The sequence below is a fragment of the Citrobacter sp. Cpo037 genome (assembly GCF_030332945.1).
GTDB classification, from domain to species: domain Bacteria; phylum Pseudomonadota; class Gammaproteobacteria; order Enterobacterales; family Enterobacteriaceae; genus Citrobacter; species Citrobacter portucalensis.
This window is the reverse complement of the sequence record NZ_JAOWGW010000081.1, coordinates 10903-126245: the sequence shown is the minus strand read 5'-3', so window position 1 is coordinate 126245 and position 115343 is coordinate 10903. Positions and strand designations below refer to the sequence as shown.

Below are 115343 nucleotides of genomic sequence, written 5' to 3'. Positions count from 1 at the left end.
ACTGGCGCACCTGGGAGACTAACGTGAATAAATTACGTATCGGTGTAGTCGGCCTTGGCGGTATTGCACAAAAGGCCTGGCTACCCGTGCAGGGCACATCCGCGGACTGGACGCTGCAAGGCGCCTTTTCACCTTCGCGCGATAAAGCACAGCGTATCTGTGACACCTGGCGAATACCCTACGTGGATTCATTGAAGAATCTGGCGCAAACCTGCGACGCGGTTTTCGTCCATTCCAGTACCGCGACGCACTATGCGGTAGTTAGTGAATTGCTGAATGCCGGAGTCCACGTGTGCGTGGATAAACCGCTGGCGGAAAATCTGCACGAGGCTGAGCAACTGGTCGAGCTGGCCGCGCGGAAAAAACTCACGCTGATGGTCGGGTTTAACCGTCGATTTGCACCGCTGTACCAGGATCTCAAAACCCAGTTGGGCAGTGCAGCGTCTGTACGTATGGATAAGCACCGTACGGATAGCGTTGGGCCGCACGATCTGCGCTTCACTCTGCTGGACGACTATCTGCACGTGGTCGATACCGCTTTGTGGCTGGCGGGAGGGCAGGCGCAGTTAAATAACGGCACGCTGCTGACCAATGAATCTGGTGCGATGCTCTACGCCGAGCATCATTTTTCTGTCGGTCAAATGCAGATAACGACCAGTATGCATCGCCGTGCCGGTAGCCAGCGCGAGAGCGTGCAGGCGGTGACGGACGGCGGCCTGATTGACGTAACTGATATGCGGGAATGGCGGGAAGAGCGTGGGCAAGGTGTTATTCATAAGCCGATAGCGGGCTGGCAAACGACCTTAGAACAGCGTGGTTTTGCCGGATGTGCGCGTCATTTCATTGAGTGCGTGCAAAATCAGACGGTTCCCCAGACGGCAGGCGAGCAGGCGCTACTGGCCCAGCGTGTTGTTGAAAAGCTGTGGCGGGAGGCGATGGCTGAATAATCCCCTGTAACATCTGGCGGTAGTAATTCATTGTAATCCAGGTACTATATGCCCACTCAAAATAACACCTCTTTTCAACCATAGGCTGGTTTGTCGGCCTGATAAGGTGCCAGGGTGTCGCCATCAGGCACAGCAAAAGTGTCGGATGGCGGCGAGAATGCCTTATCCGACCTACGGGCAGGTTTGTCGGGGTTTTGCCTCAGAGTCTGGAATACAACATAGATGAATTTATTAAAGTCGCTGGCAGCCGTCAGCTCGATGACGATGTTTTCACGTGTGCTGGGTTTTGCGCGTGATGCGATTGTCGCCAGAATCTTTGGTGCAGGGATGGCGACAGATGCCTTTTTTGTGGCATTCAAACTTCCTAACCTGTTGCGCCGAATTTTTGCCGAAGGCGCATTTTCGCAGGCATTTGTGCCGATTCTTGCTGAGTACAAAAGCAAGCAGGGGGAAGATGCTACCCGCGTGTTTGTTGCCTACGTTTCCGGACTGTTGACGCTGGCGCTGGCCGTGGTGACGGTAGCCGGGATGTTGGCTGCGCCATGGGTGATATTAGTTACCGCGCCGGGATTTGCCGACACAGTGGATAAATTTGCGCTGACCACTCAACTGCTGCGGATCACTTTTCCCTATATTCTACTGATTTCACTGGCCTCACTGGTTGGTGCGATCCTTAATACCTGGAACCGCTTTTCCATTCCTGCATTTGCCCCGACCTTTCTGAATATCAGCATGATCGGCTTCGCGCTATTTGCGGCACCCTATTTTAACCCGCCGGTGCTGGCGCTGGCGTGGGCCGTTACGGTTGGCGGCGTGCTACAGCTGATTTATCAGCTTCCGCACTTGAAGAAAATTGGCATGCTGGTGCTGCCGCGCGTGAACTTCCGTGATGCAGGGGCGATGCGTGTCGTCAAGCAAATGGGGCCAGCGATCCTTGGGGTATCGGTCAGTCAGATTTCACTGATCATCAATACGATTTTCGCCTCGTTTCTGGCCTCTGGCTCAGTTTCATGGATGTATTATGCTGACCGTCTGATGGAGTTTCCGTCCGGTGTTCTGGGCGTGGCGCTGGGGACTATCCTGCTGCCATCGCTGTCCAAAAGTTTTTCCAGTGGTAATCATGATGAATATTGTCGCCTGATGGACTGGGGCCTGCGTTTGTGTTTCCTGTTGGCATTACCGAGTGCCGTAGCGTTGGGTATTCTGGCCAAACCGCTGACGGTGTCTCTGTTCCAGTACGGTAAATTTACCGCCTTTGATGCCGCGATGACCCAGCGTGCGCTGGTGGCGTACTCGGTAGGTTTGATTGGCTTGATCGTGGTGAAAGTGTTGGCTCCGGGCTTTTACTCGCGCCAGGATATTAAAACGCCAGTGAAGATTGCCATTGTGACGCTGATTATGACCCAGGTGATGAACCTGGCGTTTATCGGGCCGTTAAAGCATGCCGGATTGTCGCTGTCGATTGGTCTGGCGGCATGTCTGAACGCTTCACTGCTGTACTGGCAACTGCGGAAACAGAAAATCTTTACCCCACAACCGGGCTGGAGCTGGTTCCTGGCGCGTCTGGTGATTTCCGTGCTGGTGATGTCTGCGGTGCTGGTTGGGATGCTCTACATCATGCCGGATTGGTCGCAGGGAACGATGCTGTGGCGTCTGCTGCGTCTGATGGCGGTCGTGGTGGCCGGCATTGCCGCTTACTTCGCAGCACTCGCCGTACTGGGCTTTAAAGTAAAAGAGTTTGTGCGCCGGACGGCGTAATGGATCAATGCCGGATGGCGGCATAACGCCGTATCCGGCCTACTAAAGACGTAGGCCTGATAAGCAAAACGTTATCAGGCTGACATCAAATAGAGAATTTTTTCCCGCCGCGGTGCGCAGCAGAGGTTTGACCGTTTGCGCCATACAACGCCGGTTCCTGGTGCGGTTTCAGCACTTGTATTGCTTGTTGATTACGCTCGATCTGCCCTTCCAGCAGCCAACCGTTGTGCTGGTTGAGGTCGCGTAAATGCTGTGTTTTCTTGGTGATAGTCTGCCAGCGTTCAGCAATCTCATCATTGGCGCTGCGCGTGGCGTCATGCTCCAGGCGGCGCTGCTGCTCAAGATAATCAAGGGTTGCCAGCAAGGAGCTTTTTTCTTCTGTAATACGCTGTAGCTGGCTGCCGTTGATATGTCCTGCGGAAAGCTGCTGCTGTTCAGCATCCATTACCGTTTTCAGGTCATTGAGGACAGTCGTCATCTGGTCAAGTATTTCTGACAAACGAGTCATACTTTATTTACTCTGTAGGTAGCTCTGCGCCTCGCGAATCAGCGAGTCGGCAATTTTTCCGGTATCCATTTTCAATTCACCGTTACGGATTGCGGTTTTCAGTGCTTCCACGCGTTCCATATTGATGTCATTGGTGCCAGGCTGCATCAGTTTGGCCTGGGCGTCGCTCAGCATGACGCTGGTGCTGGTGGTCGCGGTGGTTTTTTCCTTCCGCGCTTTTTGTACCGGCGCATCGCTGGTTTCACGCGGCTGAACGGTGCTTACTGGCTTCAATGGTGAGGTACGATCAATGCTCATTTTATTTTTCCTCATCGAGGGGTTACGCTATAGCGGCCCGCTGTAATCATTGGTTGTTTATCTATCGGCACACGCTAAAAAATCTTTAACCTATTATAGGTTAATAAGAATATTCCCATCAGAATCGACGACGCCGCTCACCACCTGGCCTGAAATCATCCGCACTCGCGCATTCTGTGCGACAGCGGCGTTGTTCAGCGCTTTACCTTCGGCATTGACCCGAAAGCCATCTCCGTTGGCAATAACCAGTACGCGCTGACCGGCCTTGATCCGCCATGCCTGGCGCAACATCGAAAGCTGTATCGGTTGGCCTGGCACCAGATCGCGCAGGCTCACTGCATCCTGCACCTGACTCATATCCAGCACCGCGCGCGGCGGTAGTTGGTCCAGTCGACCACGTTTCAGCGTTACGCTGGCCGGGGTCAGGGTGCTACCTCGCGCTACGGACGCAGCGGCAACAACGTAGTTTCCCGTCGCCTGCACGTTCACCTGCAGATAGCGTTTTTCGTTGGCACAGCGAGCCAGCACATTCACATTACCCCACAGTTTTGCGCTACCTGACACGCTTAATGCTGGTTGCTCACAGCTCGGCAGTAAGTTAGGTGACGTTCGGATAGTGACCACCACCTCATCGCTAAATCCGGCCAGGCGCTGGGAAAACCATGCCGTTAGCTGCGAATTCAGGTCTTGTGCCAGCGTCATAGGGCTGAACAGCAATGCTGCCACGACTATTCCACGTTTAAACGTTTGCATCAAAACCTCGCGCTTTTTCAGGTAGTGGCAGGATTTTACCTGTGTGACGCAGTCATCAACGCAACAAATAGCGACGCATTTTGCGTTTATTCCGGCGATAACGCGCGCGTAATGGGATTTAAGCTGTCGGCTGAATTTTGTCATTTGCGGAGGAGATATGCTCGATAAGCTCGACGCCGCCTTACGTTTTCAACAGGAAGCGCTGAATTTGCGCGCCCAACGCCAGGAAATATTGGCGGCCAACATTGCCAATGCCGACACGCCGGGGTACCAGGCGCGCGACCTGGATTTCGCCAGTGAATTAAAAAAAGTCATGGTGCGAGGACGGGAAGAAACCGGCGGCGTTTCGTTGACGCTGACCTCTGCACAACACATTCCGGCCCAGACCGTTTCTGCGCCGTCTACGGAGCTGCTCTACCGTATTCCTGACCAGCCATCTCTTGATGGCAACACGGTAGATATGGACCGGGAGCGCACGCAATTTGCAGACAACAGCCTCAAATATCAAATGGGGCTGACCGCGCTGGGTGGACAAATCAAAGGCATGATGAACGTGCTGCAAGGAGGGAACTAATTCGTGGCGCTGTTAAATATTTTTGATATCGCAGGTTCTGCGCTGACGGCTCAGTCTAAACGCCTGAACGTCGCGGCCAGCAACATGGCGAATGCGGATAGCGTCAGCGGACCCGACGGTCAGCCGTATCGCGCGAAACAGGTTGTTTTTCAGGTAGATGCCGCGCCAGGTGCGGCAACCGGTGGCGTAAAAGTTGCTGACGTCATTGAAAGTCAGGCGCCGGATAAGCTGGTTTATGAACCCGGTAATCCGCTGGCCGATGCGAATGGCTACGTGAAAATGCCGAATGTGGACGTTGTTGGCGAGATGGTCAACACCATGTCTGCCTCACGTAGCTATCAGGCAAACGTCGAAGTGCTCAACACCGTGAAAAGCTTGATGCTTAAAACGTTGACGCTAGGCCAGTAAAGGAGGCGCACATGTCTATTGCTGTAAAAATGAATGACCCGAGCACGACGGGGGTTAATGCCGCCACGGGGAATAGCTCACTGACGGGCAGCAACGCCGCTGACCTGCAAAGCAGCTTTCTTACGCTGCTGGTTGCACAGCTGAAAAACCAGGATCCTACCAACCCGCTGCAAAACAACGAACTGACTACCCAGTTGGCGCAAATCAGTACCGTGAGCGGGATTGAGAAGCTGAACACTACGCTGGGATCGATCTCCGGGCAGATCGACAACAGTCAGTCGCTGCAGGCCAGTACGCTGATTGGCCACGGGGTCATGATCCCGGGTACCACCATCCTGACCGGTAAAGGGACAGAAGAGGGTGCCAAAACCACGACAACACCATTTGGAATTGAGCTGCAGCAACCGGCAGATAAGGTTACCGCAACCATTACCGATAAAGACGGCAAAGTGGTGCGCACCATTGACATTGGCGGGTTGAAAGCAGGCGTTCATACCTTCACCTGGGACGGCACCATGACCGATGGCACGGATGCACCAAGCGGTTCTTACAACGTGTCAATTGCTGCCAGTAATGGCGGAACGCAACTGGTGGCCCAGCCGCTTCAGTTTGCGCTGGTGCAGGGCGTTATTCGCAGTAACGGCGGTAATACGCTGGATCTGGGCACCTATGGAACCACCACCCTCGACGAAGTACGGCAGATAATTTAAGCCTTCACACCTATCAGGAGTAAGTCATGGCCTTTTCTCAAGCGGTCAGCGGTCTGAACGCTGCAGCGACCAACCTCGATGTCATTGGTAACAACATCGCCAACTCCGCCACCTACGGTTTTAAATCTGGCACGGCATCTTTTGCCGATATGTTTGCCGGTTCGAAAGTCGGTTTGGGCGTTAAAGTTGCGGGTATTACTCAGGACTTTACCGACGGTACTACCACCAACACCGGACGTGGTCTGGATGTTGCTATCAGCCAGAACGGTTTTTTCCGTATGGTAGACAGTAACGGTTCCGTTTTCTACAGCCGTAACGGTCAGTTCAAGCTCGATGAAAACCGCAATATCGTTAACATGCAGGGGCTGCAGCTGACGGGCTATCCGGCTACCGGTACACCGCCAACCATACAGCAGGGTGCGAACCCGGCACCGATCACTATCCCGAATACGCTGATGGCGGCTAAATCAACCACCACTGCGTCAATGCAGGTCAACCTGAACTCCACTGACAAGGTCCCTACCAAGACCCCGTTTAACCCAAGCGATGCCGATTCCTACAACAAAAAAGGCAGTGTTACCGTTTTCGATAGCCAGGGTAACGCTCATGACATGAACATTTTTTATGTCAAGAATAAGGAGAGCAACTCTTGGGAAGTCTTCACTCAAGATGCTTCAACCGGCGATCCTGAAAAATCAGCCGGGTTTATGCGTTTTGATAAAAATGGTGTGTTTTTAGGCATGAGCGCCACGGCAACTGAGCTGCCACCGACGGCTCCAGACGTCTGGCCAAAGGATATCAACATCGCAACTGGGAAGATTAATGGCGCAACTGAAGCCACCTTCTCCCTGAGCTTCCTGAACTCCATGCAGCAGAACACCGGTGCCAACAACATCGTCGCCACGAATCAGAACGGCTACAAGCCGGGCGATCTGGTGAGCTACCAGATTAATAATGACGGTACGGTGGTCGGTAACTACTCCAACGAACAGCAACAGGTTCTGGGGCAGATCGTGCTGGCAAACTTTGCCAACAACGAAGGTCTGGCGTCTCAGGGCGACAACGTCTGGGCGGCGACTCAGTCTTCCGGCGTGGCGCTACTGGGGACTGCAGGCGAAGGTAACTTCGGCAAGCTGACCAACGGCGCGCTGGAAGCGTCAAACGTGGATTTGAGTAAAGAACTGGTGAATATGATTGTCGCCCAGCGTAACTATCAGTCGAACGCACAGACCATCAAAACCCAGGATCAGATCCTCAACACGCTGGTCAACCTGCGCTAAGCGCCTGACGGGATGGCTTAATGGATCACGCAATTTATACCGCCATGGGCGCGGCCAGTCAGACGCTGAATCAACAGGCGGTGACGGCCAGCAACCTGGCAAACGCCTCCACGCCAGGGTTTCGTGCGCAGCTCAATGCGCTGCGCGCGGTTCCTGTAGAAGGATTGTCTTTACCGACGCGTACGCTGGTGGTGGCCTCCACGCCGGGGGCCGACATGACGCCGGGTCAGATGGACTATACCTCCCGCCCGCTGGATGTGGCGCTGCAACAAGATGGCTGGTTGGCTGTGCAGACCGCAGACGGTAGCGAAGGGTATACCCGTAACGGCGCTATTCAGGTAAGCCCTACGGGTGAACTGACTATTCAGGGGCATCCGGTAATTGGCGAAGCTGGACCGATAGCCGTACCGGAAGGTTCAGAAGTCACCATTGCGGCGGACGGGACAATTTCAGCACTTAACCCTGGCGATCCGGCTAATACGGTCGCGCCAGTAGGGCGGCTGAAGCTGGTGAAGGCAACAGGGCTTGAAGTGCAACGTGGTGATGACGGTATGTTCCGCCTGACCCAGGCCGCACAGGCTACCCGTGGTGCGACGTTACAGGCCGACCCCAGCATCCGTGTGATGTCGGGCGTGCTGGAAGGCAGTAACGTTAAACCGGTTGCTGCGATGAGCGACATGATCGCCAACGCCCGCCGCTTTGAAATGCAGATGAAAATTATCAGTAGCGTGGATGATAACGCGGGCCGCGCCAACCAACTGCTGTCGATGAGTTAATACAGGACATTTTATGATCAGTTCATTATGGATCGCCAAAACCGGCCTGGATGCGCAGCAAACCAACATGGATGTGATTGCCAACAACCTGGCAAACGTCAGCACCAACGGATTTAAGCGCCAACGTGCCGTATTTGAAGATCTGTTGTACCAGACGATTCGTCAGCCTGGTGCACAGTCTTCTGAGCAGACCACACTGCCGTCTGGTTTGCAGATTGGTACCGGCGTACGTCCGGTTGCGACCGAGCGTTTACACAGCCAGGGTAACCTGTCGCAGACCAACAACAGTAAAGATGTGGCGATTAAAGGCCAGGGCTTTTTCCAGGTCATGTTGCCCGATGGTACGTCCGCTTATACCCGCGACGGTTCTTTCCAGGTGGATCAGAACGGTCAGTTGGTGACGGCGGGTGGTTTTCAGGTTCAGCCGGCCATCACTATTCCGGCTAACTCGCTCAGTATCACCATTGGACGCGACGGTATTGTCAGCGTGACCCAACAGGGGCAGGCGGCGCCTGTTCAGGTCGGGCAGCTTAACCTGACAACCTTCATGAACGATACCGGTCTGGAAAGCATTGGTGAGAATCTGTACACCGAAACGCAGTCATCCGGTGCGCCGAATGAGAGCACGCCAGGGCTGAACGGCGCGGGTCTGCTGTATCAGGGCTATGTTGAAACCTCTAACGTCAACGTGGCGGAAGAGCTGGTAAACATGATCCAGGTTCAGCGCGCTTACGAAATCAACAGTAAAGCGGTATCGACCACCGATCAGATGCTGCAAAAACTGACGCAACTCTAAAGTGGAGCCCGGTGGGGTGAAAATCTCACCGGCACACTGATTTTGAAGATGACCGCAATGCGAAAATACGCGCTTCACCCATACCCAATTTTAGCCCTGCTGGTGGTTTCACTAACAGGATGTGCCTGGATCCCGGCCACGCCGCTCGTGCAGGGCGCAACGTCTGCCCAGCCCGTTCCAGGTCCAACGCCGGTGGCGAATGGCTCAATCTTCCAGTCGGCACAACCGATTAACTATGGTTATCAGCCACTCTTTGAAGACCGTCGTCCACGCAATATTGGCGATACGCTGACCATCGTATTGCAGGAAAACGTCAGCGCGAGCAAAAGCTCTTCGGCGAACGCCAGCCGCGACGGCAAGACAAACTTTGGCTTTGATACCGTACCGCGCTATTTGGAAGGATTGTTCGGTAACGAACGTGCCGACGTAGAAGCCTCCGGCGGTAACTCCTTTAACGGTAAAGGCGGCGCGAACGCCAGAAATACCTTCAGTGGTACGCTGACCGTAACGGTCGATCAGGTACTGGTGAATGGCAACTTACATGTCGTGGGTGAAAAACAGATCGCTATAAATCAGGGCACTGAATTCATCCGCTTCTCCGGGGTTGTAAACCCGCGCACCATCAGTGGCAGCAACTCCGTACCGTCAACCCAGGTTGCGGACGCGCGTATTGAGTACGTCGGTAACGGCTACATCAATGAAGCGCAGAATATGGGCTGGTTGCAGCGTTTCTTCCTTAACTTGTCGCCGATGTAAGCGAGGTACCCAGTGTTTAAATCTTTTGTTGGAATGGTACTGGTGCTGATAACCACCTTTGCGCATGCTGACCGTATTCGTGACCTGACCAGCGTTCAGGGCGTGCGGGAAAACTCGTTGATAGGTTATGGGCTGGTAGTCGGTCTGGATGGTACGGGTGACCAGACCACACAGACGCCGTTTACGACGCAAACGCTCAATAACATGCTTTCGCAGTTGGGGATAACCGTGCCAACTGGCACCAATATGCAGCTGAAAAACGTGGCGGCGGTGATGGTTACCGCGTCATTTCCTGCATTTGGTCGTCAGGGACAAACCATCGACGTAGTGGTCTCCTCTATGGGGAATGCCAAAAGCCTGCGCGGCGGTACGCTGCTGATGACCCCGTTAAAAGGGGTCGATAGTCAGGTATATGCGCTGGCTCAGGGGAATATTTTGGTGGGTGGTGCGGGCGCGGCTGCAGGTGGTAGTAGCGTACAGGTTAACCAGCTCAATGGTGGACGCATTACCAACGGTGCGATTATCGAACGTGAATTACCCAGCCAGTTCGGCGGTGGTAACACCATTAATCTGCAGCTCAATAATGAAGATTTCACGATGGCGCAGCAGATTACCGACACCATCAACCGCTCGCGTGGCTTTGGTAGCGCAACAGCGTTGGATGCCCGAACCATTCAGGTGCGTGTGCCAAGCGGCAACAGCTCGCAGGTGCGTTTCCTCGCTGATATCCAGAATATTGAGGTGAACGTCACGCCGCAGGATGCGAAAGTGATTATCAACTCGCGCACCGGATCTGTCGTCATGAACCGCGAAGTGACGCTGGATAGCTGTGCCGTGGCACAAGGCAACTTGTCGATCACGGTGAACCGCCAGGCGAACGTCAGCCAACCGGACACACCGTTTGGCGGTGGACAAACCGTGGTGACGCCACAAACCCAGATTGACCTGCGCCAAAGCGGTGGTTCACTGCAAAGCGTGCGTTCCAGCGCCAACCTGAACAATGTGGTGCGTGCGCTGAATGCGCTGGGGGCAACGCCGATGGATCTGATGTCCATTCTGCAATCGATGCAGAGCGCGGGTTGCTTACGCGCCAAACTGGAAATCATCTAATGATTGGTGACAGCAAACTGCTGACCAGCGCTGCCTGGGATGCGCAATCACTGAACGAACTGAAAGCGAAAGCGGGTCAGGACCCGGCGGCGAATATCCGTCCGGTCGCCCGTCAGGTTGAAGGGATGTTCGTGCAGATGATGCTGAAAAGCATGCGTGAAGCGCTGCCGAAAGATGGCGTCTTTAGCAGCGATTCAACGCGCTTGTATACCAGTATGTATGACCAACAAATTGCGCAGCAAATGACCGCAGGCAAAGGTCTGGGGCTGGCTGAAATGATGGTCAAGCAGATGACTGAAGGGCAAGCGCAACCTGCGGATGACGCGCCGCAGGTGCCGATGAAGTTTTCACTGGAAACGGTGACCAGCTATCAAAATCAGGCACTGACGCAACTGGTCCGCAAAGCCATCCCTCGGGCGACAGAAAGCAATGATGAGCCACTGTCAGGTGACAGCAAAGATTTCCTCGCCCAGCTATCGCTGCCGGCTAAGCTGGCCAGCCAGCAAAGCGGGGTCCCGCATCATCTTATTCTGGCACAGGCGGCGCTGGAATCCGGATGGGGGCAGCGACAAATTCGCCGTGAGAACGGTGAGCCGAGCTTTAACATTTTTGGCGTGAAGGCTTCGGGAAGCTGGAAAGGTCCAACCACTGAAATCACCACGACTGAATATGAGAACGGTGAGGCGAAAAAGGTGAAAGCCAGATTCCGCGTCTATAGCTCTTACCTTGAGGCGTTGTCGGATTATGTCGGTCTGATATCACGTAACCCGCGCTATGCGGCAGTGACCGCTGCCGCGACCGCCGAGCAAGGGGCGCAGGCATTGCAAAATGCGGGTTACGCCACGGACCCTAACTATGCGCGAAAATTAACCAGCATGATCCAGCAGTTGAAATCGATGAGTGAAAAAGTGAGCAAAACCTACAGCACGAACATCGATAATCTCTTTTAAATAGCTCAAGTCTACCGACCTGCTGCCGATAATAACGAGTATTGAAGGATTACAAGGAACCTCCATGTCCAGCTTGATTAATAACGCGATGAGTGGACTCAGCGCAGCGCAGGCCGCGTTGAATACTGCCAGTAACAACATCTCCAGCTATAACGTTGCCGGATATACCCGACAGACGACAATTATGGCGCAAGCGAACAGCACGCTGGGTGCGGGGGGCTGGGTAGGCAATGGTGTCTATGTTTCTGGTGTACAACGTGAATATGACTCCTTTATCACTAACCAGTTGCGAGCAGCGCAGAACCAGAGCAGCGGTCTGACGACACGATATGAGCAAATGTCAAAAATCGACAATCTGCTCTCCAGCAAAACCAGTTCTATTTCGACCTCCATGCAGGACTTTTTTACCAGCCTGCAAACGCTGGTCAGCAACGCCGAAGATCCGGCGGCACGCCAGGCGCTAATCGGTAAAGCTGATGGGTTGGTAAATCAGTTTAAAACGACCGACCAGTATCTGCGCGATCAGGATAAGCAGGTCAATACCGCGATTAAAGCCAGCGTTGATCAGATCAACAACTATTCGAAACAAATTGCCAGCCTCAACGACCAGATTTCTCGTATGACAGGCGTCGGCGCAGGTGCGTCTCCTAACGACCTGCTCGACCAGCGCGATCAGTTGGTCAGTGAATTGAATCAGATTGTCGGTGTTGAAGTCAGCGTTCAGGATGGTGGCACTTACAACCTGACCATGGCGAACGGTTATTCGCTGGTACAGGGTAGCAATGCACGCCAACTGGCAGCAGTGCCTTCCAGCGATGATCCTAATCGTACAACTGTGGCCTACGTTGATGGCGTTGCCGGAGCTGTTGAAATTCCGGAGAAACTGCTGAATACCGGTTCACTGGGCGGACTGCTCACCTTCCGTTCTCAGGAGCTGGATCAGACGCGTAATACCCTCGGCCAACTGGCGCTTGCATTTGCCGATGCGTTTAACACCCAGCATAAAGAAGGTTTTGATGCCAACGGCGATCAGGGTAAGGATTTCTTTGCTATCGGCAGCCCGGAAGTCTTCAACAACGCGAAAAATACGGGTACAGGATCGTTAAGCGCTAAGATCACTGACAGCTCCGCCGTGCAGGCGACAGATTATAAAATCGTTTTTGATGGGAAGGACTGGCAGGTTACTCGCCTGGCGGATAATACCAGTTTCAAAGCCACCGTTACCGGTGGAAAAATGTCCTTTGACGGGATGGAAATCACCGTTAATGCTGGCGCGAAAGCTAATGACAGTTTTACTGTAAAACCCGTGAGTAACGCTATCGTTGATATGAAAGTTATGGTGACCGATGAGTCGAAAATCGCCATGGCTCAAGTGTCTAAAAATGATACGGACCCCACCATCGATAAAGGCAAGAGCGACAACCGTAACGGTCAGAAACTGTTAGATCTGCAAACCAAAGCGACTGTCGGCAATAAGACCTTCAACGATGCATATGCCACGCTGGTAAGCGATGTCGGGAACAAAACCGCTACGCTGAAAACCAGCGCCACCACCCAGAACAACGTGGTGACACAGCTTTACCGGCAGCAACAGTCTATTTCCGGCGTTAACCTCGACGAAGAGTACGGTAATTTACAGCGTTTTCAGCAGTATTACCTGGCTAACGCTCAAGTGCTGCAGACCGCGAATGCGTTGTTTGATGCACTGATTAATATCCGCTAAGGGAGGGGGACACAATGCGTATCAGCACCCAGATGATGTACCAGCAGAATATGCGTGGCATCACTAACTCTCAGGCTGAATGGATGAAGTTTGGTGAGCAGATGTCAACGGGCAAACGCGTGATCAACCCATCAGACGATCCGATTGCCGCCTCGCAGGCCGTGGTACTTTCTCAGGCTCAGGCGCAGAACAGCCAATATACGCTGGCACGCTCATTCGCGACGCAAAAGGTGTCGCTGGAAGAGAATGTTTTGAGCCAGGTGACGACGGCAATTCAGGCTGCACAGGAAAAAATCGTTTATGCCGGGAACGGAACGTTAAGTGATGACGACCGTGCATCGCTGGCCACCGACCTACAGGGGATCCGCGATCAGCTGATGAACCTGGCAAACAGTACCGACGGTAATGGTCGCTATATTTTCGGTGGATATAAAACAGAATCCGCACCGTTTGCCCAGGCAGATGGCGTTTACAGCGGCGGTACAACAAACGTTACCCAACAGGTCGATGCCTCCCGAACCATGGTGATTGGTCATACTGGCGATAAAGTATTCGCCAACCTGACCAGCAACGCTGTACCGGAACCTGGTGGCGGCACTCAGGAAAAGAACCTGTTTAAAATGCTGGATACCGCTATTGATGCGCTCAAAACCCCTATTGCGGGTGATGACGTTGCAAAAGCTACCGCCGCTGCTGCCATTGATAAAACCAACCGTGGTTTAAAGAATTCACTCAATAATGTTTTGAGCGTCCGTGCAGAATTAGGTACGCAGCTGAGTGAACTAAGCTCGCTGGATTCACTGGGCGCCGATCGTGCATTAGGCCAAACTCAGCAGATGAGTAATCTGGTGGATGTTGACTGGAACGCCGCGATCTCGTCTTATGTCATGCAGCAGGCTGCGCTACAGGCATCCTATAAAGCGTTCACCGATATGCAGGGAATGTCGTTGTTCCAGCTCAATCGTTAACGCCTCGTTTTGAAACATATCTTGAAACTGGGTATGTTTGTCTGCCCGCTCCTTTAACACCCCGGAGCGGGCATTTTTTTAGGCAACCGACGTCTTACTAAGCGACGGGTTCTCCGTCAGTCTTATGACCAACGCAATTGCACTGCTGAAGGTAGCCAACACAACGACACCTTCCCAATTTGCCAGGGCGTAGACCTGACTTCCGAGAACTGAACCCAGCGCCATACCGATAAACACCATCGTAAACAGCAGAGCGTTCAGTCGTCCTCGTGCCAGAGGCTCCAGGCTATAGACCAGATTCTGGTGGGCAACCAGGCTGGATTGCAATCCGAGATCAAAACCTACAGCCGAAAGGGCGATGAGCAGCCACTGCCCCTGAACGGGCAGGGCGGGTAACAAAAACATCAGTGCGAAAGATACCGTTACCAGCAAAGCACCCAATTGCGTCACTTTTGCCGCACCCACTTTATCGGCAAGATGGCCCGCCATCGGTGCGGCAAGCGCTCCGGCTGCTCCCGCGATACCAAAAGCACCCGCTATAGCGCTACCCATGTGGTAATGCTCAGATAACATCACCGCCAGCGTAGACCAGAAGGCGCTAAAAGCAATGGACAGAAAGCCTTGTGCCAGTGCTGCGCGGCGCAAGGTGGAATATCGTTGCCAAAGTTGCGCCATTGAGAGCATTAATGATGGATAGCTCAACGTGGAATGGACCGTAAAGCGAGGCAGTACTTTCCACATAATCGCGGTAATTACGGCAATGCTGACGGCAGCGAGTTGGTACATCTCGCGCCAGCCAAACGCTTCGCCCACCAGTCCACTGACGGTACGTGAGAGTAAAATCCCCAACAGAAGGCCCGTCATCACTGTGCCCACCGTTTTTCCCTGCTTGCCTTCGGGCGCCAGTATTGCCGCCGCAGGCACAATATCTTGTGCCATGGTTGCCGCCATTCCCATCAGCAGGCTCACCAGTAATAGAGAATGCAACTGACCGGTAAAGCTACAGGCCAGTAGCAGCGCGGCAAGAGAGATGCTTTTCAGCAGGATTAATGTCCGGCGGTCATAACGATCGCCTAATGGCAATAAAAACAATATACCTAACGCATATCCCGCCTGGGTCAGCGTCGGGACCAACCCCATACCGGTGAGACTTAAGGCCAGATCCTGACCCATTAAAGGCAGAAGAGGCTGGGCGTAGTAGATAGCGGCCACGCTGAATCCGGCGCCCATTGCCAGAACAAAAATGACCCAACGGGAAAGTGCGGTATGTGTGTTCACAAATGATTCCTCAATCACAGGATGTGCGGTTATTTTTATCCTTCAGCGAGTGGCGCGGTAGCGAGCGCAGTGGTAAAACAGTTATACGTCAGACGTATGGTGAAACTGAAAATGATAAAAAATGAGCGTATAGACAGGGTGGAGCTGATGCGTACGTTTGTACGTATTGTCGAAGCAGGATCGCTTTCGGCAGCGGCAAAACAGATAGGGACGACGCAGGCGACCGTTAGCAGACGGCTGCAATCGCTGGAAACGCTGCTGGGTGTGAAACTGCTTATGCGTACCACGCATGCGATGAAATTGACCGACGATGGTGAAAGAGGCTATCAGCATGCTAAGAAGATTATTGATGCCTGGCTGGCGCTGGAAGATGGACTTAATGTCACAGAAGATGAACCGGTGGGGACGTTGCGAGTCCGCGCACCGCATGCGTTCGGGCAACAACAACTACTTGAGCCGCTTTTGCAGTTTCTTTCGCGCTATCCCCAGTTGGCAGTAGAGTGGATGCTCAACGATAAAACCGTTGATTTTCTGAGCGATAATATTGACTGCGCGATCAGGGTTGGTACTGAGGTGGATCCGGCCACGGTTTCCATTTTACTGGCTGAAGTTCCCCGTAGTATGGTAGCGAGTCCAGGACTGCTGGAGCAATATGGCGAGCTTTCTCATCCTGAGCAGTTATCAGCGCTGCCCTGGATTGCCGTGAACACGTTTTATCAGCATAGCGTTTCGTTGTTGCACCAATTGCGTAATGAGCCAGTCACGCTGAATATTTCACCCAGATTAAGTACCGACAGTATTTATGTCGCCAGAAATGCCGCGCTGGCAGGGTTGGGAGTGACTATTGTTTCAAGCTGGATGGTGGCGGAGGATATTGCCAATGGACGTCTGGTTGCGTTGCTACCTGAGTGGCATGCGGCGCCGTTGCCTGTACATTTGGTTTATCCATGGGCGCGTTACTATCCGACCCGCTTACGCAAGTTTCTGGCCCTAATGAAGGATGTTATGCCGCAGCTGACGGGGATGAAAGGCGTAGATCAGATATAAAAAAAGCCGACCCGAAGGCCGGCTTTGATATTGATTATGGCTTACTCAACAGGCTGTGGACGTGTTGCTGGCGCAGTCGCTTGATGCGTTGCGCTGTGTCCACCTGCGGCACCTTTGCCTTCAAAGGCGAATGCCGGACGCTGCCAGTCGCTATGACGCGGCGCTTCTGGCACATATTCCGGTGCAGGAGCGCGGGTCATTGGCGCGGTTGCATGGCTGTGCAGGTGTTCAGCATCAGCGCTTGCTGCGACAACTTCAGCCTTAACGACTTCAGTTTCGACGACAGGCGCGGCAACAACGTCTTTCGGCGCTGCAACCTCTTCAACAACTGGCGCTGTTTCCACAACTTCAGCAATCTCTTCAACCACTTCTGGCTGGGGAATAACAACCTCTGCAGGCTCTTCGGCAACCGGTGCAGTCACAACGTCAGCCACAGGTTCGGCTTCAGCGGCGATTTCTTCTGCTACGGGCGCATCAGATGCAGCGATAATTTGCGGTTGTTCCTCGACTGGGGTCGCAATCACTTCCGGATGCGTGGTTTCAACCTGTGTGGTTTCAACAACGGCGGCCTGAGGCTCAGCTACGACAACCTCTGGTCGCACGGCTTCAACCGGCGCAGGGGCATCCACAATGTGTTCAACGGCAGCGGCAGCAACCTGAGGCTCTACGGCGACAGGTGCAGCTTGCTGCTGGACCATTTCCTGTTCGCGCTGTTCTTCAACCTGCTGATCCTGAGGACGTGCAACAGGGTAGCGGATCCAAACTTTACCGGACGCTAATTCAGGAGATGCGCACGCGACCGTTAACGGCATCGGCGACTGAACCGGATAACGCTCGTCACGGTAACGACGACGACGCTGTCCACTGACGCGCAGATGGCGAGGAGAGCGGCGAGAACGACGCGGCATACCGTTGGAGTCACGAGCTTCGCTGTTGTCTTCCTGCTCAGTCGCAACGACGGCTGGCAGATCAACTTTCGCCAGTTCGGTGCGCTGTGCTGGTACCGGCTGTTCTGTTGGTTGAGCAACAGCAGTTTCAGCGATTGCAGCAACAGTAGCCACTTCGGCTTCAACCGCCGGGCTGTCTGTGAAACGAACTTTCTGAGTCAACTGACGCTGTTTGCGGCGGGTTTGAGGCTGACGTACGCGCTCTTCCTGCTCGGTATCTTGCACAGGTTGTTCAGCCTGGTTCAGCTCTTTAACTTCCTGCTGAGCCTGACGCTTGTCATCGTTACGACGGCGGTTGCGTTCGCGACGCGGCGCCTGCTGTTCATCACCGGATTTCGCTTTGTCTGCAACATCAGTGGTTTGCTGGCGGTTATCGCGAGCTTCCGCATTTTGCTGCTGGGACTGACGACGGTTACGGCGGTTATCTTCACGGTTTTCGCCGTTTTCTGAACGTTCGCTACGGTTGTCACGGTCACCGCGATTATCACGGTTATCACGACGATCGTTACGGTCGCGACGATTGTTCTGACGCGGTTTACGACGATCCTGCTGGCGTTCGGTTTTCTCTTCAGCTTTCGGCGCAGGTTGTTCAACCGGTTTCACTTCTTCGCTACCACCGAAGATGGACTTCAGGGCGCCAAAGAAACGGCTAATCAAACCGGGCTGTGCGGCAACGGCTGCGGTTGCTGCTGCAGCTTTAGGTGCGGCGGCTTTCGCGGCAGGTTCCTGCAGAGCAGGGGCTGGCGGAACGTCTGGCATGGCGAAGGTGGCCAGTGCCGGTTGCTCAGGCTGTTTACGCTCGACGTACTCTTCTTCCGTCGGCAATGCCATTGCCTCTTCATGCAGTTTCGGCAGCAGATAGCTCAGGGTCGGTGTTTCTTCCCCTTTACGTACGCGCAGCACAGAATAGTGCGGGGTTTCCATCTGATCGTTTGGCACGATCACACAGCGCACGCCATTCTGACGCGTTTCGATAGCATTAACCGCGGTACGTTTTTCGTTGAGCAGGTAAGAGGCGATCGGCACAGGAACAATAGCGTGAACTTCTTGCGTATTTTCTTTCAGTGCTTCTTCTTCGATCAGACGCAGAATAGACAGCGACAGTGATTCGTTATCACGTACGGTACCGGTGCCGGAACAACGCGGACACACGTGATGGCTGGATTCACCCAGAGACGGGCTTAGACGCTGACGAGACATCTCCAGCAGACCGAAGCGAGAAATATGACTGATCTGAATACGCGCTCTGTCCTGGCGTACGGCCTCGCGCAGACGGTTTTCAACCGCGCGCTGGTGGCGAACCGGCGTCATATCAATGAAGTCGATTACAATCAGACCGCCGAGGTCGCGCAGACGCAGCTGACGGGCAATTTCATCGGCTGCTTCAAGGTTAGTGTTGAACGCTGTTTCTTCGATGTCGCCGCCGCGAGTTGCGCGTGCGGAGTTGATATCGATAGCGGTCAGTGCCTCTGTGCTGTCAATAACGATTGAGCCGCCGGACGGCAGACGTACTTCGCGCTGGAACGCGGATTCAATCTGAGACTCGATCTGATAGTGGCTGAACAGCGGGATTTCGCCTGTGTACAGTTTGATTTTGCTGCTGAAATCCGGACGACCCAGTGCGGCGATGTGCTGACGCGCCATCTCCATCACTTTCGGGTTATCGATAAGAATTTCGCCGATGTCCTGACGTAAGTAGTCACGGAAAGCGCGAACGATAACGTTGCTTTCCTGGTGGATCAGGAACGGAGCAGGGCGGCTGTCAGCGGCTTTTTGAATCGCTTCCCAGTGCTTCAGGCGGAAGCTCAGGTCCCACTGCAGTGCTTCGGCGGATTTGCCGACCCCTGCGGTACGCACGATAAGCCCCATGCCATCAGGCAGTTCCAGGCTTGCCAGCGCTTCTTTTAATTCGGTACGGTCGTCGCCTTCAATGCGACGGGAGATACCGCCCGCGCGTGGGTTGTTCGGCATCAGAACCAGATAACTACCCGCCAGGCTGATAAAGGTAGTCAGCGCAGCGCCTTTATTGCCGCGTTCTTCTTTATCGATCTGAACGATGACTTCCTGACCTTCGCGCAACACGTCTTTAATGTTGGGACGACCATGGGAGTTGTAGTTAGCGGGGAAGTATTCGCGGGCAATTTCTTTTAACGGGAGGAAACCGTGACGTTCAGCGCCGTAATCAACAAAAGCAGCTTCCAGACTCGGTTCAATACGGGTAATTTTGCCTTTATAGATGTTGGCTTTTTTCTGTTCGTGTCCAGGACTTTCGATATCCAGATCGTACAGACGTTGCCCATCTACAAGGGCGACACGCAACTCTTCCTGCTGAGTTGCGTTAATTAACATTCTTTTCATCGTAACTTACTCATTATTCTTACATTGACGACTAAGCTGCGGGCAGAGTAATGCCTTTCCGGGTGTGAACCGATGGCCTCGTGTCTATTCGCGTCGCCAACCTCACGGTTATCGTCAGCTCAAAGAGGCGCAGAGTGTCGGTTGCCTGCATTTCATACGGAAACACAGCGCAATTATCAGGGGAACAGTCTGGGTGTTACTCTCCAGAAAAGCTTCCATATTACCGGTAAGGACTGCAACCCGCAGCCCGCTAACTGCCTGAAAGATCAATACGTCTTACGCCATTGCTGCGTTGATGATCGGTCGGGCAAAATTGGGTCATTCCGGAAAAGTTCTTGTTTTAACAAGATTCAACACGGAAACAACCTCATTATTCCACTGCTAACCTTGTTATAGCAAGATGACTTTTGCCATTTATCACCCGGTTACTCACAGTTTTTTCACTTCCGCGTAGTGATTGCTTTAATAACCACCAAATCGGCTATGTCAAACTTAAGTAATAAGGTATAGCAGTTAATATAAGCATAGAAAAATGTGTGGCGCGAATCTTGATGGCTATTTAAAATCGGCCCCCATGAAAACAGAGACTCCAGCCGTAAAAACAGTTGCCATTACTGCAGACGAAGCAGGGCAACGCATCGACAACTTTTTGCGCACCCAGCTTAAGGGCGTGCCAAAAAGTATGATTTATCGCATTTTGCGTAAAGGCGAAGTGCGGGTGAACAAAAAACGCATTAAACCCGAGTACAAACTTGAAGACGGGGATATTGTGCGTATTCCACCTGTGCGTGTCGCTGAACGTGAAGAAGAGGCCATTTCGCCAAACCTGCAGAAGGTCGCGGCGCTGACCGACGTCATTTTATATGAAGATGACCACATTCTGGTGCTTAACAAACCTTCAGGTACGGCCGTACATGGCGGAAGCGGGTTAAGCTTTGGCGTCATTGAAGGATTACGTGCGTTGCGACCGGAAGCGCGTTTCCTTGAACTGGTGCATCGCCTCGACCGGGATACCTCCGGCGTTTTGCTGGTGGCTAAAAAACGCTCAGCCTTGCGTTCATTGCATGAACAACTGCGTGAAAAAGGCATGCAGAAAGACTATCTCGCGCTGGTTCGAGGCCAATGGCAGTCGCATGTCAAAACCGTGCAGGCGCCGCTGTTAAAGAACATTCTGCAAAGCGGCGAGCGTATCGTGCGGGTGAACCAGGAAGGCAAACCGTCAGAAACACGTTTTAAAGTGGAAGAGCGCTATGCGTTTGCCACGCTTGTGCGCTGTAGCCCGGTGACCGGACGTACGCACCAGATTCGTGTGCATACCCAGTATGCCGGTCATCCAATTGCTTTTGACGATCGCTACGGTGACCGTGAGTTCGATAAGCAACTGGCGGATACGGGGTTGAATCGGCTTTTCCTGCACGCCGCAGCGTTGAAATTTACCCATCCGGGAACGGGTGAAGTGATGCGTATTGAAGCGCCGATGGATAAGCAATTGAAGCGCTGCCTCGAGGTTTTACGCAGCAAAGCCTGATGCGCGTTGCTTATCAGGCCTACAATCGTGTGATGCACCGTAGGCCTGATAAGACGCATCGCGTCGCCATCAGGCAGATCAATCAGGCATTCAACGGGTTCATCTCTTCCCGCCGCAGCATTTGACACAACGAGATAAGCGGCAAACCGATCAGGGTATTTGGGTCACGACCCTCCAGGCGTTCAAAGAGTGCAGTACCTAACCCTTCACTTTTGAAACTACCTGCACAATGGAGCGGGCGCTCTTTGCGCAGATAATCATCAATTTCCGCCTCGCTTAAATGACGGAAATGGACGTCAAAAGGTTCTACTTCAGTTTGTAAATGTCCGGTCGCAGAATTATACAGCGCCAGTCCGGTGTAAAACGTCACAATATTGCCACGGGCTTTGAGTAATTGTTGGCGCGCATTTTCTTCAGTTAATGGTTTGCCGGTTATTTCACCATCAAGAACACAAATTTGATCGGAGCCAATAATCAGATGCGATGGGTAACGGTGGGCGAGAGATTGCGCTTTTTTCTGCGCCAGTCGCAAGACTAAATGGCGTGGTGCTTCGCCGGGCAACGGCGTTTCATCAACCTCTGGCGCTGCGCATTCAAACGGGATTGCCAGTTTTTCGAGTAAAGCGCGACGCCAGGGGGAGGTAGAAGCAAGAATAAGTTGAGGCATATTTTTTCCCTCGCATATAGCGTATTGATGAGAGCCATTTTAAACTATGGACTTCGACCTACAAGCTGGCTGTAGTGGCTTGTCTTGACCGATTTTAAGTCGATGACCCGCAATGTGTGCGAATTATTGGCAAAAGGCAACCACAGGCTGCCTTTTTCTTTGACTATATGACGTTACAAAGTTAATATGCGCGCCCTATGCAAAAGGTAAAATTACCCCTGACTCTTGATCCGGTTCGTACGGCTCAAAAACGCCTCGATTATGAAGGTATCTATACTTCTGATCTGGTTGAGCGCGTCGCCGATTCTGTAGTCAGTGTGGACAGTGATGTGGAATGCTCCATGTCGTTCGCTATCGATAACCAGCGTCTCGCCGTTATAACCGGTGATGCGAAGGTATCGGTTACGCTCGAATGTCAGCGTTGCGGGAAACCGTTCCCACTTCATGTTCACACAACATATTGTTTTAGTCCTGTCCGTTCTGACGAGCAGGCTGAAGCACTCCCGGAAGCGTATGAGCCGATTGAGGTTAACGAATTCGGTGAAATCGATCTGCTTGCAATGGTTGAAGATGAGATTATCCTCTCCTTGCCGGTAGTTCCGGTGCATGATTCTGAACACTGTGAAGTGTCCGAGGCGGACATGGTCTTTGGCGAATTGCCTGATGAAGCGCAAAAACCAAACCCATTTGCCGTATTAGCCAGCTTAAAGCGTAAGTAATTGAGGAGTAAGGTCCATGGCCGTACAACAGAATAAACCAACCCGTTCCAAACGTGGCATGCGTCGTTCTCATGACGCTCTGACCGCAGTCACCAGCCTGTCTGTAGACAAAACTTCTGGTGAACAACACCTGCGTCACCACATCACTGCCGACGGTTTCTACCGTGGCCGTAAGGTAATCGCTAAGTAATCACGCATGACTCAATGGCTTTCCCACTTCTGGTGAGAAAGACAAAGAGTGAACGCGTGATGAAGCTTAGTGAGGCTTTCCCCGGGTGACTGGGGAAACACCTAACCGGGCAGCGACGATACCTTGACACGTCTAACCCTGGCGTTAGATGTCATGGGGGGAGATTTTGGCCCTACCGTGACAGTGCCTGCAGCATTGCAGGCACTGAATTCTAATTCGCAACTCACACTTCTTTTAGTCGGGGATCCCGATACAATCACGCCATTACTTGCCAAAGCTGACTTCGAACAACGTTCGCGTCTGCAGATTATCCCTGCTCAGTCAGTTATTGCCAGTGATGCCCGGCCCTCGCAAGCTATTCGCGCCAGTCGTGGAAGCTCAATGCGTGTTGCCCTGGAGCTCGTGAAAGAAGGTCAGGCACAAGCTTGTGTCAGCGCCGGTAATACGGGCGCACTCATGGGACTTGCGAAGTTATTGCTCAAACCCCTTGAGGGGATTGAGCGTCCTGCGTTGGTGACGGTGTTACCCCATCAGCAAAAGGGCAAAACGGTGGTGCTGGATTTGGGCGCCAACGTAGATTGTGATAGCACGATGTTGGTGCAATTTGCCGTCATGGGTTCCGTGCTGGCAGAAGAGGTTGTTGGCATTGCCAATCCTCGCGTAGCGTTACTCAACATCGGCGAAGAAGAAACGAAAGGTCTCGACAGTATTCGAGATGCTTCAGCTGTGCTAAAAACAATCCCTTCCATTAATTATATCGGCTATCTTGAAGCCAATGAGTTACTGACTGGCAAAACCGATGTGTTGGTCTGTGACGGTTTTACAGGTAATGTCACATTAAAGACGATGGAAGGTGTTGTCAGAATGTTCCTTTCACTGCTGAAATCTCAGGGTGAGGGCAAAAAACGGTCGTGGTGGCTTCTGTTATTAAAACGTTGGTTACAAAAAAGCCTGACAAGGCGATTTAGTCACCTCAACCCCGACCAGTATAATGGCGCCTGTCTGTTAGGATTGCGCGGCACGGTGATTAAGAGTCATGGTGCGGCCAATCAGCGAGCATTTGAAGTCGCGATTGAACAGGCAGTGCAGGCGGTGCAGCGACAAGTTCCTCAGCGAATTGCCGCTCGCCTGGAATCTGTATACCCAGCTGGATTCGAACTGCTGGACGGTGGCGAAAGCGCAAAATCACGAGCACACAGATAACGGTGCGTTTGTGAATGTGGCCAACGTATCAGCGATTTGCTCGTAGCGGTATATAACCAAAAAGTGACTGAGCGTACATGTATACGAAGATTATTGGTACTGGCAGCTATCTGCCTGAACAAGTGCGTACTAACGCCGATTTGGAAAAAATGGTTGAGACATCTGATGAGTGGATCGTCACTCGTACAGGTATCCGTGAACGCCATATTGCAGCGCCAAATGAAACAGTTGCGACGATGGGCTTTGCCGCCGCAAACCGTGCGATTGAAATGGCGGGCATCGACAAAGAACAAATTGGTCTGATTGTGGTTGCTACCACATCATCCACTCACGCATTTCCAAGCGCGGCGTGCCAGATCCAAAGTATGCTGGGGATCAAAGGCTGTCCGGCGTTTGACGTTGCAGCCGCTTGTGCTGGCTTCACTTACGCCCTGAGCGTTGCCGACCAGTACGTTAAATCTGGCGCAGTTAAGCATGCTCTGGTCGTTGGCTCCGATGTCCTGGCCCGTACCTGCGATCCAACCGATCGCGGAACGATCATCATTTTCGGTGATGGGGCTGGTGCGGTTGTACTGAGCGCATCAGAAGAGCCAGGCATTCTCTCCACGCATCTGCACGCTGACGGTCGCTACGGCGAACTGTTGACGCTGCCTAACGCCGATCGCGTGAACCCGGAAAACCCGATCCACCTGACGATGGCGGGTAACGAAGTATTTAAAGTCGCGGTGACCGAGCTTGCGCACATCGTTGATGAAACGCTGGAAGCCAATAATCTCGACCGTTCTGCGCTGGACTGGCTGGTGCCGCATCAGGCTAACCTGCGCATTATCAGCGCGACAGCTAAAAAGCTGGGTATGTCGATGGATAATGTTGTCGTGACGCTCGACAGACATGGTAATACCTCTGCTGCCTCCGTACCGTGCGCGCTGGACGAAGCCGTCCGCGACGGGCGTATTAAAGCTGGGCAGTTGATATTGCTTGAAGCCTTCGGGGGTGGATTCACCTGGGGCTCCGCGCTGGTTCGTTTCTAGTATAAGGATTTAAACATGACGCAATTTGCATTTGTGTTTCCGGGGCAGGGTTCCCAGACCGTTGGGATGTTGTCTGAAATGGCAGCAACCTACCCAATTGTTGAAGAAACATTTGCTGAAGCATCAGCTGCACTGGGCTATGATCTGTGGGCGTTGACTCAGCAAGGTCCGGCTGAAGAACTGAATAAAACCTGGCAGACGCAGCCCGCGCTGTTGACCGCATCCGTTGCGCTTTATCGCGTATGGCAGCAGCAGGGGGGTAAGACACCTGCGCTGATGGCGGGTCACAGCCTGGGCGAATATTCTGCGCTGGTATGTGCGGGTGTTATCGGTTTTGCCGATGCCGTACGTCTGGTTGAACTGCGTGGCAAATTCATGCAGGAAGCGGTTCCGGAAGGCACTGGCGGCATGTCTGCTATTATCGGTCTGGACGATGCCGCTATCGCTAAAGCGTGCGAAGAGTCTGCCGAAGGCCAGGTGGTTTCACCGGTAAACTTTAACTCACCGGGTCAGGTGGTTATTGCCGGGCATAAAGAAGCCGTAGAACGTGCTGGTGTTGCCTGTAAAGCCGCGGGCGCTAAGCGTGCGCTGCCGCTGCCGGTCAGCGTTCCTTCTCACTGCGCGCTGATGAAGCCTGCTGCTGAGAAACTTGCCGTTGAGCTGCAGAAAATCACCTTTAACGCACCGACTGTTCCGGTTGTGAACAACGTTGATGTGAAGTGTGAAACTACGGCAGACGCAATTCGCGATGCGCTGGTTCGTCAGCTGTATAGCCCGGTTCAGTGGACTAAAACCGTTGAATTTATGGCATCCCAGGGCGTAGAGCACCTGTATGAAGTCGGTCCGGGTAAAGTTCTGACCGGTCTGACGAAACGTATTGTTGATACCCTGACTGCTTCGGCACTGAATGAGCCGGCGGCACTGTCTGCGGCGCTAGAGCAATAAAAGAGGAAGACCATGAGTTTTGAAGGAAAAATCGCGCTGGTTACCGGTGCAAGCCGTGGCATTGGCCGCGCAATTGCTGAGACACTCGTTGCCCGTGGCGCGAAAGTTATCGGTACTGCTACCAGCGAAAGCGGCGCGCAGGCCATTAGCGATTACTTAGGTGCAAATGGTAAAGGTCTGATGTTGAATGTGACCGATCCGGCATCTATCGAATCTGTTCTGGAAAATATTCGCGCAGAATTTGGTGAAGTCGATATCCTGGTCAATAATGCCGGGATTACTCGTGATAACCTGTTAATGCGCATGAAAGATGACGAGTGGAACGATATCATCGAAACCAACCTGTCATCTGTTTTCCGTCTGTCAAAAGCGGTAATGCGAGCTATGATGAAAAAGCGTCATGGGCGTATTATCACTATCGGTTCTGTGGTTGGTACCATGGGAAATGCGGGTCAGGCTAACTACGCTGCGGCGAAAGCGGGTCTGATCGGCTTCAGTAAATCACTGGCGCGCGAAGTTGCGTCTCGTGGCATTACTGTAAACGTTGTTGCTCCGGGCTTTATTGAAACGGACATGACGCGTGCGCTGTCTGATGATCAGCGTGCGGGTATTCTGGCGCAGGTTCCTGCGGGTCGCCTCGGCGGCGCTCAGGAAATCGCCAGTGCGGTTGCATTTTTAGCTTCTGACGAAGCAAGTTACATCACAGGTGAGACTTTGCACGTCAACGGCGGGATGTACATGGTTTAACCACGATGAAAAATATTTGCGTTATTGTAGGTCTTGGCCTCAAAATAACGTAAAATCGTGGTAAGACCTGCCGGGATTTAGTTGCAAATTTTTCAACATTTTATACACTACGAAAACCATCGCGAAAGCGAGTTTTGATAGGAAATTTAAGAGTATGAGCACTATCGAAGAACGCGTTAAGAAAATTATCGGCGAACAGCTGGGCGTTAAGCAGGAAGAAGTAACCAACAATGCTTCCTTCGTTGAAGACCTGGGCGCAGATTCTCTTGACACCGTTGAGCTGGTAATGGCTCTGGAAGAAGAGTTTGATACTGAGATTCCGGACGAAGAAGCTGAGAAAATCACTACCGTTCAGGCTGCCATTGATTACATCAACGGCCACCAGGCGTAAGTGAACATCTCCAGGCGGTCATTCGACCGCCTGAGTTTTATCTTTTTATCCCACTTGAATTATTTTCCCTCCCTGGAGGACAACCGTGTCTAAGCGTCGTGTAGTTGTGACCGGACTGGGCATGTTGTCTCCTGTCGGCAATACCGTAGAGTCTACCTGGAAAGCTCTCCTTGCCGGTCAGAGTGGCATCAGCCTGATCGACCATTTCGATACTAGCGCCTATGCAACGAAATTTGCTGGCTTAGTAAAGGATTTTAACTGTGAAGACATTATCTCGCGCAAAGAACAGCGCAAGATGGATGCCTTCATTCAATATGGAATTGTCGCTGGCGTTCAGGCCATGCAGGATTCTGGCCTCGAAATTACGGAAGAGAACGCTCATCGTATTGGCGCCGCTATCGGCTCTGGTATTGGCGGTCTCGGTCTTATCGAAGAAAACCATACCTCACTGGTAAACGGTGGACCGCGTAAGATCAGCCCGTTCTTCGTTCCGTCGACGATTGTTAACATGGTGGCTGGTCACCTGACCATCATGTACGGCCTGCAAGGGCCAAGCATCTCCATCGCGACCGCCTGTACTTCAGGCGTGCATAACATCGGTCATGCCGCACGTATCATTGCATACGGCGATGCAGACGCGATGGTTGCGGGTGGTGCTGAAAAAGCCAGTACGCCGTTGGGTGTGGGTGGCTTTGGCGCGGCACGTGCACTGTCTACGCGTAATGATAACCCGCAAGCGGCAAGCCGCCCGTGGGACAAAGAGCGTGACGGCTTTGTGCTGGGCGACGGCGCTGGCATGGTGGTACTGGAAGAGTACGAGCATGCGAAAGCGCGCGGTGCAAAAATCTATGCTGAAGTCGTTGGCTTCGGTATGAGCAGCGATGCTTACCACATGACGTCGCCACCGGAAAACGGTGCAGGCGCTGCGCTGGCAATGGTCAACGCACTGCGCGATGCGGCTATTGAAGCGGGTCAGATCGGCTATGTCAACGCACATGGTACGTCTACGCCTGCAGGCGATAAAGCTGAAACCCAGGCAGTGAAATCTGTCTTTGGCGATGCGGCAAGCCGTGTGATGGTAAGCTCCACCAAATCCATGACCGGACACCTGTTGGGTGCGGCGGGCGCGGTAGAGTCTATTTTCTCTATCCTCGCGCTGCGCGATCAGGCTATTCCGCCAACCATCAACCTGGATAATCCGGATGAAGGGTGTGACCTGGACTTCGTACCTCACGAAGCGCGTCAGGTTAGTGGTCTGGAGTATGCGCTGTGTAACTCCTTTGGCTTCGGTGGTACCAACGGATCTTTGATCTTTAAAAAGATTTAAGTCCGTCAGGTGATGCGCTAGCATCGATAGCAAATTGAAAAGGTCCGCTTGTCGGGCCTTTTTTTATTCGGTTTTCCGCCCTTGTCCTGTGTTACTCATCCTGCCAAACTAGCGGACCAGAAATAAGGAGCCACCATGTTCTTAATTAATGGCTGCGAGCAAGATATGCTGGCCGCAAGCGATCGAGCGGCCCAATTTGGTGATGGCTGTTTTACCACTGCCTGTATTATCGACGGTGAAATCCCTCTCTTTGCAGCGCATCTTGAGCGTTTACAAGACGCTTGCCAAAAACTGCTGATCTCTTTTGAAGATTGGTCCGAGCTGCAAAATGAAATGAAAATGCTGGCGAAAGGGCACGTACGCGGTGTGTTGAAAGTGATTATCAGCCGTGGCAGTGGAGGCCGGGGTTACAGTGGCAAAAATTGTCATAGTGCCACACGCATCCTCTCCGTTTCAGCCTGGCCCGATCATTACGATCGTTGGCGGCAAGAAGGTATTACGCTGGCGCTAAGCCCAGTGCGGCTGGGACGTAATCCACTGCTTGCCGGGCTTAAACACCTGAATCGACTGGAGCAGGTGTTGATTCGCTCTCATCTTGAACAGACGGACGCCGATGAAGCGCTGGTTCTTGACAGCGAGGGATGGGTTACGGAATGCTGTGCGGCTAATTTGTTCTGGCGTAAAGGTGATGTGGTTTACACGCCCCGGCTGGACCAGGCCGGAGTGAACGGTATTATGCGACAATTCTGTATCCGGATGCTGGCACAATCGCCATTCAGTATTGTCGAAGTGTATGCCGGGTTGGAGGAGGTAATGCAGGCTGATGAAATCGTCGTCTGTAACGCGTTAATGCCCATTATTCCCGTGCGTGCCTGTGGCGACACGTTGTTGTCTTCACGTTTGTTATTCGATTATTTATCCCCACTTTGTGAGCACCCGAATTAGTCATGAAAAAACTGTTACTTGTTGTCCTGTTATTGCTGGTTGTGCTGGGCATTGCCGCTGGAGTGGGAATGTGGAAAGTTCGCCATCTGGCGGACAGCAAATTATTGATTAAAGAAGAAACGATTTTTACGCTGAAAGCGGGGACGGGCCGTCTGGCTCTCGGCGAACAGCTGTATGCAGACAAAGTTATCAATCGTCCGCGCGTGTTCCAGTGGCTGCTGCGTGTGGAGCCCGAGCTGTCGCATTTTAAGGCCGGAACATATCGCTTCACGCCTGACATGACGGTGCGGGACATGCTGCAACTACTGGAAAGCGGCAAAGAGGCGCAGTTCCCGTTACGTCTGGTTGAAGGGATGCGCCTGAGCGATTACCTCAAACAGCTGCGTGATGCCCCGTATATCAAACATACGTTAAGCGACGATAGCTATGAGACCGTGGCCGAGGCACTTAAGCTGGAAAATTCGCAATGGGTAGAAGGCTGGTTCTGGCCAGATACCTGGATGTATACCGCCAATACTACTGACGTAGCGTTGCTAAAACGCGCGCATCAGAAAATGGTTAAAGCGGTGGATACTGTCTGGGAGGGGCGCGCTGATGGCCTGCCTTATCAGGACAAAAATCAGCTAGTAACCATGGCTTCTATTATTGAAAAAGAAACTGCGGTCGCCAGCGAGCGCGACCAGGTGGCTTCGGTCTTTATTAACCGCTTACGTATCGGTATGCGTTTACAAACCGATCCGACCGTGATTTACGGGATGGGTACACGGTATAATGGCAAATTGTCGCGTGTGGATTTAGACACCCCGACCGCCTATAACACCTATACCATTACTGGACTGCCGCCAGGCCCGATTGCCATGCCGGGAGAGGCTTCATTGCAGGCCGCGGCGCATCCGGCAAAAACGCCGTATCTCTATTTTGTGGCTGACGGTAAAGGCGGCCACACGTTTAACACCAATCTTGCCAGCCATAACCGGTCCGTGCAGGATTACCTGAAAGTGCTTAAGGAAAAAAATGGGCAGTAACTATATCGTCATTGAAGGCCTGGAAGGCGCCGGAAAAACCACCGCGCGTAACGTGGTGGTGGAGACACTTGAGCAACTCGGTATTCGTGACATGGTTTTCACCCGCGAACCGGGTGGAACGCAGCTGGCTGAGAAACTAAGAAGTCTGGTGCTGGATATTAAATCGGTCGGTGACGAGGTCATTACCGATAAAGCCGAAGTTCTGATGTTTTACGCGGCGCGTGTGCAGTTGGTCGAAACCGTTATTAAACCTGCACTGGCGAAAGGCGCGTGGGTAATTGGCGATCGTCACGATCTGTCGACCCAGGCGTATCAGGGCGGCGGACGCGGTATCGATCAAAACATGCTGGCAACCCTGCGTGATGCGGTGCTTGGTGATTTTCGTCCGGACCTGACGATCTATCTGGATGTGACGCCAGAAGTCGGGTTGAAGCGTGCCCGTGCCCGCGGTGAGCTGGATCGTATTGAGCAGGAATCTTTCGACTTCTTTAATCGCACTCGCGCGCGTTATCTTGAGCTGGCTGCTAAAGACGTCAGCATTCGTACTATAGACGCTACGCAGCCGTTGGAGGCTGTGATGGCTGATATCCGTCATACCATCACCCAATGGGTGAAGGAGCAGGGCGCATGAAATGGTACCCATGGTTACGACCGGATTTTGAAAAACTGGTAGCCAGCTACCAGACGGGTCGTGGTCACCATGCGTTACTGATTCAGGCGTTACCCGGAATGGGCGACGACGCGCTGATTTACGCCCTCAGCCGCTATTTAATGTGCCAGCAGCCGGAAGGGCATAAAAGCTGTGGACAGTGCCGCGGCTGTCAGCTAATGCAGGCGGGGACGCACCCTGACTACTATTCGCTGCTGCCGGAAAAAGGCAAAAGCACGCTGGGGGTTGATGCGGTACGCGAAGTCAGTGAAAAGCTGTACGAGCATTCGCGTCTCGGCGGCGCGAAGGTCGTGTGGATCCCGGATGCTGCCCAGTTAACTGATGCCGCCGCCAACGCCTTGCTGAAAACGCTGGAAGAACCTCCGGCACAAACCTGGTTTTTCCTCGCCAGCACAGAGCCAGCTCGCTTGCTGGCGACATTACGCAGCCGTTGTCGGTTACATCATCTTGCACCACCGCCGGAGTCGTATGCGATTTCCTGGCTTGCTCGTGAAGTGACTACGTCGTCAGAAGCGCTGCTGAGCGCGTTACGCCTGAGTGCAGGTTCGCCAGGCGCGGCACTTACGTTGTTACAGGCTGAAAGCTGGGCGCACCGCACAGATTTTTGTGCGGCACTGGGGAACACATTAAACACAGGCGACTGGTATATACTGCTCGCGGCGTTAAACCACGATCAGGCTGCCGCCCGTTTACACTGGCTGGCAACGTTGTTGACCGATGCGTTGAAACGTCCGTATGGCGTTTCCCATTTAACGAATCCTGATGCGCTGGACCTGATATCTTCTATCGCAGAACGGTTATCCGTTGCCCAGATACAGGCGATACTCGGTGACGTTTGTCATTGTCGTCAGCAACTGCTGAACGTGACGGGCGTAAACCGTGAGCTGGTGTTAACCGATCTTATTCTTCGTATTGAGCATTACCTGCAACCAGGCTCCGTACTGCCTGTTCCCCATCTTTGAGAGAGACATTATGTTTTTAGTCGACTCACACTGCCATCTTGATGGCCTGGATTATCAATCTCTGCATAAGGACGTGGACGACGTGCTGGCGAAAGCGGCCGCACGCGATGTGAAATTCTGTCTTGCCGTTGCGACCACTCTGCCAGGATACCGCAGTATGCGCGAACTGGTCGGTGAGCGTGACAATGTGGTTTTTTCCTGCGGCGTGCATCCGTTAAATCAGGATGAAACCTATGATGTTGAGGACCTGCGTCGTTTTGCCGCCGAAGAGGGGGTTGTGGCGATGGGAGAAACCGGGCTGGACTATTTTTACACGCCGGAAACAAAGGTGCGCCAGCAGGAATCTTTTATCCACCATATTCAGATCGGCCGTGAGTTACAGAAGCCGGTTATCGTGCATACCCGCGATGCGCGAGCCGATACGCTGTCTATTCTGCGCGAAGAAAAAGTGACGGATTGTGGCGGCGTACTACACTGTTTTACAGAGGACAGAGAAACGGCGGGCAAATTGCTGGACCTTGGATTCTATATCTCGTTTTCCGGCATCGTCACGTTCCGAAATGCAGAGCAGCTCCGTGATGCCGCCCGCTATGTTCCTCTGGACCGGTTATTGGTCGAGACGGATTCTCCCTACCTTGCGCCTGTACCGCATCGTGGAAAAGAGAACCAGCCCGCCATGACTCGTGACGTTGCAGAGTACATGGCCGTAGTGAAAGGTGTTGCCGTTGAAGAACTGGCGCAGGCAACCACTGATAACTTTGCCCGCCTGTTTCACATCGACGCTTCTCGCCTGCAATCTGTTCGTTAACTGACTTTTTTTAAAGCTCGTAATTAATCACTAATGCGAGTAAAGTTCACCGCCACAAAATGGGCGGTGAATAATCAGTTTGACACATTCAGAAACTCATTTTATCGGAATGTGCGGATTTTGCGGCCATTCACGACTGAACTGTGATAGCCGTCAAACAAAAACAAACTGAATTATTTTACTCTGTGTAATAAATAAAGGGTACTTAGATGCCCTGTACACGGCGAGGTTCTCCCCCCTCGCCAATGCGTGAGAACGTAGAATACACAAAGTCAATCAAGCTGCATCAAGGCGGCAAGTGAGTGAATTGCAGGAGCTTACCAGAGTAAGTGACTGGGATGAACGAGCGCAGCCCACCCTGAGGCGGTTTGAAGGATGAAGTGTATAAGCACAAATACTCAGGAGCACTCCTAATTATGTTTAAGAATGCATTTGCTAACCTGCAAAAGGTCGGTAAATCGCTGATGCTGCCGGTATCCGTACTCCCGATTGCAGGTATCCTGCTGGGTGTCGGTTCCGCTAACTTCAGCTGGCTGCCAGCCGTTGTATCGCACGTAATGGCAGAAGCAGGCGGTTCTGTTTTTGCGAACATGCCGCTGATTTTTGCTATCGGTGTTGCGTTAGGCTTCACTAATAATGACGGTGTATCTGCACTGGCATCCGTTGTTGCTTACGGCATCATGGTTAAGACCATGGCTGTTGTTGCGCCGCTGGTTCTGCATTTACCTGCTGAAGAGATCGCCGCTAAACACCTTGCTGATACGGGTGTTCTCGGGGGGATTATCTCCGGTGCGATTGCAGCGTATATGTTCAACCGTTTCTACCGTATCAAATTGCCTGAGTATCTTGGCTTCTTTGCGGGTAAGCGCTTCGTTCCTATCATTTCTGGTCTGGCTGCCATCTTCACAGGTGTGGTTCTGTCCTTCATTTGGCCACCGATCGGTACTGCTATTCAGACGTTCTCCCAGTGGGCTGCATACCAGAACCCGGTCGTGGCGTTCGGTATCTATGGCTTCATTGAACGCTGCCTGGTACCGTTTGGTCTGCACCATATCTGGAACGTTCCATTCCAGATGCAGATCGGTGAGTACACTAACGCTGCGGGTCAGGTGTTCCACGGTGATATTCCTCGCTACATGGCGGGTGACCCGACTGCGGGCAAACTGTCCGGTGGCTTCCTGTTCAAAATGTACGGTCTGCCGGCTGCCGCTATCGCTATCTGGCACTCTGCTAAACCAGAAAACCGCGCGAAAGTGGGCGGTATCATGATCTCCGCGGCGCTGACCTCGTTCCTGACCGGTATTACCGAGCCGATCGAGTTCTCCTTCATGTTCGTGGCGCCGATCCTGTACATCATCCACGCGATTCTGGCTGGTCTGGCATTCCCGATCTGTATCCTGCTGGGTATGCGCGACGGTACGTCGTTCTCCCACGGTCTGATCGACTTTATCGTTCTGTCCGGTAACAGCAGCAAACTGTGGCTGTTCCCGATTGTCGGAATCGGTTATGCGATTGTTTACTACACCATCTTCCGTGTGCTGATCAAAGCGCTGGACCTGAAAACGCCAGGTCGTGAAGATGCTACCGAAGACAGCAAAGCAGGTGCGTCCGGCGAAATGGCTCCGGCTCTGGTTGCGGCATTCGGCGGTAAAGAAAACATCACTAACCTTGATGCGTGCATCACCCGTCTGCGTGTCAGCGTGGCTGACGTTGCCAAAGTGGATCAGGCTGGCCTGAAGAAACTGGGTGCGGCAGGCGTTGTGGTAGCTGGTTCCGGTGTTCAGGCTATCTTCGGGACTAAGTCCGATAACCTGAAAACTGAAATGGATGAGTACATCCGTAACAGCTAAGCAGTAAGAAGTTGGGGAGAACTAAGGCAGCCTGCGGGCTGCCTTTTTTATTGCATTAATTAGCCTGAACCCGAATCGGTGCGGTGGCAGCGAACAGCCATGGACGTGCCTCTGCGTTCACGCGCGGGGATAACGTCTCTCTGACCTGCTGGTGGTAATCATCAATCCACTGTTTCTCAGCATCACTCAGCAGATGCAGTTCAACCAGATTCAAATCAATCGGTACCAGCGTCAGCGTTGAGAAACGACAAAAACCAGGACGACTGTTGATAATCTCCACCTGATTCTCAATACGGATCCCATACTGTCCGGCCAGATAATAACCCGGCTCGATGGTGATGATATTGCCTGCGACCAGTGGCCACGGGTTTACTTTTTTGGCGATGCGATGGGGTTGCTCATGAATAAGCAACTGGTGACCCACGCCGTGTCCCGTGCCATGATCAAAATCCAGTCCCAGCTCCCACAACGCCCGGCGGCTAAAGGCATCCAGTTGATGGCCCTGAGTCCCGCTGGGAAACTGCAGCGAAATAAGCGACAAAAAGCCTTTCAACACGGCTGTGTAATGTAGGCGACGTTGCGGATCCTGTGGGCCAAATGCGAGAGTACGCGTCGTATCCGTCGTACCATTGTGGTACTGGCCGCCGGAATCATTCAGATACATGGCCTGCGAGGTAATTGGCGTATTGGTTTTTTCACTGGAGTGGTAATGGCACATTGCGGCATTGCTGGCAGAGGCCGAAATCGTGCTGAAGCTTTGCTCAATAAATCCCGGCTGCTGTTGGCGAAATTCCAGTTGCTTTGCCTGCGCTTCCAGCTCGGTGACCGGATTACCTGCCGCTTCGCGCAAAGGAACTTCATGGGCCAGCCAGGCAAGGAAGTTAACCCAGGCTGCGCCATCTTGTTCATGGCATTCCCGATAGCCCGCCAGTTCAACGTCATTTTTGTGGGCTTTCATCAAGGTGATGGGATCGGGCGCCCATAAGACGTTGCCGCCGTGTTCTTCAATGGCAAAACGCAATGCAACCGGGGCGTAGTCTTTATCGACCAGGAAGCGCTTCCCATTGGCCAACTGCTGGCAGCGAGTCAGAAAACTCTCTTGCGGGGCCAGCGTGAGCGTGTTCAGCAGTGATGCGGGGAGTTGCTGCGTTTTGTTGCTATCCACAAACCATTCCAGCTCACCGCTGCGATGGAGCAGGGCAAACGAAAACGGCACTGGCACCATGGCCAGATCCGAACCGCGTACATTCAATAACCATGCAATGTTATCCGGCAGGGTAATTGCCAGCACGTCAGCCTGGTGTTGAGCGAGTTGTTCCACGACGCGGGCACGCTTTTGCGTGCTGCTTTCCCCGCTGATTTCAATGGGCATTTCACGAATGATGCCGCAGGGGGCTGCCGGTCGGTCTAGCCATACCTGGTCAAAAGGATCTTGCTCAAGAGGCACCAGCTTGCAATGTGTTGCCGACAAGGCTTCAAACTGGCTGTTGACCATCAGCATTGGTTCAAAGCCGATACGTGTACCCGCTGCAACGTGAGACTGCAAATAGTCGGCCAGCGGCTCATCGTGTAAATGATGAATTTCAAAATCATCCAGCGAGACTTCATTGCGTACCTGGACCTGATAGCGTCCATCGACAAACATTAACGCGCGATCCCGAAGGACCAACGCGAGTCCGGCAGAGCCGCTAAAACCGGTCAGCCAGGCCAGTTTATTGTCATGCGGCGTACAATCTTCACTTTGATGAGCATCGGCGCGCGGAACAATCATGCCATCCAGCCCCTGCGCTATCAGCAGGTTGCGCAGGGCGGAAAGAGGAGTTGAGTTGTGCATAGTTACCTTCAGGTCTTAACGGAACGGCGGTTCGTTGAATGTACGTAATTTACGGGAGTGCAGTCGGTCGCCTTCAGCACGCAGACGATCGATAGCCCGGATACCTATTTGCAGATGCTCAGAAATGGCACCTTCATAAAAACGGTTGGCCTGACCAGGCAGTTTGATCTCACCGTGCAGTGGCTTGTCGGAAACGCACAGCAGCGTGCCGTAAGGAACGCGGAAACGGTATCCCTGGGCGGCGATGGTGGCGCTTTCCATATCGATAGCCACCGCGCGGCTGAGATTGAAACGCAGCGCAGAAGCAGAATAGCGTAGCTCCCAGTTACGATCGTCGGTGGTGACGACGGTACCGGTACGCAGGCGCTGTTTAACCTCTTCGCCGGGCATACCGCTGACTTCTTTGGTGGCGTCATACAGTGCGCGCTGCACTTCCGCTATGCTCGGAATTGGAATATCTGGCGGCAGTACGGCATCCAACACGTGGTCGTCACGCAGATAAGCGTGGGCCAGAACATAGTCGCCAATCGCCTGGCTTTCACGCAGTCCGCCACAGTGACCAATCATCAGCCAGACGTCAGGACGCAGTACGGCCAGATGATCGCAAATGGTTTTGGCGTTAGACGGGCCAACGCCGATATTGACCAGTGTGATCCCCTGACCGTCGGCGGTGATTAAATGCCAGGCGGGCATCTGATGTTTCTTCCAGGCGAGATCGGAGATCGCTTCTTCAGGCGCTTCAGTTTCAGCGGTGATCCAGATCCCGCCCGCGCAAGAAAGCGCGATATACGGGCTGTCCGGGTCGAGGATCTGGCTGCACCCCCAACGCACAAACTCATCGACATAGCGGGTGTAGTTGGTGAACAGCACAAATGGCTGAAAATGTTCAACCGGTGTTCCCGTGTAGTGGCGTAGTCGCGCCAGCGAAAAATCTACTCGTCGGGCGTCGAAGTGCGACAACGGAGAGAATTCCGCCGGATGATAGGTACCGTCTGCTGTTTCATCGCCAATCTGTGACAGCTCGGTTGTGGGGAAATGACGCGTTAGGCCGGCGCTCATCGAGCGGTCGAGCGTCAGTTCAGAACCGTCAATGACATACGGATAGGGAATTTCATGTTGCGACGGCTCGACGGAGATATGCGCATCATAATCCTGATACAGCAGCGTGAGTTGTTCTTCAAGATACGGACGAAAAAGCGACGGACGGGTAATCGTAGTGGTGTAGCAGCCCGCATGGGTAAAACGACCATAGGCGCGGGTTTTCGGGGGATTGGTGGCGCTGCCATCCCAGGTGACACACAGTGATGGGTAAACAAAAAGACCGTTATGGCGGGCGATTACGTCAGGGAGCGTCCCTGTTTCAATATACTTACCAATGGCGCTACGCAGTGCTTTAACCGACTGCTCGTACAGCGCGTCCAGTTTATCCAGTGCCTGAGCCGGGGTCAGGCTGGAGCCCTTATTGTTCATGTCTGTCTCCTTGTTCCACAGATGTACTGCTCTCCCGATAGTATGTCACAGGAATGTGAAACAAAAGTCAGACGTTGAGGAAGATTGTGCGAAGACCGGACGGCCTCCGCACCCGGGCTTAACCGTGCTGCTTATCCCGCATCAGCAATGCTGTAGTGGCGGAAATAAGACAACCCGCCATCAGATAAATGGCCACACTGTGCCAGTCTCCGCCGGAGAATGTTACCAGTGCAGCAGCAATGAAGGGGGTAAAACCGCCACCAACCACGCTTGCTACCTGATAACCAACGCCTGCGCCGCTGTAGCGATAGCTTGCGCCAAACAAACCGGTAAACATAGGTTGCTGCACGCAGACCACCATATCGTGTGCAATGTTGGCCAACATAATCGCGAAGAACACGATCCAGAAAATGGATTGCGCTTCTAACGCCATAAAGAACGGGAATGCGCTGAGCGTCCCGACCAGTGCGCCGGTAATGTAAACGCGCCGGCGACCAAAACGGTCGGCGAGCCAGGCGAAGCAGGGGATGGTCAGACAGCTCAGCCCACCCACCAACAAGCCGATATTCAGAAACAGTTCACGGGGTAAGCCCAGATTCTGCGTGGAGTAATTTAGGGCAAACGCGGTGACGATATACATCGTCAGCAGTTCACACAGGCGCAGAGCGATAATTTTCAAAAAGGCACCTGGATGACGGATTAACGCCTCGACTACCGGTAGTCTCTTTTTCTCTGGTTGCGGTGCCTGCTGCTGCTGTTCGAATTCGGCTGATTCATCCATTCGGTTACGCATCCACAACGCGCCCAATACCAGCACGATGCTGAACAGGAATGGAATACGCCAGCCCCAACTCAGGAACTGCTCATCGGTGGTTTGCGAGCTAATCAGCGAGACCAGACCGGTAGAAAGCAGTAGCCCGACTCCATAACCGACCTGAACACCGCTGCTGTAGAAGGCTTTTTTATTTTTCGGCGCACTTTCGACCGAGAGCAACGCCGCGCCGCCCCATTCACCGCCAACGGCGAACCCCTGAATAGCACGCAGCGTCACCAGCAGAACGGGAGCCCACCAGCCAATGGTGTCAAAGGAAGGAATAATCCCTATCAGTGCAGTGGCGATCCCCATCATCCAGACGGTGAGCATCAGCATACGTTTACGCCCCAGGCGATCGCCGAAGTGGCCAAAGATCACCCCGCCTAACGGGCGGAACAAAAATCCGACGCCAAAGGTAGCAAATGCGGCTAGTGTTCCCATCGCCGGGCTGACTTGCGGGAAGAACTCGCGGTTAAAGACCAGTGCGGCAGTGATGCCGTAAAGCAGAAAATCATACCAGTCGACCACGGCACCCGCGAAGCTACCAAGCGCAGCGCGTCGGGCGCGGTTAAGTGAAGAGGCGTCCTGTTGGGGACCCGTGGAGGTGAGGGAGGAATCCATAGTTATCCTGTCTGTACTGTTTTTTAGTTATTAGTATTTGAGTTGGGTTACACACATTGCAGTCGCAATATTAACGACCGTATGAGATTACCGCGACAGACGGGAAGTGAAAACGATTATCTCCCTCATCTGATGGCAACATGAAAAATAAGATGAATGAGAAATCTGAACCTGGTGGAATCGTGGCCTGTCAGGAGTGTTCTGATTTCAGGCGGAGCATTAGGAGCGCTGTATTTGGGGAAGTTATAAACCCACTTTCATAATGGTATACGGAGATTCGGTGAAACCACATCGCTCATAAGCACGAATCGCACGCCCGTTATCTCCGTGGACTTATAAGCGAAGCTCCAGTGCCTTTTCTGATTTAGCTTCTTTTGTAAGATGTTTGATGAGCTCATCAGCTAATCCCATCCCACGATACTCCGGGGCGATATAAAAGCTTTGGATCCACCAGTAGTCATTTCCATGAACATCACTCCATTCTTTTACGACAGAGGTATTGGCGATCACTGTTCCTGAAGAATCTTCCATGACCCAATATTTTGAACGTGGGTTTTCACAAAACGCCGAGGAAACGCCACGCTCCATAGCAACAAGGTCAATCACTGAACCTTCAGATTCTTGTGCTTCCTGAGTGGTGAATTCGATGATTTTGTTGATATCGTCAGGGGTAGCTGGTCGAATAAAGTAGTTCATAAGTCTGGCTCTCATTAGCGTTGCATCGACCCGTTGAACTCACAGCACGGAGCGGACATTGCTGACTGAGCTGAAGGTCCGCTGTGAGCGAGAAGCTGACGCTCACTCCATGCCAGATATGCTGTAATGCAAATAAGAGTGTCCATAAAATCCTAATCATTCAGGAAGGATTACTTATTTTTGAGTTAGAGTAAATATAATATCCAGTAGAAATAAAAACGTTATAAATATAGTGGTTAGAATAACAGTTAGGCGCTCTTTTTTGATTGGTATCGACACGATTAATCCCCTCTTAGGAAAAAGAAGTCTCATATTTTTTTGTGGCATCTTTGCAAATTAATTAATCAGCAATATCACCCAAGATAATGGCGTAATATGAATGCAGCTAAAACGCCGCTGATTACCGTTATGGGCATTGAAAATCGCATTGCGATAAATAACGTTATGCCTAACGCGATCAGGTCTGCAGGTGATCCGGATGCAAAAAAAGGAGCGATAAATGCCAGCATGACGCAGCCTGGCGAGGATTTCAGCACCACCATGGCCCTCGGGGTGAGAACCCTGTTGCGTAATATCAGGTAGGCTGTTACGCGGGTGGTATAGGTGGTCAATGCCATCAGTACAATAGCAATAACGGTCTGATAATTAAGCATCATCGCCTCCTATTAAGGCAGCCGTCACTAGCCCCGCCAGTGGACCGGCAATGACATACCAAAGGCCGGAAATAAAATGGCACACCGCAACTGAGACGAGTAAACTGATTATCCATGGCACGGCTTTTCGCCAGCCATTCCACATGCCTCTGACCAATACAAGGAATACAGCCGGGAAGGCCATATCAAAACCATACTGATGAACGTCGCCGAGTACCGGGCCAATTAACGCCCCGACGGTGGTGCAGAAAACCCACATCGAATAAAAAGACAACGAAACGCCCAGATAATAGGGCATGCTAAAATACACTGTGTTTTTATATTTTTTGCTGTGTGCGTCATTATAACTCAACGCCCAACTCTCATCCGTCATTAAAAAAAGCGCCGGTAAGACTTTTCGTTTCGGAAAGCGAGAAAGCAGCGGGACCAGCGTTGCGCCCATTAAAATATGGCGACTGTTAACCAACAGTGTCACCGCCATGATCAGTAGAAAAGAGGGTGGGGATGTCCAGATCTGTATCGCAGCAAACTCAGATCCCCCCGCAAAATTCAGTCCTGTCATTAGCGGGACTTCCAGATTACTGAGTCCCTTATGGCTTGCCTGAGCGCCCAACACCAGAGCAAAGGGGATTACACCCAGCAGGACTGGCAGGCCATCTTTCAGGCCGCGACGAAACTCTTTTGCCGTACTGCCAGCCTCATCCTGAAAGGGAATGTCAGTCCTTACATCAACTTGCTGTTCACTCATTCTTTTGGCTCATTTCAACATTTCAAAACCTGGCGTCAGAATAAATTATGTGACACTATGAGTAAATATAAATAGTGTCACATTACACTTTTGGTGATTTTATGCGTGAACGCTCCCCCTGGCAGCCCAGACTTGCACAAAACAGCACATCTCCCACTGACCAGTTGGTACAGGCGTTGTCAGAAGATATCCTTTCGGGCTTACTGAGCCACGGCGCGCGCTTACCGGCACACCGTAATTTAGCGGATACGCTTGGCATAGGACTGGGTACCGTAACGAAAGCGTACGGTATCCTGGAGAAACGCGGACTCGTCAGAAGCGTTAAGGGTAGCGGCATGTTCGTTGCCCTGGCCAATTCACGGAACAGAACGTTTATCGACTTGTCACAGAACACGCCTCCAGCAGCATTAACGTCCCGCTCATTAAGCGCGACGTTAGCCACCATCGCCCGTCGACCGGACATGGATATGTTTAATACTTACGCTCCGGCCGCAGGACATGATGAGCATCGGCGACTGCTTGCACAGTGGTTTAACGGGTTGGGGATCCCGGCAGATTATCAACAACTCATTTTAACCAACGGTGCTCAACACGCGCTTTCTGTGGCACTCTCGACCGTCTGCGAACCCTTTGGACGACTGTACGTGGAGGCCCAAACCTATTCAGGTCTGATCCAGCTTTCTCGGTTACTCAAGCTCACGCTAGTGGGGATCCCTATGGATGACGAAGGCATGGACGTATCCGCTCTGGAACGCAGTCTGGATGAACATGCAGAAAAGGGCGGTGCGGTGTACGTCACGCCACTGCTACAAAGCCCTTCGACGCGCATCATGAGCCTTGCCCGCCGTCTGGAACTGATCCGGGTTTGTCGGGAGAGAGGAATAACGATCATTGAGGATGACGTGTACCGACTGAAACGTGATGCCGGATTGCCGCAAATAGCCAGATTAGCCCCTGATATCACTTTGTACGTGAACAGCTTATCTAAAATTTTAAATCCGGCACTGCGGATTGGTGGGCTGCTGGTACCGGAGGCGTTATATTCACGTGCGGAATCCATGCTAAGAGCCACGGCGATGATGGTCTCCCCATTAAGCAGTGCCATTATGGAGCAATGGTTGGTCGATGGCACGGCAGAAACTGTCACACTGGCCATTGAACAAGAAACGAAGCGTCGCTACGAACTTGCGACAGACATTCTGGGGGCGCATGTCTATCGTTCAGGACAGCCCAGCTTTCATATCTGGATGCCGTTTTCACGAGAAGAAGCGCAGTCGTTCTATAAAGCCGCGCTGGCGGCAGGAATTAAAGTGACGGCTCCGGCGTCCACCGAAGTGAGCGAACAGTCAGATCAGTCCGGGATCCGTTTGTGTATCGGAGGAACAGAGTTTGACCAGCTAACGCAGGCTCTGTTAACGCTCAAGGGAATTGCCGAACAGCTTAAACAGCAACCAGACCCTTTCCCTCTTTTCAGGTTATGAATGACAGATGGCCTTAAATAAAAAACCGATGACGGTGGTTAGTATTGGTCTTAAAAGTCTGCCCTCTCTGTTCCTCATCATCCAGGCATGGATAATGCTCTTGGCAACTTCCGTTCCTGGCACGGAGCGGACATTGTTGACTGAGCTGAAGGTCCGCTGTGAGCGAGGAGCGGACTCTTTCGTGGTAATTCCAGCACTCATAATGCCGGATTAAAATTTATCAGTTGGTTTGAGGCGCCTCAATTAACCTAACTTCAGACTTCAATCTCGGCATCATGGCTTCCAGTCCGTTTGGCAGCATTTTCCGGCCTTATACAGGACTTCAAGTGGCATTTCCGGCTGGCTTTCCAGGAAGCCACATTTGCTAGTTCTTACGCCCTGTCGCCAGTTCCAGCGATGACAGGTGACGCCCGTGTCGTCACACCAGATTACCTCCCCAAGCCTCGGAGCTCTCCACGTATGGTTGACCCTCTTTCAGGTGTCAAACGGTTCACAGCCATCGGCAACAATGAGTCGTGGTGAACCACAATAGGCTTCCAGATTTTCATCACCATCAGGAATTGCATAGCGGAGACTCACTGCGTTATAAAGGTCTATCACAGGGTCAATTGTTGCCATAAAACCGTCGCGTATCACTCGTTTACCGGGAGCGACGTATCTGCCTGGGTCGCACAGAGTTATGTCTCCCTGTTCCGCATGCTGATTGACTTTATTTTCTGGTACAAGAAGCTCGCAACTGGGGGAATTGCTGCCGTTGGCCAGCTACAACTTCTTCAACCGTTCTTCGGGCTTGGTCTGTCAGCCACGCTTCTGCATGAGGCCATTCGCCCCCTCATGGTGTTCATTACGCTGGGTGTAATCCTCTGCGTTATGGGCACCCGTAAAGTTTCCCGGTAATCTTTTGTCTGCTAGGCGCTGGCAGACCAGACTCTTTTTGAATAAGGAACCACTATGTTTACTGGCCTGAGTGCATTTCCGCTGACCCCCCTGGATAACGGCGATATTGATGAAAGCCGATTCACATCTCTGATTGAAAATCTGGCTGACGCCGGAGTTGATTCAATTGGCGCTCTGGGATCTACTGGGAGCTATGCTTATCTGACCCGCGAACAACGTTTCGCTGCGACAAAGCTTGCCGTTAGTGCAGCAGGGGATATCCCGGTAATAACAAGCATTGGATCTGTTCGTACCGAGGATGTTATGAGTCTGGCGGAAGACGCACAGCGGGCAGGTGTCAGTGGAGTGTTGCTTGCCCCCGTAACCTATCAGCCACTTACCGATGCGGAGGTTTTCCGTCTATATCAGCGGGTGACAGCAGAGTTATCGGTCCCGCTTTGCATTTATGATAATGCGGCAACCACTGGATTCAATTTCAGCGATGACCTGCTGATAGCTCTGTCGCACCTTGACAACATAGGCTCCATCAAACTCGGGGAATTTCCTGCCGATCCGATTCAGGCTGGTCAGCGTGTTCAGCATCTGAAAAGCCAGATGGCAAAGGGGGTGACGCTAGGAATAAGTGGCGATGCTCAGGCGATTGCTGGCTTGTTAGCTGGTTGTGATACCTGGTACTCGGTACTAGGCGGGTTGTTCCCACATTATACGCTGGATCTTACCCGTACCGCTTTACGCGGGGATGACTCGGAGACCAGACAGATGAACATATCACTTGAGCCATTGTGGACGTTCTACCGCCGCCACGGCAGCCTCCGGGTGATTGCCAGTGTCGCCGAGATTAAGGGAATCGTTCAGGCCCCCTGTCTGCCATTCCCCCTTCAGACGCTAACTGGAAAAGAACGGGCATCTCTGGAAGCTCTGATGGAACAATTTAGTTTCCTTGACCTTTCGAATGGACAGGGCCTACCTGTTATACCAGTTAGGCCAGAAAGCCATTAGATAATATTTAAATCATGAACGTCCGCTGTTGGCACACCGCGGACGTCGGTATGAAGCAACCCAGCGCCCGTTAATATTAAGCGGAAAGATGAATTAGCGTGTCTCCCCGTTTCGTCATCCTCTTCGCGTTTTACTTAATCCTGCCTTTGTTGCTGTGCATACAGCGACGTGTTATCACTCGGTAAACTGCATTTCACGGGTTGCTATGGTGCAGAGAGTAATCCCTGAACACCGTTGTCTGCGGTTTATGAACCGATGATTCATATGGTTTTGACTGGTTCTAAATGCATGATGGTTGATGACAGAACGCTGCAACATGATCCAGCCCAGAACCGTTGAAATGTTACCTGGGCGGAGTGAAGTCATCGTAGCACGAGTGATATAACCGGCGACCTGTTGAAGCCATGGTACCATTACAGACTGTATCATCTACCTCACTACACACATCGGCCTGCCAGATACCGGTTCGGGGTGTATCTCCGTATCCACGCTGAATACGGTTCTCAGCAATCCAGGGTTCATCACCTCTTCTGGTGTGCCTTGCGCCATAACATGTCCGTTCGCCATTACCACCAGATGGTCGCAGTACCGGCTGGCCTGATTAAGGTCGTGCAGCACGGCGACTACCGTTTTCCCCTGAGCCCGGAGTTCCCCCATCAGCCGCATCAGTTCCACCTGGTGATTGATATCGAGATAGGTGGTTGGCTCATCGAGTAGTACAACGGGCGTATCCTGCGCCAGGACCATCGCCAGAAATGCGCGCTGTCGCTGACCGCCAGAAAGATCAGTTAACCGTCGTTCGGCAAGATGTTGGATCCGCGTCTGGCTCATAGCATCATGGACCCGCGTATTGTCTTCAACGGAGAGACGCCCCCAGAGTGACAACCACGGGTTGCGACCGTACGAAACAAGCTCCTGGACGGTGATCCCCTCGGGAGTTAAATGGTGCTGGGGCAGCAGCGCCAGCCTGCGGGCTAGCTGGCGTGATGAGAGCGTATTGATGGCACTATCGCCGAGAAATACGCCACCGGACTGCGGTGTTAACAGTCGTGAAAAACAGTTTAACAACGTTGACTTCCCGCAGCCGTTAGGGCCGAGCAGGGCAGTTGTCTTCCCCGCTGGTAGGGCGAGTGAAACGCCATCAAGCACCTTGTTTGTACCGTAACAGACCGTCAGATTTTCAGTTCGTAATGTCATTTATCGCATTCTCACAAGCAGCCAGACAAACCATGGTGCACCGATAATGGCGGTCAGCACGCCAGCCGGAAGCTCCAGCGGAGGATGAATAATTCGCGCCAGCAGGTCGGCAACCACCAGCAGTAACGCACCTGTCATGGCTGAAACGGGCAGCAGCCAGCGGTGACGTCCACCGGTAATGCTGCGCACCATGTGCGGCACCACAAGACCAATAAAGCTAATTGGGCCGCAGACGGCCACGCCGGTCGATGTCATGGCTACGGCCAGTAGCAAAGCCTGGATCCGAATACGCGGCACCGACACACCGAGCGTGGCGGCGCGCGCATCGCCCAATGCCAGGAGGTCGAGATCGCGACAAAAACGCAGACTCAGCGGCAGAAACAAAATCAGCAGTGGGGCGGCTATTTTCACAAAGCTCCAGTCACGGCCCCATAAGCTGCCGGTCAGCCACAGCAGGGCGCTGTTCACATCCTGCGGGTGCGAGAGCATCAGATAATCCGTCAGGCTGGCCCAGCAGGCAGAGAGCGCAACACCCGTGAGCGCCAGCTTCATCGGCTGGCTGGTGTTCGCCAGTATTCTCAGCAGGATCAGGCCCGCCATGCCACCGGCAAAGGCCAGCAGCGGCAGAGCAATCACCGGTAGTGACGGTAAAAGAAGCAGTGCGCCTACAGAGGCAAGACTGGCGGCATGGTTTACGCCGAGGATATCCGGTGATGCCAAAGGGTTACGCACGATCCCTTGCACCAGCACGCCTGCCACCGCGAGGGCTGCACCGACAAGCAGCGCCAGTAGCAGTCGCGGCAGGCGGTACGCCGTTAATACGTAATGATATTCGCGTCCGGTCTGCCAGTCGCTCAGCAGAGCACGCCAGGGAATGGCGATCACCCCCATTTGTAGTGACAAAGCCGAAAGTCCTGCCAGCGCGAGGGCGATGAAAATGACGAACGCAATTTTCATCCACGCCTCCTGACCAGCCAGACAAAACAGGGTGCACCAATCAGCGCCACTACTGCCCCCGCGGGCAATTCGCCAGGGAAGGCCAGCGCTCGGGCCAGAACATCAGCCAGCAGCAGCAGTGTGGCGCCCATAAGCATGCTCATCGGCAGGACCTTGCGCTGATCGAATCCCACCCAGAAGCGAGCCAGATGCGGCATCAGCAGACCGATAAACGCCACCGGACCTGCCACGCTGACGCAGGTACCGACCAGAAGCAGCACCAGAATATTGATGATCAAACGGAGCTTCGGCAGATTCACCCCCAGCGTGCGGGCGGTGCTGTCACTGACGTTAAGCAGGTTCAGTTGATTAGCCAGCAGCAATACCACCGGTACAGCAACCACTACCATTGGGAAAAGCTGCCAGAACTCCTGCCAATGAGCGTGGGATACGCCTCCCGCAAGCCAGTAAAAAATGCCGTAGGCGTGATCTTCCGTCAGCAGCAGGGTGATGCGGGTAAGGGCCATACAGAAAGCCGAGAACGCAATGCCCGCGAGGATCAGTTTGTTTCTGTCCTGGGTGTGGCGAAATCCACCACCTGCGGTCATCACCATCAGCCAGCTTACGCCGCCACCGCAGGCGGCGATAAAGGCGATGGAGTAACCCGTAACGGGCGCAGGGCTGATAGCGCTGGTAAGCGCCATCGCCAGCGCTGCGCCACTGTTAATACCGAGTAGTGAAGGGGAGGCCATTGCATTATGCGTCAGGGTCTGCAGCAGCGTTCCCGCCAGAGCCAGGCTTGCGCCGATCAAAATGGCGACCAGGCTTCTCGGCAAACGAAGGTTTTGCACCAGCGCTTGTGGAAGCGTCGGCGTATGGCCTGGCAGCAGGGCGTGAATGGCATCAACGCCAGAAACAGGAATGGCCGAGTAGCAAAACAGACTCAGCCAGAAGATAGCGATAAGCGCGACAAGGGGAAGCCCCCACTGTAGCGCTGGATGTTTGAAAACTGTCATTTCACATCGGATAAAGGCTGGTGGTGAAAGATTTTTACCGTGTCGCTGGCAATGCGTTCGGCTGCGAAAATGCCGCGCATCCGCGCCCAGGCGTTACTGTCGACCGACGCCGTCTGCTGCTTCTGCGCCGCAGTTAACATCTGCCACAGCGGGTCTTGTTGCCAGCGTTTCACGATGCTCTCTTCACGATAGTGCGCGACCAGCAGCCATGCCGGATTGAGCGCCAGCAGCTGTTCCAGACCGATGGAAGGCATAGACGAACCCGCCATAGCCGCAGGCACCGTCAGCCCCAGAGAGGTCAGGACGCCCCCGGTCCAGGTCTCCTGCGTGTGCAGGTTGAACTGCTGCTCTCGGGACGTACCAAACACCACCATCGTGTCTTTTGGCAGTTGGCTGGCCCACTCTGACATCTGTTGTTGGTGTTGCGCCAGGCGTGACTGCATCTGTGCCTTTTTACCCACGATTTCACCGATGATGGCCGCAGAATGAAGATTTTCAGCGTAGGTTTCATTGCGGGACTTGAGCAGCAGCACCGGTGCGATTTGCTGTAAGGCGCTGTGAATACCCGCATGGCGGCTGCTGTCGGCAATGATCAGATCCGGTTTCAGCGCGCTGATGGCTTCTAAACTCGGCTGCGCACGCGTGCCGACAGACTGCCAGGGTTTCAGATGGGTACGAACCTCTGGAAGAATGCGCATGGCATCGTTATCGTCGGCAATGCCGACCGGACTGACATCGACAGCAGCCAGTGCGTCCGCGAACGACAGTTCCAGCACCACTATCCGTTGTGGCGTTTTATCAAGCGTAAAGGTGCCATGTTCGTCATGAACCGTGGCGGCAAAAGCATGGCCGGTGAGCAGCAGAGCGGCGAATAGCGTGCGTAATGGTGTGAACATGTAAATTGCCTGCGTCGGGTGGCGTTTCGTTTGCCCGACCTACAAAACAGCATGCAGGCCGGGTTAACGGGGTTTAGAACTTCAACGAACCCTGCATATACAGCGTGCGCGGCTGGCCTGCGTAGATGCCTTTGTTGTTGTCGTCGTAAGAGCGGGTGAAATACTCTTGGTCGAAGATATTTTTCACACCGAACGCCAGGTTCAGGTCTGCCATCTGCGGGCCGAAGTCATAGGCTACGCGTGCGCCCCAGAGCATAAAGCCAGGGATGCGACCGGTACTACCGTCAGCGCTCTCTTTAACGGTGTTGGCGTTATCCGCAAACTGGCTGGACTGGAAATCGCTATTCAGGTTGAAGGTCCAGTTGCCCGGCTTATAGTCCACGCCCAACGTGCCTTTGTGTTTTGGTGAGAAGGGCACCTGATTGCCATAGGTATCGCCTTTCTCGCGAATCTCAGCGTTCACATACGCATAGCTTGCGTAGACTGAAACGTTGTCGAGCATTGGCGTCAATGTGCCAAGATCATAGCGAGTCTGAGTTTCCAGTCCGGTATGGCGCGTTTTACCGCGTGCGGTAACGGTGTCGTTGGTTTGGTTGGAATCGTACTGATTATTAAAGTTAATCAGGAACAGCCCCATTTCCGCCGTCAGCGCGCCATCGTCGTATCGGGTTCCGAGCTCCCAGGTTCGCGCTTTTTCCGGTTCCACATTGCCGCTTTGCACAGCCTTGCCAATTTGGCTGTACTGTACGGTGCCGAATGAGCCTTCAGTGTTTGCATAAAGATTCCAGCTATCAGTCAGGTGATAAAGTACGTTTAGCGCCGGAAGTGGGGCGTTGTAGCTTACTTCCTCATGTGAGCCTTTGATGGCGTTGTTCTGGTATGACTCGATATGTTCAAAACGCATACCCGGTGTGATAGTCCAGTTGCCAATGTCGATTTTGTCATCCAGATACCAGGCGTGCGCTTCGGTGCCGGAACGAGTGTCGCGATCGTAAGGGCTGGCGCTGGACGGCAGTTGTCCGCTGCTGGTGGTCGTGTAGTAACGCATTTCATGCGTCGACTCGCTCACATAGCGGTATCCCACGCCCACTTCGTGCGCAGAAGGACCCACCATAAAGCTCTGACTGTAGCGTGGTTCAATGCCGCGTACCCAGTAGTTACGCGGTGAAAGGGTGAGGCGTTTTCCCTGTTCCAGGTAGCCGCTGCGCAGAGTTTCAGTGTAGAAGCCCTGAATATTGAATTTATGCTGGCTGTCCGGCTGGAACTGGTAGCCGAGGCTCGCCAGTTTGCGGCGCCCCCAGAAGCGATCGTAAGGGCGCGTGGATTGCCAGCGGTCGGCGTCGTAATCCGCGCGAGACAGGCCGCCGGGCATGTCAGCTTCACCGTCGTAGTATTGCAACAGACTGTTGAAGGTATGCACTTCGTTTGGCGCATATTTGCTTTTCAGCATCAGGTCGTCGATGCGGGTCGCGCTGTGTTCGCGCCAGTCGCTTCCACGTGTGCCGGAGTAAAGCAGGGCGGTACCAAAACCGTTATCCGCCGTGCCGCCCACCATCAGGTTGTGCGTTTCTTTTGGGTTATTTTGTGAAGATGTTGGGCTGAGCTGGCCTTCCACGCCGGCTTCCATGCCGAAGTCTTGCGGAATAGCGCGGGTAACAAAGTTCACCACCCCGCCCACGCTTTGTGGCCCGTAACGCACCGCGCCACCGCCGCGAACCACGTCGATGGCGTCCATATTTCCGAGTGAGACAGGCGCCAGTGAAAGCTGCGGCTGGCCGTAAGGAGCAAACGGTACGGGAATACCGTCCATCAGCACCGTTGAACGGCTGGCCAGGCGCGGATTCAGGCCGCGAATACCAAAGTTCATCGCCAGATCGTGGCTACCGGTGCCGTTGTTTTCTGGGGCGGTAACGCCAGGAATGCGGTTCAGTACCTCGCGCATGGATGTTGCGCCGGTTTTGGCGAAATCCTCACGGCGGATAACGTCACGTGCGCCGGCATGCTCGAATACGTCGTTTTCGCGCGCATCCCCCAGCCAGTCGCCCACCACGGTCAGGGCATCTTCTTGCGGTGTTGGTGCGGGCTCCAGCGTCCAGCTGTTATTACCCAGCGGTTTCACCTGCAGGCCACTACCGTTCAGCAGGTGTTGCAGGCCGGTTTCGACGTCGTAGTCACCGTGAAGACCGTTACTCTGTTTGCCGCGCGTCAGGCTGGCGTCAACCGACAGGGTAATTCCGCTGAGCGCGGCATACTGATTAAGGGCTTTGTCGAGCGAACCCGGTGCAATATCAACCTGCGCTGCGAAGGCGGATAACGACAGCCCGGCCAGCGGCAGCAGGCTCAGGCGAACGGCGTTAACCAAAGGTGTTGTTTTGCGAAAAACGCGTAAAGGCGTCATACCTTCTCCATCATCATTTTTGTTGTGTTCATCTATGAGTCGAATGAGAAGGGGAAAAAGGACAATAGAAATGAGAATTATTTTGCTTACAATGCGGAAATATTTACCCAGTATCGCGTAACTGACTGAATTTTCACTGGAAGAGTCTTGGCAATAACATCCAGGATTGCATCAGTATTTTTCAGCGGGAAAGTGCCACTCAGGCGTAACCCGGCCACAGCCGGATCGCAGCGCAGCACGCCGTTGCGATAACGGCTCAGCGTGGCAATCACTTCACCCAAAGGTTTATCGCTGAAGCTCAGAATGCCCTGCGTCCAGGTGGCGCTTTCATCATCCGCTGAGGCTATTGCACCAAATTCAGACGCGCTAAACTGCAGGCTCTCGCCAGCGCTGACGATGCGTTTTTCCTGCGGACGATTTGCCAGTAAGACTTCAACAGCGTGTTGTTGAACGACAACGCGTGTGACGTTGTCCTGCTGGTAGACGGTAAATTCTGTGCCTAATGCGGTGAGCTGGCCCTGGCGGGTCACAACGCGGAAAGGTCTCTGCTGCGCGTCTTTTGCGGTGGTAATAGCAATTTCGCCGTACCAGAGATGGACAGCGCGTTGACGCGTATCAAAACGAACGTCCGCGGCGCTTTGTGTGTTGAGCGTCAGCAGCGAGCCATCTTCCAGCCGCTGATGGCTGACCGCGCCTTTGGCGGTGCGGTAATCCGCGCGCAGACCTTCACCGGCTTCAGATTGCCAGAGCTGCCAGCCGCCGCCTACGCCAAGTAGCAGCAGTAGCCCTTTCATAACATGGCGACGGGTAAGGCGCGTATCGTGCAGCGCCCGGCTGGCGACATCGCCCGGTACGCGGCTGAGCTGGCTGCGCAGGTTTTCAACCTGTTGCCAGGCCCACTGATGATCTTTGTCCTCTTCGTACCATTGTTGCCAGCGCGCTTCTTGCTGTGGGCTGACACGCTCGCCGCTCAATACAGCATACCAGTGCGATGCCGAGCGCAATGCCTGGCGGCGAGAATCAGTGATAGAAGCGTTCACAGGCCGTGATCCAGACGAAACAGCAGACAATGTTCGATAGCCTTTGCCATATACTTTTTCACCGAGCTGACGGAGATACCGAGCTTCAGCGCGATCTCGCTGTATGTCAGACCATCCAGTTGCGAAAGCAGAAACGCTTCTCGTGTTTTTCCGTTCAGCCCGTCAAGCATGCTGTCGATGAGTTGCAGGGTTTCGAGCTGGCTCTCGCGTTCCTCGGGGGAAGGCGCGAGCGCCTCCGGCATAAGCGCCAACATCTCCAGATAGGCTTTTTCCAGCGCGTTTCGGCGAAACAGGTCGACCATCACCCGTTTGGCGAGAGTGCACAGAAAGGAGCGCGGATCGCGGATCGTCGAGAGCGAGTCGCTGCCCATTACCCGTAGAAAAGTGTCCTGGGCAATGTCATCTGCATCAAAGGCGGACTGGAGTTTGCGCGTCAGCCAGCTTTTCAACCAGCCGTGATGTGCGCCATAAAGCGACTCGAGCGTAAAGGAAGCAGTGGTAGTGGCGTGGTCAGACATGTGGAATGTATCAAAAGTTAATTATCACGCGTTTATAGTAATATGAGAATGGTTATCATTACAATTATAAATATAATTGTATTACGTTGAACTTCTTAATGCTTTGTTATTTATAAAAATGTTATGAGGTGGATATCGGATGGGGAAGGGGGAGTCTGCTTTTGGCATGTGACGGTTGGACTCACAGCGAGAAGCGGACATTGATTAAAACACAGGACAGCTCAATTCCCATGAAGAATACACTGGTGAGTTTACGGCAATCGCCAGTGAGTGGTCGCCACGGTTCCCGAGCTATCTTGCGGGCAATTGACTGTACATTGACTGCGCATTCAAAAGTGTTAAACGCTGGCGACAACTGGTATAACCATTACTCCTGCTTATCAAAACACATCTCGTCATACCTTATCCAACGACAGCGAGTGGTTATCTTATAGCCTGTCCATAACACCAGAAATATCGGAATACCGATATAGGTGGAGGCCACTCCGTACCAGTCGATTTTGTCATGCATAAATGCTTGATAGTTCTGGCCGAGTGTTACTGCCAGGCAGAGTAAGAAGGCAAAGATCGTTCCTACAGGGAAAAACGCTGAACGATAGGGCAGGACGTCAACGTTATGGCCTTGCTGTACATATCCACGTCGAAAACGGTAGTGGCTGACGGCAATCCCTAACCAGGCAATAAAGCCAGTCATTCCCGTCATGTTCAGTAACCACATATAGACGGATGCGTTATCAAACATCGACGATAAAAAACACAGTGCCGACACCATGGCAGTTGCCAGTAAAGCAAGCAGCGGCACGCCGTTACGCGTCAGTTGGGTAAAAAATGCAGGAGCCTTTCCTTCATGCGCCAGGTTAAAAAGCATACGGGTTGAAGCGTATAGACCAGAGTTACCAGCTGAGACCACGGAGGTGAGGATAACCGCATTCATGATCGCCGCGGCGGATAATAATCCTGCATTCTGGAATACCAGTGTAAACGGACTCATGCTGACATTATCTACATCGGATTGCAGCAGGTGCGGATCCGTATAAGGCACAATCAAGCTGATCACCAGAATCGCAAAAACGTAGAACAGCAAAATTCGCCAGAAAATCTGACGCATGGCACGCGGAATGGCTTTCTCTGGCTCTTGCGCCTCACCGGCGGCAATACCAATCAGTTCTGTACCCTGGAAAGATACGCCAACAATCATCGCCACGCCGATCATACTAAAGATATTGCCTGCAAATGGCCCCGAACCTGTTTGCCAGTTAAGCAGCCCGGCGTCAGGTGCCCCACGCAGGATACCAGTAATCATCAGTAACCCCAGCACAATGAAAATCACTACCGTTGCGACCTTAATGAGAGAGAACCAGTATTCCGCCTCGCCAAACCCTCTGACCGACAGCGCGTTTAGCAAGAAGATCAGCACCAGAAATCCTGCGCTCCAGATCCATCCAGAGATCTCCGGGAACCAGTACCCCATCACCAGTTGCGCGGCCACTAAATCCACTGCCGTGGCGACGGCCCAGCTGAACCAGTAATTCCAACCTAGTGCGAAGCCAAAACCTTCATCAACAAAGCGTGCGCCATAGACGGCGAACGCACCGGAAACGGGCATAAATGCAGCAAGTTCACCAAGGCCGGTCATGATGAAGTAGACCATAAGACCGATGATAATATACGACAATAGCGCACCAGCAGGACCCGCCTGAGCGATAGCAGCACCGGAGGCCAGAAACAGGCCTGTACCAATAGAACCGCCAATAGCGATCATCGAAAGGTGGCGTGTATGCAGGGTACGCTTAAGCGTCTGCGGAGCAGTTTGAGTATTTTGCATAAAAAAATCAGGTGAGGAGGCGCTGACAACCACAGCAAACTGTCAGCGCAAACCGGAGATGAAAAGAAAAATAGTCGTGCCTTGATCGTTAAATCAGAGTGTCATCATCATTTCGTGCCAGGCCATACCACCGTGGTCTGACTCTGACGGTTTTATATACTGGTAACCAAAATGAGCATACAGATCGACGTGGCGATCTTTACACAACAGGTGAATTGTTTTTTTGTTCATTGCTTTCATATGCGACACGAATTCACGCATCAGCAACGACGAGTATCCTTTCCCCTGATAATCCGGGTGAACCACGACAGACATAATCACGGCATTAGGAGCATCCGGATCGTGTCCAACCAGTTCTTTAAATTCTTCATCAGACATCACGACTTCCCATGCGCAGCCTGCATTGATGAAACCAATAATGTCGCCGTTCAGTTCCATACACAGGAAACCTTCCGGATAGCGGTTAATTCGGGTGGCTATTTTCTCGCGCGTTGCGGCTTCATCCCCTTCGTAGGATGTGATTTCAATATCATAGCAACGATCGACATCGGCGACAGTGGCCTGACGGAATACAGGGGTAGACATAGTTTTGCCTCTTCAGAATCATTTTGTTGTAAATATATTATCTTTTTTCAATCATGCTTTCTCTGCATTTTATGCAACAATAAAATGTATAATATTCATTAACTGCTGTTTTCAAATTTGCCCAGGATAAAAGAACCATGGTGTCGACGTTGCGTAAGACCGATCTGAATTTATTGCTTATCTTCGATTCTCTTTATCGGCATGGGAGCGTAACGGAGGCAGCTAACGAAATGGCACTAAGTCCATCGGCGCTAAGTCATGCGCTGAATCGCTTAAGAGCCTCACTTGACGATCCTTTATTTGTGCGCACCGGCGGACGCATGGTGCCAACGTCAAAAGCAGAGAGCATTGCCGCCAACGTTTCCGCCGCTCTGAGCAGTCTCTCTACTTGCCTGCATGAGCCTGAACACTTTGAGCCGGAAAAAAGCCGGGAGACGTTTACTTTTGCCGCTACGGACTACACGGCTGCGGTAATCCTGCCTGGCCTGATCGCGAGAGTTAACAGCCTCGCGCCGGGCATTACTATTAAGCTTATCTACTCACGTGATTTTAACGCCGATGAAGATCTGCTTTCGGGCAAAGTTGATTATGCCCTTGGTTTTGAAGAAGAGCAGAAAAATCCCCGGCGCGGTATTGAGTCTATTACCTGCTTTACTGATGATTACGTGGTTGCTGCGCGACGCGGTCATCCTGAAATTCATGATTCCCTTACCCATGAGCGCTATCTTAGCGCCGGGCACGTGGTGGTACGCCCATGGCTGGAATCCCGGGGTGCTATCGACCGTTATCTGGAAAGTCAGCAGGTACGCCGCCGAATTGTTGTTGAATTGCCAAGTCTGATGATTGCCCCGCTCATTGTTTCAAATACTGATCTGGTCATCACGCTTCCCAAGCGGGGCATCTCATCTGTTTTTGATATGAAAAATCTTGTGGTGTTTACTCCTCCATTCCCGACACCCCAGTATATTCTGAAGGCTTATTACAGCCCACAGCTCAGTAACTCACCTGGACATTTATGGATGAAAGAGCAAATTTTGCAGGTTTGCGAGCCGTAAAACCCGATTACGTCAATGAATGCAGCCGATCAAGCCCCTGACGCAGATCGGTGATCAGGTCATCCGGATCTTCCAGACCAATCTGGAGCCGGAGGGTTTCTCCCTTCTTGTTCCAGGTTGTCGCAGTTCGATATTCCCGGCAGTCGAAAGGAATAATCAGGCTTTCAAAACCACCCCAGGAATACCCCATTCCGAACAGCTGCATGTCATTCAGCATGCGTGTTACCGCCTGTTTACTGAATACGGGATCAAGCACCACAGAGAACAGCCCTGACGATCCCGTAAAGTCTCGCTTCCAGATTTCATGTCCCGGACAATCCGGCATTGCGGGGTGGAGTACAGTTTTGACTTCAGGTTGTTCTGCAAGCCAGTGAGCAATTGCCAGTGCCCGTGTTTCCGCTTCTTTCAGGCGAATATGCAACGTTCTCAAACCACGTAAGGCAAGGAAACAGTCTTCTGCACCCGGTAACATGGCCATACTGTCATAGGTGGCACGTAGCGCAGGCCAGGTCTCGGCATTAGCGCTCACCATCCCCATCAGCAAGTCAGAGTGTCCACTAAGGTATTTGGTCCCGGCTTCCACAGAGATGTCGCAGCCGTGTTGATGTGCATGGAAGAACAGCGGCGTTGCCCAGGTGTTATCGATGATAGTTTTAATATTCCGGCTACGTGCAATGCGGGTAAGCAGCGGGACGTCCTGAATCTCAAAGGTTTGCGAGCCGGGAGACTCCAGGAATAGCGTGCTGGTTTCAGGGCGGATCAGTGCGCAGATACCTTCTCCCACCATCGGGTCGTAATAAGTGGTTGTGACGCCAAATTTTTGCAGGGTGAGATCGCAAAAATTTCGCGTTGGGCGGTAAACGGAGTCCGGCATCAGGAGATGATCTCCTGCCTTGAGTGTCGTCATTAGCGCCAGAGCCACGGCGCCCAGTCCAGAAGGTGACATCACTGTGCCAGCAGCTCCTGCAAGCTCCGTCCAGGCATCTTCCAGATTTTTAATAGTGGGTGTGCCAAGCGTACCGTAAGCAAAGGCCGCCCGATTGTTTTCGAGATCTTCCACAGTTTCAAATACAACGGTTGAGCCACGATACACTGGGCTGTTCACAAAACCGTGCTGTTCACGAGTATTCCGCCCCATTTGCGTTAAACGGGTTGATAATTTAAGGGAGTGACTGTTCATATTTTTCATATACACATCCATAATTTATGACCTTGACAGCTGGTCAATTTTATTCAACAAATTTTAAAAATGGTGAGATGCAAAGAAGAATGCCATAAAAGGCAACATAATAATTTTTACAGGATCGCAGGTTGTCCAGTGCCGAGACTCTTTTTACCAGATAGAAGGGTATTAAACAGGCTACCAGTCCAAATACTGGGCCGGAAATTTGCATTAGCAGCATCACAGAAAAATCAAAACTTACCCAACCCCAGAGAAATATGACAATCGCTACGGCAATAATTATTGAAAGCAGTCTACGGTTAATATTTTCGCTGCCTGAGATGCGGGATATCATATTTACCGCTAGTCCCATAATAGCTTCTTTGAACCCCAGATAAATACTAAAAAATGCCGTTAATATTGCAAAGATATTTAGTGTCACTGAAAGTATGCTCACTAAATTTCCCGGCATGATTTGTGATGCCAGCGCCAGGGCAGAGATATTTTGTTCAAGAGCTGACGCTGCCTCTTCTTTGGTGATAGCGAAACTAAAGGAAAAGGCGAAGAACAGCACACTGACGACAAGTACAATGTAGGCAATGCGCGTAGCACGGATTGCTCGTAGTGAAGCAATGACTGGGTCGGACTCCAGTTTGCGATATGCGATGTTCATTGGGTTGAGGATCTGAACAAACAAAATTGAAAACAACGTAAATGGCAGCGTTAGCAAAACATCTCGCAGGAAGCTCATGACAGGAGGAAATGCAGAGATATTATTGATACTCCAGTATGGAGTCATTACTGCACCAAGAAAGACAATTACGGCAAGTTTAAAGAAAATCATCGGCCCGGAGATACGAAACAGCCATCTTTCACCCTGATTAGCAATCAACACCATAACACCTAATAAAATAAGAGGGTACCATGCTGTTTTGGATAAAAAACCATCGGTAATGTGATAGCTATGAAAATACGCAGCGCTATCGTTTACCAGACTCATGGCATAATTCAAAATCCCCATTAGCAACATTAAAAAGTAAGCAACACCTAACAATCCTCCCCAGTTTTTACCAAGATATTGGGTTATAATTTCTGCATAGCTGTCACAGGCTGGTGTCTGGGTTAAGGTTTTAAGGTACAGGTTCTGAAGCCAGTAGATTGCTGGATAGCTTAATGAAATAGAGGCAACAAATACCCATATTCCCTTTACGCCAGCCTGAATCGGCATGTAGATAATACCTGCTCCTATCGCCATGCCGATACACAATACTACCCATCCAAGATCGTAGGTTGTGAAAGGAATTCTATGCTTAATCACTGTATCTCCACTGTTTACCATCATTTTTAACCTCTTAAAAGAGACTTATATTTTCTGGATTTCTGTCGAACCTTAAATATGTGTGTAGGGTTCTAGTCATTACAGAATCTATTTCTGTAAGTTCATCTTTTAACGAAGATGTTGGTAAAACAATATTGTCCCGATAACAGCATCGCCGAATTGTGATTCGCACTGATATATAGCAATGACTGTGAATGTGAGTCACAGATGGTGTCGTCAATGATCAGCGCGCCATCACATTTTTTCCCGTAATGCAGTCTTCAGAAAATCCAGAAAATTAATAATAGTTTTGTCCCCTTGTGCTGAAGGCGAGACAATGGCCTGTAAACGATGAGTGACGCCAGGATCGTGAGCTGGTAGTACGCGTATTAACTTCCAGGAATCCAGATAATGGCTCACCAGATAATCCGGCAGACAAGCAACCCCACCATGGGCTAACGCTCTTTGCAGCAATAGCAGGCTGGAATTACACGAAAAATAGGGCATTACTTTTACCGTTTCGCTCTTGACCCCATGATGAAATGTCCATCTTCCCTCGCTGGTCATTTGCGGGTAGACCAGGCACTGATGGAAACGTAAATCGGCGGGAGTGCGAATCGGCGGATGACATTTCAGATATTCCGGAGAGGCACAATAGAACCAGCTGATATCCATCAGGCATGTATCATCTTCTTCATATCGTGCCGCTTCCGAAGAGATCCTTAAGGCGATATCAAACTCATCGCGCGCCAGATTAATCAGACGGTCGTCAAGTGTGACGTTAATGCACACACCCGGGTGTAGCTGCTGAAAGGAATTTGAAATATGTGGAATGTGGGTGCAACCAAATGCCACTGAACAGTTGATACGCAGTGTTTCAGTTTCTACGCTGGCAGCCAGTCCTTCAATGTCAGCAATCACCCGGCGTGCCACCTGAAGTATTCGCCGCCCACTTGCCGTTAACTGAATTGGGCGCGATTCGCGAGAAATCAGCACATTGCCAACAACGCCCTCAAGTTGAGTAAGACTCTTGCTGACAGCCGAAGGGGTCAACCCCAGTTCTCTGGCTGCCCTTGATTGATTACCCGTTTCTGCCACTTTGATAAGCACCTGAAACTGGTTGAGATAGCTTGAAAGTTTGGGAGCATTCATCTTTTTTCACGTTTCCAGTCAACAGATTTAAGCAATGGCCATGAGGCCAGTTCCAGTATCGAAAATAAACAAAAGAAAAACGCGGCCATGGCTAACGCTGAATTCAGGAGATGAAACAAAAATATCGAGCAGAGAAAAGGGGGGGTTATCGTGAATAGTTTTCACTAGAACAAGTGCAGTAAACAAAAAGATAAAGACATTTAACAAACGCATGGTTAGTCCTGAGATTCAGGTCGATGATTAGCATGTGTTCAGTTTACTTGCGCTATCATTTGCCTGCGCTGCATTTAATTCATTATTAAAATGTACTATTTTCATTTCTTATCTTAGTTTTCAGGGCACGGAAGCAGATAGGGATAACACGTTGATGTAACGATAAAGTTCGCAGAGTTGCTAAGGAACTGGAAACGAGATATTAAAAATACCAACGTCCACTCCTGGCACGGAGCGGGCATATTTACTGAGTTGAAGGTCCAGTGTGAGCGTGAAGCAGCTGTTACTTTTCGGGAAAAGGTGAGTTGCAGATCAGGAAATGCTCAATCGAGTCGATTAAACCGGGAGCTAAGGGGAGCGCGGGTTCAGTGTATGACGCGATATTCGCTTTGCGATCGCCCGAAGTCACCTCTTTCATAACATGGTTCATATTGGGCAGTATAACCAGGGACGCTTGAGGATTCGCGGTCTTAAGCAGTCTTGCATCCGTTTCTTCCACCTGGAGATCGCGTTGCCCTTGTAGCACTAACACGGGTTTGGAAATACTCGAAATGAGATGACCCGGATTATATGAAAACGCATTGATCAAAAACCCCTGAACAGCAGGATTAAAGATACTTTGCAGTGCTGGGTGAATATTCGTAATATCGACTCGCCGCCGATGCTCCAGAGCATCAATTATCGGCAGTGCCTGCTTTAATAGAATTTCATTTTCCGGATTAGCGTTAAGTTGCCCCCTCAACACCTCGCCCATCGGCCTCCCGGGCGTTGCGATAAGAATCACACCGCACACATTCTCTTCTTGAGCCGAGGCAAGTGCGACTACGCCCCCTTCACTGTGCCCTAAAACCCAAATACAGGGGGTGTGCATGTGACGTCTAAGCACGTCTACCCAAGATCGAACGTCGTCAACATAGTCAGCAATCGTCACCGCATTGGCATCCTCTACGGCCATTGCGCTAGCGAACATTCCACGTTTGTCGATACGAAGCGTCGCAAAGCCTTTGGCAGCAAGGCCTTCAGCAAGAAGTCGGTAAGGCGATGCATTCACACCAAGCGGGTTGTTTCCATCCCGATCGGTTGGCCCGGAGCCAGGAATGATAAGAACAACGGCTGTTGGTTTTGAATTCGGGGTGAGTAACGTGCCTTTCAAAGGACCTTTTGGCCCTGCGGCATCCAGGACAGTTTCGGAAAAGGTCACCGGTACTGCCGCCAGACTCACAAATGGGCAAGCGCCCAAAAGGGCAATTGAGGCGGCAATATTCATTGGAGATGTTCCTGTAAAATTCAGCGTACCCGTCAATTTATATTATAAATATGGCCTGCTCTCCATGGATTAATATATCAGCGGCGATAGAAAAGCCCTCTGCTGGCACAGAGCGGAGGTACTGGGTGAGTTTAAAGTCTGCAGTGAGCGAAGAGCGGACATCTCAACTCATTGGTGTTCCTGTCTATTGATATGAAAGCCCGGAACGGCAAGCGTCTGGAACAAATACCAGCGGCTATTATGAATGAAGTGTTGGCCAGGCTAAGTTGAGGTTTTGATATGCGCAATGAGCAATGGCATAAAAGCAAAAAGCCTGCTTAGTTTCCTAAGCAGGCTTCTTAAATATGGCTCCTCTGACTGGACTCGAACCAGTGACATACGGATTAACAGTCCGCCGTTCTACCGACTGAACTACAGAGGAATCGTTTGAACGAGGCGCATATTAGCGAGGGTGGTGAGGCTTGTCAAAGGGGTAAATACATTTGTGTGTTCGTTTGCTGACAAAATCAGCAAAGCGGCGATCTTTCCGTCTTTTTATGCTTTTGCCCCATTCTGGTGCGTGTCTACCTCTTCCAGGGCAGACTGAATGAGATACTTAGGTGTGCAGAATGATCTTTCTCCGCTTTTACTCCTGACTTTACGCGGCTTTAACCGTAAAACACCGTTTTAGACGAAAGTGGCAAGCATCTTGCAGTCCTGAATTTAATGACTGCCAGCACGGGTTCTGGTATTCCGACAGGAGGCAAAATGAACTTCAGACGACTGAAATATTTCGTGAAAATCGTCGATATTGGTAGCCTGACCCAGGCAGCGGAAGTGTTGCACATTGCGCAACCCGCGCTGAGCCAGCAGGTCGCTACGCTGGAAGGTGAGCTGGATCAGCAATTGCTGATTCGTACCAAGCGTGGCGTCACGCCGACGGAAGCAGGAAAAGTGCTATATACCCACGCCCGGACGATTTTACGTCAGTGCGAACAGGCGCAACTTGCGGTTAATAACGTGGGCCAGACCTTGAGTGGACAGGTCTCTATCGGCCTTGCGCCGGGGACAGTCGCGTCATCCATTACCATGCCGTTATTACAGACGCTACGTGCCGAACTGCCTGATGTGCTGGTCTATTTGCATGAAAACAGTGGGGCAGTGCTGAATGACAAGCTGCTCAGCGGGCAATTAGATATGGCAGTGCTCTATGAGCGTTCACCTGTGGCGGGCATCAGCAGTCAACCGTTGCTTAAAGAGGATCTCTACCTGGTCGGCACGCGTGAGTGTCCTGGCCAAAGCGTCGATTTAGCCGCGGTGGCGCAGATGAATTTGTTCTTGCCACGGGATTACAGCGCGGTTCGCCTGCGCGTGGATGAAGCTTTTTCGCTACGTCGCTTAACGGCTAAAGTGATTGGCGAAATTGAGTCTATCTCCACCCTAACGGCCGCCATTGCCAGTGGTATGGGTGTCACAGTGTTGCCTGAGTCGGCCGCCCGTTCATTATGCAATGCGGCTAACGGCTGGATGGCACGCATCACAACACCATCGATGAATCTGCCATTATCGTTGAACGTATCAGCCAGAGGGAGCTTATCGCCCCAGGCGCAGGCCGTGAAGGAGATCCTGTTGTCGCTGGTCAGCCGTCCGGCGCTGGAAAATCGCGAGCTGCAGCTGGTCAGCTAAACCTTATTCCCACAAGGAATAAGATGCAGGTTTTTATTATTTGTTATGCCGGGCATCAGACTTTAACAATAGCGTAATGTCTGATGTGCCCGGAGCGAAATGTGAATTTCCAGCAACTTAAAATAATCCGCGAGGCGGCCCGTCAGGATTACAACCTGACAGAGGTCGCGAATATACTGTACACCTCGCAGTCGGGCGTCAGCCGACACATTCGTGAACTTGAAGATGAACTTGGCATCGAGATTTTTATCCGTCGCGGTAAACGCCTGTTGGGCATGACCGAACCGGGTAAAGCCTTGCTGATTATTGCCGAGCGTATTCTGAATGAGGCCAGTAATGTTCGTCGACTGGCGGATCTGTTTACCAATGACACGTCCGGCGTTCTGACGATTGCCACCACGCATACCCAGGCACGCTATAGCTTGCCTGCGGTGATAAAAGCCTTTCGTGAGCTGTTCCCTGAGGTGCGTCTGGAACTTATTCAGGGTACGCCACAGGAGATTGATGTCCTGCTACAAAATGGCGGGGCAGATATCGGAATTGCCAGTGAGCGGCTGAGCAGCGATCCATTGTTGGTGGCTTTTCCCTGGTTTCGTTGGCATCACAGCCTGCTTGTTCCTCACGACCATCCATTAGTGAAAGCTTCTCCGCTCACGCTGGAGTCTATCGCTCACTGGCCGTTAATTACCTATCGTCAGGGGATTACAGGGCGTTCCCGCATTGATGAAGCATTTGCTCGCAAAGGGCTGATACCGGATATTATTCTCAGCGCCCAGGACTCGGATGTGATTAAAACTTACGTGTCGCTGGGGTTGGGGATTGGGCTGGTGGCAGAGCAATCCAGCGGCGAGCAGGAAGAGGGGACCTTAACCCGTCTTGATACCCGGCATTTGTTTGATGCAAATACCGTTTGGCTAGGGCTTAAACGCGGACAGCTGCAGCGCAACTACGTCTGGCGATTCATCGAGCTATGCAATGCAGGGTTATCCGTCGATGAAATTAAGCGCCAGGCGATGGAGCCAGATGAGGCGGTGATTGATTATCAGATTTAACTACAAAAGCCCGTGAGTAAACGGGCTTCCCTGACGTCGCTGAATGGCGGGTAGAAAGCTGCGTTACATCAAGGTCTCCAGCCTCAGATCCTGCGTCGGTACCCGCGACAATATCGAACAAGACACCGCCCGTCCCGAATCCGCATAAATAAACTGAAATCCATTCTTCACCGAAAGAACATCTCGATTGGTAAACATATAGAATTTATTACTCTGACTACGCCGGGCAACGTAGCGTGACTTTCTCACCGGCTATTGTACTCAGTGGAATTACTAATAAAGCGGTTAGCGCTGCTTTCAGCAGTATCGGCATGGGCAAGTATGGGTCTCATTTTGATGTCGTTGCACGATAAGATACTTAACCATGACGTTAACGAATTGGATCATAGAGACATTTTGCATATGCAGACGGACATTCTCCCGTCGTCAGTATGGAAAAGCCTGGATGTGGAGTGAAGCGCTTTACCCGGCAAATGGGATAGCAGAAAAGCAAAAAGCCTGCTTAGTTTCCTGAGCAGGCTTCTTAAATATGGCTCCTCTGACTGGACTCGAACCAGTGACATACGGATTAACAGTCCGCCGTTCTACCGACTGAACTACAGAGGAATCGTTTGAACGAGGCGAATATTAGCGATGCCGCTCAGCGTTGTCAAAGCCTGAATAGATAAATGCGATCGTTTGCTGAAATATTCCCCATTTCGCCGCTTATTCAGACGCAACCGGTTGTTTTATGCACTTTTCGCGTTCGGGGCGCGGGTATTTCCACAGCCAGCGTCCGGTGACCATACGCCAGTAAAATAACGCGGCGCGTACGGCCCAGTCGAAGAACATACCTAACCAAACGCCGACAACGCCCCATCCTAATACGATACCCAGGGTGTAACCCGCGACTACGCGGCAGCCCCACATGCCCAGCATCGATACCCACATAGCAAAACGTGCATCTCGCGCACCTTTAAAGCCTGCTGGTAACACCCAGGATGCAGCCCATATCGGCATAAATGCTGCGTTGAGCCAAATCAGGATGACTATGACCTCTTTTACATCCTGATCGTGGGTATAAAATGAGGCCATCACTCCGGCGAAAGGAGCGGTTAGCCAGGCAATTGCCGTCAGGCCGATCGTCGACAGCCAGAATACATGCCGCAGCTGGATTTCAGCCTGGGCAATCTGACCATTTCCCAGACGCCTGCCGGTAATGATTGTCGACGCGGAACCTAAAGCATTCCCCGGTAAGTTGATAAGCGCGGCGATAGAAAATGCAATAAAATTCCCGGCGATAACGCTGGTTCCCATGCCTGAAACAAACATCTGCGTCAAAAGTTTACCGCCATTGAACAGCACTGACTCGATACTTGCCGGAATGCCGATCCCCATCACCTCCCAGATAATGGCGAGATTGAGTGGCTTAAAATAGCTTTTGAAGGGAATTCGCAGCGCGGGGTTAAAACCAATCATCAGTACCCAGATGATGGCAATCGCCCCGATGTAGCGCGAAATGGTCAGTCCCAGGCCTGCTCCCACAAATCCCAGACCTTGCCAGGAAAAGATCCCGTAAATCAGGATGCTACTGATGATGATATTCAGGATGTTCATGCCGCCGTTAATCAACAACGGTATTTTTGTATTTCCGGCTCCACGTAGTGCGCCACTGCCGATCAGCGCAATGGCTGCCGCCGGGTAGCTGAGCACCGTCAGCTCCAGATAGGTGAGTGCCAAAGCTTTAACGTCTGGCGTTGCTTCACCTGCGACAACGTCAATAATCTGTTGACCAAAATAGTGAATGACAGCTGCCAGAACGGTAGCAAAAATTGTCATGATCACCAGTGATTGTCTGGCCGCGGCTCTGGCCCGTCGACGATCTCGTTTCCCGAGGCTAAATGCTACAACCACGGTGGTGCCCAGATCGATGGCGGCGAAAAATGCCATGATGACCATATTAAAGCTGTCGGCGAGTCCGACACCGGCCATCGCTTCTTTTCCCAACCAGCTGACCAGGAAGGTACTGAGAACACCCATCAATAGCACACAGGTGTTTTCCAGAAAAATGGGGACAGCCAGCGGAGTGATTTCGCGCCAAAAGAGAACCTTATAACTCTTGCGTTTGGCATACCAGGGCGTGCGGGAAGCGACCTGGCGTAAGGCAGCGGAGACGTTCAAAGTGGACCTTAACGAAGAAAGTTGAAACCTCATTTCAAATGATGAGGGAGAATCAAAAAAGCTGCAAAGTTTTTTCTATTTAAAATGTCTGTAAATGCAACAAACTGTCGAGAGAAGCATCAATTGATTCGCATTCGAGGAAATGGGGTTTGACAAAATTTTTTTCGCCGCTAAGATAAGCCTCCACAACGATTCCTCTGTAGTTCAGTCGGTAGAACGGCGGACTGTTAATCCGTATGTCACTGGTTCGAGTCCAGTCAGAGGAGCCATATTTAAGAAGCCTGCTCAGGAAACTAAGCAGGCTTTTTGCTTTTTGTTTCAAGCCTGATCGAGCGAACCTACACCGGAATCTTACGCCGGGAAATCCCCATGCTGACGCGCAACCAACGTCAGAATGGAATACAGCGCCACCGCCTGCTGGTGCTGATTAAAGATCTCCACCGACCACTCCACCACGCCGGTCGCTTTTTCTTCGGCATTGCGCTGACGTTTCACTGTTTTGCGTTTGCAGGTTAAACGCACCTGGATAGTGTCGCCCGGCTTAACCGGCTCGATAAAGCGCAGGTTTTCCATGCCATAGTTGGCAATCACCGGACCGACGCCCGCGTCAACAAACAGACCGGCTGCGGCGGAAATCAGGAAGTAACCGTGCACCACGCGCTCGCCGAAAATGGAATCGGCTGCTGCAATCTTGTCCATATGGGCGTAGAAGTGGTCACCGCTGAGGCAGGCAAAGTTAACGATATCCGCTTCGGTCAGTGTACGACGTGGCGTCAGCAGGCTGTCGCCCGGCTGGATCTCTTCGAAGTATTTACGAAACGGGTGAATACGATCTTCCTCTACCCGAGCGCCACGCACCCACTGTTGGCTTACCGCCGCGAGCATGGTTGGGCTGCCCTGAATGGCGGTGCGTTGCATGTAGTGTTTCACCGCACGCAGACCGCCCAGCTCTTCACCGCCGCCTGCGCGTCCAGGCCCGCCGTGGACCAGCTGTGGCAGCGGAGAGCCGTGACCGGTCGATTCCGCCGAGGACTCTTCGTTCAGCACCTGAATACGCCCGTGGGCGCGGGCCGCACCGAGGATAAACTCTCGCGCCAGTTCGCCGCTCGCCGTCACCAGCGTTCCTGCCAGACTGCCTTCACCGGCGCGCGCCAGCGTCATGGCATGCCCGGTATTTTGATACGGCATCAGCGTGGCGACCGGACCAAAGGCTTCAATTGCATGTACCGCGGCAATTTCATCCGGCTGCGGACAAAACAGCAGCGTTGGCGGGAAGAAAGCCCCAGCCGTGCTCAGATCTGCTTTTCCGCCCAGCAGCACCTCACACCCGGCTTCAACCAGACGATTCACATTATCCTGCACGTCCTGACGCTGATCATTATTCACCAGCGACCCCATCTTCACGCCTTCCTGCGCCGGATCGCCCACTACCACTTTTTGCAGACGGGTAATCAGCGCCTCGCTGACTGCTTTCACCTGCGCCTGTGGCACGATAATGCGGCGTATAGCGGTACATTTCTGCCCGGCTTTGGTCGTCATCTCGCGCACGACTTCACGTACAAACAATGCAAACTCAGGCTGTTCTGGGGTGACGTCATCACCAAGCACACAGCAGTTGAGTGAATCCGCTTCCATGGTGAATGGAACCGATTTAGTCACCAGGTTGGGGTGCACGCGCAACTGCTGCCCGGTATGAGCAGAACCGGTAAAAGTCACCACATCCTGGCTGTCGAGGTGATCGAGCAGGTCACCCGCGCCGCCACAGATAAGGCTAATTGCGCCGTTCGGTACCAGGCCACTGTCGATAATCGCTTTCACCATTGCCTGAGTGAGCTGCGCGGTGGCGGTTGCAGGTTTGATAATGGCTGGCATCCCGGCAAGCCAGGTTGGCGCCAGCTTCTCCAGCATACCCCAGCAGGGGAAGTTAAAGGCGTTGATATGCACCGCAACACCGGATTTGGAGGTCAGCACGTGGCGTGCGGCAAAACCGCCCTGTTTGGACAGCGGGATCAGTTCGTCTTCCGGCCACAGTGTATCGTCCGGCAGCTCGCGGCCACCGAGACTGGCATAAGTGAAAAGCGTGCCAATGCCTCCTTCGATATCGACCCAGCTGTCACCGCGCGTTGCTCCGGTTTGCGCAGATATGGCATAGAAATCGGCTTTCAGTTCCATTAAATGCTTCGCCACCGCTTTTAGCATCGCGCTGCGCTCAATAAAACTCATTGCCTGTAACGCTTTGCCGCCGTGCTCAATAGCAAAGCGGCGCGCCTGCGCCATATCCAGTCCAACGCTTGTCACTTCCCAAAGCGCTTCACCGGTAAGGGCGTGGTGGATGGTGCGGGTGCGGCCCCGGCCTGTCTGCCAGGCACCGGATAAATAACTGGCTAACTGCTGCATCGTTAATCTCCAGATGTGTTCCGTAATATCTCTTTAAATAGTTCTTTTATGAATCACAAAATGCAAGCGAGATTTTAATAATTTATTAACAATGAGATCGCGAACACTTTACCTTCATTGGTTATCTATCTGTTATTAATGGATAAACAAAAACCATTTGCGACAGGTATCGCAAAACCAGCAAACAAAATTTGTGGTTTTATTTAACCAAGATGTAACTTTTATAAAACAAAGTGATTCAAGAATATTGATTTGTTGAAATTATCGGAATCATAAGGTGATGACATGACAGAAGAACAACGCTTTGACCAGCTCATCGCGCAGGAAACGGCCATCGAGCCGCAGGACTGGATGCCGGACGCATACCGTAAGACGCTGATCCGCCAGATTGGCCAGCATGCGCACTCGGAAATTGTCGGCATGTTGCCGGAAGGCAACTGGATAACCCGCGCACCCACGCTGCGGCGTAAGGCCATTCTGCTGGCAAAAGTACAGGACGAGGCCGGACACGGACTGTACCTCTACAGCGCGGCGGAAACACTGGGCTGCGCGCGTGAAGATCTGTACCAGAAGATGCTCGACGGCCAGATGAAATACTCCTCCATTTTCAACTACCCAACTCTGAGCTGGGCGGATATCGGTGTGATCGGCTGGCTTGTCGATGGCGCGGCGATTGTTAACCAGGTGGCGCTGTGTCGTACCTCCTACGGCCAGTATGCCAGGGCGATGGTCAAAATCTGCAAAGAAGAGAGCTTCCATCAGCGTCAGGGCTTCGAAGCGTGTATGGCGCTGGCTACCGGTAGCGAGGAACAGCGTCAGATGCTGCAGGACGCCATCAACCGTTTCTGGTGGCCTGCGCTGATGATGTTTGGCCCGAACGACGACAACTCACCGAACAGCGCCCGCAGCATGGCGTGGAAAATCAAACTGCACTCCAACGACGAACTGCGTCAGCGCTTTGTTGATAACACGGTCCCGCAGGTAGAAATCCTCGGTATGACCGTGCCGGACGCCGACCTACAGCTTGATGAAGCGACGGGGAAATATCGATTCGGCGAGATCGACTGGCAGGAATTTAATGAGGTCATCAACGGTCGTGGTGTCTGCAACCACGAACGTCTGGGCGCAAAGCGTAAGGCCTGGGAAGAAGGGGCATGGGTGCGCGAGGCCGCACTGGCGCACGCCGAAAAGCAACAGGCCCGCGACGCGGCGTAAGGAGAGAGTCATGAGCAAAACATACTGGCCGTTATACGAAGTTTTTGTCCGCAGCAAACAGGGGTTATCGCACCGTCACGTTGGCAGTCTGCATGCCGCCGATGACCAGATGGCGCTGGAAAATGCCCGCGATGCCTATACTCGCCGCAGCGAAGGCTGCTCCCTCTGGGTGGTGAAAGCCAGCGAAATTGTTGCGTCACAGCCGGAGGAACGCGGTGAATTTTTCGACCCGGCGGAGAGCAAAGTCTATCGCCATCCCACGTTCTACACCGTGCCGGACGGCATGGAACATATGTGAGGCAACGATGAATAACCTGAATCCCGTTGCAACCTATGCCCTGCGTCTGGGCGATAACGGCCTGGTGCTGGCTCAGCGTCTGGGTGCCTGGTGCGGCCATGCGCCGGAGCTGGAGATTGATCTGGCGCTGGCTAATATCGGCCTCGACCTGCTGGGGCAGGCGCGCAACTTCCTCAGCTACGCAGCCGAACTGGCGGGTAGCGGCGACGAAGACACGCTGGCTTTTGGTCGTGATGAGCGTCAGTTCCGCAACCTGTTGCTGGTAGAACAACCTAACGGCAACTTTGCCGACACGATCGCTCGCCAGTTCTTTATCGACGTCTGGCACGTGGCGTTGTTCACTCGTTTAGTTAACAGCCGCGATAAGCAGATTGCCGCTATCGCCGCCAAAGGACTGAAAGAGGTGCGTTATCACCAGCGCTTCAGCCGCGGCTGGCTGGAGCGACTGGGGAATGGTACTGACTACTCCGCGCAACTGATGCAGAAGGCGGTGGACAATCTGTGGCGTTATACCGGCGAATTGTTCCTTGCCGACGAACTGGAGATCGGTCTGGCCAGGCAGGGCATTGCCGTCGATCCGCGCGAACTGAAAACCGAATGGCAAACGACGGTACACACTGCGCTGATTGATTCTGGTTTACACGTTCCGCAAGAGGCGGCGTTTCGCAACGGCGGTAAGCAGGGGCTACACAGCGAACATCTCGGGCCGATGTTGGCCGAGATGCAGTACTTGCAGCGTGCGTATCCTGGGCAGCAGTGGTAGCAGGGGGGGCTATGCAACGTCTTACCGCGATCGCACCGCCAGAGGTGCACACCGTTTGGGGGCTGTTAAGTGCGATTTCCGATCCGGAAGTGCCGGTGCTGACCATCACCGATCTCGGCATGGTACGCAGCGTTGAGCGCTGCGGCGACGGCTGGGTAATCGGCTTTACGCCGACGTACTCCGGCTGCCCGGCCACCGAGCATCTACTGGGTGAAATTCGCGCGGTGATGGCGGAGCACGGCTATACGCCAGTACATATCGTCCTGCAGCTTGACCCACCGTGGACCACTGACTGGATGAGTCCGGACGCCCGCGAACGCCTGCGCCAGTATGGTATCAGCCCGCCGCAGGCCCACGCCTGTCATGCCGAAATGCCAACTGACGTACAGTGCCCGCGCTGCGCCAGCACCCATACCTCGCTGATTAGCGAATTCGGTTCCACGGCCTGTAAAGCGTTATATCGCTGCGACAGCTGCCGTGAACCCTTTGATTACTTTAAATGTATTTGAGGTTGCGATGACAACATTTCATTCGCTTACCGTGGCCAACGTCGAAGCGGAAACGCGCGATGCGGTGACCATCACTTTCACCATTCCTGACGCGCTGCGTAATGACTACGCCTTTCGACCGGGCCAGCATTTGACGCTGAAAGCTCACCTCGGTGGAGAAGAGCTGCGTCGTTGTTACTCCATTTGTCGCAGCCGCTCGCCGTCGGAAATTAGCGTCGCGGTTAAAGCTATTGACGGTGGGCGTTTCTCCCGCTATGCCCAGCAGGATATCCAGCAGGGTATGACGCTGGAAGTGATGGTGCCGCAGGGCCATTTTGGCTACCAGCCGCAGGCCGAGCGCGAAGCCGAATATCTGGCGATTGCCGCCGGGTCCGGCATTACGCCGATGATGGCGATTATTGAAGCGACGCTGACGACCGAACCGGCCAGCCAGTTCACGCTGATCTACGGCAACCGCAGCAGCCACAGCATGATGTTCCGTCAGGCGCTGGCCGATCTGAAAGACCGCTATCCGCAGCGTTTACAGGTGGTGCACCTGTTCAGTCAGGAGTCGATGGACAGCGATCTGCTACAGGGTCGTATTGACGGCGACAAACTGCGTGCGCTGGGCAAAAACTTGCTCGATTTCAGCCGCTTTGATGACGCCTTTATCTGTGGCCCATCGGCGATGATGGATGAAGCCGAAGTGGCACTGCGTGAACTGGGTATAGCGGAAAAATCCATTCACCTTGAGCGTTTTAATACGCCGGGGACCAGCGTGAAACGCGCCACCGGCATCCAGGCGGAAGGCCGCACGGTCACCCTTCGTCAGGATGGGCGCGATCGCCTGATTTCACTGAATGCGGAAGATGACAGCATTCTCGACGCCGCGCTGCGCCAGGGCGCTGACCTGCCGTTCGCCTGTAAAGGCGGCGTGTGCGCCACCTGCAAATGCAAGGTGGTCAGTGGCGAGGTGGCGATGGCCGCCAACTACAGCCTTGAAGCCGATGAACTGGCGGCGGGCTATGTGCTGAGCTGCCAGGCGCTGCCAACCAGCGGTGACGTAGTGGTCGACTTCGATGCGCGGGGGATGGCATGAGCGAACTGCTGATTTCCCGTCACGACCGTGTACTGCAACTGACTCTGAACCGTCCGCAGGCGCGTAACGCCCTGAACAATGCGCTGCTAACGCAGATTGCTGACGCGTTGGAAAGCGCGGCGGCGGACGCCAGCATCAGCGTTTGCGTGATTAGCGGCAACACGCGCTATTTCGCCGCCGGGGCCGATCTCAATGAAATGGCGGAAAAAGATCTGCCCGCCACTTTCGACGATATTCGCCCACGCCTGTGGGCACGTATTGATGCCTTCAACAAGCCGTTGGTCGCGGTGGTTAACGGTTACGCACTGGGCGCGGGCTGCGAGCTGGCGCTGCTGTGCGACCTGGTGATTGCCGGGGATAACGCGCGCTTTGGTCTGCCGGAGATTACTCTCGGCACCATGCCAGGGGCGGGCGGTACGCAGCGGCTTATCCGTTGTGTTGGCAAAGCGCTGGCCAGCCGAATGGTGCTGAGCGGTGAAAGCATTGATGCCGAACGAGCACAACGGGCCGGGCTGGTGAGTGACATTCACCCGGCGAACCTCTCTGATGAATACGCGCTCAAGCTGGCGGCGACCATCGCCCGTCACTCACCGCTGGCGCTGCGGGCGGCAAAACAGTCTCTACGCGCTGCGCAAGAAGTGGGTCTCCAGGCCGGTCTGGTGCAGGAACGTCAGCTGTTTACGCTGCTGAGCGGCACCGAAGATCGTCGTGAAGGCGTCAGCGCCTTTTTAGAAAAACGCACACCGGAATTTAAAGGACGCTAATCGTGGACGCATTTATTCTCAGCGAAGTGGAGCAGGGCGTGATGACTATCACCCTGAACCGCCCGGACCGACTCAACAGCTTTAACGACGTGATGCACCAGCAGCTCGCCGACTGCCTGAAACAGGCCGAGCGCGACGACACCATTCGTTGCCTGCTGATCACCGGTGCCGGACGCGGGTTTTGCGCCGGACAGGATCTGAACGACCGTAACGTTGACCCGAGCGGCCCCGCGCCGGATCTGGGCATGTCGGTGGAACGCTTCTACAACCCGCTGGTGCGCCGCTTAGCCGCGCTGCCGAAGCCGGTTATCTGTGCCGTCAACGGCGTTGCCGCTGGTGCTGGTGCCACACTGGCCATGGGCTGCGACATCGTCCTCGCCGCGCGCTCGGCGAAGTTTGTCATGGCCTTCAGCAAGCTCGGCCTGGTGCCGGACTGCGGCGGAAGCTGGGTGCTGCCGCGCGTAGCCGGTCGCGCTCGCGCCGTCGGCTTACTGATGCTTGGCGATAACCTCAGCGCCGAACAGGCCGCGCAGTGGGGCATGATCTGGCAAGTGGTCGACGATGCCGAGTTGAAAGATACCGCGTTGACCATGGCGCGCCGTTTCGCGACGCAGCCGACCTATGGCCTGGGGCTGATTAAGAAAGCCTTGCAGCTTTCCGAAACCAACACGCTGGATCAGCAGCTTGAGCTTGAGCGCGACTACCAGCGCATGGCCGGTCGCAGCGACGACTATCGCGAAGGGGTCAGCGCCTTTCTCGGCAAACGCCCACCACAGTTCAGCGGGAAATAAGCCATGACGAAAACACTTCACCGCGTTGCCGTGATCGGCGGCGGAACAATGGGTGCAGGCATTGCCGAGGTGGCTGCCAGCGCCGGGCATCCGGTCCTGCTGTATGACATTTCCGCTGAGGCGATTACTCGCGCCATTGAGGGTATTCGCCAGCGACTCGACGTTCGTGTTGGTCGTGGAAAAATTAGTGCGGAACAGGCCAGTGAGCTGCTGGCACGAATCGTACCCGCGACTGAACTGAATCAGCTTGCCGATGCACAACTGGTGATTGAAGCCGCTTCCGAGCGGCTGGAAATTAAAAAAGCGCTGTTCAGTCAGTTGGCGGAGATCTGTTTGCCGTCAACGCTGCTGACCAGTAATACCTCGTCGATCTCAATTACCGCAATTGCGGCGGGAGTGAAGCATCCGGAACGTGTGGCGGGGCTGCACTTCTTTAACCCGGCACCGGTGATGAAACTGGTGGAAGTGGTGAGCGGCCTTGCCACCTCAACTGAGGTAGTCGAGCTGCTTTGCCAGTGCGTAATCGCCTGGGGCAAGCAGCCGGTGCGCTGCCGCTCAACGCCGGGTTTTATCGTCAACCGCGTGGCGCGTCCGTACTACGCTGAAGCCTGGCGCGCGCTGGAAGAACAGGTTGCGTCAGCGGAAGTGATTGATGCGGCGCTGCGTGACGGCGGCGGCTTCCCGATGGGACCGCTGGCGCTGACCGACTTGATTGGTCAGGACGTCAATTTTGCCGTGACCTGTTCGGTGTTTAACGCCTTCTGGCAGGACCGCCGTTTTCTACCGTCTTTGCTGCAACAGGAGCTCGCTCTGGCGGGGCGTCTGGGCAAGAAGAGCGGCCACGGCGTCTATTGCTGGCCTGCTGAAGTATCGCCTGAACTGGCTGTTGCAGCGGTAGCGCCTGAAAATGCAGCAAAAAATATCAAGCGTGACGTTGTCACTGAACTGGATGATGTGCTGCTCCTTGAAACAACCGGTGAAACCGCGCTGGCCTTAAGCGTGCAGCACCAGCGCCCGGTGGTGGTGTATGACCATGCTGTGGGCGACACCGTCGTGCTGGCAAGCGCATCAACCAACCCGGCTTCAGCCACCGACAAAGCGGTGTACTACTTCCAGCAGCAGGGCAAAAAAGTGCTGCGTATTGCCGACTACCCAGGGCTGCTGGTATGGCGCACGGTAGCGATGCTGGCGAACGAAGCGCTGGATGCGCTGCAAAAAGGAGTCGCCAGCGCCGAGGATATCGATATCGCCATGCGCTTGGGGGTTAACTACCCGCACGGGCCGCTGGCCTGGGGCGACTCGCTCGGCTGGGGACGTGTGCTGCGTCTGCTGGAAAACCTACAACAGCACTATGGCGAAGAACGCTATCGCCCGAGTGCGCTGCTGCGCCAGAAAGTGCTGATGGAGATGCGTCATGAGTAATGAAGCCTGGCGCAACGCCCGCGCCATGTATGTGAAAGACACCTGCGCGCAGGCGCTGGGGATTGAAATTATTGAGATGGACGACGGTTATTCGCAGATGACCATGACCGTGTCGCCGTCGCAGCTGAATGGCCATCAGACCTGTCACGGCGGGCAACTGTTTTCGCTGGCGGATACTGCCTTTGCTTACGCCTGCAACAGTCAGGGACTGGCAGCAGTAGCCTCAGCAGCGAGTATCGACTTTCTGCGTCCGGCCTTTGCAGGTGACAAACTGACCGCCACCGCGCGGGTTAAGCAGCAAGGCAAACTCACTGGCGTTTACGACATTGAAATTGTCAATCAGCAACACAAAACCGTGGCTCTGTTTCGCGGCAAATCTCACCGCATCGGTGGCACGATTACAGGAGAAGTCTAATGCGTGACGCATTTATTTGTGACGGTATTCGTACCCCGATTGGTCGCTACGGCGGGGCGCTGGCAGGCGTGCGTGCCGACGATCTGGCGGCCATCCCGTTGCGTGAATTACTCAACCGCAACCCACGCCTGGATCCCAGCGCTATTGACGATGTGATCTTCGGTTGCGCCAACCAGGCGGGCGAGGATAACCGCAACGTGGCGCATATGGCGACCCTGCTGGCGGATTATCCGCACAGCGTTGCCGGCACGACCATCAACCGTCTGTGCGGCTCCGGGCTTGATGCGATCGGCTTCGCTGCTCGCACGATCAAAGCCGGTGATGCCGATCTGCTGATCGCCGGTGGTGTTGAGTCAATGTCACGCGCGCCGTTTGTAATGGGCAAAGCGACCGCGCCGTTTCAGCGTCAGGCAGAGATGTTTGATACCACCATTGGCTGGCGTTTTGTGAACCCGCTCATGCAGCAACAATTCGGAACTGACAGCATGCCCGAAACGGCGGAGAATGTAGCTGAATTGTTAAATATAAGCCGAGAGGACCAGGACGCCTTTGCGTATCGCAGCCAGCAGCGCACGGCGAAAGCCCAGTGTGACGGCATTCTGGCGCAGGAAATTGTGCCGGTACAAATCATTGGCAAGAAAGGGGCAGTTAGCGCAGTACGTGAAGATGAACATCCGCGTGCAGAAACCACGCTGGAGCAACTCGCACAACTGAAAACACCGTTTCGTAAGAACGGCGTGGTCACCGCAGGCAATGCCTCTGGGGTGAACGACGGCGCGGCAGCAATGATCGTAGCCAGCGAGCAACACATAAAGGCCCAGGGACTAACGCCGCGTGCACGCATTGTCGCCATGGCGACCGCGGGCGTTGAACCGAAGTACATGGGTCTTGGGCCAGTTCCTGCGGTACGAAAAGTGCTGGAGCGCGCCGGGCTGAATATCAACGATATGGATGTGATTGAGCTGAATGAAGCCTTTGCCGCCCAGGCGTTGGGTGTGATGAGACAGCTTGGACTGGCAGATGACGCAGAACACGTGAATCCCAATGGGGGGGCTATCGCTTTAGGTCACCCGCTGGGGATGAGCGGTGTGCGGTTAGCGCTGGCCGCAACGCTGGAGCTGGAACGACGCAATGGACGTTATGCGCTGTGTACGATGTGTATTGGCGTGGGTCAGGGCATTGCCATGATCCTTGAGCGAGTGTGAGCTAATTGACCTGCGAGTGCCCTACAAAATGACAACGACAACAACAAAATTAGATCCGATTGAAACCGCATCGCGTGACGAATTACAGGCTTTGCAAACCGAGCGCCTGAAATGGACGTTAAAACACGCCTATGAAAATGTCCCGATGTACCGCCGTAAGTTCGACGCGGCGGGGGTTCACCCGGATGATTTCCGTGAGCTGAGCGATCTGAGCAAGTTTCCCTGCACCACCAAGCAGGACCTGCGTGACAACTATCCCTTCGACACCTTCGCGGTACCGATGGAGCAGGTGGTGCGTATCCATGCATCATCCGGCACCACGGGTAAACCGACTGTGGTGGGCTATACGCAAAATGATATTGATACCTGGGCTAATATCGTCGCCCGCTCGCTGCGTGCCGCAGGCGGTACCGCGAAAGATAAAATCCACGTCGCTTATGGCTATGGCCTTTTCACCGGCGGCCTGGGCGCGCACTACGGCGCGGAGCGCTTAGGGGCAACGGTTATCCCAATGTCCGGCGGGCAGACTGAAAAGCAGGCGCAGCTGATTCGCGATTTCAAACCTGACATGATTATGGTCACGCCATCCTACTGTCTGAACCTGATTGAAGAGCTGGAGCGCCAGATGGGCGGTGACGCGCGGGGTTGTTCACTGCGTACCGGTGTATTTGGCGCAGAGCCGTGGACCACGGGGATGCGCGCGGAGATCGAACGTCGCCTCGGTATTACGGCGCTGGATATTTATGGCCTCTCGGAAGTGATGGGGCCGGGCGTGGCGATGGAGTGCATCGAAACGGGTGATGGTCCGACAATATGGGAGGATCATTTCTTCCCGGAAGTGGTCAATCCGGATGACGGTACGCCACTGGCCGACGGCGAGCACGGCGAACTGCTGTTCACCACGCTGACGAAAGAAGCGCTACCGGTCATTCGTTATCGTACCCGCGACCTGACGCGCCTGCTGCCGGGTACCGCGCGCACGATGCGTCGTATGGATCGCATTAGCGGGCGCAGCGACGATATGCTGATTATTCGCGGCGTCAACGTCTTCCCATCGCAGGTGGAAGAAGAGATCCTCAAGATTGAGCATCTGGCTCCGCATTACCAGTTGGAAGTGGATCGCCGAGGGCATCTTGATTCGCTTTCGGTACGCGTGGAGCTTAAAGAGAGTAGCCTGGTGCTAAGCCATGAGCAGCGCTGCCAGATTTGCCATCATTTGCGTCATCGTATTAAGTCGATGGTCGGTATTTCAACGGACGTAAGCATTGTTAACTGCGGCAGCATCCCGCGCTCTGAAGGTAAGGCGTGCCGGGTGTTCGACCTGCGCAAAGTTGCCGCCAACGGTTAACCCTGTAGGCCTGATAAGCGTAGCGCCATCAGGCAGAACAGTGCAACGCTGCCGGATGGCGGCGTTGCCTTATCCAGCCTACAAACTCCTGGCGTTTCGCTGCTTTATTCCTGTGCTATGATTCAAAAAGGACAAAAATAACAACACTATGAATCATATGGAAAAACTCGATAATTTTATTCAGCAGGCGGTCACCGCGATGCCGGTCAGCGGCACCTCGCTTATCGCCTCGCTTTACGGGGACTGTTTATCGCAACGCGGTGGAGAAGTCTGGCTCGGTAGCGTTGCCGCGCTGCTGGAAGGGCTTGGCTTCGGTGAACGTTTTGTACGTACCGCACTGTTTCGCCTTAATAAAGAAGAATGGCTGGACGTAGTACGTATCGGCCGCCGCAGTTTCTACCGCCTGAGTGATAAAGGGCTACGCTTGACGCGCCGCGCCGAGAGCAAAATCTATCGTGCCAGCGCCCCTGAGTGGGACGGTACCTGGCTGCTGCTGCTGTCGGAGGGGCTGGAGAAAAATACCCTGGCCGAAGTTAAAAAGCAGCTGTTATGGCAAGGTTTTGGCGTACTGGCGCCGAGTCTGCTGGCGTCGCCATCGCAAAAGCTGGCGGACGTACAGTCGCTGCTCCATGAGGCTGGGGTGGCGGAAAATGTCATCGTTTTTGAGGCGCATTCGCCGTTGGCACTCTCCCGCGCTGCGCTGCGTGAGCGGGTAGAAGGGTGCTGGCACTTAACCGAACAAAATGCCATGTACGAGGCGTTTATCACGCTGTTCCGTCCGTTGTTACCGCTACTGCGTGACGCCGGGCCGGACGAACTTACGCCAGAGCGCTGCTTCCAGATCCGCCTGTTGCTCATTCACTTCTATCGTCGGGTTGTGCTCAAAGATCCGCTGCTGCCGGAAGAATTGCTGCCTGCTCACTGGCTGGGTCAGACGGCGCGTCAGCTGTGCATTAATATTTATCAACGTGTTGCGCCCGGCGCCCAGGTTTTCGTCAGCGAAAAAGGCGAGAGTTCGGTGGGGGAACTGCCCGCGCCGGGGCCGCTCTATTATCAACGTTTCGGCGGATTAGCCGAGGTGTAACAGGAGAAGCCATGCCGATTTACCAGATTGACCGGATGATCCCGGTAGTTCCTGCAGAAAGCTATGTTCACCCAACCGCAGTGCTGATTGGCGATGTCATTCTCGGCAAAGGTGTTTATGTTGGTCCCAACGCCAGCCTGCGCGGAGATTTTGGGCGTATCGTGGTTAAAGATGGGGCGAATATCCAGGATAACTGCGTGATGCACGGATTTCCCGGCCAGGATACGGTGGTGGAAGAGGACGGACATATCGGCCACGGGGCGATTCTGCACGGCTGTGTGATTGGGCGGAACGCGCTGGTCGGCATGAGTGCGGTGATTATCGATGGCGCGACCATCGGTGAAAACAGTATCGTTGGTGCCTCGGCGTTTGTGAAAGCGCGCGCTGAGATGCCTGCCAACCATCTGATTGTCGGTAGCCCGGCGAAAGCGATTCGCATGTTAACTGAGCAGGAACTGGTGTGGAAAAAACAGGGCACTCGCGAGTATCAGGTGCTGGTGGAGCGCTGTCAGCAGACGCTTGCAGAAGTGGAGCCGCTGACTGCGGTAGAACCCGACAGAAAGCGGCTGGAGTTTGATGAGAATTTGCAACCTAAGTCAGCGAGTTAGCGATTCTACGCAATACCCGATGTCAGAACTGATAGCTGGCGGTGATGCTGACGTTGCGCGGCTCACCATAAACGATAGAACCGTCGATATTCGTGTCGTAGGTTTTATCGAACAGGTTATTAAGGTTACCCTGCACTGAGAAGTTTTTTGTTACCTGGTAGCGGGTGAACAAATCTACCAGGGCGTAGCTTCCCTGTTCCGCGCGGAATGTGCCATAAGGCGTGACCGTATCGCTGTAAACACGATTCTGCCAGTTAACTCCACCGCCGACGGTCAGTTCCGGCATGGCTGGCAGGCGATAACGAGTAAACAGTTTGACCGTGGTCCGCGGCAGGTTTGGGTTTACTGCATTGCCTTCGTTGTCTTCTGCAACATAGCGTGTCGCACCAAACGTCATCTGCCAGTTATCAGTGATCGCACCGTTAATCTCGAATTCAACCCCTTTGCTGACCGTGCCATCCATCGCTTTAAAGGCCGTGTCGCCATTGCTACCGGCGATTGGCACGCCGGTTGATTGCGCTACGTTGTCCTGTTCAATGCGGAACACCGCGAGCGTGGTGGTTAAACGGCTGTTCATCCAGTCGGACTTCAGACCAAGCTCATAGTTGTTGCCGGTGATCGGAGAGAGATATTTACCGGAGCTGTCGCGCTTGTTCTGCGGCTGGAAGATTGAGGTATAGCTGGCGTAGGTAGACCAGTTATCGTCAATGTCATATACCAGACCCGCATACGGCGTGGTGTGGTTTTGCTCCATGCTGTAGGTCAGGGTGTCGATACGCCAGTTGGTGTAACGTGCGCCGACAATCAAATGCAGTGGGTCAGCCAGCGAAATACGCGTTGCGGCGTACAGCGATTTCATGTGCGTGGTATCGTCCTGAGCCAATGACTGCGGGTTCCAGTTGGTTTCCGGGAAGTTACCATCGTAGGTATAGAAGCTGCCGATTTCGTTGGGGAAAACGTTCGCCCACGAGCTTTCATAACGGTTATTCTGTTTACTGTAGCTGCCGCCCAGCATCAGATTATGCTGACGACCAAACAGATCGTAACCGCCGTCGGCAAATAGATCGACAGCATCCACTTTACGTTTGCCGCTGTTCCAGCCGGTTCCTCCGACGTAGTCATATCCCGGACCATAGTTGCCATATGGGCCAATCAGCGTGCCGTCGGCCTTATTAACATAGGCATCGACGTACATCATTTTACTGTCGAACTTGACCTCGGAGTGGGTGGCGTTCATGGTCGCCTGCCAGGTATCGGCAAAACGTTGTTTGATGGTGACAAACACTTTGTTGAAGTCTTTATCGTTGTAAGCCCAGTCCGGCGCAGTGCTGCGCGAACGGTCATAGCTGTTTTTACTGCCATCGGTATTCCAGCGCGGCAATCCACCCCAGGTTGGGCTGTTGATATCAATGCGCTGATATTCATAGCCCGCAGACAGGCTGGTGGTGTCACCCAAATCGGCATCGACAATCCCGGAGAAGAACATTTTTTCGCTATTGTAGCGATCAAGCCAGGAGTCGTTATTCTGGTAACCCGCCACGATGCGGCCGCGCACGTTGCCGTCTGCCGTAAGCGGGCTTTGCAGATCGGTCACATAGCGTTGTTTATTCCAGCTGCCATATTCCGCTGAAACATTACCGGTGAACTCGCGGCTGGTGGCATGCTTACGGATCATGTTAATGGAGGCTGAAGGGTTACCCGTCCCGGTCATTAGCCCGTTTGCGCCACGGACCACTTCGACACGCTCAAAAAGGGCGGTGTCAGAAAGGGCGTCACCGAGATTCCAGCGGGATTCAAAATAGGTCGGGATCCCATCGACCATATAGTTATCAATCTGAAATCCGCGCGAGTAATAGCTGCTGCGATCTGAATCTGCCTGGCTTTTGCTTATCCCCAACGTGTTGTCCATCACATCGCCCAGCGTTTGCAATTGCTGATCTTCCATGCGTTGCTGGCTGACAATGCTGACCGATTGCGGAATATCGCGCTGTGTCATCTGCATTTTTGTGCCAGCGGTGGTCGATTTAACGCTGTAATCCTGCTCCTCACCGGATGCGGATGGAGCAGAACCCTCCACGATCACTGTCTCTTCTGCAGGGGCTGCGAGGCTGGTGGAAGGTAAAAGGGCTAGCGTGATGCATGCTGCCAGCAAAGAAGGGGCAAGCCCCGGTTGGCGTTGAATATTCCCGTTGAGTGTTGTGAAAGACATCGAAAAGCCCTTGATAATTATTAATATTAAGTTCGAATCACCGGTAGTTGTGATGAACCCTTTGGTTGTAAATTATTAAATGCGCATGTAAATACAAATGCGAAATATACGCATTAGCAGTCAATGTGTAAACAGATGCTACGACATAAATGAAATATTGTTTCAGTACTATGCTTGAGCAATAGCGCAGGGAAATGGTTATAAGAGCAGCACTAACTGAGGTTTTCGCTTAAAAAATCGAGGGTTAAAGTTGAAAGAGCGTGAGTAACTCGCTCATACTCTATACTCGCAGAGTTACCCGGCGTAGCATGGCAAAACGCCTGGGCTGTTAATGAAAAAGGAAAACGTCGTGGCAGAAGAAACTATATTCAGCAAAATTATTCGTCGTGAGATTCCGTCAGATATCGTATACCAGGATGAACTGGTCACTGCGTTTCGTGATATTTCCCCTCAGGCACCAACGCATATCCTGATCATTCCTAACATTCTGATCCCAACTGTCAACGATGTGACGGCGGAACATGAACAGGCATTGGGCCGCATGATCACCGTTGCGGCGAAAATTGCTGAGCAGGAAGGCATTGCTGCAGATGGGTACCGTTTAATTATGAACACCAACCGCCACGGGGGGCAGGAGGTGTACCACATTCATATGCACCTGCTGGGTGGACGTGCGCTTGGCCCAATGCTCGCGCATAAAGGTCTGTAAGTATGACCAGAGGATGCATTGCGCTTTCAATGGGCTTGCTGTTGCTGGCGGGTTGTCGAACACATCCTGAAATTCCGGTAAGTGATGAACAGTCGCTGGTGATGGAATCAACGATTCTGGCGGCGGGTATAACAGCAGAACAGCCCACGTTAACCACGTCTGATATTCAGGCCTCGGCATCCTCTCGACTCTATAACGAAAGACAAGAACCCGTTACCGTTCATTATCGGTTTTACTGGTATGACGCCAGAGGGCTGGAAATGCACCCTCTGGAAGCGCCACGCAGTGTGACTGTTCCGGCTCATTCGTCGGTGACGCTGTATGGCAGCGCCAATTATCTGGGGGCGCACAAGGTTAGACTTTATCTTTATTTGTAAGGGGTGAATCTTGATGAACAAAATGAATCGCTACGCACTGATTGCCGCGCTGGCGATGTTTCTCTCTGGCTGTGTGGTGCAACGTGAGCCCGCGCCGGTAGAGGAAGTCAAGCCGGTGCCGGAACAGCCTGCGCAGCCGCAACAGCCGGTTCCGGTTGTGCCAACGGTGCCAACCATACCGCAACAGCCGGGTCCGATTGAGCACGAGGACCAAACGGCGCAGCCGACGCCACGTCAACGTCATTATGACTGGAATGGGGCGATGCAGCCGATGGTCGGCAAAATGCTGCAGGCCGACGGCGTCAAAGCGGGCGGCGTTCTGCTGGTTGATAGCGTGAATAACCGTACCAACGGCTCGTTGAACGCGGGGGAAGCCACCGAGACCTTGCGTAACGCGCTGGCGAATAACGGTAAGTTTACGCTGATTTCTGCCCAACAACTGGCTGTCGCCAAGCAGCTGTTAGGTCTGTCGCCAAACGATAGCCTGGGAACACGCAGTAAAGCGATTGGTATCGCCCGTAACGTTGGTGCGCAGTATGTGCTTTATTCCAGCGCATCTGGCAACGTCAATTCGCCTGCGCTGCAAATGCAATTAATGCTGGTACAAACTGGCGAGATAATCTGGTCAGGTAAAGGTGCCGTTCAGCAACAATAACAAACTCACGCGCGGCGAAGTGTTGTCGCGCTATTTCCCGCAGTATCATCCCGTCGCAGCCAGCCAAACCGGTCTGAGCGGCGGGAGCTGCATCATTGAACACCGTTCCCACCGGCTGGTGCTGCGCTGCCATCACGACCCTGACGCGCCGGAATCTCATTTCTTACGCCAATATCATGCGCTAAAACACCTGCCAGAAAGCCTTGCGCCACGTCCTCACTTTTATACGCGTGGGTGGATGGCAGTCGAGTTTTTTCACGGTAAGGTAGAATCCAGATTACCGGACGCCGACGAACTCGCAGGCTTACTGTATCATCTGCACCAGCAACCCCGATTGGGCTGGCGAATTAGCCTGCTTCCGCTACTTGAACAGTACTGGCAGTGTGGCGATCCGGCGCGTCGTACACCATGCTGGCTGCGCGCGCTGAAGCGGCTAAGGAAACGAGGTGAGCCCCGACCTTTGCGCCTGGGGCCGCTGCATATGGATGTTCACGGTGACAACATCGTACGTACAGCCTCAGGGCTGCGGCTGATTGACTGGGAATACGCCGGAGACGGTGATATTGCCCTGGAGCTGGCGGCAGTATGGGTTAGCGATGAATCCCAGCACCAACAGTTGGTTAGCACCTACGCCCAACGAGCGCACATTGAGCCAGACGTTTTGTGGCGACAGGTCAGACAATGGCAACCCTGGATAATGATGCTGAAGGCGGGGTGGTTTGAGTATCGCTGGCGGCAAACCGGCGATCGACAATTTATCAGGCTGGCCGATGAAACCTGGCGGCAGCTAACAATGAAAGGATAAGGAGAGCAGTGTGGGCCCAGTAATGTTGGATGTCGAAGGGTATGAGCTGGACGCTGAAGAGCGTGAGATTCTGGCACATCCGCTGGTAGGTGGGTTGATCCTCTTTACCCGAAATTATCATGACCCGGAACAGCTGCGTGAATTAGTGCGCCAGATCCGGGCTGCGTCACGTAACCATCTGGTGGTGGCGGTAGATCAGGAAGGCGGACGCGTACAGCGTTTTCGTGAAGGCTTTACCCGCCTGCCTGCGGCTCAATCCTTTGCTGCGTTGCACGGTCTGGAAGAGGGCGGCAAACTGGCTCAGGACGCTGGATGGTTGATGGCCAGCGAAATGATCGCGATGGACATTGATATCAGCTTTGCACCGGTACTGGATGTGGGCCATATCAGCGCGGCAATCGGCGAGCGTTCTTATCATGCCGATCCGCTAAAAGCGCTGGCGATGGCGACCCGCTTCATTGACGGGATGCATGCTGCTGGCATGAAAACGACCGGTAAACATTTCCCAGGACATGGGGCGGTGACGGCGGATTCACACAAAGAAACCCCAACCGATCCACGCCCAGAAGCCGAGATTCGTGCGAAAGATATGTCCGTGTTCCAGACGTTGATTACGGAAAACAAACTGGATGCCATTATGCCTGCGCACGTCATCTACAGTGATGTAGATCCGCGTCCGGCGAGTGGTTCACCTCACTGGCTGAAAACGGTGCTGCGCCAGGAGCTTGGCTTCGATGGTGTCATTTTCTCCGACGATTTGTCGATGGAAGGGGCGGCGATTATGGGAAGCTATGCGGAGCGTGGACAGGCATCGCTGGATGCAGGTTGCGATATGATCCTGGTCTGCAATAATCGTAAGGGAGCGGTCAGTGTGTTAGATAATCTGTCGCCGATCAATGCAGAACGTGTTACACGTTTGTATCATAAAGGTTCATTTTCACGTCAGGAACTGATGGACTCGGCACGCTGGAAGACGGTAAGCGCTCAACTTAACCAACTTCATGAGCGCTGGCAGGAAGAGAAAGCAGGTCATTAACGCAAGTTTGGCGAGGATGCGATGATTATCTATTTACACGGTTTTGACTCTAACAGCCCGGGCAACCATGAGAAGGTGTTGCAGCTGCAATTCATCGACCCGGATGTCAGGCTGATTAGCTACAGTACGCGGCATCCTAAACATGATATGCAGCATCTGCTGAAAGAAGTGGACAAAATGCTGCAGCTGAATGTGGATGACCGTCCGCTGATTTGTGGTGTGGGGCTCGGGGGATATTGGGCTGAACGGATTGGTTTCCTGTGTGATATTCGTCAGGTAGTGTTTAATCCCAACCTGTTCCCGTATGAGAACATGGAAGGCAAAATCGACAGACCTGAGGAGTATGCAGACATCGCAACAAAATGCGTGACCAATTTCCGTGAGAAGAATCGCGATCGCTGCCTAGTGATCCTGTCACGTCATGATGAAGCGCTTAACAGTCAGCGTTCGTCGGAAGAGCTGCATCATTTTTACGAGATAGTCTGGGACGAAGAGCAGACGCATAAGTTTAAGAATATCTCTCCGCATTTGCAGCGCATCAAAGCTTTCAAGACGTTAGGTTAATTCTTATTGAGCGTTTAAAAAAACAGCCTCCAGGCTAATGCTCGTCAGTTACGAACGTATGGTGAACATGTGATCCCGGCTCAGGGTTCCGTTCACCTCAGCGGTGTCATTTCTCTGAAGCGCAGATACCTGTGAACGTGCAAGGGAGGCTCACCGCCGCCTCCCTTGCAACCCAGGCTCCCGGCGGGAAAATCGTCGCTGCGCGATTATTCGCCCCATCCCTGGGGCTTACCCCTTCGGGGCCAGCGCAAGCGCTGTTCAAAATTGCTCCCGGCAATTTTGTTATTCGTCTTATGCCGTCTGCCTGTCGGGTCGGGGTCGAGCCTGCGTCCATGCAGGCCGTCCCCTCTGTCCGCATCCCTGCGGACAGACCCGGTCAGCCGTCAATGCCTCATCGATTTTCAGCCGGACCGGGGTCATCGCTTCAACGCACTGACTTCCAGTTAAATCTTTTTTGCTGTTTAAACAAAAAACGCAGATGGTCAGGTGTGGGCTGGTCCGGCTGAAAATTGCCGACGTGTTTCCGTAAGGCCGGGAGAGCCAGCATGGATGCTGGCTCAGGGCGCGCTTTGCAAGGACGCTTCCTCGCGCCCGGCCCGGTAGCCTGGAGGAATAAGCGGAGGGTATTGCGCAGCAACAATTTTCCTGCCGGGAGCCGGGATTGTAAAGGGCGTGGCGGAGAACGCCCTTTACACGTTCACAGGAATCGGTGCTTAAGAGAAATGATGAGCATGAGGTGAACGGAACTCTTTCTCCGAGATAGCATGTTTTTTACCTCGGGCAGCACAGCTTGAAGCTTTCTGAAACTGAGGCGCTAACTGACTGGCATTACAGCCATCGGGCTGTTTTTTTGTTCTTAAAGTTCCGGTTGTCTATCTTTTCAGCATCAAAACTTGATACACATCAATTTTGGTATGACCAATGCACCGTTCGTGTTATTCTCACTCTCGAAGAACATTTTCATTACCGTAACTTGTTGTTAATTAAAGGCTATGCTTATAACCTTTAATTAACAATTGGTTAATAAATTTGAGGGGGTCACGTTGACTACACCATTGAAAAGGATCGTGATTGTCGGCGGTGGTGCTGGCGGACTGGAAATGGCGACGCAGCTGGGTAAAAAACTCGGGCGTAAGAAAAAGGCCAAAATCACACTGGTAGACAGAAACCACAGTCACTTGTGGAAACCGTTACTGCATGAAGTGGCGACGGGTTCACTGGACGAAGGTGTGGATGCGCTGAGTTATCTGGCTCATGCCCGTAACCATGGCTTCCAGTTCCAGTTAGGCTCGGTGGTGGATATCGATCGTGAAGCGAAGACCATTACTCTCGCTGAGCTGCGTGATGAGAAGGGTGAGCTGCTGGTTCCTGAGCGTAAAGTGCCGTATGACACGCTGGTGATGGCGTTGGGCAGTACGTCCAACGATTTCAACACCCCTGGCGTGAAAGAAAACTGCATTTTCCTCGATAACCCGCATCAGGCGCGTCGTTTCCACCAGGAGATGCTGAATCTGTTCCTGAAGTATTCCGCGAATCTGGGCGCTAACGGAAAAGTGAATATCGCCATTGTGGGTGGCGGTGCGACGGGGGTTGAACTCTCCGCTGAGCTACACAATGCGGTAAAACAGCTGCACAGCTATGGCTACAAAGGGCTGACCAACGACGCGCTGAACGTTACGCTGGTCGAAGCCGGTGAGCGTATTCTGCCTGCGTTGCCGCCGCGTATTTCCGGTGCTGCGCATAATGAGTTAACCAAATTGGGCGTACGCGTACTGACCCAGACGATGGTAACCAGCGCTGACGAAGGCGGACTGCACACCAAAGATGGCGAATACATTAAAGCCGATCTGATGGTGTGGGCGGCGGGTATCAAAGCGCCAGACTTTATGAAAGACATTGGCGGTCTGGAAACGAACCGTATTAACCAACTGGTGGTTGAGCCAACTCTGCAGAGCACGCGCGATCCTGACGTGTACGCGATTGGCGACTGCGCTTCCTGCGCCCGTCCGGAAGGCGGTTTTGTGCCTCCGCGCGCTCAGGCTGCACACCAGATGGCGACCTGTGCGATGAACAATATTCTGGCACAGATGAACGGCAAGCCGCTGAAAGCGTATCAGTACAAAGATCACGGCTCTCTGGTCTCGCTCTCTAACTTCTCTACCGTGGGTAGCCTGATGGGCAACCTGACCCGTGGTTCGATGATGGTGGAAGGGCGTATTGCGCGCTTTGTGTACATCTCATTGTACCGCATGCACCAGATTGCTTTGCACGGCTACTTCAAAACCGGCCTGATGATGCTGGTCGGCAGTATCAACCGGGTGATTCGCCCACGTCTGAAACTGCATTAATATCGACTTGTGGCGTCGGATGATTTTACGCATCCGGCGCCTTCCTTCAGAGTTGTCTGAATCATTCCGCTTTCGCTCCACCTCCCGCTATTTTCATCCGTAATCTGATTGGCATTCCTTACCTTCTGTTGCAAAGTTGTTGCTAATAGCAAAAAAGGAGGAAGTCCCGTGAATAAATCAATGTTGGCGGGTATAGGGATTGGCGTAGCTGCTGCGCTGGGTGTTGCAGCGGTGGCCAGTCTGAACGTTTTCGAGCGTGGCCCACAGTATGCGCAAGTTGTCTCTGCAACACCGATTAAAGAGTCAGTAAAAACACCACGTCAGGAGTGCCGGAACGTAACGGTCACGCACCGTAAGCCGGTACAAGATGAAAACCGTATCGCGGGTTCCGTGCTGGGCGCGGTTGCGGGTGGTGTTATTGGGCATCAGTTTGGTGGTGGACGTGGTAAAGATATTGCCACCGTGGCCGGTGCTTTAGGCGGCGGCTATGCAGGTAACCAGATTCAGGGTTCGATGCAGGAAAATGATACTTACACCACCACGCAGCAACGTTGTAAAACGGTGTATGACAAATCTGAAAAGATGCTGGGCTACGACGTGACGTACAAAATTGGCGATCAGCAGGGGAAAATCCGTATGGATAAGGACCCCGGTGCGCAAATTCCGTTGGATAACAACGGACAGTTGGTACTGAATAACAAAGCGTAAAATAGCATTATCCTGAACATTAGCCCCCCATTCGCTCAGGCTGGGGGGCTTTTCTTATCAGAAGGCTAAGGCGTAGTTCAGACCAAAAGTACGACCCCGGCCCTTGTATTCATACAGTGACGGGCTGCCGTAGGTTGGGCTGTACAGCAGTGGCGCACGTTGTCCCCACAGTGTGGTGTACTCTTCATTCAGCAGGTTTTCCACGCTGAAGGTCAGCTTACCCAACGGGAGCTGATAGCTGCCGATAAAGTCCATGGTGTTATAGCCATCGAGCTTGTTACCGCTGGCGTCGGTCAGATCAAATGTTTGCTGGCTCTGTACGCGCAAGGTCCACGGTTCTGGTGCCCAGCCGACCCACGCGGTTGCTTTGGACGGTGAGGCCAGCGTGACATCCCATTTTTGCCATTTACCGTTCTGCTTCACTTCCGATTTAATGACATTGAAGTTGCCGCCCAGACTCCAGTCCGTATCCGCAATGAAATAATCCACTGCACCTTCAAGGCCATAAATGCGGCGATCGTCGGGCTGAACGTTAATGGTCATATCGCTGCGGTTGATAACGATCGATTTATCCGAAGTCGAGTAGTAAGCGGCCAGTTGCGTGCGCAGACTATCGCCGGTGTAGCGCCACCCCAGTTCGTACGAGTTCACTTTAATCCCTTCCAGACGTGAATCCGCCACGTTGACGCTGCGCTGGAGCTGGTAATGATCGCCAACCAGCGAATAGGTACCGTTACCGTAATATTTCCCTGGGTCCGGAAGCTCCACGCCCTGAGAAAAGTTAAACCACGTTTGCTGACGGTCGGTCAGGTGGGCAAGGATACCGGCGTTGAACAGGAAATTATCATAATCGGTTTTGCCGCCTGGAATGGTATCGGCAGAGTTCGCAAGCCCGGTCGCGATTCCCTGCTGTTGAGCATAGCCAACGAAATCATCAACCCTGTTTTCGGTCCACTGATAGCGCACGCCGCCGCTGAGGGTAAAGATATCGTTAATGTCATAGCTGTTTTGCAGGAAAGGCGCGAAGTTGGTGATGCTGTAACCGGGGTAACGCCCGGTAGTATAAGCTGTACGGTTATCCATACCGCCGGAGGGTAGGGACCAGGCCAGATCGAAGAATTTCTGATTGGAGTCGAAGGTTTCGTGATCGGCATCGACACCCCACGTCAGCTCCCAGTTATCCATCAACTGGCTGTTGAGAGTAATTTTGGCACCAAACTGGTCTGTGTCCTGCTGTGATGCGGAGAAACTGGTGACCTTACCTTTGCTGAGCGTAGGGAAGGGGTAGAATTTCAGTGATTCATCACGGTAATAGATTTGGCTGACCAGGTTCTGGCCATAAAAATCTGCATCTGAATATTGCAGGCTAATAAGATGACGTTCGGTGCCGGGAATACGATCGGAATTCAGTCCGCTGCTGGTGTATGCTTTGCCGTTTCCGGTCACGGCGGACATGTTCTCGCCGAGATCCAGCCCGTAATCGTCATCCCCCTGACTCTTATAGTACTGAGTAACCAGTTGCAACTGACGGTTGTCGTCAAGTTCAATTGTCCCCGTGCCCATGATATCCAGACGATCGGAGTGCTGTAGCCCGGTTTGGGTGTTATCCAGCAGCAGGGCATCGTGATTACCGTCATACCAGCCGCCAAATCGTTGATACGCGACGGACATACGCCCGGAAGCGCGATCGGTTCCGCCACTCACCGCCGCGGCAACACGTTCATCATGATCGTTGCTATTGTTGAAACCGCTTTTGCTCCCCAGTTCGAGTTCTACTTCACGCTCCGGCTGGCCTTTTTTGGTGACAATGTTGATTAATCCGCCGGTACTGCCACCGCCATAAAGTGAGGTTGCGCCTGAAATGACTTCAATGTGCGCAATATTAAACGGGTCAATGGAGTCAAGTTGACGGCTGTCGGTTCGCGAGGAGTTCAGACGGACGCCGTCAATGAGCACGACAATGGCGCGACCACGCATGTTCATGCCGTAGTTTGTGCGTCCCTGGCTACTAACATCGATTCCTGGGATTAGCTGAGCAAGAACATCCTTGAACTCTTTTCCTCCCTGAACCTGTTGTTCAATCTCGCTTCCTTCAATAACCCAGGTCGTTTGCGCCATTTCTGCCACGGTGCGCTGGCTACGGTTGGCGCTGACGATGAGATTCTCTTCCTCAGCCGCAATGGCCGGAAGGGTTAAAGACAACAGGAGAGGATTGAGCACCCAGAGACGCTTATGCATTTGTATTCCTTTTAAAAAAGAGTCGATCTGTTTTTGTTATGACGGTAAAGAAACCGATGGTTACATTGTGAAACAGGCGTTAAAACAAATGCGAATATTGCTGATAATAATTGTCGTTATCAATACATTTTACAAAAAATGATCGGGTAAGATGATGAAAACAATGAAGAATGTAGGGGTAATGCGTGAAATTCTAACCGGGGGCTTTATCAGCTCCCGGGGTTGTGAGTACTGCGGGGGAATTACGGGAAAGGGTTAAGCTTTGACGAGTTCGGGCCACAGACGCAGCGTTGTGTGTGCGATCTGCATCAGTTTTTCAAACGTTGCACCTTCCCGGGCGCTGATCGACATACCTTGTAAAATACAGTTCAGGTATTCGGCCAGTTTTTGCACGTCGCAATGGGCTGGAATTTCGCCTCGTTGCTGGCGCTGGCGAAGAAACTGGGTAAGCGTCTGTTCCTGCATTGCATGGCGGGATTTCACCGTGTGCGCAATATCGCGGGAAGAGGCCGCCAGCGTCGCAGAAGTGTTAATCATGAAACATCCCGCCGGGGTGTCCTTGCTGGTAAAGCAGGTCGCTATGGCGGTGAAATAGTCTTCTAGTGCGGACTCAAGGCTTTTTTCTTCACAAAACAGTTGGGCTTCGTGTTTCGCCGCAAAGCGGGTGATGTAGCGGTCCAATACGGCACGGAACAACCCTTCTTTATTGGTGAACTCCGCATACAGCGTGGGCGCTTTTGCGCCGGTGGCTTCCACGAGATCGGCGAGTGATGTCGCTTCATATCCGTGCTGCCAGAAGAGTGTCATGGCCTTATCAAGCGCGGCTTCCCTGTCGAACACTTTTGGTCGGCCACGGCTTTTTTTTGCACAACCTGTCGTTTCAGTTGTCATGGCGCCGATGTACCTTTGTTGGGTTTATTGAATAACCATTATAAAAATATTCGACTGCACACTCCAGCGGATTCACGATAAAAATAATTTATAGCTATTAGCATGAAAAATAAGACCTTTATATTTTATATAACGATCATTATAAAAAATGTTGACGTGTGACCTGGGTCACATCTATGATTTACCTATCGATCGTTAAGTTAATATTTTCGACACCCATTCATCTGCTAAAGGTCACTATCATGAAAAACGTAAAAATACTGTTTGTCGCTGCTGTTCTTAGCTCACTGTCATTTGCAAGTTTTGCCGCTGTTGAAGTTCAGTCCACTCCTGCGGGTCAAGAGAAAGTCGGTACTATTTCTGCGAATGCGGGGACTAACTTAGGTTCTCTGGAAGATCAACTGGCGCAGAAAGCCGATGAGATGGGTGCGAAGTCTTTCCGTATTACTTCCGTTACCGGTCCTAACACTCTTCACGGAACTGCTGTTATCTACAAATAAGATTTAACCCATCGCAATGCCACTGCGAGTTAAATAAAAAAACCCCGCGGAATAAAATCCAGCGGGGTTTTTTTATACGCTACGATTACAGCGGTTGTTGAGCAACGTCATGATGACGGGTCACATCGACCGGCATGCCTGAGCGAATCTCCATCGCATGATCCATGACGGCGGTATCTGTTTGCGCCGCATTTTTAAATGTCTGCATGGACGCGTTCAGCACGATCGGCAGCAGTTGCGGATCGTCATTGATTTTTTCGGACAGCGGTTGGTGTACTTCCACCAGGCGCACGCCATTAGGCTCTACGGATGCTTTAATCGGCGTATTGATAATATTGACCTTAGTTCCGGGCGTTACCTGACGGAACAGGGTTTCGATATCACCGTCGCGCAGGCGAATACAGCCGGAACTGACGCGCATTCCGATGCCAAAATCAGCATTTGTACCGTGCAACAGGTACACGCCGCCGTATGCCGCTAAGCGAATCGCATGATGGCCCATCGGGTTATCCGGACCGGCAGGCACAACGGCAGGCAGGTCAATCCCGTTTGCTTTGTATCGCGCGCGGATATTTGCCGTTGGCGTCCAGGTGGGGTTGGCGCGTTTATCAGAGATGGTGGTTATCATCGTAGGCGTCAGCGTGTCACCACCTAACTGGCCAATACCAATAGGATACACGGTCACCGAATTGGTCCCCGGCTGGTAATAATAAAGACGCAGTTCGGCGAGGTTGATAACAATACCTTCGCGCGGAGCGTCAGGTAGCAAAGTTTGTAACGGGATCGTCAAAACGCTGCCCGGACGTGGTACGTAAGGGTCAACGCCAGGGTTGGCCTGCAGTAGCGCGAGAAAGCCGACATTGTACTTTTTCGCAATCGCCTCCAGAGAACCGCCATTGTCTTCAACAACATGAACGGCATTCTGACCCACCAGACGGCTTCCCGGTGGGGGCAGCGGCCAGGTGTTTGCCTGAGCCGGAAGTGCTAAAGCGAATGTCGCTGCAAGCGTAAAAAACGCGAGCCAGCGAGAGAGTCGTTTATTGTTTAACATCACCATAAATCCATTGTTTTTACGTGGTTTTTATTATGTAAAAGTAAACGAGAATTATGGCTGTTTGCTGTGTCGGGAAGTGCAGGGAAGTGCAAAGAGTTTGTAAATTCATCAGGCCGGGTGAGTGGTGTGCTCACCCGGCCTGTTCGCTATGCTTATGCTACGGCGTTTTCTTCAAGCTGACGCATAAACTGGCGGACCCAGTCGATCCGCGTTTTACGCTCGCTCAACTCCTGCATGAATTTCAGCCGGGTTGGACCGTCCAGACGGAAGTGCTGCGGCTGCTTTTGCAGTAAACCAATCAGCCAGACCGGGTTGACGTGGTTTTTCTCGGCAAATTCAATGGTACCGCCTTTTTCATTGCCTTCGAGCTTTCTGATCCCCAGTTTCTGCGCCTGCTGGCGTAAACGGGCGATATCCAGCAGCGTACGAGCCGGGTCGGGCAGCAAGCCAAAACGGTCTATCAGCTCAACCTTAATTTCTTCCAGTTCGTTTTCGCCTTTTGCACTGGCAATGCGCTTGTAGAACGACAGTCGGGTGTTTACATCCGGGATATAGTCATCCGGCAGCAGAGACGGCATGCGCAGTTCAACTTCGGTTTGCTGGCTGGTGAGATCTTCCAGTGACGGCTCACGCCCTTCTTTGAGCGCATCGACCGCGTTTTCCAGCAGTTCCATATACAGTGAGAAGCCGATGCTTTCCATGGAACCACTCTGATCTTCACCCAGTAATTCCCCGGCGCCGCGAATTTCGAGGTCGTGGGTCGCCAGCGCAAAACCTGCGCCCAAATCTTCCAGCGAGGCGATGGCTTCCAGACGTTTTTGCGCGTCGGTGGTCATTGCTTTCGGATGCGGCGTCAGCAGCCAGGCGTAAGCCTGGTGGTGAGAACGTCCCACACGACCGCGCAGCTGGTGTAATTGCGCTAAACCGAAGTGATCCGCTCGTTCGATGATGATGGTGTTAGCGGTGGGGATGTCGATCCCGGTTTCGATAATGGTGGTACACACCAGCACGTTAAAACGCTGATGGTGGAAATCGTTCATCACGCGTTCCAGTTCGCGCTCGCGCATTTGTCCGTGACCGATACCAATACGCGCTTCCGGCACCAGTTCAGCCAGCCTGTCAGCGGTTTTCTGGATGTTTTCGACGTCGTTAAACAGATAATAAACTTGTCCCCCACGCAGAACTTCACGCAGGATCGCCTCGCGTACCACCAGGTTGTCGTATTCGCGCACGAAGGTTTTGACCGCCAGACGACGAGCGGGTGGTGTGGCGATAATCGACAGATCGCGCATGCCGCTCATTGCCATATTGAGCGTACGTGGAATAGGCGTTGCCGTCAGGGTTAGAATATCGACATCTGCGCGCATCGCCTTGATGCGTTCTTTGTGGCGAACGCCGAAACGGTGCTCTTCATCGACAATCAACAGACCCAGATCTTTTAACTTCACATCCGCTTGCAGCAGTTTGTGCGTGCCGATGAGAATATCAATTTTTCCCTCGGCAACTTGCTCCAGAATCTGCGCTTGCTCTTTGGCACTACGGAAACGGGACAACATTTCAATGCGTACCGGCCAGTTGGCAAAGCGGTCGCGGAAGTTGTCGAAGTGCTGCTGTGCGAGCAGGGTGGTCGGCACCAGCACGGCAACCTGCTTGTGGTTCTCTACGGCGAGAAAGGCCGCGCGCATCGCGACTTCGGTTTTACCAAAGCCGACGTCGCCGCACACCAGGCGGTCCATGGCCAGCGGTTGACACATATCGCTGAGTACCGCGTTAATCGCCTGCGCCTGGTCAGGCGTGGTTTCAAACGGGAAGCTGTCGCAAAACAGCTGGTACTGTTCACGGTCATGCTTAAAGGCAAAGCCTTCTTTCGCCGCGCGCTGGGCATAAATATCCAGCAGCTCTGCCGCCACATCGCGCACCTTCTCAGCGGCTTTCTGTCGGGCGCGTGACCAGGCATCGCCGCCAAGTTTATGCAGCGGCGCATTCTCTTCCGCGCCACCGGCATAGCGGCTGATCAGATGCAGTGACGACACCGGCACGTACAGTTTGGCGTCGTTGGCATAAGTGAGCATCAGGTATTCACCGGTGATGCCGCCCGCTTCCAGCGTGGTCATACCGGCATAACGTCCCACGCCGTGCTCCAGATGCACCACCGGTTGACCGGGATGCAGCTCTGCGAGGTTACGAATTAACGTATCCGGGTTGATGGTGCGACGAGAATCCTGGCGGCGGCGCGCCACGCGTTCCCCAAGCAGATCGCTTTCACAAATCAGCGCCAGATTGCGTTTGCTATCGATGAAGCCGTGCTCAGCTGCGCCAATCATCAGATAACGACCGTTATCTACGGCTTCATCGAGTCGCAATATCCGCTTCGGCGCCACTTTGATACGGGCGAGCAGTTCGCCAAGCGCTTCACGGCGGCCTTCACTTTCCACCGAGAAAATCACCGGACCGGTGAAGCCTTCAAGGAATTTACGTAACGCATCTAACGGCGCTTTTTGCTGCGCCTGAACGGCAATATCCGGCAGCTTCTGGAACCCGAGGTTGGTATTTGCTGCTTTGTTCGCCAGACTCTCGGTTTTCAGTTGAACGCGCGGCCAGCGTTTAAGTTCAGAAAACAGCTCATCAACCCGCAGCCACAGCGATTCCGGCGGCAGAAGCGGGCGCATCGGATCAACACCGCGATTTTCAAAGCGTGACAGGGTATCGGCCTGGAAGCGTTCTGCGCTGGTCTCAATATCACCGGTATTCACCAATAATGTATTGGAGGGGAAGTAGCTGAACAGCGGCGGCAGCGGCTCGCAGAAAAACAGCGGTTGCCAGTATTCAATACCCGCAGGTAACGTGCCTTTGCTAACCTGCTGGTAAATATGTTCGGCGTCGCGTTTCACCTCAAAGGTATCGCGCCACTGGCTACGGAATAGCTCGATGGCCGTTTTGTCAGTCGGGAATTCGTGCGCGGGAAGCAAATTAATGGCATCGACTTCTTCCAGCGTGCGCTGGGTGTCGGTATCAAACAGACGCAGGCTGTCGATTTCGTCATCAAAGAAATCCAGACGATAAGGCAACTCGCTGCCCATCGGGAACAAATCCAACAACGCGCCGCGGGTGGCGTATTCGCCGTGTTCCATGACCTGATCAACATGGCGATAGCCCGCACTGTCCAGCTGTTCACGCAGAGCGTCACGTGAAAGTCGCTGGCCCTTTTTCATGACCAGCGCATGGCCGTGCAGATAGCTGTGCGGACAAACGCGCTGCATCAGTGTATTTACCGGAACGATCAGCACGCCGCGCTGCATGGCAGGCAGTTGATACAGCGTGGAGAGCCGCGAGGAGATAATCTCCTGATGGGGAGAAAAGCTGTCGTAGGGTAGCGTTTCCCAGTCGGCCAGGTTCATCACCATCTGGTCGGTAAACTGACGAATTTCATCATGCAGACGCAGCGCATTTTGCATGTCCGGCGCGATCAGGACCACTGGACCCGCGTGATGTTCGGCGATTTCGGCGACCAGCGTTGCGCAGGCTGCACCGGTAAGCTCACCTAACTGGCGCTGATCGCCAGCTTTCGCCGGGAGCGTATAACGATGTTGTTCAGGCATTCGGTTGTCAGGATCTCGTTTAGATATACATCTGATAAGCAATGTTCTTTATTATCCGTGATCGTTTCTCATAAGCAAATTGATTCGCCCCCTGATGGGGGCAAAAAGCGCGTAGGGGTTAGCGCGAGACAGCCGATAAAGAAGGCGGGGAAAAGAGCAGGTCGGCCACTGTTTTTTGTGAAATTTTACGTACCAACAGGCCAAACAAGGTGCACAGCAGCAGGCAGGCGAACGGATACACCAGCAGCAGGGCCAGCTCCGCATAGGCAGGCCAGGCGGTATAATTGATTTTAGGGATTAGCGTTAAGCTGAACAGCTCAACCAAAATACGGTGGGTGGTGTAGATGGCAATGGTATTGGCACCAATCACGCTTAACGGGCCGGACTCACGCATACCAAAGCGCAGCTCAAATTGATAAAACAGCTTCATGATCAGCACAATGGAAAGCAGAGAAAGTAATAGTGAGACATTTGCCAGCCACGCGACGACGGCGGCGATTGCGCTAACCAGAACAATGACCGCATGGCGGCGCAGAGGCACCTCCTTGATCCATACCATCAGCGTTGCGCCAAACCATGCACCGAGGCTGTACCAGGGCAGATTGCGAATCACGCTGTTCATTCCCCACCACGGCGTCGGGACAAAATTGATCGCCACGCTCAGCACCACAAATAACGCCAACAGCGGCGCCGCCCAGCGGCTGAAAATCTTACACAGAACAAAATAGACAATCAGCGCATACAGATACCACAAGCTGGTGCTGGCGGTCAGCATTCCGTGGGTAAAACCTGCGATCGAACCGGCATAAGCGGCGTTGGCGGCATGGCTCAGATCGCGCTGTGGGGCCAACCAGTTATTGAGCGCGACTAACGCCAGCCATTGCACCACACCCCAAAGTACCAGCACCCAGGCAATGCTCCAGATCCGTTTTTCCACGCAGGTTGTCCACGGGACGCTATCAATGTAGCGACGGATCAGATATCCCGAAATAAAGAAAAACACCGGCATGCGAAATGGCGCCAGGTACAAATTGAGGTAAATCCAGCATTTGCTCAGCAGCTCTGAAAGCGGATGCTGAAAAGTTGTAAGGTGCGGGTAAAATGTGATTACCGAGTGGTAAATCACCACCAGACAAATACATAACCCTTTGATTTGATTAATCCATAGTTCTTTTTTCTTCATCGAGACGGCGTATCCATATTGTTGGCTATAGCCTGCCATCCTGCGCAACCCACTGTGCGCTGTAATGCGTAACTGTCTGCATTTTGTTTTTTTAAGATAAAGATCAGGGACCCGGGCTGAAGGGAAGAGGGACAACTTTAGCGAATTGATTTATTTATACTTTTAGGAATAGTGCTGACGAACACTTACGGTTCAGTCATTTACCCATTCCGCTTTCGCTTATATACTCGTGACTTTGCTAACAGCAACCAGACGGATTTCATGTACCAACCTGTCGCTCTATTCATCGGCCTGCGTTATATGCGTGGGCGTGCAGCAGATCGCTTCGGTCGCTTCGTTTCCTGGCTCTCCACCATAGGCATTACTCTCGGGGTAATGGCGCTGGTCACGGTGTTGTCGGTGATGAACGGTTTCGAGCGCGAGCTGCAAAACAATATTCTTGGCCTGATGCCTCAGGCCGTACTCTCGTCTGAACAGGGTTCCCTCAACCCGCAACAACTGCCGGAAAAAGCGGTGGTGTTGAACGGCGTCAACCGCGTTGCACCCATAACTACGGGAGATGTGGTGCTGCAAAGCGCGCGTAGCGTGGCGGTCGGCGTGATGCTCGGTATCGATCCGGCACAAAAAGATCCGTTAACGCCGTATCTGGTCAATGTGAAGCAAACAGATCTGCAACCGGGTAAGTATAATGTCATCCTCGGCGAGCAGCTTGCCGGGCAGTTGGGCGTGAACCGTGGCGATCAAATCCGTGTGATGGTGCCCTCGGCCAGCCAGTTTACGCCGATGGGGCGTTTGCCGAGCCAGCGTTTGTTTACGGTGATTGGCACTTTCGCCGCCAACAGCGAAGTCGATGGCTACCAGATGCTGACCAACATTCAGGATGCCTCGCGTCTGATGCGCTATCCGGTGGGTAATATCACTGGCTGGCGTCTGTGGCTGAACGAACCGTTAAAAGTTGACACGCTGAGCCAGCAAACGCTGCCGCAAGGCACCAAATGGCAGGACTGGCGCGAGCGCAAAGGGGAACTGTTCCAGGCCGTGCGCATGGAAAAGAACATGATGGGGCTGCTGCTTAGCCTGATCGTGGCGGTGGCGGCTTTTAATATTATTACCTCGCTGGGTCTGATGGTAATGGAGAAGCAAGGGGAAGTGGCGATTTTACAAACGCAGGGGCTAACGCCGCGGCAGATAATGATGGTGTTTATGGTTCAGGGGGCCAGTGCCGGGGTGATTGGCGCGCTGCTGGGCGCTGTACTGGGTGCATTGCTCGCCAGCCAACTGAACAATCTGATGCCAATTATTGGTGTGCTGCTGGATGGCGCTGCGCTGCCGGTCGCTATCGAGCCGCTGCAGGTTATCGTCATTGCGCTGGTGGCGATGGCCATCGCGCTGCTGTCTACGCTTTATCCTTCCTGGCGCGCTGCCGCCACTCAACCCGCTGAGGCTTTACGTTATGAATAAGATCCTGTTGCAATGCGACAACCTGTGCAAACGCTATCAGGAAGGCACTGTGCAGACCGATGTACTGCACGATGTCAGTTTTTGCGTCGGTGAAGGTGAGATGATGGCGATTGTCGGCAGCTCCGGCTCCGGCAAGAGTACGCTGCTGCATCTGTTAGGTGGGTTGGATACCCCGACTTCCGGCGACGTCATTTTTAGCGGTCAGCCAATGAGCAAGCTCTCGTCGGCGGCGAAAGCGGAACTGCGTAATCAGAAGCTGGGCTTTATTTACCAGTTCCACCATTTGCTGCCGGATTTTACCGCGCTGGAAAACGTAGCGATGCCGCTGCTGATCGGCAAGAAAAAACCGGCTGAAATCACCGAGCGCGCACGGGATATGCTGAAAGCAGTAGGGCTGGATCATCGTGCCAGTCATCGCCCGTCTGAACTGTCTGGCGGCGAACGCCAGCGTGTGGCCATCGCGCGTGCGCTGGTGAATAACCCGCGCCTGGTCCTGGCAGATGAGCCAACAGGTAACCTGGATGCGCGTAACGCGGACAGCATTTTTGAGCTTCTGGGCGAGCTGAACCGCTCTCAGGGCACGGCATTTCTGGTGGTGACGCACGATCTGCAACTGGCGAAGCGGATGAGTCGCCAGCTTGAAATGCGCGATGGTCGCCTGACGGCTGAACTGAGCTTGATGGGAGCTGAGTAATGGCTTCGCCTTTATCGTTATTGATTGGTCTGCGCTTTAGCCGTGGTCGGCGTCGCGGCGGTATGGTTTCTTTGATTTCGGTGATATCTACCGTTGGCATCGCGTTGGGTGTGGCGGTGCTGATCGTCGGTTTAAGTGCCATGAACGGATTTGAGCGTGAGCTGAACAACCGTATTCTGGCCGTAGTCCCACACGGAGAGATTGAAGCCGTAAATCAACCGTGGAATAACTGGCAGGAAGCGCTCGACAAGGTACAAAAAGTGCCGGGTATTGTCGCCGCGGCGCCTTATATCAACTTTACCGGACTGGTGGAGAGCGGGGCGAACTTACGCGCGGTGCAGGTGAAGGGCGTTGACCCGAAACAGGAACAGCGTTTAAGCGCGCTGCCATCCTTTGTGCAAAACCACGCCTGGGATAATTTTAAAGCCGGTGAACAACAAATCATCATTGGTAAGGGTATTGCCGATGCGCTGAAGGTGAAGCAGGGCGACTGGGTGTCGATTATGATCCCTAACGCCAGTGCGGATCATAAGCTACAGCAGCCTAAACGCGTGCGTTTGCACGTGACGGGGATCCTGCAACTGAGCGGTCAGCTCGATCACAGCTTTGCCATGATCCCAATGGAAGATGCGCAGCAATATCTCGATATGGGAACCAGCGTTTCCGGGATCGCGCTGAAGGTTAACGACGTGTTTAACGCCAATAAGCTGGTGCGAGACGCGGGTGAAGTCACCAATAACTATGTTTACATCAAGAGCTGGATTGGCACCTACGGCTATATGTACCGCGATATTCAAATGATCCGCGCCATTATGTATCTGGCTATGGTGCTGGTGATTGGCGTGGCCTGTTTTAATATCGTTTCCACGTTAGTGATGGCGGTAAAAGACAAAAGTGGCGATATTGCGGTATTAAGAACACTCGGGGCGAAAGATGGGTTGATCCGTGCCATTTTTGTCTGGTACGGCCTGCTGGCGGGTCTGTTCGGTAGCCTGATAGGCGTCGTCATCGGGGTGGTTGTCTCGTTGCAACTGACGCCGATCATAAACGGGATTGAGGCGCTTATCGGCCATCAGTTCCTGTCCGGCGATATCTATTTCATTGACTTCCTGCCATCGGAATTACACTGGCTGGATGTGATTTACGTGCTGGTGACAGCACTCGTGCTGAGTCTTTTGGCAAGTTGGTATCCGGCGCGTCGCGCCAGCAATATTGATCCTGCGAGAGTACTTAGCGGCCAATAACAACAATAATACACGACAGCATTCATGCTGCATCAAGGCGTAGCCAACGCAGAGGCATCTTGAAGGATGACGTGTATCAAGGAGCGGTGATGTATTACGGATTTGACATCGGCGGGACCAAAATTGCGCTGGGCGTGTTTGATAAGCAACGTCGTCTGCAATGGGAAACTCGCGTTCCTACGCCTCGCGACAGCTACGACGCTTTCCTTGATGCGGTCTGCAATCTGGTGACGGAAGCAGATCAGCGGTTTGGCATCAAAGGTTCGGTAGGCATCGGCATTCCGGGCATGCCGGAAACCGAAGACGGCACGCTGTACGCGGCCAACGTTCCTGCCGCCAGTGGCAAACCGCTCCGCGCCGATCTCAGCGCTCGCCTTGACCGCGATGTGCGTCTGGATAACGATGCGAACTGTTTTGCTCTCTCCGAAGCCTGGGATGACGAGTTCACCCAGTATCCGCTGGTGATGGGGTTGATCCTCGGTACGGGCGTCGGCGGCGGCCTGGTGCTTAACGGGAAATCCATCACCGGACGCAGCTATATCACCGGTGAGTTTGGTCATATTCGTTTGCCGGTTGATGCGCTGACGCTGATGGGCTTTGATTTCCCGTTGCGCCGCTGCGGATGCGGTCAACTGGGATGCATCGAAAGCTATCTTTCCGGCGGTGGATTTGCGTGGTTGTATCAGCATTACTACCATCAACCGCTGGATGCCCGCGAAATTATCGCGCTGTGGGAGCAGGGTGATGAGCACGCGCGGGCCCACGTTGAACGCTATCTGGATTTGCTGGCGGTGTGTCTTGGGAATATCCTGACTATCGTCGATCCTGATTTAGTGGTGATTGGCGGAGGCTTGTCGAATTTTACCGCTATTACGACGCAACTGGCGAACCGACTGCCGCGTCATCTGCTGCCGGTTGCCCGGGTACCGCGTATTGAGCAGGCACGGCACGGTGATGCCGGCGGGATGCGCGGGGCTGCTTTCCTACATCTTACCGATTAATACAAAGAGGTTGTTATGCTGTCGCGTCGGGGTCATCGGTTAAGCCGCTTTCGTAAAAATAAACGCCATTTGCGCGATCGCCTGCGTCAACGAATCTTTTTCAGAGACAGAGTGGTGCCTGAATTGATGGAAAAACCAAGAGTGCTGGTACTGACTGGAGCGGGAATCTCCGCTGAGTCAGGAATTCGAACATTCCGCGCGGCGGATGGTCTCTGGGAAGAACATCGGGTAGAGGACGTTGCGACTCCGGAAGGATTTAGTCGAAACCCGGAACTGGTTCAGTCGTTTTATAACGCCCGTCGCCATCAGTTGCAACAGCCGGAAATCCAGCCCAACGCGGCGCATATCGCACTGGCAAAACTCGAAGCCGAGTTGGGCGATCGTTTTTTATTGGTGACGCAGAACATTGATAATCTGCATGAGCGTGCGGGCAGCCAGAACGTTATCCATATGCACGGCGAGTTGCTCAAAGTTCGCTGTTCGCAAAGCGGGCAGATTCTGGAATGGACGGGCGATGTGACCCCGGAAGATAAATGTCATTGCTGCCAGTTTCCGGCGCCGCTGCGACCACACGTAGTGTGGTTTGGTGAAATGCCGCTGGGTATGGATGAAATTTATATGGCACTGGCAATGGCAGATGTGTTCATTGCGATTGGCACATCGGGACATGTTTATCCGGCAGCGGGTTTTGTGCATGAGGCGCGGCTGCATGGGGCACATACGGTAGAACTAAATCTCGAACCGAGCCAGGTAGGCAGCGAGTTTGAAGAGAAGTATTACGGTCCGGCAAGCCAGGTAGTGCCTGAGTTTGTTGAGAAGTTATTGAAAGGGCTGTGATTTTTTTTGCCGGATGGCGGTAAATGCCTTATCCGGCCTACGGTTTGCATTTATGTAGGCCCGATAAGCGTCGCGCCATCGGGCATTCCTTACAACGCTGAATTAGCGTCCTGCTTTTAGCTTCTGATAATACTCTTCGTAGATAGCACTGGCGGAACCGACATCGTTCTGCCATTCCCCTTTGTTGATGGTTTCTGCATCAGGGTAGAGCGTTTTGTCGTTCGCGACCTCAGGACTTAACAGCTTGCGTGCTGCCAGGTTTGGCGTCGGGTAACCGATAGTTTCTGCGACTTCTTTCGCCACGTCCGGGCGCAGCAGGAAGTTAATCAGCTTCAGCGCACCTTCTTTGTTTTTCGCGTTAGCCGGAATAGACAGGCTGTCCATCCAGAAAATGCCACCTTCTTTTGGCCAAACTACTTCCAGCGGTGTGCCCGCCTGACGCGCAACATACGCGGAGCCGTTCCACACCATCCCCAGATTAACTTCGCCTTCCATATACGGGTTGGCCGGGTTGTCAGAGTTAAATGCAGCAACGTTAGGCATCAGCTTCTTCAACTCGTTATAGGCGGCTTCAATCTCTTTAGGATCGGTGGTATTGCCGGAATATCCCAGCTTGCGCAGCGCCATCTGGAACACTTCTCGCGCATCATCCGTTAACAGCAGACTGCCTTTGTACTCCGGCTTCCACAGATCGGCCCAACTGGTGACGGTTTTAGGATCGATAGCATCGCTGTTGACGCCAATGGCCGTCGCACCCCAGATATACGGGATGGAGTAGTCATTGTTCGGGTCAAACGGCTTGTTGAGCATTTCCGGATCGAGGTTGTGGAAGTTGGTCAACGTCGACTTGTCGATCTTCTGGATCATGCCTTCTTTACGCATTTTATCGACGTAATAGGTGGACGGAACCACCAAATCGTATGCGCCGTCTTTATAGGTTTTGAGCTTGGCGTACATGGTTTCATTCGACTCGTAGGTCGAATAGATAACCTTAATGCCGGTTTCTTTGGTGAACTGTTCCAGCAGACCCGGTGGTACGTATTCAGTCCAGTTATAGAAATAGAGCGTGTTGTTGTCATTCGCGTGAGCGGCGCTCATGCCCAGTGCCAGAGCACCCGCCGCGAGCAGGTGGCGTGACCATTTTTTCATCATTTAACGTCCCCTGAATTAAGGGCCTTAGCGGCCCTTGGTTTTATCACGTGCAATAAGCTGGCTGGCAATTACCATAACCAGCGACAGAACCAACAAAATGGTCGCCAGCGCGTTCACCTCTGGTGATACGCCGACTTTAACCATTGAGTAGATTTTTAATGGCAAAATTTCATAACCCGGTCCGGTGACGAAAGATGAAACAACAACATCATCCATCGACAGCGTAAAACTCAGCAACCAACCCGCAGCCACCGCAGGCATAGCCAGTGGTAGTATTATCTTGCGCAGAATAGTTACTTCGCTGGCACCCAAATCTTTAGCCGCCTCAAGCATGCGGACATCAAAACCTTTCAGGCGAGAGTAAACCGTCACCACCACAAAAGGCAGACAAAAAGTGATATGCGAGAACAGCAGCGACCAGAAACCCAGTTGAATGCCGATCAGCATAAACAGCACCAGCAGAGATATTGCCATCACAATATCCGGCGACATCATCACCACGAACAGCATGCCACTGACGAACGGTTTACCGCGAAAACGGTAACGGTACAGCGCAACCGCAGTAAGTGAGCCGATCAAGGTGGCAAACGTGGCGGATAGCACCGCCATCGTCAGCGAGTGCTGTGCTGCCTGCAACAGGCTGTCGTTATTCATTAGCAGGCCGTACCATTTGGTAGTAAAACCCTGCCAGTTGATGCCAAAGCGCGAACTGTTAAAGGAGTTCACAATCAGAATGATGATTGGAATATACAGATACGCGTAGATAGCGGTCATAAAACCGCCGCGAAGCAGTCGACCGATCATTCGAGTTCCACCTTCTTGTTCAGTAAGCGGGAGGCGCGCCAGTAGATCAGCAGCATCAGACCCATCACGATGGTCAGCGTAATGCTGGTGGCTGCACCAAACGGCCAGTCGCGGATGTTCAGGAACTGAACTTTAATTACGTTACCAATCAGCAGGTTTTTCGCACCGCCCATTAAGTCGGAAACGTAAAACAGCCCCATTGCGGGCAGCATGACCAGCAGGCATCCGGCGATAATCCCCGGCATCGTCAACGGAATAATGATGCGAGTGAAGGTCTGAAGCTTATTGGCACCTAAATCGCGTGCGGCTTCCAGCAGCGGTTTATCGAGCTTTTCAATGCTGGAATAGAGCGGCATCACCATAAACGGCAGCAGGATGTATACCAGCCCGATAATCACCGCGCTGGGGGTAAACATAATGCGAATGGGTGTATCGATAACGCCGAGCCATAACAGAAACTCGTTGAGATAGCCTTTGGTACTGAGGAAAATTTTGAGTCCGTAGATGCGAATAAGGGAATTGGTCCAGAACGGAACAATCAGCAGGAATAGCAGCAGCGGGCGTACTTTTTCCGGCAGTTTCACCAAAAACCAGGCAAACGGGTAGCCGAGTACCAGACAGGCGAGCGTGGCAATCAGCGCCATATTGAGGGAGTGAACCAGCACCTCAAAATAGAGCGGATCGAGCAGACGCGTATAGTTCTCCAGCGTAAAGACCATTTTGACGAAATTGGCGTCGTCACGGGTCAAAAAGCTGGTGCCGATGATCATCAGGTTGGGCAGAAAGACAAATAACACAAGCCAACCGACAATGGTGAAGATCACCACACTCTGGAATTTACTTGTGCTCTTCATCAGCCAGTACGACCTCCCAGCTTTCTACCCAGTTAATTGCCATTTTCTGGTCGAGCGAGTGGTCAAAGTCAGGATCATCTTCGTTGAAGAATTCGCTGACCATCACCATCTTGCCATTTTCCAGTTCTACAACCGACTCCAGCGTCATGCCTTTGTAGTTGCGTTCGCGCACGTAGCCGATCAGGCCTTCGATATGATTATCATCGTTGATTTCATCAACGCGTAAATCTTCAGGGCGTAACAGAACGTGCAGCTTTTGTCCGGGAACTACCGCGAAGTTGACATAAATATTGCACTCGCGGCCTTCAACGTTAGCACGAACACGTTGTTCATCCAGACGTTCAATCACCGTGGCGTTAAACATATTGATCTCGCCGATAAACCCGGCGACAAACAGATTCTTTGGCTCTTCGTAGATTTCGCGCGGCGTACCGTCCTGCTCAATCTTACCATCGCGCATCACCACGATGCGGTCAGACATAGTCAGCGCTTCTTCCTGATCGTGTGTGACAAAGACAAAAGTGATACCAAGCTTACGCTGCAGCGCTTTCAGTTCGTTCTGCATCTGCTTACGCAGCTTGTAGTCCAGCGCAGAGAGGGATTCATCTAACAAGAGTAAGCGGGGTTTGTTGACCACTGCTCGGGCAATCGCTACGCGCTGCTGCTGTCCGCCGGAAAGTTGATGCGGTTTTCGCTGGGCGAACTCTTCCAGTTGCACCATGCGCAGGGCTTCGGTAACGCGGGGAGAAATGTCGGCTGCGGGCGTTTTTTGCATGCGTAAACCAAAGGCCACATTCTCAAACACAGTCATGTGGGGGAATAGCGCATAGCTTTGGAAGACGGTATTCACGTAGCGATTTTCCGCTGGAACGTGAGTGATGTCCTCGTTGTCCAACAAAATATGACCGGAATCAACCGTTTCCAGACCGGCAATCAGGCGAAGAACGGTTGTTTTACCGCAGCCAGAGGGGCCAAGCAGCGTAAGAAACTCGCCATTATTGATGGTCAAATCCAGGCTGGAAATCACCTCTTTGCCATCGAAACTTTTGCGAATTCCCGCTAATTGCACCAGTGGAGAAAGCGAACGCGGTTGTTTATTCAATTTTTTACTCTGTCCCATGTAAACGCAACGGATGGCTGACCGATGCGGGGTTTGTGGTTAACCACCTTGATGACTCTTAATGAGGGCCGTTATTCTACGGCAAACCATTGTAATCGCCAATCCTTGTTGCGAATTACTGACTTAGCCCTATAGTCAGAGGGGATGTCAGGGCGAAATATTCTCACTTGCGGGGATAAAAGTGACCTGACGCAATATTTGTCTTTTGTTGCTTATTGATAATGTTGTCACAAAAAGTGAGGGTGACTGCATGGATAAACTACTTGAGCGTTTTTTACACTACGTGTCGCTGGACACCCAATCAAAATCGGGCGTGCGGCAGGTACCCAGCACCGAAGGACAGTGGAAATTATTACAACTGCTCAAACAACAGCTCGAAGAGATGGGGCTGGTTAATATTTCACTGAGCGAAAAAGGCACGCTGATGGCAACGTTACCTGCTAACGTTGCTGGTAATATTCCTGCGATCGGCTTTATTTCCCATGTGGATACCTCACCGGATTTCAGCGGTAAAAATGTCAATCCGCAAATCGTTGAAAACTATCGCGGTGGCGATATTGCGTTAGGCATTGGTGATGAAGTTTTATCGCCGGTGATGTTCCCGGTGCTGCATCAACTTCTGGGTCAGACGCTGATCACCACAGACGGTAAAACGTTGTTGGGCGCGGATGATAAAGCAGGCGTGGCGGAAATCATGACCGCACTGGCTGTGCTTATCCAAAAAAATATTCCGCACGGTGATATCCGCGTGGCCTTTACGCCGGACGAAGAGGTGGGTAAAGGGGCGAAGCATTTTGATGTTGCGGCATTCGATGCGCAGTGGGCCTATACCGTTGACGGTGGTGGCGTAGGTGAGCTGGAGTTTGAAAACTTCAACGCCGCGTCGGTTAATATCAAAATTGTTGGCAACAATGTGCATCCCGGCACCGCAAAAGGGGTGATGGTGAATGCGCTGTCCTTGGCGGCGCGTATTCACGCTGAGGTTCCGGCAGATGAAAGCCCTGAAAAGACGGAAGGCTATGAAGGCTTTTATCATCTGGCGAGCATGAAAGGGACGGTCGATCGGGCGGATATGCACTACATTATTCGTGATTTTGACCGTAAGCAGTTTGAAGCGCGTAAACGCAAGATCATGGATATCGCCAAGAAGGTTGGCAAAGGGTTACACCCAGACTGCTATATCGAACTGGTGATTGAAGACAGTTACTACAATATGCGCGAAAAAGTGATTGAGCATCCGCACGTGCTGGATATCGCCCAGCAGGCGATGCGCGATTGTGATATTGAGCCGGTGCTGAAACCGATCCGTGGCGGCACTGACGGCGCGCAGCTGTCGTTTATGGGATTACCGTGTCCGAATCTGTTCACCGGCGGCTACAACTATCATGGCAAGCATGAGTTTGTGACGCTGGAAGGAATGGAAAAAGCGGTGCAGGTGATTGTGCGTATTGCTGAATTGGCCGCGAAACAAAAATAAAGCATGTGTAGTTGCCGGATGGCGCTTTGCTTATCCGGCCTACAATATTTCACTCCAGTAGGCCTGATAAGACGCATGGCGTCGCATCAGGCACAGTCTATTACCCTTCGAAGAACCAGTACCCGCTGTTGACCAGCGCGGCAAGCATGGCAAGGAAAGAAGGATCCTCCAGCGCATCCTCAAAGTTCTCAGCCGTCAGCACAATATGACTGGCCAGCGCTTCCAGCGCAGGACGATGTGGCGAGTCAATTTTCTCACCGTTAGCGTAGACGTCATCGCCAATGCGCAATACGCGCAATCCGCCCAGACGCACTAACACATCACCTTGTTTCAGGGCATCATAAATTTCGTCTGGCTGATACGGTGGCTCCGGCGGGGCAATATCCAGCTCATGACGAGACTGAGAGATAAACTCGCCAAACCACTGCTGAAAATGTTCTGGCTGATTAATCAGACCCAGCATCATTTCGCGCAGCTTGTCCATTTCCTGCGGCAGAACATCTGCCGGATGATCGCGCGGTGGCAGGTCAGGATCGCTGTAATAGGTGCTGCCCAGTTCGCGTTGCAAAACGTAATCGGCGAACCCGCTGATCAGCTCGCGAGTGTTTGGCGCGCGGAAGCCAACCGAATAGTTCATCGCGTTTTCTAACGCATAGCCTTCGTGCGGGAATCCCGGTGGAATGTACAGGATATCGCCGGGTTCCAGCTCTTCATCAATGATGGCTTCGAACGGGTCGACCTGAAGAAGATCCGGGTGAGGGCAGTGCTGCTTCAACTGCAGCTTTTCGCCTACGCGCCAGCGACGACGACCGGTTCCCTGAATGATAAATACATCGTACTGATCCAGGTGCGGGCCAACGCCGCCGCCGGGTACAGAGAAAGAAATCATCAGATCGTCGATACGCCAGTCCGGTAATTCACGGAACGGGCGCATCAGCGCGGCGGTAGGTTCGTGCCAGTGGTTGACCGCCTGCACCAGCAAAGACCAGTTGTTCTCGCCAAGATGGTCGTAGCTTTCGAAGGGACCATGGCTAACCTGCCATTTACCATCCTGATGGCTGACGAGTCGGCTGTCGACCTCGCTTTCCATTGCCAGTCCAGCCAGTTCGTCAGGAGAAAGAGGATCAATAAAGTTATTAAACCCGCGTTTTAAGACCACCGGGCGTTTCTGCCAGTGGCGTTCAAGAAAATCGGGCCAGTTAAGTGTGAGTTGGTATTCCATAGTGAGCATCCCGCAGGCTGGTATCTGCAACCGATTATAACGGATACTTAACCTCAAGCGTGAAGTCAGTACATATTTATTACATGCGACGATTACTCGTCTTTCTGGCCCGGCTGCTGGCGGCCAAAAATAACTTCCATGCGCGCTCCACCCAGCAGGCTATCACCAGCAATAATTTGCCCGTCATACTGTTCGGTGATTTCTCGCGCCACCGCCAGACCGACGCCTTGTCCGGGACGTAGTGTATCTACGCGCTGTCCACGGTCAAACACCACTTCCCGTTTGCTTTGCGGAATACCAGGACCATCGTCTTCGACCAGAATATGCAGCTGATCCTCAGACAGTTGCGCCGAAATCTCGACAAACTCCAGACAATATTTACAGGCGTTATCCAGGACGTTGCCCAACACCTCGACAAAGTCATTCTGTTCACCCACAAAGCTGATCTCAGGTGAGATATCGAGATTAATGTTGACCCCTTTACGCTGATACACTTTATTCAGCGCCGAGGTGAGCTTATCCAGCAACGGCGCGACCGGGTGCAGCTCGCGGCTGAGTAGGGCACTGCTGCCACGCATACTGGCGCGATGCAGGTAATAGCCTATCTGTTGGGAAATACGACTGATTTGTTCCAGCATGATAGGCTCTGCGTCGCTGACGTTCATCTTTTCGTTACGCATTGAGCGCAGCGTACTTTGCAGTACCGCTAGTGGCGTTTTCAGGCTATGGGTGAGATCGGTTAACGTGGTGCGGTATTTATCGTAGCGCTCACGTTCGCTTTTTAAAAGTCGATTGAGATTGCGAACCAGGCTGGTCAATTCGCGTGTGGTGGCGGGGTTTAGCATCTCACGATGATGTTCCTCAAGCTCACGGACTTCACGCGCTAGCGACTCAATAGGCCGTAGGCTCCACCAGGCGGCCACCCATAACAGCGGAATGACCAGCAACAAATTGGCGACCAGGACATAAATAAACCAGCTCCAGACCATATACGAGCGCTTTAGCTCTATAGGAATGGTGTCGACAACCACAATGGTCAGTTGCGGCATTCTGGCTGTGGCGGGGTAGACGTTCACCGCCACGGAGTGGGTCATTTCGGCGTCGTCATCATCTTCTCTGACTTCTTTTAACTGCTGCTGAGCGGAGTGATCTTCGCCCAGTAAAGTGCTGGTGGCGTCTACATTGGCTTCAATTTCATGAAAACCGTTCGTTTTTAGCCAGTCCGGTTGGATACTTTTCGTCAGCCAGGGAACATTGCGCTGCGCCCACAACAATTCACCGCTTTCGTTATAGATCAGCGACATTGTTGGACTTTGCATGTCGAGATGTTCAGGCAGCTCGACGTTTATCTTGCCGTTTTCCCACTTTGCCAGGGTATAAAACAGATTACTTTCACCCCGCAGCAGGCGGAACGTTGTCTTATCAAAGCTGACGCTGTAGCCCACCAGGGCAACCATGCCGTAGGCCAGTGAGAGCACCAACACCACGCCCGCAGTTGCCAGTAAAAAGCGCAACCGCAGCGATAGCGGGAAAAAATGACGCAATAGTTTATTCATTAGCGCAGTTCAAAAAGATATCCCTGACCACGCACGGTGGTGATGACGTCGTCCGGATACTGCGCCTGTATTTTCTTACGCAGACGTCCCATTAGAACATCAATGGTGTGACTTTCGCGCAGCTCGGCATCCGGATAAAGCTGCAGCATGAGCGAATCTTTACTGACCACTTTGCCATTATTACGGATGAGCGTTTCCATAATGGTGTATTCAAACGCAGTGAGCTTGATAACTTCATCATTGACGGATAACTCGCGTCGAGAGAGGTCCACCTGAAAAGGCGGAAGGGAGATAATTTGCGATGCCAGACCGCTGTTGCGGCGCATCAGTGCCTGCATGCGCGCAGCCACTTCTTCGATGTGAAACGGTTTGGTGACATAATCGTCAGCGCCAGCGCTGAGGACTTCCACCTTGTCCTGCCAGCCTTCGCGCGCGGTTAATACCAGAATCGGCAGCGAAACCTCATTACTGCGCCAGCGGCGGATCAGCGACAAACCATCTTCATCGGGGAGTCCTAAATCAACGATCGCGATATCCGGCAGATGTTCATTCAGATAATAGTCCGCTTCCTTCGCATCTTCTGCATCATCCACCTGATGCCCTAAATCCTGTAACTGAACCTTGAGGTGGTGGCGTAATAAAGCATTATCCTCGACAACCAGTACGCGCATCATCGTTTCTCCCTAAAATAATGGTATGAATAGTTTAACGCTGATTATGTGGATTGAAAGCAGCGCTATGAAATTAAATAACTTTTCTCATGCTCCCCTGCCCGTGGGGGCGCCCTGGGGGCAGTGCCGTTGGCATCTGATTGTTCAGCATGTTGACCTGATCCTGGTTCATGTCGCCAATCCACTTGGAGTAAACCTCGTACACCATGCGCGCATCTTCATGTCCCATCTGACTCGCTATGAATGACGGGTTCGCTCCGGCCATCAACGTCCAGCATGCGTAGGTATGCCGTGACTGATAAGGATTCCTTTCGCGGATATTTGCAAGTTTAGTGCCTCGCTTCCAGCCATAGGCAATCGAGTTCTTGGAGAAGTAACTGCCTTTTTTTGACGAATATGCTGTCGGTGAAAAAACGAAGCGAAGAGATTGCTGCTCAGTTTTTCCGATCTCCCGATGGTGAAATCGAATTTCTTGCTTCGGATTAGCGCCGGTGATTTCGTATTGTTCCTTCAGTGCATCCAGAGCAGGTTTAAGCAACGTTATCGTCCTTATTCCGGCATCTGTCTTAGGGGGTACAAATACTCGCTTATTCGTCAAACTTCTGGATACGTGGATTTCACCTTTTACCAAATCAATGTCTTCCCATGCCAGGGCGCATATCTCGCCCGGTCTCATCCCCGTATGAACGGCAACAATGATGATTAATGCCTGGCTACGGGGAAGGGCGGCTATCAGTGCCTGGTACTCATGAAGTAAAAGTGGGTCGGGATCATTTTTAGATAACTTGAGTCGCGACACTCCTTCATAAGGAGCATGCAATATAAACTGGCTTCGGTTTGCGAGCTTAAGCATTTCTGATAAAACTGCCATCTGTTTATTGACTGTTGAGGGCGCGCGGCCCTGCCTGGCCAGATTCGGCATCGCCGGGTTAATAATTGTCCCGGTTAATAACTCCTTTCGGTAATGCAAAATGTCGGCATGCTCAATATCTACCAGACGGGTATTTTCTCCGATTACACGCAATAACGTATTTACGACCGAAGTAAGCGATAGCAGTGTTGCACCAGATACCTCTAAGGCTTTGGTGTCTGTAAAAAAATCACTTAGTTCTTTAAACGTGGTGATTTTTTTGGTTGTGATGAACTTCTTAAGCGCTTTGGATTCCGGGAAGCGTTCCGCATAGTCGAACTTACCGAGCTGTATTTCACTTGTGATGAGCGCGCGAAGATTTCCAGCTTTTTTGATGTTGCTGTTGTTCACCGTCCAGCCGCGAAGGACTTCGCGGCAACGTTTGCCGCGATAGGTAAAAGTGATCCGTATTTTTCCATTATGCAGCTCAACGCCGGTTGGAAAGTCCATCATGCATCCTGTACTAATTGGTTAATCTTTGGATAGTTGTACCAAAGCAGACCTTTCGAATTGTCAGTTTCCCCGAGAGCTGTCAGATGTTTGAAATGCACGCCTTCGATCCACAAATTCAACCGATAACTTTTAATTTGTCTTTCCGACAAGCCGGTCTTTTCTGTTAGTCGCGCTTCAACCATCCACTCTTCGCTGAAAATGAGTTGCGACATACATAACTCCGATGCCGCCAGCCACAACAGTACATGCTGCAGCTGGCTGTAAGTGAAAACCTAAAATCAGTTTTTTGTCAGGTGCTGCCAGATTGCAGATACGTATTTGACCTGATGCCGGGCGTCAGAAAGCGCATTGTGCATACCTCCCTCAAACGGGATGTCGAAGCGCGGATTGATAACATTGCGTTCGGGCTCCATTGGATTGTAAGATACCCGGCAGCTGATGATCGCCGCCTAAGGTAGTGGTTATTGGTCAAAACTCGTTCCGGAAAGCTTTGG

Annotated in this window: 108 protein-coding genes, 3 tRNA genes and 3 pseudogenes (1 of these 114 running past the window's edge); 67 read left to right on the top strand and 47 right to left on the bottom strand. The window is 52.9% G+C overall.

The features are described 5' to 3' along the window. From OGX94_RS23145 to murJ, 3 genes are all read left to right on the top strand, one after another. Positions 1 to 22 carry the end of a YceH family protein gene (locus OGX94_RS23145; RefSeq protein ID WP_257661592.1) on the top strand. Its footprint begins 626 nt before the window's first position, so only the last 22 of its 648 coding nucleotides appear in the window; the start codon falls outside the window, past its left edge; the stop codon is at positions 20 to 22. 1 nt (position 23) lies between these two features. Then, a complete protein-coding gene (locus tag OGX94_RS23140; RefSeq protein WP_257661593.1) occupies positions 24 to 947 on the top strand; it encodes a Gfo/Idh/MocA family protein in 924 nt (307 codons plus the stop codon). 222 nt (positions 948 to 1169) lie between these two features. Further along, on the top strand, positions 1170 to 2705 hold the full coding sequence (gene murJ / locus OGX94_RS23135; protein ID WP_257661594.1) for a murein biosynthesis integral membrane protein MurJ: 1536 nt from the start codon (positions 1170 to 1172) through the stop codon (positions 2703 to 2705). Positions 2706 to 2790: 85 nt separating this feature from the next. Here murJ and flgN read toward each other — a convergent pair whose 3' ends face one another. The 3 genes from flgN to flgA form a co-directional block, all read right to left on the bottom strand. Continuing rightward, entirely contained in the window at positions 2791 to 3213 is a 423-nt protein-coding gene (gene flgN / locus OGX94_RS23130) for a flagella biosynthesis chaperone FlgN (RefSeq protein ID WP_003036178.1), read from the bottom strand. A gap of 3 nt (positions 3214 to 3216) precedes the next feature. Continuing rightward, positions 3217 to 3510, bottom strand: a complete 294-nt coding sequence (gene flgM, locus OGX94_RS23125; protein ID WP_003832153.1) for a flagellar biosynthesis anti-sigma factor FlgM — start codon at positions 3508 to 3510, stop codon at positions 3217 to 3219. Between the two features lie 93 nt (positions 3511 to 3603). Continuing rightward, on the bottom strand, positions 3604 to 4263 hold the full coding sequence (gene flgA / locus OGX94_RS23120; protein ID WP_003832155.1) for a flagellar basal body P-ring formation chaperone FlgA: 660 nt from the start codon (positions 4261 to 4263) through the stop codon (positions 3604 to 3606). Positions 4264 to 4420: 157 nt separating this feature from the next. Here flgA and flgB point away from each other — a divergent pair, with 157 nt between their 5' ends. The 11 genes from flgB to flgL all read left to right on the top strand — a co-directional run bounded on the left by flgB (position 4421) and on the right by flgL (position 14314). Next, positions 4421 to 4837 (top strand): flagellar basal body rod protein FlgB, encoded by a 417-nt coding sequence (gene flgB, locus OGX94_RS23115; RefSeq protein ID WP_003036189.1) that lies wholly within the window; start codon positions 4421 to 4423, stop codon positions 4835 to 4837. 3 nt (positions 4838 to 4840) lie between these two features. Then, the gene (gene flgC, locus OGX94_RS23110; RefSeq protein ID WP_003036191.1) at positions 4841 to 5245 is read left to right on the top strand and encodes a flagellar basal body rod protein FlgC; all 405 of its coding nucleotides are present in this window, start codon (positions 4841 to 4843) and stop codon (positions 5243 to 5245) included. Between the two features lie 11 nt (positions 5246 to 5256). After that, entirely contained in the window at positions 5257 to 5955 is a 699-nt protein-coding gene (gene flgD / locus OGX94_RS23105) for a flagellar hook assembly protein FlgD (RefSeq protein ID WP_008784359.1), read from the top strand. 26 nt (positions 5956 to 5981) lie between these two features. Next, complete coding sequence (gene flgE, locus OGX94_RS23100) at positions 5982 to 7235, top strand: flagellar hook protein FlgE (protein WP_257661595.1); 1254 nt, start codon at positions 5982 to 5984, stop codon at positions 7233 to 7235. Positions 7236 to 7255: 20 nt separating this feature from the next. Next, complete coding sequence (locus OGX94_RS23095) at positions 7256 to 8011, top strand: flagellar basal body rod protein FlgF (RefSeq protein WP_003832161.1); 756 nt, start codon at positions 7256 to 7258, stop codon at positions 8009 to 8011. 13 nt (positions 8012 to 8024) lie between these two features. Then, entirely contained in the window at positions 8025 to 8807 is a 783-nt protein-coding gene (flgG, locus tag OGX94_RS23090) for a flagellar basal-body rod protein FlgG (protein ID WP_003036202.1), read from the top strand. A 57-nt stretch (positions 8808 to 8864) separates the two neighbouring features. Next, positions 8865 to 9563, top strand: coding sequence for a flagellar basal body L-ring protein FlgH (locus OGX94_RS23085; protein WP_032934415.1), 699 nt, complete (start codon positions 8865 to 8867; stop codon positions 9561 to 9563). A 33-nt stretch (positions 9564 to 9596) separates the two neighbouring features. Further along, a complete protein-coding gene (locus OGX94_RS23080; RefSeq protein WP_032934416.1) occupies positions 9597 to 10673 on the top strand; it encodes a flagellar basal body P-ring protein FlgI in 1077 nt (358 codons plus the stop codon). Further along, positions 10673 to 11623, top strand: coding sequence for a flagellar assembly peptidoglycan hydrolase FlgJ (gene flgJ / locus OGX94_RS23075; RefSeq protein ID WP_016152632.1), 951 nt, complete (start codon positions 10673 to 10675; stop codon positions 11621 to 11623). Before OGX94_RS23080 ends, flgJ begins: the two co-directional genes overlap by 1 nt. A 64-nt stretch (positions 11624 to 11687) precedes the next feature. Continuing rightward, entirely contained in the window at positions 11688 to 13346 is a 1659-nt protein-coding gene (gene flgK, locus OGX94_RS23070; protein WP_003832167.1) for a flagellar hook-associated protein FlgK, read from the top strand. A gap of 14 nt (positions 13347 to 13360) precedes the next feature. Further along, on the top strand, positions 13361 to 14314 hold the full coding sequence (flgL, locus tag OGX94_RS23065) for a flagellar hook-associated protein FlgL (protein ID WP_257661596.1): 954 nt from the start codon (positions 13361 to 13363) through the stop codon (positions 14312 to 14314). Between the two features lie 78 nt (positions 14315 to 14392). On the opposite strand, the gene OGX94_RS23060 is transcribed toward flgL, so the two are convergent. Next, entirely contained in the window at positions 14393 to 15592 is a 1200-nt protein-coding gene (locus tag OGX94_RS23060; RefSeq protein WP_003832170.1) for an MFS transporter, read from the bottom strand. Between the two features lie 21 nt (positions 15593 to 15613). Here OGX94_RS23060 and OGX94_RS23055 point away from each other — a divergent pair, with 21 nt between their 5' ends. Beyond that, entirely contained in the window at positions 15614 to 16639 is a 1026-nt protein-coding gene (locus tag OGX94_RS23055; protein WP_257661597.1) for a LysR family transcriptional regulator, read from the top strand. 41 nt (positions 16640 to 16680) lie between these two features. On the opposite strand, the gene rne is transcribed toward OGX94_RS23055, so the two are convergent. Then, the gene (gene rne / locus OGX94_RS23050) at positions 16681 to 19944 is read right to left on the bottom strand and encodes a ribonuclease E (RefSeq protein WP_191221608.1); all 3264 of its coding nucleotides are present in this window, start codon (positions 19942 to 19944) and stop codon (positions 16681 to 16683) included. Positions 19945 to 20518: 574 nt separating this feature from the next. On the opposite strand from rne, the gene rluC reads away from it, so the two are divergent. Beyond that, positions 20519 to 21472 (top strand): 23S rRNA pseudouridine(955/2504/2580) synthase RluC, encoded by a 954-nt coding sequence (gene rluC / locus OGX94_RS23045; RefSeq protein WP_003036228.1) that lies wholly within the window; start codon positions 20519 to 20521, stop codon positions 21470 to 21472. An 82-nt stretch (positions 21473 to 21554) separates the two neighbouring features. Here the strand turns inward: rluC and OGX94_RS23040 are convergent, their stop codons facing one another. Then, positions 21555 to 22139 carry a Maf family protein gene (locus OGX94_RS23040; RefSeq protein WP_257661599.1) on the bottom strand — a complete coding sequence of 195 codons (585 nt, stop codon included), beginning with the start codon at positions 22137 to 22139 and terminating at the stop codon, positions 21555 to 21557. Between the two features lie 197 nt (positions 22140 to 22336). Between OGX94_RS23040 and yceD the strand changes: the two genes are divergently transcribed. The 14 genes from yceD to ptsG all read left to right on the top strand — a co-directional run bounded on the left by yceD (position 22337) and on the right by ptsG (position 34952). Beyond that, positions 22337 to 22858 (top strand): 23S rRNA accumulation protein YceD, encoded by a 522-nt coding sequence (gene yceD / locus OGX94_RS23035; protein WP_003036239.1) that lies wholly within the window; start codon positions 22337 to 22339, stop codon positions 22856 to 22858. Between the two features lie 16 nt (positions 22859 to 22874). Beyond that, positions 22875 to 23048 (top strand): 50S ribosomal protein L32, encoded by a 174-nt coding sequence (gene rpmF / locus OGX94_RS23030; RefSeq protein WP_003036242.1) that lies wholly within the window; start codon positions 22875 to 22877, stop codon positions 23046 to 23048. A gap of 123 nt (positions 23049 to 23171) precedes the next feature. Then, positions 23172 to 24251 carry a phosphate acyltransferase PlsX gene (gene plsX / locus OGX94_RS23025; RefSeq protein WP_071846967.1) on the top strand — a complete coding sequence of 360 codons (1080 nt, stop codon included), beginning with the start codon at positions 23172 to 23174 and terminating at the stop codon, positions 24249 to 24251. Positions 24252 to 24328: 77 nt separating this feature from the next. Next, complete coding sequence (gene fabH / locus OGX94_RS23020) at positions 24329 to 25282, top strand: beta-ketoacyl-ACP synthase III (RefSeq protein WP_003832181.1); 954 nt, start codon at positions 24329 to 24331, stop codon at positions 25280 to 25282. 15 nt (positions 25283 to 25297) lie between these two features. Continuing rightward, entirely contained in the window at positions 25298 to 26227 is a 930-nt protein-coding gene (gene fabD / locus OGX94_RS23015) for an ACP S-malonyltransferase (RefSeq protein WP_126318487.1), read from the top strand. 12 nt (positions 26228 to 26239) lie between these two features. Further along, on the top strand, positions 26240 to 26974 hold the full coding sequence (fabG, locus tag OGX94_RS23010) for a 3-oxoacyl-ACP reductase FabG (RefSeq protein WP_003036255.1): 735 nt from the start codon (positions 26240 to 26242) through the stop codon (positions 26972 to 26974). 154 nt (positions 26975 to 27128) lie between these two features. After that, complete coding sequence (acpP, locus tag OGX94_RS23005; protein ID WP_000103754.1) at positions 27129 to 27365, top strand: acyl carrier protein; 237 nt, start codon at positions 27129 to 27131, stop codon at positions 27363 to 27365. Between the two features lie 85 nt (positions 27366 to 27450). Continuing rightward, on the top strand, positions 27451 to 28692 hold the full coding sequence (gene fabF / locus OGX94_RS23000) for a beta-ketoacyl-ACP synthase II (RefSeq protein ID WP_003036260.1): 1242 nt from the start codon (positions 27451 to 27453) through the stop codon (positions 28690 to 28692). A 135-nt stretch (positions 28693 to 28827) separates the two neighbouring features. Beyond that, entirely contained in the window at positions 28828 to 29637 is an 810-nt protein-coding gene (gene pabC / locus OGX94_RS22995) for an aminodeoxychorismate lyase (RefSeq protein ID WP_257661601.1), read from the top strand. Positions 29638 to 29639: 2 nt separating this feature from the next. After that, on the top strand, positions 29640 to 30662 hold the full coding sequence (gene yceG, locus OGX94_RS22990; RefSeq protein WP_003832187.1) for a cell division protein YceG: 1023 nt from the start codon (positions 29640 to 29642) through the stop codon (positions 30660 to 30662). After that, positions 30652 to 31293, top strand: coding sequence for a dTMP kinase (gene tmk, locus OGX94_RS22985; protein ID WP_003832189.1), 642 nt, complete (start codon positions 30652 to 30654; stop codon positions 31291 to 31293). The genes yceG and tmk overlap by 11 nt, the downstream gene beginning before the upstream one ends. Beyond that, complete coding sequence (holB, locus tag OGX94_RS22980; RefSeq protein ID WP_257661602.1) at positions 31290 to 32294, top strand: DNA polymerase III subunit delta'; 1005 nt, start codon at positions 31290 to 31292, stop codon at positions 32292 to 32294. The genes tmk and holB overlap by 4 nt, the downstream gene beginning before the upstream one ends. Positions 32295 to 32304: 10 nt before the next feature. Then, entirely contained in the window at positions 32305 to 33102 is a 798-nt protein-coding gene (locus tag OGX94_RS22975) for a metal-dependent hydrolase (RefSeq protein WP_020996495.1), read from the top strand. A 416-nt stretch (positions 33103 to 33518) separates the two neighbouring features. Beyond that, positions 33519 to 34952, top strand: coding sequence for a PTS glucose transporter subunit IIBC (gene ptsG, locus OGX94_RS22970; protein ID WP_003036277.1), 1434 nt, complete (start codon positions 33519 to 33521; stop codon positions 34950 to 34952). A gap of 55 nt (positions 34953 to 35007) precedes the next feature. Here the strand turns inward: ptsG and OGX94_RS22965 are convergent, their stop codons facing one another. The 6 genes from OGX94_RS22965 to OGX94_RS22940 form a co-directional block, all read right to left on the bottom strand. After that, positions 35008 to 36786, bottom strand: coding sequence for an aminopeptidase P family protein (locus OGX94_RS22965; protein ID WP_003832196.1), 1779 nt, complete (start codon positions 36784 to 36786; stop codon positions 35008 to 35010). A 15-nt stretch (positions 36787 to 36801) separates the two neighbouring features. Further along, positions 36802 to 38256, bottom strand: a complete 1455-nt coding sequence (locus tag OGX94_RS22960) for an AMP nucleosidase (protein ID WP_032942969.1) — start codon at positions 38254 to 38256, stop codon at positions 36802 to 36804. Between the two features lie 118 nt (positions 38257 to 38374). Then, positions 38375 to 39691, bottom strand: coding sequence for a shikimate transporter (shiA, locus tag OGX94_RS22955; protein ID WP_003832199.1), 1317 nt, complete (start codon positions 39689 to 39691; stop codon positions 38375 to 38377). A gap of 333 nt (positions 39692 to 40024) precedes the next feature. Beyond that, on the bottom strand, positions 40025 to 40387 hold the full coding sequence (locus OGX94_RS22950; protein WP_003832200.1) for a GNAT family N-acetyltransferase: 363 nt from the start codon (positions 40385 to 40387) through the stop codon (positions 40025 to 40027). Between the two features lie 353 nt (positions 40388 to 40740). Next, complete coding sequence (locus OGX94_RS22945) at positions 40741 to 41043, bottom strand: AzlD family protein (protein WP_257661603.1); 303 nt, start codon at positions 41041 to 41043, stop codon at positions 40741 to 40743. Further along, on the bottom strand, positions 41033 to 41788 hold the full coding sequence (locus OGX94_RS22940; RefSeq protein WP_257661604.1) for an AzlC family ABC transporter permease: 756 nt from the start codon (positions 41786 to 41788) through the stop codon (positions 41033 to 41035). The genes OGX94_RS22945 and OGX94_RS22940 overlap by 11 nt, the downstream gene beginning before the upstream one ends. 101 nt (positions 41789 to 41889) lie before the next feature. Between OGX94_RS22940 and OGX94_RS22935 the strand changes: the two genes are divergently transcribed. Beyond that, entirely contained in the window at positions 41890 to 43269 is a 1380-nt protein-coding gene (locus OGX94_RS22935; protein ID WP_206159980.1) for an aminotransferase-like domain-containing protein, read from the top strand. A gap of 220 nt (positions 43270 to 43489) precedes the next feature. Here the strand turns inward: OGX94_RS22935 and OGX94_RS22930 are convergent. After that, positions 43490 to 43911: pseudogene (locus tag OGX94_RS22930) on the bottom strand (B3/B4 domain-containing protein); the annotation flags it as partial. Between the two features lie 12 nt (positions 43912 to 43923). Between OGX94_RS22930 and OGX94_RS22925 the strand changes: the two are divergent. The 3 genes and pseudogenes from OGX94_RS22925 to OGX94_RS24865 all read left to right on the top strand — a co-directional run. Continuing rightward, positions 43924 to 44166: pseudogene (locus OGX94_RS22925) on the top strand (EamA family transporter); the annotation flags it as partial. 54 nt (positions 44167 to 44220) lie between these two features. After that, positions 44221 to 45165, top strand: a complete 945-nt coding sequence (locus tag OGX94_RS22920) for a dihydrodipicolinate synthase family protein (protein ID WP_257661606.1) — start codon at positions 44221 to 44223, stop codon at positions 45163 to 45165. 255 nt (positions 45166 to 45420) lie between these two features. Continuing rightward, a complete protein-coding gene (locus OGX94_RS24865) occupies positions 45421 to 45504 on the top strand; it encodes a hypothetical protein (protein WP_353622361.1) in 84 nt (27 codons plus the stop codon). Between the two features lie 90 nt (positions 45505 to 45594). Here OGX94_RS24865 and fecE read toward each other — a convergent pair whose 3' ends face one another. The 9 genes from fecE to OGX94_RS22875 form a co-directional block, all read right to left on the bottom strand. Next, complete coding sequence (fecE, locus tag OGX94_RS22915; protein WP_063941433.1) at positions 45595 to 46362, bottom strand: Fe(3+) dicitrate ABC transporter ATP-binding protein FecE; 768 nt, start codon at positions 46360 to 46362, stop codon at positions 45595 to 45597. Further along, positions 46363 to 47319, bottom strand: coding sequence for a Fe(3+) dicitrate ABC transporter permease subunit FecD (gene fecD / locus OGX94_RS22910; RefSeq protein ID WP_164562931.1), 957 nt, complete (start codon positions 47317 to 47319; stop codon positions 46363 to 46365). Further along, complete coding sequence (gene fecC, locus OGX94_RS22905; RefSeq protein ID WP_257661607.1) at positions 47316 to 48314, bottom strand: iron-dicitrate ABC transporter permease FecC; 999 nt, start codon at positions 48312 to 48314, stop codon at positions 47316 to 47318. The genes fecD and fecC overlap by 4 nt, the downstream gene beginning before the upstream one ends. Then, positions 48311 to 49210 (bottom strand): Fe(3+) dicitrate ABC transporter substrate-binding protein FecB, encoded by a 900-nt coding sequence (locus OGX94_RS22900; protein WP_257661608.1) that lies wholly within the window; start codon positions 49208 to 49210, stop codon positions 48311 to 48313. The genes fecC and OGX94_RS22900 overlap by 4 nt, the downstream gene beginning before the upstream one ends. Positions 49211 to 49283: 73 nt before the next feature. Continuing rightward, positions 49284 to 51608: a TonB-dependent Fe(3+) dicitrate receptor FecA gene (gene fecA / locus OGX94_RS22895; RefSeq protein ID WP_126955985.1), complete on the bottom strand. Its 2325-nt coding sequence runs from the start codon at positions 51606 to 51608 to the stop codon at positions 49284 to 49286. A gap of 86 nt (positions 51609 to 51694) precedes the next feature. Continuing rightward, on the bottom strand, positions 51695 to 52648 hold the full coding sequence (gene fecR, locus OGX94_RS22890; RefSeq protein ID WP_128317709.1) for a ferric citrate uptake sigma factor regulator FecR: 954 nt from the start codon (positions 52646 to 52648) through the stop codon (positions 51695 to 51697). After that, complete coding sequence (fecI, locus tag OGX94_RS22885; protein ID WP_003832221.1) at positions 52645 to 53166, bottom strand: ferric citrate uptake sigma factor FecI; 522 nt, start codon at positions 53164 to 53166, stop codon at positions 52645 to 52647. The genes fecR and fecI overlap by 4 nt, the downstream gene beginning before the upstream one ends. A 367-nt stretch (positions 53167 to 53533) precedes the next feature. Then, positions 53534 to 54991 carry an amino acid permease gene (locus OGX94_RS22880; protein ID WP_126955989.1) on the bottom strand — a complete coding sequence of 486 codons (1458 nt, stop codon included), beginning with the start codon at positions 54989 to 54991 and terminating at the stop codon, positions 53534 to 53536. A 93-nt stretch (positions 54992 to 55084) separates the two neighbouring features. Next, positions 55085 to 55576 carry a GNAT family N-acetyltransferase gene (locus tag OGX94_RS22875; RefSeq protein WP_126955991.1) on the bottom strand — a complete coding sequence of 164 codons (492 nt, stop codon included), beginning with the start codon at positions 55574 to 55576 and terminating at the stop codon, positions 55085 to 55087. A 137-nt stretch (positions 55577 to 55713) separates the two neighbouring features. Between OGX94_RS22875 and OGX94_RS22870 the strand changes: the two genes are divergently transcribed. Next, on the top strand, positions 55714 to 56631 hold the full coding sequence (locus OGX94_RS22870; protein ID WP_126955993.1) for a LysR family transcriptional regulator: 918 nt from the start codon (positions 55714 to 55716) through the stop codon (positions 56629 to 56631). Positions 56632 to 56638: 7 nt separating this feature from the next. Here the strand turns inward: OGX94_RS22870 and metC are convergent, their stop codons facing one another. The 5 genes from metC to OGX94_RS22845 form a co-directional block, all read right to left on the bottom strand. Further along, positions 56639 to 57820: a cystathionine beta-lyase gene (gene metC / locus OGX94_RS22865; RefSeq protein ID WP_257661610.1), complete on the bottom strand. Its 1182-nt coding sequence runs from the start codon at positions 57818 to 57820 to the stop codon at positions 56639 to 56641. 40 nt (positions 57821 to 57860) lie between these two features. Then, positions 57861 to 59048 carry an amino acid permease gene (locus OGX94_RS22860; RefSeq protein WP_257661736.1) on the bottom strand — a complete coding sequence of 396 codons (1188 nt, stop codon included), beginning with the start codon at positions 59046 to 59048 and terminating at the stop codon, positions 57861 to 57863. A 318-nt stretch (positions 59049 to 59366) separates the two neighbouring features. Continuing rightward, positions 59367 to 60263 (bottom strand): LysR family transcriptional regulator, encoded by an 897-nt coding sequence (locus OGX94_RS22855; protein ID WP_286570011.1) that lies wholly within the window; start codon positions 60261 to 60263, stop codon positions 59367 to 59369. A 27-nt stretch (positions 60264 to 60290) separates the two neighbouring features. Further along, positions 60291 to 60476 (bottom strand): hypothetical protein, encoded by a 186-nt coding sequence (locus tag OGX94_RS22850; protein WP_257661612.1) that lies wholly within the window; start codon positions 60474 to 60476, stop codon positions 60291 to 60293. A 283-nt stretch (positions 60477 to 60759) separates the two neighbouring features. Further along, a complete protein-coding gene (locus OGX94_RS22845) occupies positions 60760 to 61743 on the bottom strand; it encodes an alpha/beta hydrolase (protein WP_257661613.1) in 984 nt (327 codons plus the stop codon). Positions 61744 to 61926: 183 nt separating this feature from the next. On the opposite strand from OGX94_RS22845, the pseudogene OGX94_RS22840 reads away from it, so the two are divergent. Further along, positions 61927 to 62013, top strand: a pseudogene (locus OGX94_RS22840) (type II toxin-antitoxin system PemK/MazF family toxin); the annotation flags it as partial. A gap of 75 nt (positions 62014 to 62088) precedes the next feature. Here the strand turns inward: OGX94_RS22840 and OGX94_RS22835 are convergent. Next, positions 62089 to 62164: transfer RNA gene (locus OGX94_RS22835), tRNA-Asn, on the bottom strand. 326 nt (positions 62165 to 62490) lie between these two features. Here OGX94_RS22835 and nac point away from each other — a divergent pair. Further along, positions 62491 to 63408 (top strand): nitrogen assimilation transcriptional regulator NAC, encoded by a 918-nt coding sequence (gene nac, locus OGX94_RS22830; protein ID WP_008784390.1) that lies wholly within the window; start codon positions 62491 to 62493, stop codon positions 63406 to 63408. Between the two features lie 101 nt (positions 63409 to 63509). Continuing rightward, positions 63510 to 64460 carry an HTH-type transcriptional regulator Cbl gene (gene cbl / locus OGX94_RS22825; protein ID WP_003832224.1) on the top strand — a complete coding sequence of 317 codons (951 nt, stop codon included), beginning with the start codon at positions 63510 to 63512 and terminating at the stop codon, positions 64458 to 64460. Positions 64461 to 64990: 530 nt separating this feature from the next. On the opposite strand, the gene OGX94_RS22820 is transcribed toward cbl, so the two are convergent. Both OGX94_RS22820 and OGX94_RS22815 read right to left on the bottom strand, forming a co-directional pair. Continuing rightward, positions 64991 to 65066, bottom strand: a tRNA-Asn gene (locus OGX94_RS22820). 99 nt (positions 65067 to 65165) lie between these two features. Then, positions 65166 to 66653, bottom strand: a complete 1488-nt coding sequence (locus OGX94_RS22815) for an EmmdR/YeeO family multidrug/toxin efflux MATE transporter (protein ID WP_003846749.1) — start codon at positions 66651 to 66653, stop codon at positions 65166 to 65168. Positions 66654 to 66813: 160 nt separating this feature from the next. Here OGX94_RS22815 and OGX94_RS22810 point away from each other — a divergent pair. Then, positions 66814 to 66889: transfer RNA gene (locus OGX94_RS22810), tRNA-Asn, on the top strand. An 82-nt stretch (positions 66890 to 66971) separates the two neighbouring features. Here OGX94_RS22810 and paaZ read toward each other — a convergent pair. Then, entirely contained in the window at positions 66972 to 69017 is a 2046-nt protein-coding gene (gene paaZ / locus OGX94_RS22805; protein WP_257661614.1) for a phenylacetic acid degradation bifunctional protein PaaZ, read from the bottom strand. Between the two features lie 285 nt (positions 69018 to 69302). Here paaZ and paaA point away from each other — a divergent pair, with 285 nt between their 5' ends. The 13 genes from paaA (at position 69303) to paaY (ending at position 80517) form a co-directional block, all read left to right on the top strand. Then, positions 69303 to 70232 (top strand): 1,2-phenylacetyl-CoA epoxidase subunit PaaA, encoded by a 930-nt coding sequence (paaA, locus tag OGX94_RS22800; protein ID WP_286570006.1) that lies wholly within the window; start codon positions 69303 to 69305, stop codon positions 70230 to 70232. 10 nt (positions 70233 to 70242) lie between these two features. After that, on the top strand, positions 70243 to 70530 hold the full coding sequence (gene paaB, locus OGX94_RS22795; protein WP_003832229.1) for a 1,2-phenylacetyl-CoA epoxidase subunit PaaB: 288 nt from the start codon (positions 70243 to 70245) through the stop codon (positions 70528 to 70530). Positions 70531 to 70537: 7 nt separating this feature from the next. After that, positions 70538 to 71293 carry a 1,2-phenylacetyl-CoA epoxidase subunit PaaC gene (gene paaC, locus OGX94_RS22790; protein WP_257661616.1) on the top strand — a complete coding sequence of 252 codons (756 nt, stop codon included), beginning with the start codon at positions 70538 to 70540 and terminating at the stop codon, positions 71291 to 71293. A gap of 11 nt (positions 71294 to 71304) precedes the next feature. Then, positions 71305 to 71802, top strand: coding sequence for a 1,2-phenylacetyl-CoA epoxidase subunit PaaD (paaD, locus tag OGX94_RS22785; protein ID WP_126318451.1), 498 nt, complete (start codon positions 71305 to 71307; stop codon positions 71800 to 71802). Positions 71803 to 71809: 7 nt separating this feature from the next. Next, on the top strand, positions 71810 to 72880 hold the full coding sequence (paaE, locus tag OGX94_RS22780) for a 1,2-phenylacetyl-CoA epoxidase subunit PaaE (protein WP_063941443.1): 1071 nt from the start codon (positions 71810 to 71812) through the stop codon (positions 72878 to 72880). Further along, positions 72877 to 73644: a 2,3-dehydroadipyl-CoA hydratase PaaF gene (paaF, locus tag OGX94_RS22775; protein ID WP_257661617.1), complete on the top strand. Its 768-nt coding sequence runs from the start codon at positions 72877 to 72879 to the stop codon at positions 73642 to 73644. Before paaE ends, paaF begins: the two co-directional genes overlap by 4 nt. 2 nt (positions 73645 to 73646) lie before the next feature. Further along, a complete protein-coding gene (paaG, locus tag OGX94_RS22770; protein WP_126318447.1) occupies positions 73647 to 74435 on the top strand; it encodes a 2-(1,2-epoxy-1,2-dihydrophenyl)acetyl-CoA isomerase PaaG in 789 nt (262 codons plus the stop codon). A 3-nt stretch (positions 74436 to 74438) separates the two neighbouring features. Further along, on the top strand, positions 74439 to 75857 hold the full coding sequence (gene paaH, locus OGX94_RS22765; protein ID WP_257661618.1) for a 3-hydroxyacyl-CoA dehydrogenase PaaH: 1419 nt from the start codon (positions 74439 to 74441) through the stop codon (positions 75855 to 75857). Next, entirely contained in the window at positions 75850 to 76272 is a 423-nt protein-coding gene (paaI, locus tag OGX94_RS22760; protein WP_003832239.1) for a hydroxyphenylacetyl-CoA thioesterase PaaI, read from the top strand. The genes paaH and paaI overlap by 8 nt, the downstream gene beginning before the upstream one ends. Then, on the top strand, positions 76272 to 77477 hold the full coding sequence (gene pcaF / locus OGX94_RS22755; RefSeq protein ID WP_003832241.1) for a 3-oxoadipyl-CoA thiolase: 1206 nt from the start codon (positions 76272 to 76274) through the stop codon (positions 77475 to 77477). The genes paaI and pcaF overlap by 1 nt, the downstream gene beginning before the upstream one ends. A 28-nt stretch (positions 77478 to 77505) precedes the next feature. Continuing rightward, positions 77506 to 78825, top strand: coding sequence for a phenylacetate--CoA ligase PaaK (gene paaK, locus OGX94_RS22750; protein ID WP_003832244.1), 1320 nt, complete (start codon positions 77506 to 77508; stop codon positions 78823 to 78825). A 157-nt stretch (positions 78826 to 78982) separates the two neighbouring features. Then, complete coding sequence (gene paaX / locus OGX94_RS22745) at positions 78983 to 79909, top strand: phenylacetic acid degradation operon negative regulatory protein PaaX (protein WP_003832246.1); 927 nt, start codon at positions 78983 to 78985, stop codon at positions 79907 to 79909. 11 nt (positions 79910 to 79920) lie between these two features. Then, a complete protein-coding gene (gene paaY, locus OGX94_RS22740; RefSeq protein ID WP_149335816.1) occupies positions 79921 to 80517 on the top strand; it encodes a phenylacetic acid degradation protein PaaY in 597 nt (198 codons plus the stop codon). Positions 80518 to 80539: 22 nt separating this feature from the next. On the opposite strand, the gene fhuE is transcribed toward paaY, so the two are convergent. Continuing rightward, entirely contained in the window at positions 80540 to 82726 is a 2187-nt protein-coding gene (gene fhuE / locus OGX94_RS22735) for a ferric-rhodotorulic acid/ferric-coprogen receptor FhuE (protein ID WP_218667497.1), read from the bottom strand. 349 nt (positions 82727 to 83075) lie between these two features. Here fhuE and hinT point away from each other — a divergent pair, with 349 nt between their 5' ends. From hinT to OGX94_RS22695, 8 genes are all read left to right on the top strand, one after another. After that, the gene (gene hinT, locus OGX94_RS22730; RefSeq protein WP_003030826.1) at positions 83076 to 83435 is read left to right on the top strand and encodes a purine nucleoside phosphoramidase; all 360 of its coding nucleotides are present in this window, start codon (positions 83076 to 83078) and stop codon (positions 83433 to 83435) included. Between the two features lie 2 nt (positions 83436 to 83437). Further along, positions 83438 to 83812 (top strand): YcfL family putative periplasmic lipoprotein, encoded by a 375-nt coding sequence (locus tag OGX94_RS22725; RefSeq protein WP_003832254.1) that lies wholly within the window; start codon positions 83438 to 83440, stop codon positions 83810 to 83812. Positions 83813 to 83825: 13 nt separating this feature from the next. Next, entirely contained in the window at positions 83826 to 84467 is a 642-nt protein-coding gene (gene lpoB, locus OGX94_RS22720; RefSeq protein WP_257661619.1) for a penicillin-binding protein activator LpoB, read from the top strand. Next, positions 84448 to 85272: a thiamine kinase gene (thiK, locus tag OGX94_RS22715; RefSeq protein ID WP_148362103.1), complete on the top strand. Its 825-nt coding sequence runs from the start codon at positions 84448 to 84450 to the stop codon at positions 85270 to 85272. The genes lpoB and thiK overlap by 20 nt, the downstream gene beginning before the upstream one ends. 10 nt (positions 85273 to 85282) lie before the next feature. Next, positions 85283 to 86308, top strand: coding sequence for a beta-N-acetylhexosaminidase (gene nagZ / locus OGX94_RS22710; protein ID WP_032943019.1), 1026 nt, complete (start codon positions 85283 to 85285; stop codon positions 86306 to 86308). 21 nt (positions 86309 to 86329) lie between these two features. Next, positions 86330 to 86872: an alpha/beta hydrolase YcfP gene (gene ycfP, locus OGX94_RS22705; protein ID WP_003030817.1), complete on the top strand. Its 543-nt coding sequence runs from the start codon at positions 86330 to 86332 to the stop codon at positions 86870 to 86872. Between the two features lie 1043 nt (positions 86873 to 87915). Further along, a complete protein-coding gene (gene ndh, locus OGX94_RS22700) occupies positions 87916 to 89220 on the top strand; it encodes an NADH-quinone dehydrogenase (protein ID WP_003832263.1) in 1305 nt (434 codons plus the stop codon). A gap of 168 nt (positions 89221 to 89388) precedes the next feature. Continuing rightward, positions 89389 to 89928, top strand: coding sequence for a glycine zipper 2TM domain-containing protein (locus tag OGX94_RS22695; RefSeq protein WP_003030814.1), 540 nt, complete (start codon positions 89389 to 89391; stop codon positions 89926 to 89928). Between the two features lie 57 nt (positions 89929 to 89985). Here the strand turns inward: OGX94_RS22695 and OGX94_RS22690 are convergent, their stop codons facing one another. Both OGX94_RS22690 and comR read right to left on the bottom strand, forming a co-directional pair. Further along, on the bottom strand, positions 89986 to 92166 hold the full coding sequence (locus OGX94_RS22690) for a TonB-dependent siderophore receptor (RefSeq protein ID WP_257661620.1): 2181 nt from the start codon (positions 92164 to 92166) through the stop codon (positions 89986 to 89988). A 255-nt stretch (positions 92167 to 92421) separates the two neighbouring features. Further along, positions 92422 to 93057, bottom strand: a complete 636-nt coding sequence (comR, locus tag OGX94_RS22685; protein ID WP_003832266.1) for a TetR family copper-responsive transcriptional repressor ComR — start codon at positions 93055 to 93057, stop codon at positions 92422 to 92424. 242 nt (positions 93058 to 93299) lie between these two features. Here comR and bhsA point away from each other — a divergent pair, with 242 nt between their 5' ends. After that, a complete protein-coding gene (gene bhsA / locus OGX94_RS22680) occupies positions 93300 to 93557 on the top strand; it encodes a multiple stress resistance protein BhsA (protein WP_149281589.1) in 258 nt (85 codons plus the stop codon). An 85-nt stretch (positions 93558 to 93642) separates the two neighbouring features. Here bhsA and ldtC read toward each other — a convergent pair whose 3' ends face one another. The 3 genes from ldtC to OGX94_RS22665 form a co-directional block, all read right to left on the bottom strand. Beyond that, positions 93643 to 94608: a L,D-transpeptidase LdtC gene (gene ldtC / locus OGX94_RS22675; RefSeq protein WP_257661621.1), complete on the bottom strand. Its 966-nt coding sequence runs from the start codon at positions 94606 to 94608 to the stop codon at positions 93643 to 93645. Positions 94609 to 94763: 155 nt separating this feature from the next. Beyond that, positions 94764 to 98210, bottom strand: a complete 3447-nt coding sequence (mfd, locus tag OGX94_RS22670; RefSeq protein ID WP_126956043.1) for a transcription-repair coupling factor — start codon at positions 98208 to 98210, stop codon at positions 94764 to 94766. Between the two features lie 118 nt (positions 98211 to 98328). Continuing rightward, positions 98329 to 99393, bottom strand: coding sequence for an acyltransferase family protein (locus tag OGX94_RS22665; protein ID WP_257661623.1), 1065 nt, complete (start codon positions 99391 to 99393; stop codon positions 98329 to 98331). Positions 99394 to 99654: 261 nt separating this feature from the next. Between OGX94_RS22665 and lolC the strand changes: the two genes are divergently transcribed. From lolC to cobB, 5 genes are all read left to right on the top strand, one after another. Continuing rightward, complete coding sequence (gene lolC, locus OGX94_RS22660) at positions 99655 to 100854, top strand: lipoprotein-releasing ABC transporter permease subunit LolC (protein ID WP_032934420.1); 1200 nt, start codon at positions 99655 to 99657, stop codon at positions 100852 to 100854. After that, entirely contained in the window at positions 100847 to 101548 is a 702-nt protein-coding gene (lolD, locus tag OGX94_RS22655) for a lipoprotein-releasing ABC transporter ATP-binding protein LolD (RefSeq protein ID WP_003832278.1), read from the top strand. Before lolC ends, lolD begins: the two co-directional genes overlap by 8 nt. Then, a complete protein-coding gene (lolE, locus tag OGX94_RS22650; protein WP_003030804.1) occupies positions 101548 to 102792 on the top strand; it encodes a lipoprotein-releasing ABC transporter permease subunit LolE in 1245 nt (414 codons plus the stop codon). The genes lolD and lolE overlap by 1 nt, the downstream gene beginning before the upstream one ends. Before the next feature lie 89 nt (positions 102793 to 102881). Then, entirely contained in the window at positions 102882 to 103793 is a 912-nt protein-coding gene (gene nagK / locus OGX94_RS22645; protein ID WP_149335811.1) for an N-acetylglucosamine kinase, read from the top strand. A gap of 15 nt (positions 103794 to 103808) precedes the next feature. After that, positions 103809 to 104630, top strand: coding sequence for a Sir2 family NAD+-dependent deacetylase (cobB, locus tag OGX94_RS22640; protein ID WP_003832281.1), 822 nt, complete (start codon positions 103809 to 103811; stop codon positions 104628 to 104630). Positions 104631 to 104732: 102 nt separating this feature from the next. Here cobB and potD read toward each other — a convergent pair whose 3' ends face one another. Genes potD through potA form a run of 4 tightly spaced genes read right to left on the bottom strand, consistent with a single transcriptional unit; the run spans position 104733 to position 108560 of the window. Next, positions 104733 to 105779 carry a spermidine/putrescine ABC transporter substrate-binding protein PotD gene (potD, locus tag OGX94_RS22635; RefSeq protein ID WP_003030797.1) on the bottom strand — a complete coding sequence of 349 codons (1047 nt, stop codon included), beginning with the start codon at positions 105777 to 105779 and terminating at the stop codon, positions 104733 to 104735. A 27-nt stretch (positions 105780 to 105806) separates the two neighbouring features. After that, positions 105807 to 106586: a spermidine/putrescine ABC transporter permease PotC gene (gene potC, locus OGX94_RS22630; RefSeq protein ID WP_003030794.1), complete on the bottom strand. Its 780-nt coding sequence runs from the start codon at positions 106584 to 106586 to the stop codon at positions 105807 to 105809. Then, positions 106583 to 107440, bottom strand: coding sequence for a spermidine/putrescine ABC transporter permease PotB (gene potB / locus OGX94_RS22625; protein WP_003832285.1), 858 nt, complete (start codon positions 107438 to 107440; stop codon positions 106583 to 106585). Before potB ends, potC begins: the two co-directional genes overlap by 4 nt. Continuing rightward, positions 107424 to 108560, bottom strand: a complete 1137-nt coding sequence (potA, locus tag OGX94_RS22620) for a spermidine/putrescine ABC transporter ATP-binding protein PotA (protein WP_003832287.1) — start codon at positions 108558 to 108560, stop codon at positions 107424 to 107426. The genes potB and potA overlap by 17 nt, the downstream gene beginning before the upstream one ends. Positions 108561 to 108810: 250 nt before the next feature. On the opposite strand from potA, the gene pepT reads away from it, so the two are divergent. Then, a complete protein-coding gene (pepT, locus tag OGX94_RS22615) occupies positions 108811 to 110037 on the top strand; it encodes a peptidase T (protein WP_048214418.1) in 1227 nt (408 codons plus the stop codon). A gap of 100 nt (positions 110038 to 110137) precedes the next feature. Here pepT and roxA read toward each other — a convergent pair whose 3' ends face one another. From roxA to OGX94_RS22585, 6 genes are all read right to left on the bottom strand, one after another. Next, complete coding sequence (roxA, locus tag OGX94_RS22610; RefSeq protein WP_003030786.1) at positions 110138 to 111259, bottom strand: [50S ribosomal protein L16]-arginine 3-hydroxylase; 1122 nt, start codon at positions 111257 to 111259, stop codon at positions 110138 to 110140. Between the two features lie 92 nt (positions 111260 to 111351). Next, positions 111352 to 112815, bottom strand: a complete 1464-nt coding sequence (gene phoQ / locus OGX94_RS22605) for a two-component system sensor histidine kinase PhoQ (RefSeq protein ID WP_003832291.1) — start codon at positions 112813 to 112815, stop codon at positions 111352 to 111354. Continuing rightward, positions 112815 to 113486 carry a two-component system response regulator PhoP gene (gene phoP / locus OGX94_RS22600; RefSeq protein ID WP_003846709.1) on the bottom strand — a complete coding sequence of 224 codons (672 nt, stop codon included), beginning with the start codon at positions 113484 to 113486 and terminating at the stop codon, positions 112815 to 112817. Before phoP ends, phoQ begins: the two co-directional genes overlap by 1 nt. A gap of 73 nt (positions 113487 to 113559) precedes the next feature. Further along, positions 113560 to 114846, bottom strand: a complete 1287-nt coding sequence (locus tag OGX94_RS22595) for a site-specific integrase (RefSeq protein ID WP_257661737.1) — start codon at positions 114844 to 114846, stop codon at positions 113560 to 113562. Continuing rightward, entirely contained in the window at positions 114846 to 115061 is a 216-nt protein-coding gene (xisR, locus tag OGX94_RS22590) for an excisionase family protein (RefSeq protein WP_032943036.1), read from the bottom strand. Before xisR ends, OGX94_RS22595 begins: the two co-directional genes overlap by 1 nt. A 66-nt stretch (positions 115062 to 115127) precedes the next feature. Beyond that, positions 115128 to 115262 (bottom strand): 3'-5' exoribonuclease domain-containing protein, encoded by a 135-nt coding sequence (locus OGX94_RS22585; RefSeq protein ID WP_257661625.1) that lies wholly within the window; start codon positions 115260 to 115262, stop codon positions 115128 to 115130. Between the last annotated feature and the right edge of the window lie 81 nt (positions 115263 to 115343).

Bases quoted from the DNA above. Each gene is read 5' to 3' on its own strand.
- OGX94_RS23080 (WP_032934416.1), top strand. From the start codon at position 9,597: ATGGTACTGGTGCTGATAACCACCTTTGCGCATGCTGACCGTATTCGT.
- flgB (WP_003036189.1), top strand. From the start codon at position 4,421: ATGCTCGATAAGCTCGACGCCGCCTTACGTTTTCAACAGGAAGCGCTG.
- OGX94_RS22665 (WP_257661623.1), bottom strand. From the start codon at position 99,393: ATGAAGAAAAAAGAACTATGGATTAATCAAATCAAAGGGTTATGTATT.
- paaK (WP_003832244.1), top strand. From the start codon at position 77,506: ATGACAACGACAACAACAAAATTAGATCCGATTGAAACCGCATCGCGT.
- OGX94_RS22935 (WP_206159980.1), top strand. From the start codon at position 41,890: ATGCGTGAACGCTCCCCCTGGCAGCCCAGACTTGCACAAAACAGCACA.
- OGX94_RS22945 (WP_257661603.1), bottom strand. From the start codon at position 41,043: ATGATGCTTAATTATCAGACCGTTATTGCTATTGTACTGATGGCATTG.
- OGX94_RS22870 (WP_126955993.1), top strand. From the start codon at position 55,714: ATGGTGTCGACGTTGCGTAAGACCGATCTGAATTTATTGCTTATCTTC.
- phoP (WP_003846709.1), bottom strand. From the start codon at position 113,486: ATGCGCGTACTGGTTGTCGAGGATAATGCTTTATTACGCCACCACCTC.
- acpP (WP_000103754.1), top strand. From the start codon at position 27,129: ATGAGCACTATCGAAGAACGCGTTAAGAAAATTATCGGCGAACAGCTG.
- OGX94_RS22815 (WP_003846749.1), bottom strand. From the start codon at position 66,653: ATGAGGTTTCAACTTTCTTCGTTAAGGTCCACTTTGAACGTCTCCGCT.
- mfd (WP_126956043.1), bottom strand. From the start codon at position 98,210: ATGCCTGAACAACATCGTTATACGCTCCCGGCGAAAGCTGGCGATCAG.
- paaF (WP_257661617.1), top strand. From the start codon at position 72,877: ATGAGCGAACTGCTGATTTCCCGTCACGACCGTGTACTGCAACTGACT.
- fabH (WP_003832181.1), top strand. From the start codon at position 24,329: ATGTATACGAAGATTATTGGTACTGGCAGCTATCTGCCTGAACAAGTG.
- fecI (WP_003832221.1), bottom strand. From the start codon at position 53,166: ATGTCTGACCACGCCACTACCACTGCTTCCTTTACGCTCGAGTCGCTT.
- OGX94_RS23055 (WP_257661597.1), top strand. From the start codon at position 15,614: ATGTGCGGTTATTTTTATCCTTCAGCGAGTGGCGCGGTAGCGAGCGCA.
- ldtC (WP_257661621.1), bottom strand. From the start codon at position 94,608: ATGTTAAACAATAAACGACTCTCTCGCTGGCTCGCGTTTTTTACGCTT.
- fhuE (WP_218667497.1), bottom strand. From the start codon at position 82,726: ATGTCTTTCACAACACTCAACGGGAATATTCAACGCCAACCGGGGCTT.
- OGX94_RS22940 (WP_257661604.1), bottom strand. From the start codon at position 41,788: ATGAGTGAACAGCAAGTTGATGTAAGGACTGACATTCCCTTTCAGGAT.
- potB (WP_003832285.1), bottom strand. From the start codon at position 107,440: ATGAAGAGCACAAGTAAATTCCAGAGTGTGGTGATCTTCACCATTGTC.
- ycfP (WP_003030817.1), top strand. From the start codon at position 86,330: ATGATTATCTATTTACACGGTTTTGACTCTAACAGCCCGGGCAACCAT.
- paaD (WP_126318451.1), top strand. From the start codon at position 71,305: ATGCAACGTCTTACCGCGATCGCACCGCCAGAGGTGCACACCGTTTGG.
- paaI (WP_003832239.1), top strand. From the start codon at position 75,850: ATGAGTAATGAAGCCTGGCGCAACGCCCGCGCCATGTATGTGAAAGAC.
- paaC (WP_257661616.1), top strand. From the start codon at position 70,538: ATGAATAACCTGAATCCCGTTGCAACCTATGCCCTGCGTCTGGGCGAT.
- OGX94_RS23095 (WP_003832161.1), top strand. From the start codon at position 7,256: ATGGATCACGCAATTTATACCGCCATGGGCGCGGCCAGTCAGACGCTG.
- flgK (WP_003832167.1), top strand. From the start codon at position 11,688: ATGTCCAGCTTGATTAATAACGCGATGAGTGGACTCAGCGCAGCGCAG.
- paaY (WP_149335816.1), top strand. From the start codon at position 79,921: ATGCCGATTTACCAGATTGACCGGATGATCCCGGTAGTTCCTGCAGAA.
- cobB (WP_003832281.1), top strand. From the start codon at position 103,809: ATGCTGTCGCGTCGGGGTCATCGGTTAAGCCGCTTTCGTAAAAATAAA.
- flgG (WP_003036202.1), top strand. From the start codon at position 8,025: ATGATCAGTTCATTATGGATCGCCAAAACCGGCCTGGATGCGCAGCAA.
- flgJ (WP_016152632.1), top strand. From the start codon at position 10,673: ATGATTGGTGACAGCAAACTGCTGACCAGCGCTGCCTGGGATGCGCAA.
- flgD (WP_008784359.1), top strand. From the start codon at position 5,257: ATGTCTATTGCTGTAAAAATGAATGACCCGAGCACGACGGGGGTTAAT.
- pabC (WP_257661601.1), top strand. From the start codon at position 28,828: ATGTTCTTAATTAATGGCTGCGAGCAAGATATGCTGGCCGCAAGCGAT.
- paaX (WP_003832246.1), top strand. From the start codon at position 78,983: ATGGAAAAACTCGATAATTTTATTCAGCAGGCGGTCACCGCGATGCCG.
- flgM (WP_003832153.1), bottom strand. From the start codon at position 3,510: ATGAGCATTGATCGTACCTCACCATTGAAGCCAGTAAGCACCGTTCAG.
- rne (WP_191221608.1), bottom strand. From the start codon at position 19,944: ATGAAAAGAATGTTAATTAACGCAACTCAGCAGGAAGAGTTGCGTGTC.
- flgE (WP_257661595.1), top strand. From the start codon at position 5,982: ATGGCCTTTTCTCAAGCGGTCAGCGGTCTGAACGCTGCAGCGACCAAC.
- fecD (WP_164562931.1), bottom strand. From the start codon at position 47,319: ATGAAAATTGCGTTCGTCATTTTCATCGCCCTCGCGCTGGCAGGACTT.
- OGX94_RS22855 (WP_286570011.1), bottom strand. From the start codon at position 60,263: ATGAATGCTCCCAAACTTTCAAGCTATCTCAACCAGTTTCAGGTGCTT.
- paaA (WP_286570006.1), top strand. From the start codon at position 69,303: ATGACAGAAGAACAACGCTTTGACCAGCTCATCGCGCAGGAAACGGCC.
- paaE (WP_063941443.1), top strand. From the start codon at position 71,810: ATGACAACATTTCATTCGCTTACCGTGGCCAACGTCGAAGCGGAAACG.
- phoQ (WP_003832291.1), bottom strand. From the start codon at position 112,815: ATGAATAAACTATTGCGTCATTTTTTCCCGCTATCGCTGCGGTTGCGC.
- xisR (WP_032943036.1), bottom strand. From the start codon at position 115,061: ATGTCGCAACTCATTTTCAGCGAAGAGTGGATGGTTGAAGCGCGACTA.
- rluC (WP_003036228.1), top strand. From the start codon at position 20,519: ATGAAAACAGAGACTCCAGCCGTAAAAACAGTTGCCATTACTGCAGAC.
- pcaF (WP_003832241.1), top strand. From the start codon at position 76,272: ATGCGTGACGCATTTATTTGTGACGGTATTCGTACCCCGATTGGTCGC.
- fecC (WP_257661607.1), bottom strand. From the start codon at position 48,314: ATGACAGTTTTCAAACATCCAGCGCTACAGTGGGGGCTTCCCCTTGTC.
- OGX94_RS22690 (WP_257661620.1), bottom strand. From the start codon at position 92,166: ATGCATAAGCGTCTCTGGGTGCTCAATCCTCTCCTGTTGTCTTTAACC.
- fabD (WP_126318487.1), top strand. From the start codon at position 25,298: ATGACGCAATTTGCATTTGTGTTTCCGGGGCAGGGTTCCCAGACCGTT.
- roxA (WP_003030786.1), bottom strand. From the start codon at position 111,259: ATGGAATACCAACTCACACTTAACTGGCCCGATTTTCTTGAACGCCAC.
- OGX94_RS22880 (WP_126955989.1), bottom strand. From the start codon at position 54,991: ATGCAAAATACTCAAACTGCTCCGCAGACGCTTAAGCGTACCCTGCAT.
- OGX94_RS22920 (WP_257661606.1), top strand. From the start codon at position 44,221: ATGTTTACTGGCCTGAGTGCATTTCCGCTGACCCCCCTGGATAACGGC.
- OGX94_RS22965 (WP_003832196.1), bottom strand. From the start codon at position 36,786: ATGCACAACTCAACTCCTCTTTCCGCCCTGCGCAACCTGCTGATAGCG.
- OGX94_RS22950 (WP_003832200.1), bottom strand. From the start codon at position 40,387: ATGAACTACTTTATTCGACCAGCTACCCCTGACGATATCAACAAAATC.
- ptsG (WP_003036277.1), top strand. From the start codon at position 33,519: ATGTTTAAGAATGCATTTGCTAACCTGCAAAAGGTCGGTAAATCGCTG.
- OGX94_RS22975 (WP_020996495.1), top strand. From the start codon at position 32,305: ATGTTTTTAGTCGACTCACACTGCCATCTTGATGGCCTGGATTATCAA.
- metC (WP_257661610.1), bottom strand. From the start codon at position 57,820: ATGAAAAATATGAACAGTCACTCCCTTAAATTATCAACCCGTTTAACG.
- OGX94_RS22850 (WP_257661612.1), bottom strand. From the start codon at position 60,476: ATGCGTTTGTTAAATGTCTTTATCTTTTTGTTTACTGCACTTGTTCTA.
- lolE (WP_003030804.1), top strand. From the start codon at position 101,548: ATGGCTTCGCCTTTATCGTTATTGATTGGTCTGCGCTTTAGCCGTGGT.
- holB (WP_257661602.1), top strand. From the start codon at position 31,290: ATGAAATGGTACCCATGGTTACGACCGGATTTTGAAAAACTGGTAGCC.
- OGX94_RS23040 (WP_257661599.1), bottom strand. From the start codon at position 22,139: ATGCCTCAACTTATTCTTGCTTCTACCTCCCCCTGGCGTCGCGCTTTA.
- fecA (WP_126955985.1), bottom strand. From the start codon at position 51,608: ATGACGCCTTTACGCGTTTTTCGCAAAACAACACCTTTGGTTAACGCC.
- lpoB (WP_257661619.1), top strand. From the start codon at position 83,826: ATGAACAAAATGAATCGCTACGCACTGATTGCCGCGCTGGCGATGTTT.
- pepT (WP_048214418.1), top strand. From the start codon at position 108,811: ATGGATAAACTACTTGAGCGTTTTTTACACTACGTGTCGCTGGACACC.
- flgN (WP_003036178.1), bottom strand. From the start codon at position 3,213: ATGACTCGTTTGTCAGAAATACTTGACCAGATGACGACTGTCCTCAAT.
- lolD (WP_003832278.1), top strand. From the start codon at position 100,847: ATGAATAAGATCCTGTTGCAATGCGACAACCTGTGCAAACGCTATCAG.
- shiA (WP_003832199.1), bottom strand. From the start codon at position 39,691: ATGGATTCCTCCCTCACCTCCACGGGTCCCCAACAGGACGCCTCTTCA.
- flgL (WP_257661596.1), top strand. From the start codon at position 13,361: ATGCGTATCAGCACCCAGATGATGTACCAGCAGAATATGCGTGGCATC.
- yceD (WP_003036239.1), top strand. From the start codon at position 22,337: ATGCAAAAGGTAAAATTACCCCTGACTCTTGATCCGGTTCGTACGGCT.
- nagK (WP_149335811.1), top strand. From the start codon at position 102,882: ATGTATTACGGATTTGACATCGGCGGGACCAAAATTGCGCTGGGCGTG.
- paaB (WP_003832229.1), top strand. From the start codon at position 70,243: ATGAGCAAAACATACTGGCCGTTATACGAAGTTTTTGTCCGCAGCAAA.
- OGX94_RS22860 (WP_257661736.1), bottom strand. From the start codon at position 59,048: ATGGCGATAGGAGCAGGTATTATCTACATGCCGATTCAGGCTGGCGTA.
- murJ (WP_257661594.1), top strand. From the start codon at position 1,170: ATGAATTTATTAAAGTCGCTGGCAGCCGTCAGCTCGATGACGATGTTT.
- OGX94_RS22900 (WP_257661608.1), bottom strand. From the start codon at position 49,210: ATGTTCACACCATTACGCACGCTATTCGCCGCTCTGCTGCTCACCGGC.
- OGX94_RS22725 (WP_003832254.1), top strand. From the start codon at position 83,438: ATGACCAGAGGATGCATTGCGCTTTCAATGGGCTTGCTGTTGCTGGCG.
- OGX94_RS22585 (WP_257661625.1), bottom strand. From the start codon at position 115,262: ATGGAGCCCGAACGCAATGTTATCAATCCGCGCTTCGACATCCCGTTT.
- yceG (WP_003832187.1), top strand. From the start codon at position 29,640: ATGAAAAAACTGTTACTTGTTGTCCTGTTATTGCTGGTTGTGCTGGGC.
- nac (WP_008784390.1), top strand. From the start codon at position 62,491: ATGAACTTCAGACGACTGAAATATTTCGTGAAAATCGTCGATATTGGT.
- fecE (WP_063941433.1), bottom strand. From the start codon at position 46,362: ATGACATTACGAACTGAAAATCTGACGGTCTGTTACGGTACAAACAAG.
- OGX94_RS22595 (WP_257661737.1), bottom strand. From the start codon at position 114,846: ATGGACTTTCCAACCGGCGTTGAGCTGCATAATGGAAAAATACGGATC.
- tmk (WP_003832189.1), top strand. From the start codon at position 30,652: ATGGGCAGTAACTATATCGTCATTGAAGGCCTGGAAGGCGCCGGAAAA.
- OGX94_RS22960 (WP_032942969.1), bottom strand. From the start codon at position 38,256: ATGAACAATAAGGGCTCCAGCCTGACCCCGGCTCAGGCACTGGATAAA.
- potC (WP_003030794.1), bottom strand. From the start codon at position 106,586: ATGATCGGTCGACTGCTTCGCGGCGGTTTTATGACCGCTATCTACGCG.
- flgA (WP_003832155.1), bottom strand. From the start codon at position 4,263: ATGCAAACGTTTAAACGTGGAATAGTCGTGGCAGCATTGCTGTTCAGC.
- OGX94_RS22875 (WP_126955991.1), bottom strand. From the start codon at position 55,576: ATGTCTACCCCTGTATTCCGTCAGGCCACTGTCGCCGATGTCGATCGT.
- potA (WP_003832287.1), bottom strand. From the start codon at position 108,560: ATGGGACAGAGTAAAAAATTGAATAAACAACCGCGTTCGCTTTCTCCA.
- paaZ (WP_257661614.1), bottom strand. From the start codon at position 69,017: ATGCAGCAGTTAGCCAGTTATTTATCCGGTGCCTGGCAGACAGGCCGG.
- potD (WP_003030797.1), bottom strand. From the start codon at position 105,779: ATGAAAAAATGGTCACGCCACCTGCTCGCGGCGGGTGCTCTGGCACTG.
- OGX94_RS24865 (WP_353622361.1), top strand. From the start codon at position 45,421: ATGATTCATATGGTTTTGACTGGTTCTAAATGCATGATGGTTGATGAC.
- rpmF (WP_003036242.1), top strand. From the start codon at position 22,875: ATGGCCGTACAACAGAATAAACCAACCCGTTCCAAACGTGGCATGCGT.
- lolC (WP_032934420.1), top strand. From the start codon at position 99,655: ATGTACCAACCTGTCGCTCTATTCATCGGCCTGCGTTATATGCGTGGG.
- OGX94_RS22845 (WP_257661613.1), bottom strand. From the start codon at position 61,743: ATGAATATTGCCGCCTCAATTGCCCTTTTGGGCGCTTGCCCATTTGTG.
- comR (WP_003832266.1), bottom strand. From the start codon at position 93,057: ATGACAACTGAAACGACAGGTTGTGCAAAAAAAAGCCGTGGCCGACCA.
- fabG (WP_003036255.1), top strand. From the start codon at position 26,240: ATGAGTTTTGAAGGAAAAATCGCGCTGGTTACCGGTGCAAGCCGTGGC.
- OGX94_RS23085 (WP_032934415.1), top strand. From the start codon at position 8,865: ATGCGAAAATACGCGCTTCACCCATACCCAATTTTAGCCCTGCTGGTG.
- paaH (WP_257661618.1), top strand. From the start codon at position 74,439: ATGACGAAAACACTTCACCGCGTTGCCGTGATCGGCGGCGGAACAATG.
- bhsA (WP_149281589.1), top strand. From the start codon at position 93,300: ATGAAAAACGTAAAAATACTGTTTGTCGCTGCTGTTCTTAGCTCACTG.